Source organism: Micromonospora vulcania (genome assembly GCF_042658605.1).
In the GTDB taxonomy this organism is placed as follows: Bacteria; Actinomycetota; Actinomycetes; order Mycobacteriales; family Micromonosporaceae; genus Micromonospora; species Micromonospora vulcania.
In genome coordinates this window covers 57,223-144,863 of sequence record NZ_JBHSQS010000015.1, presented here as the reverse complement: position 1 = coordinate 144,863, position 87,641 = coordinate 57,223, and the positions used below count along the sequence as shown (strand labels likewise).

The window sequence follows — 87,641 nt, the reverse complement described above, 5'->3', positions numbered from 1 at the left end:
ATGATGGTGTGGGTGGTGACGGGGCGTTCTTCCTGCTGTTGGACGAGCCGGAGGTGTACGGGCTGCCACCGGACCCGATCGTGACCACCCGCGACCTACCGGCGATGTGGAAACGCGCCGGTCTGGCCGCCCTGGCCATGGCGGCGGCGACCGTCGCCGCGTTTGTCGGAGGCTCGTCGTGAGCACGTACCGCCCGCCGGTGGGCGAACTCTTCGGCCGCTTCCGGGCACGGCTGGCCGCCGAGCGCACCGCCGCAGCCGCCGCCGCAGCCGCCGCCGCAGCCGCCGCCGCAGCCGCCGCCGCAGCCGCAGCCGCCGCGTCCAACGTCGCCGCACCCAACGTCGCCGCACCCAACGTCGCCGCACCCAACACCGCCGCACCCAACGTCGCCGCACCCAACACCGCCGCGCCCAACACCGACGCGCCTGCCAGTGGCGACCGGCGCAACGGTCGCCGACGCGGTCGTCGCGGTGGCGGCGAGGAGTTGCGGGTGCCGGAGGCCGAGTTCACGTCGTACTACGGCCGGCCCGTCCTCAAGGGGCCGGTGTGGAAGTGGGACATCGCCGCGTACCTGTTCACCGGCGGGTTGGCCGCCGGCTCGTCCCTGCTGGCCGCCGGCGGCCAGCTCACCGGTCGGCCGGCGCTGCGCCGGGCGGGGCGGGTGACCTCGCTGGCCGCCGTCACCGCCAGCGCCGTCTTCCTGGTCAAGGACCTGGGCCGGCCGGCGCGCTTTCACCACATGCTCCGGGTGGCCAAGCTGACCTCGCCGATGTCGGTGGGCACCTGGATCCTCACCGCGTTCGGGCCGGCCGCCGGGGTCGCCGCGATCGCCGAGAGCGCGGGCTGGCTGCCCCGGCACGGTCCGCTCGGGATGGTCGGCCGAGTTCTGCCGCCGGTCGGGAACGTGGCCGGGCTGGTCGCCGCCGGCACCGCGCCGGCGCTGGCCACGTACACCGGGGTGCTGCTCGCCGACACGGCGGTGCCGTCGTGGCATGAGGCGTACCCGGAGCTGCCGGTCATCTTCGCGGGCAGTGCGCTGGCCAGCGGCGCCGGCGTGGGTCTGCTGGCCGCGCCGCCGGCCGAGGCCGGGCCGGCCCGCCGGATGGCGGTGGCCGGCGCGGCCCTGGAACTGTGGGGCGCGCACCGGGTGGAGACCCGTCTCGGTCTGCTCAGCGAGCCCTACCGGCTGGGTCGGCCCGGTCGGCTGCTGCGCGCCGGCCGCCTGCTGACCGCGGCGGGCGTGACCGGTGCGCTGCTCGGCCGCCGCAGCCGGGTGGTCGGTGCACTCTCCGGCGTCGCGCTGCTGGCCGCCTCGGTGGCCACCCGGTTCGGCATCTTCCACGGCGGAGTCGCCTCCGCCCGTGATCCCCGGTATACGGTGGTGCCGCAACGCGAGCGGGTGAATGCCCGGCGGACAGGGGTGAATCCGTCTCCTGACCGAGCGGCCCCGCCTGCGTTGTGATCAAATGTCCGATGGAGGCGTTCAGGCGGCTGGTGCCCCTCCCGGTCTTCAAAACCGGTGTGGTCCGGGACCCGGGCCAGGCGGGTTCGATTCCCGTCCGTCTCCGCCAAAACGCGGCAGGAGTGGACGCGATGGGTGAGGGCACGGTGGACCCGCGACGCCGGGTGCCCCGCACCGACGCGTTACTCGCCGATCCGCTGTTGGCCGCCGCCACGGTGACCCTCGGCCGGGAGCGGGTCAAGACGGTTGTCACCCGGGCGCAGGAGCGGGCCCGACGTGGTGAGATCGACCCCGAGGACGTGCGCGACGTGGCGGTCGCCGCGTTGCCCGCGCCGGGGCCCCGCGCGGTGCTCAACGCCACCGGCGTCGTCCTGCACACCAATCTGGGGCGGGCGCCGCTGTCCGCCGCTGCGGTCGCCGCGGTGACGGCCGCCGCCGGACACACCGACGTCGAGCTGGACCTGAACACCGGCCGGCGGGCCCGACGCGGCCGGGACGCCCTCGACGCGCTGGCCGGCGCGGTGCCCGACGCACAGGCGGTGCACGTGGTCAACAACGGTGCCGCCGCGCTGGTGCTGGCCGCCACCGCGTTGGCCGCCGGCCGGGAGATCGTGGTCAGCCGCGGCGAACTGGTCGAGATCGGCGACGGATTCCGGCTGCCCGACCTGCTGGAGAGCACCGGTGCGCGACTGCGGGAGGTGGGCACCACCAACCGCACCACGGTGGCCGACTATGCCGCGGCGATCGGCCCGCAGACCGGCTTCGTGCTCAAGGTGCACCCGTCGAACTTCCAGATCACCGGCTTCACCGCCGCCACCGGCGTACGGGAACTGGCCACCCTCGGTGTGCCGGTCGTCGCGGACATCGGCTCCGGGCTGCTCACCGCGGATCCGCTGCTGCCCGACGAGCCGGACGCGGCCAGCACCCTGCGCGCCGGGGCCACCCTGGTCACGGCCAGCGGCGACAAGCTGCTCGGGGGCCCGCAGGCCGGGCTGCTGCTCGGCGACGCGGAGCTGGTCGACCGGCTCCGCCGTCATCCGCTGGCCCGGGCGCTGCGCGTGGACAAGCTCACCCTCGCCGCGTTGGCCGCCACCCTGCACCACCGGGACACGCCGACCCGGACCGCGTTGCACGCCCACCCGGGCGCGCTGCGGCAGCGGGTGGAGCGTCTGCGCGACCGGCTCGGCGCGGACGGCCGCAAGGCGGAGGTGGTGCCGGCGGTCGCCGTGGTCGGTGGCGGCGGCGCCCCCGGCGTGGAGCTGGACTCGTGGGCGTTGAGCCTGCCCGAACGGTACGCCGCGCCGCTGCGTACCGGCGACCAGCCGGTGCTGGGTCGGGTGGTGCGCGGCCGGCTCCTGCTCGACCTGCGCTGCGTACCCGCCGACGCCGACGAGGCGGTGCGGGCGGCCGTGCTGCGCGTACCCGAGGACGACTGAGCATGTTCGTCGTCGCCACCGCCGGCCACGTCGACCACGGCAAGTCCACCCTGGTCCGGGCACTGACCGGAATGGAGCCCGACCGGTGGGCCGAGGAACGCCGCCGGGGGATGACCATCGACCTGGGCTTCGCCTGGACGACGCTGCCGTCGGGCGGCACGGTCGCGTTCGTCGACGTACCCGGGCACGAACGGTTCGTGCCGAACATGCTCGCCGGGGTCGGCCCGGTGCCGGCGGCGTTGATCGTGGTCGCCGCCGACGAGGGGTGGATGCCGCAGTCCGCCGAGCACCTGGCGGCGCTGGACGCGCTGGGTGTCGCGTACGGCCTGGTGGCGGTGACCCGCGCGGACCTGGCCGATCCGGGGCCGGCGACGGCTCGGGCCCGGGCCGAGATCGCGGCGACCAGTCTCGGCGCGGTGGAGACGGTGGCGGTCAGCGGCGTGACCGGTGCCGGCCTGCCGGAGCTGCGGGCCGCCCTGGACCGGCTCGCCGCCCGCCTGCCGGCCCCCGCGGTGGACGACCCGGTCCGCCTCTGGGTGGACCGCAGTTTCACCGTGCGGGGCAGCGGCACCGTCGTCACCGGCACCCTCGGCGGCGGCCGGTTGCGCGTCGGCGACGAGTTGGAGCTGGCCGGCACCGACGAGTTGGTCCGGGTCCGTGGCCTGCACTCGCTCGGTGCGGCCCGGCCGGAGGCGGCGGCGGTGGCCCGGGTGGCGGTCAATCTGCGCGGCACGCCCCGCGACCGGCTCGGCCGCGGCGACGCGCTGCTCACCCCGGGCCGGTTCCACCGCACCGACGTGATCGACGTCCGGCTCGCCGGCGATCCGGCGGCCGACCTGCCGGCCACTCTCACCCTGCACGTCGGATCGGCGGCGGTGCCGGTGCGGGTCCGCCCGCTCGGGCCGGACACCGTCCGGCTCCGGCTGGCCCGTGCGCTGCCTCTGCTGGTGGGCGACCGGGCGCTACTGCGCGACCCGGGCCGGCACCACGTGTCCGGCGGGGTACGGGTGCTGGACGTCGCGCCGCCGCCGCTGGCCCGCCGGGGCGCGGCAGCCGCCCGCGCGCGGATCCTCGCCGACCTGGACGGTCGGGCCGACCTCGCCGGGGAGCTGCGCCGCCGTCGGCTGGTCCGGGTCGGCACCCTGATCCGGATGGGCGTCCCCGTGCACGCCGAACCGGTGGCCGGTGACTGGCTGGCCGATCCCGAGCACTGGCGGCAACTCGGCGAACGGGTGACCGAGGAGGTCAGCCGCCACGCGCGGGAGCACCCGCTGGAGCCGGGCATGCCGGTCGACGCGCTGCGGCAGCGCCTCGACCTGCCCGACCGGGTGCTCGTCGAGGCGCTGGTCCGGCCGCCGCTGCGCATCCTCGCCGGCCGGGTGGGCGCGGCGGGCGTCGACGCGCTGCCCGAGCCGGTCGCGCGGGCCGTGCAGCGGGTCCGCGCCGAGTACGGTGACCGACCGTTCCGCGCCCCGGAGGCGGACCGCCTCGTCGACCTGGGTCTGGGGCCCCGCGAGATCGGCGCGGCGGTACGCGCTGGCGCGCTGCTGCGGCTGGCCGACAACGTGGTGCTGCTGCCCGACGCGCTCGACGGCGCGGTCCGGGTGCTGGCCGGGCTGCCCCAACCGTTCACCCTGTCCGCCGCCCGGCAGGCACTGGACACCACCCGTCGGGTCGCGGTGCCGCTGCTGGAGCTGCTGGACCGCCGGGGCGCGACCCGCCGACTACCCGACGACGCCCGGATCGTCGTCACCTGACCGGCCAAGCGGCCACCGGGCCATCGGCGGTCACCTACGGTGACGCCATGGACCCTTCGGCGGTCTGGCGGGACCGGCAGCACCGGTGGCGGATCGAGGCGTACCGCGCACCGGACCTCCGCTTCGCCATCTTCGCCACCAGCGGCCCCACCGAGTCCGCCCCGCTCTGGCTGTTCGGCATGTCGGCGCTGGCCCGCTGGTTGATGACCCACGCCATCTCGCTGGACGACCTGGAGGTCGACTGAGCACCGGAAACCGGACCGGAGCCGGCCGGACTGCGGTTGAGTGGCCTCAGGCGGGGCGGACGGGGGTGCGCGATGGGCGGTCAGATCGGGCAGCTGGCGCTGGTGGCCGTGCTGGTGCTGGTCAACGCCGCGCTCTCGGGCAGCGAAATGGCTCTGGTGACGCTGCGCGAGGGACAGCTGCGGCGGCTGGGCCGGCGCGGTCGGTCCGGCGAACGCCTGATCCGACTCTCCCGCGACCCGAACCGCTATCTGGCCACCATCCAGCTCGGCATCACCCTGGCCGGGTTCCTCGCCTCGGCGGCGGCCGCGGTGTCGCTGGCCGGGCCGCTCGTCGGCCCGCTCGGTTTCCTCGGCGGGGCGGCCCGCCCCACCGCGGTGCTCGTGGTGACGGTGGCGCTGACCCTGGTCACGTTGGTGTTCGGCGAGCTGGCCCCGAAGCGGCTGGCCATGCAACGGGCCGAGCGCTGGGCGCTGCTCAGCGCCGGACCACTGGACCTGCTCGCCCGCCTGTCCCGACCGGCGGTCTGGCTGCTGAGTCGGGCCACCAACATGGTGGTCCGGTTGGCCGGCGGCGACCCGCGGGCCAACCGGGAGGAGATGACCGAGGACGAGCTGCGGGAGATGCTGGTCAGCCAGCGCGGACTGTCGGCGCAGCAGCGGGAGATCCTCACCGGCGCGTTCGACATCGCTGGCCGGACGCTGCGGGAGATCCTGGTGGCCCGGCGGGAGGTGACCACGCTGCCGGCCAGCCTGGCCGCCGACGAGGGGGTCCGTCGGCTCGCCGCCGCCGGCCGCTCCCGCGCACCGGTCACCGGCCCCGGCGGCCTGGACGAGGTGATCGGCGTGGTGCACATCCGCGACCTGGTGCGGGCCGACATCGGTGCGGTGGGTGAGCAGGCCCGACCGCCGCTGCTGCTGCCGGTCACCCTGCCGGTCGCCGACGCGCTGCGCCAACTCCGCCAGGAACACCAGCAGCTCGCCCTGGTGGTCGACGAGCGCGGCGGCATCGACGGCATGGTCACCCTGGAGGACCTGCTGGCCGAGGTCGTCGGCGAGCTGTACGACGAGACCGACCGGGACGTCCGCGCGGCGGTCCGGGAGCCGGACGGGTCGCTGCTGGTGCCCGGCGACTTTCCGCTACACGATCTGCCCGATCTCGGCGTACGGCTGAGCTTCCCATTGTCGCGGGACTACACGACGGTGGCCGGTCTGGTGCTGGCCCGGCTCGGGCACCTGCCGCGCGAGGCGGGTGAGACGGTGCGTCTGCCGGGGCTGACGATGGAGGTGGTGGAGGTGGCCGACCGGGCGGTACGGCGGGTGCGGTTGCACGGGTTCGTCACCGACCGCTGAGCGGCGCGTGGGTCGCCCGGACGGGGGAACGCGGGGCCGACCCCGCCCGCCGCGAACGCACGCCGCCTACGGTGCGGTACGTGAAGGACCGAGGTTTACGGACGTTCGTCGCGGTGCTGGCCGGCCTCGCGGTGATCTACTTCGGCAGTACGGGCCGCAGCCCCGAGGAGGGCGGCGGCATCTCCGGCGGGGTGGTGATCCTGGCGCTGCTCGCCGCGCTGCTGGTGTGGCACCTGACCCGGCCGGGAGACAAGACGGTGAAGTGAGCGGCTCAGCGGGCGGCGCGGGTGACCTCGCTGGCGGACTCCTCGCCGAGCGCCACCCGGACCAGCGCCGAGGCGAGCCGACCGAAGTCGGGCTCGTCGACCAGCCCGGCCAGCCGGTCGGGTGAGCCGGGCAGGCCGAGCTGTTTCGCCCCGGCCAACGCCCGGCGGTCGGCGTACGGGCGCAGATCGGACCAGACCGTCTGTGCCTCGCGCAGGTAGATGTCCGCGCCGGTGGGGCCGATGCCGGGGAACTCGGTGAGCCGCCGACGTAGCCCGGCCGGGTCGCCCTGGGCGTCGCGGTACAGCCGCCGCAGGTCGCCGTGCCAGCGGTCCAGGCACAGCCGCGCGCCGGTGCCGAGCATGGTGGCCGTGCGTTCGTCGTAGCGGCGGTAGTGCCCGCGGCCCAGCGCGTCGACCCGCTGCTGCCAGCTGGCCGCCTCCATCGCCTGCGGTGTGCGGTAGCCGGCGGCGAACAGTTCCCGCGCGGCGTCCACCGCCACACAGGCCCGGATCCGGGTGCTCAGCAGGGTGGTCAGCACCAGGAGCTGGTACAGCGGTCCGGGGCGGTCGGCGAGCCGGATGCCGGCGTCCTCCGCGTACGTGTGGCTACGCCGGTCCAGCAGGACCCGCGCCACCGTTCGATCGTTGCCCACGCCCACCGGGTACCCGCGCGGCGGGCGGCTAGCCCTCCGGGCGGGGACCGTGGTCGGAATGCCGCCGGGTGGGGCGGGTATGCCGGCGGTGGAGGCGGTCGATGCCGCCTGCCGTACCGGAGGGAGACACCCCGTGACGAACCCGCAGCAACCGGAGCTTCGGCGTAACGCCCAGGGCGCGACGAGCCAGAACAGCAAACGTCCCGGCCCCGGCCCGCACCCCGCCAATCGCGGCACCTCGCGCGGCGACGACGGCCGGCCGGTGCCCCGGGGGCAGGTGTCGCCGTACGGCCCGGCCGGTGAGCCGGTGGCCGACGACGACACCGACGGTCGGGCCTAGCGATCCCGCCCTGACGGCCGCCGCAACCTGTTCCAGGTGACGGCGGCCGTCAGGCCGAACGCCAGGTGCGGAATGATGTCGGAGATCCAGTCGGAGCGCCCCCAGGTGCGCGGATCACTGATGCCGAGCGCCGTGATGGACCCGTCGGTCATCGTCATCACACCGGCGCCGAGCAGGCCGGTGGCCACGGGCAGTGGCTGCCGTCGGCCGTTGGCGTAGAACGCGAACGCGATGCCCGCGCCGATGCCCAGCGCGTAACCGATCAGGGGCCCGAGGGCCGAGCGGCGGTTGGCCGCCCGGCCCCCGGACCCCAGGTCCACGTGCGCGATCCCCGCCAGCTTGTCGACGGTCTCCTCCGGTGTGCCGCTCGCCGGACGCGCCCGCAGCGCCATGTCCAGGTAGCTGACCACGTTCAGCGCGGTGCTGCCGACGGCGCCCGCGATGGCGCCGTCGGTCACGTCCGGGCGCCTCACTTCGGGTCGCCCGGTTCGCGTTCACCCTTGGGGCCGTACGCGCGGTCGCCGCGGACCACACCACGTTGACCCCGGTCGTCCTGCAGGATCCGGTTGGCGACCTGGTCGGCCTTGCCGTCGGGTACCCGGCGGCCCTCGTTGTCGATCGCGTTGCGCAACCGTGCCCGCTGCTTGTCGTACGCGTTACTGCCCGGCCGTGGTCCTGGCATCTGCTGCCTCCTTCGTCGCCGTTGGCGTACCGCGGCCGTCTACCCGTCTGGGGGCGGGCCAACCCCGAGGCTCAGCGGGGGGCGCGGACCACGGCGACCGGGCACTGGGCGTGGTGCAGCACCGACTGGCTCACCGATCCCAGCAGCAACCCGGTCACCTCGCCGTGCCCCTGCCCGCCGACGACCATCAGTTGGGCGGAGCGGGATGCCTCGGCGAGCACCGTGCCGGTGCGTCCCCGCACCGCCCGTCGGGTCACCCGCAGCCGCGGGTGCCGCTCGGTCAGCTCGGCGAGGGACTCGGCGAGCAGCCGGTCCTCCTCGCCGTGCAGTTGCGCCTCGTCGTACACCAGGGGTTGCATGTCGCCCGGCCCGTTGCTGGCCGGGTGCCGGTAGGCGTGCACGGCCTCCAGTGGCACGCCGCGCGCCTCGGCGGCCTCGGCGGCGAACTCGACGGCGAGCCCGGAGGCCGCCGAGCCGTCCACGGCGACCACCACGGGCCCGTCGGCGTGTTGCGCGCCGCGGGCCACCAGCACCGGGCAGTCGGCGTACGCGGCGACCTGCACCGCCACCGAGCCGACCACCAGCGCGGCGAAGCCGCCCAGCCCCCGGTCGCCCAGCACCACGAGCGCGGCGGTGGGGGACTCGCCGACGAGCACCGCCGCGGCCTCGCCGTCGATGATCTCGCCGGAGATCTGCAGGTCGGGCGCGGTCGCCTCGGCTTCGGTGACCGCGGCGGCGACCAGTTCCTCGGCCCGGTGGCGGAGACCACCGCCGGGCGGCCCGTCCGGGGCGGGGGAGACCGGCACGTGCAGCAGCGGCCAGATGAATCCGTGCACCACCCGCAGTGGCCGGTGCCGGCGGGCGGCCTCGCTGGCGGCGAGGCGCACGGCGCGCAGGGACGGCTCCGAGCCGTCCACGCCGACCACCACCGCCGCGCTGTTCGCCGCGTTCACCGGCCACCTCCCGCCGGGGCCAGTATCGCGGGCGGGGACGGCTCGGCGGAGCGATACCGCCCAGCGCGTCCGGGTCGGTACGCTGGCGACGATCAGTTGGGGAGGGAGCGTCGTCGATGGGTGAACCGGACCAGCCGAGCACTGCTCGCATGATCGATTACTGGCTCGGTGGGCGGCACCACTTTCCGGTCGACGTGGGTGCCGCGACCGCCTTCGAGCAGGCGTACGGGCCGTGCGCGCCGGTGTTCCGGGAGCTGCGGGCGTTCCTCGGGCGGGCGGTGCGGGCCATCGCCGGGCAGGGCGTGGACGGCTTCCTGGTCTTCGGCGCGGGCGTGCCGACGATGGGCAACGTGCACGAGGTCGCCGGCGAGGCCACCGTGCTCTACACCGATGTGGACCCGGTCACCATCCGGTTGGGCCAGCGGATCCTCGCCGGCAGCGACCGGGCCGGCTACGGCTACGGCGACGCCACTGACGTCGGGACGGTGGATCCGGCGCAACTGCACCGCTTCGTCCCGGGCTGGGGTCGGCGACCGGTGGGGGTGATCTTCCTCGGGCTGGCCGCGTTCCTCGACGACGACACGCTCCGGCGCACCCTCGACGAGTTGTACGCCGCCGCGGCGCCGGGCAGTCTGCTGGCCATCGACTTCGACACCGAGGAGTTGGCCGCTCATCCGCAGGCCCTGGCGATGATGGGGCCGGCGTTCCGGATGCGTCCGCCGGAGGCGTTCGCGCCGCTGTTGGGTCGGTGGGCGCCGACGGCGGACGGGATCGTCCCGGTCACCCAGTGGCGGCCGGACGGCCCGCCGGCACCGGTGCCGGACGCGTTCCACGGCGCGCTCGCGACCCGTGGGGCCGACTGACCCGGACGCGGACCGCGCCGACGGGCCGCCCACGGCCGTCCGTATGATGCTTGCCCTGTAGCAAGCTTCTGGAGAGGACGACCATGGTGGACGCGCCGGACGTGGTGTTGCGTGCGCTGCGCGAGGCTCCGCCCGATCAGTTGGCCGAGGCGGTGGACCGGGCGATCCGCTCGGCGCTGGGCGCGGTGCGTACCGACGTGTTCGTCGCGGACTACCGGATCAGCGGGCTCTGGCCGATGCTGGACCCGGACCTGCCGGCGGCCGGGTTCCTGGCCTGCCACACCGTGGCGCAGCGCTGCTTCAGCAGTCAGCAGCCGGTACGCGACGGCGCCGAGGACGGTGCCTGCCGGCTCTACCTGCCACTGACCGTGTGGGGGGAGCGCCTCGGCGTCCTGCTGATCGAGTTGCCCAGCGCGCCGGGTCCGGTCGTCGCCGGCCACGCCACGGAGATCGCCGCGAGCCTGGCGGTGGCGATGCGGGCGGCGGAGCGGGAGACCGACCGGTATCGGCGGGCCCGGCGTCGCGAGCGGCTCAGCATGGCCGCCGAGATGCAGTGGGACCTGCTGCCCGGGCGCAGCGTGGCACACCACGCCTTTCACCTGGCCGGTCAGCTCGAACCGGCGTACACCGTGGGTGGGGACCACTTCGACTGGTCGCTGGACGGCGACCGGCTCACGGTGACGGTGCTCAACGGTGAGGGCAGTGGGCTGGCCGCGTCGATGCTGACGGCGGTCACGGTGAACGCGATGCGCAACGCGCGCCGCTCCGACGGCGGTCTGGTGGAGCAGGCCGAGCTGGCCTCGGACACGGTCTTCTACCAGCACCGGGGGCACCGGCACGTGGCCACTCTGCTGTTGGAGCTGAACATCGGCACCGGCCGGGTGCGGGCGGTGGACGCCGGCTCACCACACGTGCTGCGGCTGCGCGGCACGGTGGTCGAGCCGGTCACCCTGGAGCAGCAGCTACCGCTGGGTATGTTCGCCGAGACCCGCTACGAGCTGCAGGAGTTCCAGCTCGCGCCGGGTGATCGCCTCTTTGTGGTCAGTGACGGGGTGTGGGCGGCGGAGCCGGCCGGCCAGGAGCCGTACGGGCAGCGGGCGATGGCTCGTTCCCTGCGCGGCACGCGGTTGCAGCCGGCAACCGAGGCGGTTGGTACGGTGATGCGCGAACTGCACGCCTACCACGCGGACTCCGACCTGCGCGACGACGCCGTCGTGGTCTGCCTGGACTGGCACGGTCCGCGCGAGCGGAACGGCGGGTGAGAGTCGCCGCCGGTCCGCCGGGCCGGCAGCAGCGCGACGACGGCAGGGGACATCGGGTGGAGCGACCTGGGGATCTCGCCTCGGCGATCGACGCGGCCGCCGAGACGTTGATCGCCGTGCTCGACGCGGCCGCGTCGCGGCATCAGGTGCCGCCGACCCAACTGCGGGTGCTGACGCTGATCAGCGGTCGGTCGCAGACGAACGTCAACCGGTTGGCGGAGTTGCTGGACGTGGTGCCGTCGTCGGCCAGTCGGCTCTGCGACCGGTTGGAGGCGACCGGTCTGCTGCGGCGGGTGGCCGATCCGCGGGACCGGCGCGAGGTGCGGCTGGTGCTGACCGCCGCCGCGCAGACCCTGCTGGGGGAGTTGGCCGAGCGGCGCCAGCGCGCGGTGCAGACGGTGTTGGACCGGATGCCGCCGCGGGGCCAGCACGATCTGCTGCTGGCGTTGCTCGCGTTCGGTCGGGCGGCCGGCCAGGTGGTGCCGGAGCAGCAGCAGACCGATCCGGCGGCGCAGACGGCGTGAGGCTCTCCCCGCTTCCACTAGTATCCTAGGATGCTCTACGCGTGGTGATCCACGCCACAGTGCGGCACAGCCGCACCGAACACCACGCGGCGACACCCGGGGCCCGGGGGAGGGCCCGATATAGTGACAGCGCACTTACCCGGCCCGTGATCATCGAGATCACGGGCCGCATCAGGGAAGCGGTCCCGTCCCGGGGTCGCAGGGGAGCCGGCGGTGGCCGGCCCGACAGCGCGTACGACCTCCACAGCCCGATTCGGCCGGGCGCCGGGGCGTGCCGCGGAGGAGGTTCGGTGTCGCGTCGGCCGGCTCGGGCAGAGCAACCACGGGCCTTGGGCGACACCGGCGACGAGGTCCCCGGCGACCAGGTGCTCACCCTGCCCAACCTGATCAGCTTCGGGCGGCTGGTGGGGGTGCCCCTCTTCCTCTACCTGTTCCTGGTCGCCCGCGCGGACGTGGCGGCACTCGTCGTGCTGGCCATCGGCGGCACCACGGACTGGGTCGACGGCTGGATCGCCCGCCGCCTCCGCCAGGTGAGCAGGCTGGGCGAGCTGCTCGACCCGCTGGCCGACCGGCTCTACATCCTCGCCACGCTGATCGCCTTCACCGCCCGGGAGGTGGTGCCGTGGCAGTTCACCGCGGCGCTGTTGGCCCGCGAGGTGCTGCTGCTCGGCTCCCTGGCGGTGCTGCGCCGGCACGGGTACGGGCCGCCGCCGGTGCACTACGTGGGTAAGACCGCCACGTTCCTGCTGCTCGCGGCGTTCCCGGTGCTGCTGTTGGCCACCGCCTCGACCGCGGTGGAGACGGCGGCCTACGCGATCGGTTGGGGGCTGGCCTGGTGGGGGCTGGTGCTCTACTGGGTGGCCGGCGCGATGTACGTGGTCCAGGCGGCCCGGTTGGTGCGCGCGGCGCGCGACCGGGGAGCGGCGGCGTGAGCGCGCCGCGGTCCGGGGACACCCGGCCGGAGCGGGTGTACGCGCCGGACTTCCTCACCGAGTTGTTCCGCAACCCGTTGGATCCGGGGTACGCCGATGCGGCGGCTGCCCGGCGGCGTGTCGCCCCGGGCGAGCCGGTCCGTGGTTGGCGGGCGTGGCCGGGGCGTTCGATCAGCCTGGTCGTGGTGGTGGTGCTGGGCTTCCTGTTCGCGGTGGCGTACCGGCAGACGATGGCGGACGAGCCGGGGCGTAGCCAGGCCCGCTCCGGGTTGGTGGCGCAGATCAAGGATCGGGCGAGCCAGACCGATCGGCTGTCGACGCGCGCGGACGAGTTGCGCGAGGAGGTCGGTCGGCAGCGGGACGCGGCGTTGGGCGGGTCGGCTGCCGCCCAGTTGCGCAACCTGGAGGCCAGCACCGGGCTGGGTCGGGTGCGCGGTGACGGTGTGGTGGTGCGGTTGGCGGACGCTCCGGGTAATGCGGATGCGGTGACCGGGGCGGGTGCGGGGCCGCCGCGGGTGCTCTACACCGACCTGCAGGGGGTGGCGAACGCCCTGTGGAGTGCGGGTGCGGAGGCGGTTTCGATCAACGGGCAGCGGTTGACGGCGACGTCGACGATCCGGTCGGCGGGTGAGGCGATCCTGGTGGATTTCCGGCCGGTGACGGGGCCGTACGAGGTGTCGGCGATCGGTCCCGGTGCTCTGCAGCGGCGGTTCGAGGACAGTCGCAACGCGGCGTTGATGCGTGAGGTGGCGCAGAAGACCGGTCTGTCGTTCGGTGTGCGGGAGGCGGAGGACCTCACCCTGCCGGCGGCGCCCGAGCCGCAGTTACGCTACGCCAAGCCGTCGGTCAGTCCGAGCCCTTCCGGGTCGGGTGGCCAGTCTGGCAGTCCCGGGTCGTCCGGTTCGGGGACGACCGCTAGCCCCTCCGGAGGTGGCCGATGATCGCGGTGCTGGCGTTGCTGGCCGGTGTGGTGCTCGGCGTGTTGCTTGATCCCACGGTGCCGGCGGCGTTGCAGCCGTACCTGCCGATCGCGGTGGTGGCCGCGTTGGACGCGGTGTTCGGTGGGGTACGGGCGAAGCTGGATCGGATCTTCGATGACAAGCAGTTCGTGGTGTCGTTCATCTCGAATGTGCTGGTGGCTGGTCTGATCGTCTACCTGGGTGACCAGTTGGGGGTGGGCGGGCAGTTGTCCACTGGTGTGGTGGTCGTTCTCGGGGTGCGGATTTTCGGCAACGTGGCGGCGATCCGTCGGCACCTGTTCCGGGCGTAGGTTTGACGGCGATGAGCGACGAGCAGACCGATACGGGGACCGGGTGGCCACAGCCGGCGGGTCCGGCGCGTCCGGGTGGTCCGGCGGGTGAGCCGGATCCGCGGCCGGATGCGCCGGATCCGGATGAGTTGAGTCCGCTGGCGCCGGCGGAGCCGCCGGATGAGGATTCCGGTGTGTCGCCGGGTGACGATGGCGAGACGGTGGATCTGCGGGCGGTGTCGGGGCCGGGTGGGTCTCGGGATGGTTCGGCGGCGCTGGCCGAGGAGCCTGTGGTGGCGGCGGCGCCCGCGGTGGGTCGGATGCGGTTCAGTACGGCCGGGGTGATGATCGCGGCGTTGTTGGCGTTGTTGGGTTTCACGCTGGCGGTGCAGTTGAAGACGACGTCGACGGATCCGACGTTGGGGGCGACGCGGCAGGAGGACCTGGTGCGGATCCTGTCGGATCTGGATGCTCGGGAGAACCGTCTGCAGCAGGACATTCGGGCGCTGGAGGACAGCGAGCGGCAGTTGCGTTCGGGTGAGCAGGGTCGGCAGGCGGCGTTGGACGAGGCGACGCGGCGGGCTGACGAGCTGGGCATTCTGGCGGGCACGTTGCCGGCGACGGGGCCGGGGTTGACGGTCCGGTTCGATGGTGGCGGTGGTAAGCCGATCTCGGCGAACCGGGTGTTGGACGCGGTGCAGGAGTTGCGGGGCGCGGGCGCGGAGGCGTTGCAGATCTCCGGGGGTGATCGGGCGACGGCGCGGATCATCGCGTCGACGTACTTCCTGGATGGGGACAACGGGTCGCTGGTGGTGGAGGGGCGTCGGTTGGTGGCGCCGTACACGATCACGGTGATCGGTGATCCGGCGACGATGCGTACGGCGTTGAACATTCCTGGTGGGGTGGTCGCGTTGGTTCAGGGTGACGGCGGTAACGTGACCGTTGAGGAGCGTGGGGTTGTCGAGGTTTCGGCGCTGCACGGGCCGATCAAGCTGGAACACGCCCGTCCGGTCTCGTGACCGGCGCGGCCGCGCCGGGCCCGGGTGGTCCGGGGCACCGATGGATGAAGGACGCGTCTGGTGATTCCCGAGGATCTGCGATACACCGCCGAGCATGAGTGGGTGGCGGGTGACGGCACCGGTTCGGTTCGGGTCGGCATCACGCACTTCGCGCAGGACGCGCTTGGTGACATCGTGTTCGTGCAGTTGCCTGAGGTTGGTGCGGCCGTCGCGGTCGGCGACTCGTTGGGTGAGATCGAGTCGACCAAGAGCGTGTCGGAGATCTACGCGCCGGTCGGCGGTACGGTGGCGGCGCGTAATGAGGCGTTGGGTGACACGCCTGAGGTGATCAACACGGATCCGTACGGTGCTGGTTGGTTGGTGGAGATCACTCCGGCTGATCCGGTGGCGGTGGACGGGTTGCTGACGGCGGACGCGTACCGCAAGATCACCGAAGGCTGAGTGTGCTTGATCCGGTGCGTGGGATGTCTGCGCGCGTCCGGTTGCCCTGCATTTCGGCGCTGGCTAGGCTCGCCCAGTCAACCGAGAAACCAATAGTTGAGCGTTGCGGAATTGCCTTCCCGGGCACGGGGAGCCAGCCGCCGGGTGTTCAAGTGCCCGGCGGCCAGACCCGCCATTACCCGACGCCGACCGAACAGATCCGTGAGGTGGTCCCATGACGCGCCCAGACGACGAGTTCCCCCCGCTCGACGTCACTTCGACGCTCAATCTCGGTTCGCTCGAGGAAGTGCTGGAAGGGCCGGACACTGATGTGGTGCCGAGCCGGATGTCCGGTTCGTTGCCGCCGGGTATGGCGCTGCTGGTGGTTCGTCGGGGCCCGAATGCGGGTGCCCGGTTCTTGTTGGACCACGATGTGACGACCAGTGGCCGGCATCCGGACAGTGACATCTTCCTTGACGACGTGACGGTGTCGCGGCGGCACGCGGAGTTCCATCGTGATGGTGGGACGTTCACGGTGCGGGACGTGGGCAGCCTGAACGGCACGTATGTGAATCGTGAGCGGGTCGAGGCGGCCACGTTGAGCAATGGTGACGAGGTTCAGATCGGTAAGTTCCGGGTGGTGTTCATCGCCGGTCCGCGCCCGGAGGAGGAGGCCGGCCGGGGGTGAACGAGCCTGCGGCCTCCACGCCACCCGGGGCTGCCCGGTCCCAGCCGCTGATGAGTATCGGTGAGGTGCTGGGGCAGTTGCGGGTGGATTTTCCGGATACGACGATTTCGAAGCTGCGGTTCCTCGAGGCCGAGGGGCTGGTTGAGCCGCAGCGGACGGCGGCTGGTTACCGGAAGTACAGCTGGGATGATGTGGCGCGGTTGCGGTTCGTGCTGTCCGCGCAGCGGGACCGGTATCTGCCGTTGCGGGTGATCCGTGAGCAGTTGGCGGAGTGGGATTCGTCCGGTGAGCAGCCGGGTCGGTCGCGGCCGGCGTTGGTGGCGGTGGGTCCTGACGGTGCGGTGCCGGGTCGGGAGTCGGTGGAGCCGGTCGAGTCGTCGCAGGTGCGGCTCGGCCGGGTTGATCTGGTGGCGCGTAGTGGGATCGACGAGTCGACGTTGGTGGAGTTGGAGCGGCTCGGTGTGTTGGTGTCGGATCCGCCGGGTTGGTATGACGCGGACGCGTTGATCATCGCGTCGGCGGTGGCGGGTTTGGCGGCGTACGGGTTGGAGCCGCGGCATCTGCGGGGTTATCGGACGGCCGCGGACCGTGAGGTCGGGTTGTTCGCGCAGTTGGTGGCGCCGTTGGCGCGGCAGAGTGATCCGGCGGCGCGGGCGCGGGCGGCGGAGACGGCGCGGGAGTTGGTGGCGTTGTCGGAGCAGCTGCATGCGGCGTTGGTGCGGGTGGGGTTGCGGTCGACGTTGGGTCGGTGAGGGTGCCCGGTGGGCGGTGGCCGTGCGGAAAGATCTCTTCCGGGAAGCGTGCCGTAGGCTTGCCGGGGTAACCCCTTTCTGGCGCGGGCGTGGTGCTGTAGCGCATGGGACGGCCGTGTCGCGGTCCGTGTACCGTGCAGGGAAGGGCGCGGTGCGGCGTAGGTGACAACGACACGGAGGCGGCGGTGCGCGAGCTGAGCGTGGTCGGAGTTCGGGTGGAGCTGCCCAGCAACCAGCCGATCGTCCTGCTCAGGGAGGTCGAGGGGGACCGCTACTTGCCGATCTGGATCGGCGCGGTCGAGGCGACGGCTATCGCTTACGAGCAGCAGGGGGTCAAGCCGGCCCGGCCGTTGACTCATGATCTTCTGCGGGATGTGTTGGCGGCGTTGCAGGCGCCGTTGCGGGCGGTGGAGATCACTGAGCTCAAGGAGAACGTCTTCTACGCGGATCTGTTGATCGGCGAGGGGGTGCGGGTGTCGGCGCGGCCGAGCGACTCGATCGCGTTGGCGTTGCGTGTCGGTGCCCCGATTCGTTGTGCGGAGCAGGTCCTCAGCGAGGCGGGGATCGTCATCCCTGATGAGCAGGAGGACGAGGTGGAGAAGTTCCGCGAGTTCCTGGAGCAGGTGCGTCCGGAGGATTTCGCGGGCTGAGCCGGGTTCGGCTCTCTCTGCCGGTGTCACTGTCGGTGATGCCGTGGTGCTGGTGGTGATCTTTGTCGGTGGCTGCGCGGCGTGTCGCGTCGGTTCCTCGGTGGTCAGCCCTGAAGGTGGCTATAGGGTTGCCGTGTCGAGGGGTGCGCGTCCCGGAAACGACGCGTCGCCGCACTGACGGGGAGGTTGTCCGGATGCACGAGCCGCGGGATCCTGATCCGGGTACGCAGTGGTATGAGCCGGTTGCGTCGGCGCCAGGTGTGGCGGCCGAGGGTGACGGTTCGGTGGGCTATCGGGGTGTGACGGCCTGCACCGCGGTGGGCATCAGTTACCGGCAGTTGGATTATTGGGCGCGTACCGCGCTGGTGGTGCCGAGCGTTCGGGATGCTTCGGGTTCGGGGACGCAGCGGTTGTACTCGTTCCGGGACCTGGTGGTGTTGAAGGTCGTGAAGCGGTTGTTGGACGCGGGGGTGTCCCTGCAGAACATCCGTAAGGCGATCGAGGCGCTGCGGTCGCGTGGTGTGGAGGATCTGGCCGGGATCACGCTGATCTCCGATGGGACGACGGTGTATGAGTGCCGGTCCCCGGAGGAGGTGGTCGACCTGTTGCAGGGCGGTCAGGGTGTCTTCGGGATCGCGATCGGTGGCGCGTTCAAGGAGATCCAGGGGTCGTTGTCGCATCTGCCGGCGGAGCCGGCGGCGAGTGGTCCGGTGGAGCCGGCGGTGGAGTCCGGTCCGGATCCGATGGGCGACGAGTTGGCTGCGCGGCGGGCGCGTCGGCGGGCGGGCTGAGCGTCCGGCGTGTTGTTCGGGCTGTCGATGCGCCCGGTTTTTTCTGCGCCCGAGGGGTGACTGAGGGTCACGTTCCCGGTGGGTGTGGGTGTCCCGGGTGTGGTCAAGGTCCACAGTGGCGGACGGTGGGTGCCGTTGTGGTGGCCGTCCGTGGTGGGTTGGGGTGGTGGCGGTGACGCTGTGTGTGGGGCCGTTGTCGGGAAGCTGATCGAGGGACGCTGACCGGAGGCCGTTGGCACGCTATGGTCCGTCACGGTCCCCGGTGTGGAGTCGCCGTGGTGTGACGATGCCGCTCCGTGGGCTGTTGCCCGTTTGCGCCGACCCGCGCGACCCTTCACCCCCGGAAGGAACGACCGTGACGGTTACCGAAGAGACCGCTCCCGCCTCGCACTACGACCGTATTGGCGGTGCCAGTTCGGTCAAGGCCGCCGTTGAGCTGTTCTATGACAAGGTGCTCGCTGACCCGGAGTTGGCGGGTTACTTCGCCGATGTGGACATGGTGGGTCAGCGGCGGCACCTGTCGCTGATGTTGACCGTGGTGCTGGGTGGCCCGAACGAGTACGCGGGTCGCGGGTTGGCCGAGGCGCATCAGCCGCTGAACATCCCGGTGGAGCATTACGTCAGGGTCGGCGGATACCTGGACGCGACGTTGCGGGAGTTGGGTGTGCCGGCGGACATCCTGGCGGCTGTGCAGACGGTGCTGGGGCAGGTGCAGGACCAGGTGGTGGCCTCCGGGAACCGGTCGGGCGCCTGAGCGTGGACGCGGCCCGACTCAAGCAGAGCTGGTCGGTGGTCGCCGGGTTCGGCGATGAGGTCCCGCTCTATTTCTATTCGACGTTGTTCCTGGCGCATCCCGAGACGCGGCAGATGTTCCCGACGAACATGGCAGGGCAGCGGGACCGTCTGGTCACCGCGTTGGGGCACATCGTGTCCAACGTGGATCAGGTCGATCGGCTGGTCGGTTTCCTGCAGGAGCTCGGCGCGGATCACCGTAAGTTCGCGGTACGCGCGGAGCACTATCCGGCGGTCGGTGAGGCGTTGCTGGCGACGTTGCAGCATTTCCTGGCCGAGCAGTGGACCGAGGAGTTGGCGCAGGACTGGGCGGGCGCGTACGGGCTCGTCGCGCAGGTCATGACGGAGGCTGCGCAGGCCGCGGAGGCGGTGAATCCGCCGTGGTGGGTGGCCGAGATCGTGGGCCACGAGCGGCGGGCGTTCGACGTGGCGGTGTTGACGGTGCGTCCGCAGTACCTGTTGCCGTTCGTTCCGGGGCAGTCGGTCGGGGTGTCGCATCCGTCGGTGCGGTCGTGGCGGTACTACTCGCCGGCGAACGCGCCGCGTGCGGACGGCACGTTGGAGTTGCATGTGCGGGCGGCGCCGGGCGGGGCGGTGTCGTCGCGTCTGGTGTACGGCTCGGCGGTGGGTGACCGGATTCATCTGGCGGCGCCGGTGGGGGAGCGGTTGGCGTTGTGGTCGGCCGGGTCGAGTGATCTGTTGCTGTTGGCGGCGGGGACCGGTTGGGCGCCGATGAAGGCGTTGGTGGAGCAGGTCGCCGCGGAGGGTTCCCGCCGGCGGGTGGACGTGTATGTGGGGGCCCGTTCGCGCAGCGAGTTGTATGACAGCGACGCGATCGACAAGTTGGCGTCGTCGTGTGCGTGGTTGACGGTGACGTACGTGGTGGGTGCGGACGTGAACCGGCCTGGCGAGTTCGTGCACGCGGTGGATCGGGCGTTGGTCGATGGTGACTGGCGTTCGCGGCACGTGTACGTGTGCGGGTCGGACGACATGGTGTCGCATGCGGTGCAGTCGTTGGTCCGGGCGGGTTACCACGCGGGTCAGGTGCACCACGAGGGCCTGGGTAGCCAGTGGTACGGCCCGGCCTGGCGGACGGCGGTGGAGCAGTCCTCCGTCGGTGAGAGTTCCGGCGCGAACGAGAGGCGGGCCCGGTGAGCGCGACCCCGATCAGTCGGTATGACGGGATGCAGGTCTCCGGTGGTGTGCAGGTGCGCATGACCGCTGACCGGGTGCGGCGGTGGGAGTTCGGTGCCGCGCCGTTCGCGCGGCGCGGGTACGACAACGCCGACGTGGATCGTTTCCGGGTGCAGGTCGCCGACGAGTTGGATCTGTTGGCGACGCAGGTCGCGAACCTGCGGGCGGAGAATGAGCGGCTCACCGATCGGGTGGAGTTGCATCGGCACGGGGTGATTCCGAGTACGTCGGCGGCGACGAAGGTGCCGGCGGCCAAGGAGGTGAATCTGCTCTCGGCGGCGCAGCGGGAGGCGGAGCAGATCATCGCGCAGGCGCATGACTATGCGCGGCGGGTCGCCGAGTACGCGCGGGTGCAGTACGAGAGTTACATGCGGGCGGCGGCGGAGGAGGCGAAGCAGGAGGCCGAGCGTGCGGTGGCGGATTACCGCAGCACGGCCGGGGCGAGTTTCGACGACTCGGTGGCCACCCGGGAGGCGTTGCGGATCTTCGGCGAGATGATGGTGTCGCACATGCAGGCGGCGGCGCGGCATCTCGACGACGGTAGTGAGCAGTTGGCTCGCACGATGGACCGGATCGCGAAGGAGACGCCGGGGGCGCCGTTCGTCGCGGAGGCGGGTAAGGCGGCGTTGCCGCGTCACCAGCAGCGGTGACGACCAGGGGTGGGGTCCACCGGCCGGGTGGACCCACCCCTGCTTCTCAGGTGAGGCGCTGGTCGAGGTGGAAGGTGACCTGGGCGCCGGCTTCGCTCTTGCCGATGAGCTTGCACAGGGCGGCGCGGATGGGCAGCCAGTGTGGGCCGGTGCCGGACGGCATGAGGGTGGCCTGGAAGGGGTGCCCGTCGATGGTGCCGGTGACCTTGACGGCGCGGCGGGTGCCGAGCAGTTCGGCGGAGTCGGGGACGGTCACGTAGGTGGCGAAGGCGCCGTCCTTCTCTATCGGAGCGGTGAACCGGACGTCGAGTGGTTGCGGTGCCATCGTTCTCCTCGGGTGGCGGTCAGGTGGTCGCGGCGCGTACGGCGTCGGCGATCGGTGTCGGCCCGCCCACGAGTTCGAGGGTGGTGCCGGCGGTTCGGGGTTCGTCGAGCAGCGCGGCCAGGACCCGGGCGACGTCGGCGCGGGTGATCGCGCCGGGCTCGGCGTGCCGGGTGAGGGTGATCCGGCCGGTGGGTTCGTCGTCGGTGAGCCGGCCGGGGCGCAGGACCGTCCAGGCCAGGTCCCGGCGGCGTAGGTCGTCCTCGGCGGCCTGTTTGGCTCGCAGGTACGCGGCCCACACCTCGTCGGTGCCGGCGGCGGGTGGGGCGTCCACGCCCATCGAGGAGACCAGCAGGTAGCGGTGGACGCCGGCGTGGGTGGCGGCGTCGGCGAGCAGCACGGCGGCGGCCCGGTCGACGGTGTCCTTGCGGGCGGCGCCGCTGCCGGGGCCGGCGCCGGCGGCGAAGACGACCGCGTCGGCTCCGTCGAGGTGCGCGGCGACCTCGCTGACGTCGGCGTGTTCCAGGTCGCAGACGATCGGTGTGCCGCCGGCGGCGTGCAGCGCGGCGCTCTGCGCGGGGTTGCGGATGAGGCCGACGGCGGTGTCGCCGCGCCCGGCGAGGTGGTGTTGCAGCAGCAGGGCGATCTTGCCGTGGCCTCCGGCGATGACGACACGCATGGGCCCAACCTACCGGCGGTGCGGGTGTCCAAGCGCGGCGGCCGGGATGCGCCCGGTGGTTTCCTGGGAGGTGTCCTTGACCTTGACCGTTGGGCAACCCTCAACCTGGTGGGTGCCGGTCGCCGTGGCCGGTTCGGAGAGGATGGCGATGTGCGGCTGGTGACCATCGGGGCGTTCGCTCGGGCGGCGCGGCTGACGCCGAAGGCGTTACGCCTGTACGACCAGGTCGGGCTCCTGCCGCCGGCGGCGGTCGATCCGGAGTCCGGTTACCGGCTCTACGACCCGGAGCAGTTGCCGCTGGCCCGGCTGGTCGCCCAGCTGCGTCGCATCGGCATGCCACTGGCCCGGATCCGCGCCGTGTGTGCCCTGGAGCCGGTGGCGGCGGCGCAGGAGGTCACCGCGTACTGGCAGCAGGTCACCGCCGACACGGCGGCGCGGGCGCGGCTCGCCACCGTCCTGGTGGACCACCTGTCGCATCGGGGCCCCACCAGATCCGCCCTGACCGTGCGTCACGCCGCCGGTTGTGACCCCGGGGTCGTACGCGACAGCAACGAGGACGTCGCGTACGCCAGCGACCGGTTGCTCGCCGTCGCCGACGGCATGCGGGGGCCCGGGGGTGCTGCCGCCAGCGCCGCCGCCGTCGACGTGCTCACGTCGTTGGAGGTCACCGATGGTCCGGTCGCCGATTTGCTGGCGGTGCTGGCGGGTGCGGTCGCCGACGCCGACCGGGCGGTGCGGGCGCTGGCGACCGACGATCACCAGCCGGGCACCACGCTGACCGCGTTGCTGCGCAGCGGCTCCCACCTGGCCCTGGTGCACGTCGGTGACACCCGGGCGTACCTGCTGCGTGGCGGCGAGCTGTCCCTGCTCACCCAGGACCACACCTGGGTGCAGACGCAGGTGGATCAGGGCAGGCTCGACCGGGACCAGGCCGCCGCGCATCCCCAGCGTGCCGTGCTGGTGCGGGCTCTCGGTGGCGGCCAGCACGTCGAGGCTGATCTTGCGATCCGTACCGCGCTGCCCGGTGACCGGTACCTGCTGTGCTCCGACGGGCTGTCGGCGGTCGTCGACCGTGCCACCCTGGCCTCGACGCTGAGCGCGGCGACCGGTCCCGGGCACGCGGTGGGCACACTGATCGGTCTGGCGAGGGCGAACGGCGCGCCGGACAACATCGCCTGCGTCGTCGCCGACCTCGTGGCGGTCGGGGACCCGGATCCGCGTCACGTGGGGTTCGGCGGTGGCGGGTCGGCTGAGGCAGCATGAAGGGGTGATGGAGAGCCTCGACGTGTTGACCTCGCTGGTGGCCGGCGGTGGGGTGGTGGTGCTCAGCGGTGCGGGCCTGTCCACCGAGTCGGGCATCCCGGATTACCGGGGGCCCAGCGGGGTGGCCCGGCGACACACGCCGATGACGTTCCAGGCGTTCACCGGGGACCCGCTCGCGCGGCGGCGGTACTGGGCGCGCAGCCACCTGGGGTGGCGGCTGATCGCCCGGGCCGCGCCGAACGCCGGGCACCGGGCGGTGGCCGGGCTGCAACGCGCCGGCCTGGTCGACGCGGTGATCACCCAGAACGTCGACGGGCTGCACGGCGCGGCCGGCAGCCCCGCGGTGATCGAGTTGCACGGCCGCCTGGACGAGGTGACCTGCCTGGACTGCGGCAACCTGACCTCCCGCGAGGAGGTGGACCGGCGGCTGCGCGAGGCCAACCCGGATTTCGTGGCCCAGGTCGCCGCGGTGAACCCGGACGGTGATGTGGATCTCCCCGACCGGCAGGTGGCGGCGTTTCGGCCGGTGGACTGCGGGATCTGCGGCACCGGGATGTTGAAACCGGACGTGGTGTTCTTCGGTGAGACGGTGCCGCCCGAGCGGGTGGCGCGTTGTTTCGCGGTGGTGGAGCAGGCGCGGGCGGTGTTGGTGCTGGGGTCGTCGTTGACGGTGATGTCCGGGCGTCGGTTCGTGATTCGGGCCGCGAAAAGGGGCATTGCGGTAGCGATCGTCAACCAGGGGCCGACCCGGGGTGACGGGTACGCCACGCTCAGCGTCGACGCGCCGTTGGGTGTGGTGCTGCCGGCCCTGGCCGACCGGTTGACCGGTGCGGACGCCGCGACGATCGGCGCCCCGACGCCGGTGTGACAGATCTCGGGGCGCTCGCGCGCGCCCGGGGGTAGGACATCTGCTGGAAACACCGGCGCTGGTAGCGTTGACCACGCCGGTAACACCCACGTGGGAGAGACCGCCCAGCACCACCAGGGCGGCGCCGAAGGGGCAAATCCTCCCCGGAACCTCTCAGGCAAAAGGACCTCGTGGGCAGGCACTGTGGAGCGTCCCGTGGGGTGCGACAGAGGGGGAGGCCGATCCGTCGACCTCGCCCGGGAGTGCCCCTCATGACCCTAGAGCAGTTCGCCACCCGTCACATCGGTCCCAGCGGCGACGATGAGCGCCGGATGTTGGAGGTCGTCGGGCACGGCTCGATCGACGAGCTGATGGACGCCGCGATCCCCGAGGTGATCCGCTGGCACGGCACCCTGGCCCTGCCGGAACCGGCCACCGAGGCGCAGGCGTTGGCCGAGCTGCGGGCCCTGGCGGCGCGGAACACCGTCGCCGTGTCGATGATCGGGCTGGGCTACCACGGCACGCACACCCCGGCGGTGATCCGCCGCAACGTCCTGGAGGACCCGGCCTGGTACACGGCGTACACGCCGTACCAGCCGGAGATCAGCCAGGGGCGGCTCGAGGCGCTGCTGAACTTCCAGACCATGGTCACCGACCTGACCGGGTTGGCCACCGCGAACGCGTCGATGCTCGACGAGGGCACCGCCGCGGCCGAGGCGATGACCCTGGCGCGGCGCGCGTCCAAGAGCAAGAGCAACGTGTACGTGGTCGACGCCGACGCCCTGCCGCAGACCATCGCCGTGATCACCAGCCGGGCCGAGCCGCTCAACATCGAGGTGCGGGTCCTGGACGTCGAGCGCGACGAGTTGCCGGCGGAGTTCTTCGGCCTGCACCTGCAGTACCCGGGGGCGTCCGGGGCGGTCCGTGATCACGCGGCGCTGGTCGACGCCGCGCACGCCGCCGGCGCCCTGGTGACCGTCGCGGCGGACCTGCTGGCGTTGACGCTGCTGCGCGCACCGGGGGAGATCGGCGCGGACATCGCCGCCGGCACCACGCAGCGCTTCGGCGTACCGATGGGCTTCGGTGGGCCGCACGCCGGTTACCTGGCGGTGCGCGCGGGGCTGGAGCGGATGCTGCCGGGCCGGCTGGTCGGGGTGTCCCGCGACGCGGACGGCAACCCGGCCTACCGGTTGGCGTTGCAGACCCGTGAGCAGCACATCCGGCGGGAGAAGGCGACCAGCAACATCTGCACCGCGCAGGTGCTGCTCGCGGTGATGGCCGGCATGTACGCCGTCTACCACGGGCCGGACGGGCTGCGGGACATCGCTGCGCGTACCCATGAGATGGCGGTGCGGCTCGCGGCCGGGCTGCGCGCCGGTGGCGTGCCGGTCGCGGACGTCGCGTTCTTCGACACGGTCACCGCGAGCGTGCCGGGCCGGGCGGCGCAGGTCGTCGCGGCGGCCGCGGAGCGTGGGGTGAACCTGCGGCTGGTCGACGCCGACCGGGTGGGTGTGTCCTGCGACGAGACGACCACGCTCGCGCACCTGGAGATGGTGTGGGCGGCGTTCGGTGTGCCGAGTTTCGGCGGCGACGTCGACGCGGCCCTCCCGGCCGACCTGGCCCGCGGCAGCGACTTCCTGACCCACCCGGTGTTCCGCAGCCACCACTCCGAGACGGCGATGCTGCGCTACCTGCGGCGGCTGTCGGACTTCGACTACGCCCTGGACCGGGGCATGATCCCGTTGGGCTCGTGCACGATGAAGCTCAACGCGACCACCGAGATGGAGCCGATCAGCTGGGCGGAGTTCGCGCACATTCACCCGTTCGCCCCGCACGAGCAGACCGTCGGATACCGGGAGATGATCGGTCAGCTGGAGTCGTGGCTGGCGGAGGTGACCGGCTACGACGCGGTCAGCGTGCAACCCAACGCGGGTTCGCAGGGTGAGCTGGCCGGGCTGCTGGCCATCCGGGCGTGGCACCACAGCCGCGGCCAGGCGCACCGGGACGTCTGCCTGATCCCGTCCTCGGCGCACGGCACCAACGCGGCCTCGGCGGTGATGGCCGGCATGCGGGTGGTCGTGGTGGCGTGCGACGACGACGGCAACGTCGACCTGGTCGACCTGGACGCGAAGATCGACAAGCACCGGGACGCGCTCGCCGCGATCATGGTGACGTACCCGTCGACGCACGGCGTGTACGAGACGGGCATCGCGTCGCTGTGCGCGAAGGTCCACGACGCCGGCGGGCAGGTGTACGTCGACGGGGCGAACCTCAACGCCCTGGTCGGGTTCTCCAAGCCGGGCAAGTTCGGCGCGGACGTGTCGCACCTCAACCTGCACAAGACGTTCTGCATCCCGCACGGCGGTGGCGGGCCGGGCGTGGGGCCGGTGGCGGTACGGGCGCACCTGGCGCCGTTCCTGCCCGGTGACCCGCTGGGCGCGCACGTCGACGCCACGCCGGCGATCTCGGCGGCGAAGTACGGGTCGGCGGGCATCCTGCCGATCCCGTGGGCGTACCTGCGGATGATGGGCGCGGCCGGGCTGACCCGGGCCACCGGTGTGGCGGTGCTGGCGGCGAACTACGTGGCGGCGCGGCTGCGCGGGCACTTCCCGGTGCTGTACGCCGGCAACAAGGGCCTGGTGGCGCACGAGTGCATCCTCGATCTGCGGCCGTTGACCAAGGAGACCGGGGTGAGCGTGGACGACGTGGCCAAGCGGCTCATCGACTACGGCTTCCACGCGCCGACGATGTCGTTCCCGGTGGCCGGGACGCTGATGGTGGAGCCGACTGAGAGCGAGGACCTGGCCGAGCTGGACCGGTTCTGCGACGCGATGATCGCCATTCGGGCGGAGATCGACCAGGTGGGTTCGGGGCAGTGGCCGGCGGGGGACAACCCGCTGGCGAACGCCCCGCACACCGCGGTGATGGTCAGCGGCGACGAGTGGCCGCACCCGTACCCGCGGTCGGTGGGCGCGTACCCGGCCGGGGTGGACCGGGCCGGTAAGTACTGGCCGCCGGTGCGGCGCATCGACGGCGCGTACGGCGACCGGAACCTGGTCTGCTCGTGCCCGTCGCCGGAGGCGTTCGAGGACTGACGACGGGCGCGCCGGGGCGGGTCGTGTGCCGCCCCGGCAACCGCGCCGACCTGGGCGGGGACGTCCCGTACCGGGGGACTAGCCTGGGTCGACGGCGGCGATCCGGTAACGCTGAGTGGCGAATCAGGCCACGAGGGCGTGACGGGCGGGGCCGCGGTGCGGGGCGATGCTGCTGCCGTCGGGGAGCAGCTCGCCGGTGTCCTCGAAGACGATGACACCGTTGCAGAGCAGGCTCCAGCCCTGCTCACGGAAGCAGGCGATGACTCGGGCGGCTTCTCGGTCGGTCGCTTCAGCTAAGGGGCAGGTCGGTTGGTGCTGGCACATCGGGTTCTCCGGACTGTGGGGGCACTGTGTCATGGTTCACATGACCAGTGACGCACAGTACCAAGCGAAAGTGTCCAGCATCGAGCAGGTGCACGCCTGGTTCGCCGGAAATCCACTGAACGGATGAGGAAGGTCGGACCATACGGCGTGGAAACGCTCCCACAGGTGCTGGTAAAAGTCCCCGCCGCACCACCGCGCTGCCGGGGCGCCCTCACCGAACGCGCCCGCCTGCACTGGCACCGCCACGACGGCGGCGACCCCGCCACCATCGCCGAGGACTTCCTCGCCGCGCACGGCCTACCCCTGCACGACCTGACCCGACCCGCCCCCACCCACAGCGGCACCGGCGCCTGCGGCGCCCCCCTCTACCTCTCCGCCGCCGCCGGAGCACACCTGGCCGGCGTCACCCCCGGCGCACCCGAACCCGCGCCAGCCCTACCCGACCTCGTCGTCGTGATCTACGACCACGGCCCCACCGCACCCACCCCCACCGGCCCCGCCGCACCCTGGTGGCTCGACACCTGGACCGAGAGCTGGACCCCCCGCCAACACGCCGACGCCGTCGACGCCGTACGCGCCGCCATCGGCCGCGGCGACATCTACCAGACCAACCTCGTCGGACACGCCGCCGCCCCCTACACCGGCGACCCCCTACCCGCCCTGAACCGCCTCGCCACCCTGCCCGGCGCCCGCTACGGCGGCATCCTGACCGGCGACGGCTGGGCCATCGGCTGCGCCTCCCCGGAAACCCTCATCGAGGTCACCAACGGTCAGCTGACCACCCGACCCATCAAGGGCACCCGCCCCGCCACCCCCACCGGCCACACCGAACTGCTCACCAGCGCCAAGGAACGCGCCGAACACATCATGATCGTCGACCTGGAACGCAACGACCTCGCCCGCATCGCCCGCACCGGCACCGTCCACGTCGACGACCTGTTCGCCGTACGCCGCTGGTGCGACCTGTGGCAGGCCGAATCCACCGTCCGCGCCACCGCCGCCGACGGCCTCGGCCTCGCCGACCTGCTACGCGCCACCTGCCCCGGCGGCTCCGTCACCGGCGCACCCAAACTCGCCGCCCTGACCCACATCCACACCCTCGAACCCGTCGGCCGCGGCGCCAGCATGGGCGCACTCGGCTGGGTCACCCCCGGCCACATCGACCTCGGCCTGACCATCCGCACCGCCGCCGCCGACGGCGACAAACTGCACACCTGGGCCGGCGGCGGCATCACCTGGGACAGCGACCCCACCGCCGAAGTCGCCGAAGCCGCCGCCAAGACCGCCCCGATCCGCGCCACCCTGGCCGGCCGCTGACCACCACACCCACGGCGATACGCTGACCGCCATGACCATGCGGCCCATCCGGATCATCGGCGACCCCGTGCTGCGCACCGACTGCGACCCGGTCACCACCTTCGACGCCGACCTACGCGCCCTGGTCACCGACCTGATGGACACCCTGCTCGGCGCACCCGGACGCGCCGGCGTCGCCGCACCCCAGATCGGCGTCAGCGCCCAGGTGTTCGTCTACGACGCCGACGGCCACCGCGGCCACCTCATCAACCCCACCCTCGAACTGTCCGACGAACGCCAGGACGACGACGAGGGCTGCCTGTCCATCCCCGGGCTCTACTTCCCGACCGTCCGAGCCCTGCACGCCACCGCACACGGCTTCGACCAACACGGCGAACCACTCACCATCGCCGGCAGCGGCTTTCTCGCCCGCGCCCTGCAACACGAGACCGACCACCTACGCGGCACGCTCTACGTCGACACCCTGCGCGGTGACACCCGCCGCCGCGCCCTACGCGAGATCCGCGCCGGCCGCTTCGACTCACCCAGCCGCCGCCGCTAACCCCTACCGAGCCGACAACGTGTACTCCGCATAGTCGGCCACCCGGGTGAAACCCACCCGCTCATACAGCCGCACCGCCGCCACATTGTCCGCCCGGACATTCAACGCCACCTGCGCCACACTCTCGCGCAGCCGCACGCACAACGCCGCCACCACCGCCGCGGCCAAGCCCCGCCCACGCCACCGCGGATGCGTCGCCACGTTGCCCAACGCCGCCACCCGGTACACCGGCGACCACACATGCACCCCGGCCACCGCGACCAGCTCACCGCCCTCGCGCACCCCCACGTACTGCCCGGTGTCCAGCATCCGCGGATCAAACCAGTTCTCCGGGTACGCCTGCGCGTACAACCGACCCAGCAGCGGCAGATCCGCCGCCCCGAGAACCACACCCGCCGGAGCCACCGCCGCCAACCGATCCGGATCCGTCAACGCCATCCGGTAATGCACGCCACGGGACTCCACCCGGAACGACCCACCCAGGACCTCGCTCAACCCGGGGGACAGGTGCGCGTACAACCGAGCCGGCAGCAACGGCGCCAACTCCTTCAACAACACCGCCATCGCCGCGCACTGCTCCGGCGCCGCGAACGCCAACAACGTCGGCGGATCCACCCCGTGATACAGCAACGCCACCTGCTCACCCCGGCGAAACCACGAGGTGTACGGCCAGAAGAAATCGTCCAGATCACCCAACTGATAGGCGTGCAACACCGGATCGCGCCCCAGCAACCCGGCCAGCACAGCCCGATCATGCTCCGCGCGCACCGCCATCAGCGGGCCACCCACTGATCGTGGCCCAGCTTCGCCACCAACGCCACCACCACCACCAGCAACACCACCCGCACGAACCCCGAACCCCGCCGCAACGCCATCCGCGCACCCACCACCGCACCAGCGATGTTGCACACCGCCATGCCCGCACCCAACAACCACCAGACATGCCCGGTCACCCCGAACACCACCAACGCGCCCAGATTCGTACCCGCGTTGACCACCTTCGCCATCGCCGAGCCATGCACGAAATCCGCGCCGATCAACGCCGTGAACGCCAACACCAGAAACGTGCCGGTACCCGGACCGATCAAACCGTCGTACAACGCGATGCCCACCCCGGCCACCGCGACCACCACCGCCACCCGCACCGGCGTACGCCGCCGCGGCACCGCCACCACCCCCAACCGGGGACGCAGCAGCACGAACACCGCCACCGCCAGCAACACCACCAACACCACCGGCCGGTACGCCGACGCCGGCACCGCCCCCGCCAACGCGGCACCCACACCCGCACTCAGCACCGCCACCGCCGCCGCCGGCCCCGCCACCGCCCAATCGACCTTCGTGCGCCGCGCGTACGTCGCCGCCGCCGTCGCCGTCCCGAAGATCGCCGCCAACTTGTTCGTGCCCAACGCGGTAGCCACCGGCAACCCCGGCGCGGCCACCAACAACGCCGGCAGCAACAACAACCCACCACCACCCACCACCGCATCGACCCAACCGGCCAGGGCAGCGGCGGACAGCAGCGTGATCAGCGATACGGGGTCCACGGCCGGCCATTCTCCCCGCCACCACCGACCCACCCCGCACCGAAGTGGCCAGCCTCACCCACCCCGCCACCCATCACCGACCCCGCGACCGCCGCAACCACACCCCCAACGCACCCACCGCCACGAACACCAGCATCGAACACAGCAACACCTTCACCACCGGGCAACCCTCCCACGAACACGTAGGGTGCAAGAGTGCGCCTGGCCACCTTCAACATGCTGCACGGACGATCCCTCACCGACGGGCTCGTCAACCCCGAACGACTCACCACCGCCATCCGCGCCCTCGACGCCGACGTCCTCGCACTACAAGAAGTCGACCGCGACCAACGCCGCAGCGGCCTACTCGACCTCACCGCCATCGCCGCACACGCCCTCGACGCACCCCACCACCGCTTCGCCGCCGCCGTCGTCGGCACCCCCGGCGAACAGTTCCGCCCCCTACGCCACGACGACGACGGCCACGGCGAACCCTGCTACGGCATCGGACTCATCAGCCGACACCCCGTCCGCAGCTGGCACATCACCCGACTCACACCCGCACCCGTACGCTCCCCGGTCTACGTCCCCGGCCCCGGCGGCGGCCTCATCCTGCTGCACGACGAACCCCGCGTCGTGCTCGCCGCCATCCTGGACACCCCGCACGGCCCACTCACCGTCGCCGCCACCCACCTGTCCTTCGTACCCGGCTGGAACGCCCGCCAACTACGCCAGACCGTCCGCGCCCTCCGCACCCTGCCCGCACCCCGCGTCCTGCTCGGCGACCTCAACCTCCCCGCCGGCGCCGCCCGCCTCGTCTCCGGCTGGCACCCCCTGGGCCGACGCCCCACCTACCCCGCCGGGCAACCCCGCGTCCAACTCGACCACATCCTCGCCGACCGGCACACCCTCAACCAGCTACCACCCGTACGGGCCGTCACCGCCCCGCTGTCCACCATCTCCGACCACCGCCCACTGCTGGTCGACCTCGGCTGAACCCGTCACCGCGAGAACCCCCCGCCGGCACCGCCACCGTGTCTAGGGTGAACTCACCGACACCACGGAGCCGACATGAGCGACACGCCCGACACCATCGTCCTCATCCACGGGTTCTGGGTCACCCCCCGCAGCTGGGAACACTGGGTCACCCACTACCAGGACAAGGGCTTCCGGGTACTCACCCCCACCTACCCGGGCCTGGACGCCGAAGTCGAAGCCCTCAACGCCGACCCCAGCCCCCTGGAGACACTCACCGCACCGCAGATCATCGAGCACCTCACCACGGTCCTCGACGCGCTACCCACACCACCGATCATCATGGGCCACTCGGCCGGCGGAGCCTTCACCCAGGTGCTCCTGGACCGCGGCTACGGCACCAGCGCCGTCGCCCTCAACTCCGCACCCACCGAAGGCGTCGCCATCACCCCGTTCTCGCAGCTACGCTCGACGTTCCCCGTACTGCGCAACCCCGCGAACCGACACCGAGCCGTCGGATTCACCTTCGAACAATGGCACTACGCCTTCACCAACACCTTCGACGAAGACGAGTCCCGCGCCCTCTACCAGCGCTACGCCATCCCCGCCGCCGGCGGCATCCTCTGGGACAGCGTCCTGGCCAACCTGCTACCCGGCCCCCAGGCCATCGCCGTCGACTACCACAACGACCAACGCGCGCCCCTGCTGTTCATCTCCGGCTCGAAGGACCACATCATGCCGCCGAGCGTGCAGCAGTCCAACGCCCGCCACTACCAGGGCGACACCATCACCGAAGTCAAGCTCTACGACGGGTACGCACACCTGCTCCCCGCCCAACAGGGCTGGCAGACCATCGCCGATGACGCCCTGGACTGGGCCCTACGGCACGCCAGATGACCACCGCCCAACCACCACTGCGGATCACCCACATCGGCGGCCCCACCACCCTGATCGACATCGGCGGCTGGCGACTGCTCACCGACCCCACCTTCGACCCACCCGGCCGCCGCTACACCTTCGGCTGGGGCACCTCCTCGGTCAAGACCACCGGCCCCGCCATCCCCGCCGCCACCCTCGGCCCCATCGACGCCGTCCTGCTCACCCACGACCACCACGGCGACAACCTCGACGACACCGGCCGCGCCCTGCTGACCGGCGTACCCACCGTGCTCACCACCACCTCCGGCGCACGCCGGCTCCACCACCACGCCCAGGGCCTGCGCAACTGGCAGAGCACCCGACTGACACACCCCACCCGACCCACCATCGACATCACCGCCACACCCTGCCGACACGGCCCACCACTGAGCGCCCCGATCGTCGGCAACGTCATGGGCTTCGCCCTGACCTGGGCCGGACAACGCCACGGCGCCCTCTGGATCACCGGCGACACCGTCCCGCACCGCGGCCTACGCGACGTCGCCACCCGCATCCCCGTCGGCACGATCCTGCTGCACCTCGGCGGCGTACGGTTCCCCATCACCGGGCCACTGCGCTACTCGATGACCGCCCGACAAGCGGCCCGACTCTGCGCCCAGATCCGCCCACACACCACCATCCCCGTGCACTACGAGGGCTGGCAGCACTTCCAGGAACCCCGCGACACCATCGAACGCGCGTTCGCCGACGCCCCACCCACCGTCCGGGACACCATCCGCTGGCTACCCCTCGGCGAACCCACCACCATCACCGCCTGACCCCACCGGACCGTCACCCGACGGCACCAGCGCCCGCAGCGCCCGATTGGTACGGTTGGCCCGCACCGCCTCACGCTGCTGACCCGCCGTCACCTCGATGTACGTCTGCGACGACGCCAACGACGCGTGCCCCAGCAACCGCATGATCTCCGCCGCACTCGCCCCGTCCTCGGCCAACCGGGTGGCGAACGTGTGCCGCAACGCGTGCAACCGCGCACCCCGCGGCACCCGGTCACCAATGCCCGCCCGCCGATAACACGACTCCACCAGATACTGGAGCCCACCACGGCGCAGCGGCTCACCATGCCGATCCACCAGCAACGCCGAGTCCGGACGCACCGACCGCGCCCCGAACCGCCGGGACCGACTGTCCAGATAGTCATCCAGCACCCGGTCCAGATCCGCCTCGATCGGCACCACCCGAGGCCGCCCGCCCTTGCCGGCCACCTCGACCCGCCGCTCACCAGCCCGACCGCACAACGAGTCGACCCGCAGCGCGAGCAGCTCCGACAGGCGCAGGCCAGCGCAGAGCGCCACCGCCAGGACCGCCACGTCCCGCTCCGGCCACGGGTCACGCTGCCGACCGTCCTCACGCGCCACCGAGGCGAGCAGCACCTCGGGGGTGTCCGCGCCGCGCAACGGCTTGGGCTGGGGGAGCAGGGCCCGGGGCCGACCGACGGCCGGCATCGGATTGCCCGCCACCACACCGTCGGCGACCAGGAACGTGAAGAAGCTGTTCCAGGTGGACCAGGCCCGGTGCACCGACGCCGCAGCGCGTGGCGCCGCGAACCGGGCGAACGCCGCCCGCATCACCCGAGGGGAGAGATCCGTGATCGACAACTTGTCGAGGGGGAGGGGAGTGGTGCCATCCTCGGCGATCAGGGTGGCCACCGCGCACAGGTCCCGCCGGTACGCCGCCAGGGTGTGCGGGGAGGGCTTGCGGGTCGCCCGGGCGGTCAGGAACTCCTCGATCAACACCGTGAGCGATTCGTCCTGTTTTTCATGCATAAGGGATATTATGCAGCATTTTCGTGTTGGTCGGCAAGGCGACGAGAGGGGAGTGCGGTGACCGAACCGAGGCGGCACGTCCTGACCGGAGCACCAGGGGCGGGCAAGACGACCCTGATCGAGGCGCTGCGCCGCCGAGGGCACCTGGTGGTCCGGGAGGCGGCCACCGACGTCATCGCCGCCCGGCAGGCGCAGGGATCCGCCGAACCCTGGCGGGAAGCGGACTTCGTCGACGCCGTCGCCCGACTCCAGCGCCAACGCCGCAGCGCGGCCGATGCGCGAGGCGCGGTGCAGATCCACGACCGGTCACCACTGTGCACCCTCGCGCTGGCCCGCCACCTTGGCCGACCGGTCGGCCCGTACCTCGCCGCCGAACTGGACCGGATCACCCGACAGGGGATCTATCGGGGACTGGTGTTCCTGATCGCCCCGCTGGGCTTCGTCACACGCACGGCCGCGCGGCAGATCGACTACGCCGAGTCGCTGGCCTTCGCCCAGGTGCACCAACGGGTGTACGAGGCGTACGGGCACCGGCTGATCGACGTGCCGGCCGGCCCGGTACGGGAACGGGTCGCGCTGATCGAGCAACATCTGCGGTCGTGAGCGCCGCGCCCCTGCCGGGGGGACGGTCAGATCGCTCAACTTTACATAATGTGCATTATCGAATCGGTGGGAAGAGGCTCGCGAGCTGATAATCCGCGGACGGGGCTCCCGCTTGGCCACACCGGTCGGTGTTCGATTGCGGATCGTTTCCGAGGCCGCGCCTTCGCCCCGCGCTGACGCGATGATCCGCGCACGTTCAGGGGCGTTGCTGCGTGCGGCGGCACGGAAGGCAGCAACGGCCCCGAACGTGTGTAGATCTTGAGAACGCCCGCGCCGCGAGGGGCGGTCCGTCGACTGAGGATGCTCCCCCAGGTGGGCAGGTCTCCGGGACCGCCTGTCGTACGCTCGCGTTCATGATCGAACGGGTGCGGGTCGCGGTTGTGGGTGCCGGTAACAACACCTCGGCGTTGGTGCAGGGAATCGCTCTCCACCGTCAGACCGGCGCTCTGGTGGGTGTGCACCGGCCGGTGATCGATGGTCTCGGGGTGGGTGACATCGACTTCGTCGCTGCCTTCGCCAGGTCTGCGGAGAAGGTCGGCAAGGACCTGAGCGAAGCGATCTTCCTGCCGCCCAACAACTTCCCTCGGCTCGACTGTGCTCTCCCCCGGATGGATGTGCCGGTGACCAGGGGCCTTGTCGACGCGACCGAGGTGGATCGGATCGCGGCGGCGCCCTCATCAACACCACGTCGGACGCGTTGGCTCGCGATCCGCTGTGGCTGGGACGGTTCGAGGCGGCGGGGTTGCCGCTGCTCGGTGATGACCTGGCCAGCCAGTTCGGTGCCTCGGTGCTGCACAAGGCGCTGCTGCGGCTGCTGGAGGAACGGGGCCTGGATCTGGTCAGCTCCTACCAGGTCAATCTGGGTGGTACGGAGGACTTTCGCAACCTGGTCGAGAACCCCAACACCAAGAAGCAGTCCAAGCTGAACGCGTTGTCGGCGACGGCCGCTGAGAAGGTGCAGATGGCTCCGCTGGGGTATCTGTCGCAGCTCGGGTCGCAGAAGGTGACGCACCTGAACGTCGAGGCGCAGGGTTGGGGCGCGATGGCGGTGAGCCTCGACGTGAAGCTGAAGGTGCATGACCCGAGTGGCGCTGCCGGGGTCAACATCGATCTGATTCGGATCGCGGCGAGCGCGTTGCGGGGCGGGCGTGGTGGTTACCGTGCCGAGGCGACGCCGTTGTTCAAGTCGCCGCCCGGAACGGCGGTCTGAGGACTCGACGCGTTGGGGTACTCCCCCACGGTGATCCAGCGTCGTTCCGGGACGCGTGCTGCGCCCCGGAACGACAGGTCAGTTGCCGACGTACGTCGCGAGGTGTTCGCCGGTGAGGGTGGAGCGGGCGGCGACGAGGTCGGCGGGTGTGCCTTGGAAGACGATGGTGCCGCCGTCGTGGCCGGCGCCGGGGCCGAGGTCGATGATCCAGTCGGCGTGGGCCATGACCGCCTGGTGGTGTTCGATGACGATGACCGATTTGCCGGAGTCGACGAGTCGGTCGAGCAGGCCGAGGAGGTTCTCGACGTCGGCGAGGTGCAGGCCGCTGGTCGGTTCGTCCAGGACGTAGACGCCGCCCTTCTCGGCCATGTGGGTGGCGAGCTTGAGGCGTTGGCGTTCGCCGCCGGACAGGGTGGTGAGGGGTTGGCCGAGGGTGAGGTAGCCGAGGCCGACGTCGGCGAGGCGGCGCAGGATGGCGTGGGCGGCGGGCGTACGGGCGTCGCCGGCGCCGAAGAACTCCTCGGCTTCGGTGACCGACATGGCGAGGACTTCGCTGATGTCGCGGCCGCCGAGGTGGTGCTCCAGGACGGAGGCTTGGAACCGTTTGCCGTCGCACTCCTCGCAGATGGTGGCGACGCCGGCCATCATGGCGAGGTCGGTGTAGATGACGCCGGCGCCGTTGCAGGTGGGGCAGGCGCCTTCGGAGTTGGCGCTGAACAGGGCTGGTTTGACGCCGTTGGCCTTGGCGAAGGCTTTGCGGATGGGGTCGAGCAGGCCGGTGTAGGTCGCGGGGTTGCTGCGTCGGGAGCCCTTGATGCCGGCCTGGTCGATGGAGACGACTCCGTCGTGGCCGGCGACTGATCCGCGGATCAGGGAGCTCTTGCCGGATCCGGCGACGCCGGTGACGACGACGAGGACGCCGAGGGGGATGTCGACGTCGACGTCGCGCAGGTTGTGGGTGTTGGCGCCGCGTACCTCAAGGGTGCCGGTCGGGGTGCGGACGGTGGGCTTGAGGGTGGCGCGGTCGTCGAGGTGGCGTCCGGTCAGTGTGTCGCTGGCCCGGAGACCGTCGACGGTTCCTTCGAAGACGACCTGGCCGCCGGCGGTGCCCGCGCCGGGGCCGAGGTCGACGACGTGGTCGGCGATGGCGATGGCCTCGGGTTTGTGTTCGACGACCAGGACGGTGTTGCCCTTGTCGCGCAGTTGCAGCAGGAGGTTGTTCATCCGCTGGATGTCGTGGGGGTGCAGGCCGATGGTGGGCTCGTCGAAGACGTAGGTGACGTCGGTGAGTGACGAGCCGAGGTGGCGGATCATCTTGATGCGTTGGGCTTCGCCGCCGGAGAGGGTGCCGGAGGGCCGGTCGAGTGCGAGGTAGCCGAGGCCGATCCCGACGAACGAGTCGAGGGTGCGTCGCAGTGTGGTGAGCAGGGGGGCGACGGATGGTTCGTCCAGGGTGCGTAGCCATTCGGCGAGGTCGCTGATCTGCATGGCGCAGGCGTCGGCGATGTTGATGCCCTTGATCTTCGAGGAGCGGGCTGCCTCGGAGAGTCGGGTGCCGTCGCATTCGGGGCAGGTGGTGAAGGTGACGGCGCGTTCGACGAAGGCGCGGATGTGGGGTTGCAGGGAGTCGACGTCCTTGGCGAGCATCGACTTTTGGATCTTGGGGATCAGGCCTTCGTAGGTCAGGTTGATGCCGTCGACCTTGATTTTGGTTGGTTCCTTGTGCAGCAGGTCGTGCAGTTCGCGCTTGGTGAACTTCTTGATGGGCTTGTCGGGGTCGAAGAACCCGCAGCCGTTGAAGATGCGGCCGAACCAGCCGTCCATGCTGTAGCCGGGGATGGTGAGCGCGCCGTCGTTGAGCGATTTGGTGTCGTCGTAGAGGGCGGTCAGGTCGATGTCGGTGACCGAGCCGCGGCCCTCGCAGCGGGGGCACATGCCGCCGGTGATGCTGAAGCTGCGACGTTCCTTGACGGTCTGTCCGCCGCGTTCCATGGAGACCGCGCCCGCGCCGCTGATCGAGGCGACGTTGAAGGAGTACGCCTGGGGTGAGCCGATGTGTGGTGTGCCGAGTCGGCTGAACAGGATGCGCAGCATGGCGTTGGCGTCGGTGGCGGTGCCGACGGTGGAGCGGACGTTGGCGCCCATCCGTTCCTGGTCGACGATGATCGCGGTGGTCAGCCCGTCGAGGACGTCGACGTCCGGGCGTGCGAGGGTGGGCATGAAGCCCTGCAGGAAGCTGCTGTAGGTTTCGTTGATCATCCGCTGGGACTCGGCGGCGATGGTGCTGAACACCAGCGAGCTCTTGCCGGAGCCGGAGACGCCGGTGAAGACCGTCAGGCGGCGCTTGGGCAGCTCGATGCTGACGTCCTTGAGGTTGTTCTCGCGTGCGCCGTGCACGCGGATCAGGTCGTGGCTGTCGGCGTCGTGCGGCGCAGGCGACTGCGTGGCCCTGCTCATCGTGTCTCCATCTGTTGGGTGGGACCGCTGGTCGCGGTCCCCCGTCGGCGTCGCCTGTGCTGGTGGCTCAGCTGAGTTGGTTGATGCGGATGTGGTTGCCCGCGGGGTCGCGGAAGGCGCAGTCGCGGATGCCGTACGGCTGGTCGGTGGGCTCCTGGATGACCTCGGCGCCGCTGGCCTCGATGCGGGTGAAGGTGTCGTTGAGGTCCTTGGTGGCCAGGACGACGGTGGCGTAGGTGCCCTTGGCCATCATCTCGGCGATGGTGCGGCGCTCGTCGTCGGTGATGCCGGGGTCGGCGGTCGGCGGGTGCAGGACGATGGAGGTGCCGGGCTGGCCGGCGGGGCCGACGGTGATCCAGCGCATGCCGCCGTAGCCGACGTCGTTGCGGACCTCGAAGCCGAGGGTGTCGCGGTAGAAGGCCAGGGAGGCGTCCGGGTCGGTGTGCGGCAGGAAGCTTGAGTGAATGGTGATGTCCATGGCGTTCAGGCTAGTTGCGGCTGCTTGACCTGGGCTTCTCGATTCCTGATCGGTCTGGTCACCTGTTTCGCGACGCAGGACGGCATCTCCGCGGTGGTGGGAGCTGTCTGGCTGCGGTAGGTGCTGGGGGGTACGCCGACCAGTTCGGTGAAGCGGGTGCTGAAGGTGCCCAGTGACGAACAGCCGACCGTGAAACAGACTTCGGTGACGCTGAGGTCGCCGCGTCGCAGTAGCGCCATCGCGCGTTCGATGCGGCGGGTCATCAGGTACGCGTACGGGGATTCGCCGTAGGCGCGTCGGAATTCGCGGCTGAGGTGCCCGGCTGACATGTTGACGCCGCGGGCGAGCGCTTCGACGTCCAGTGGTTTGGCGTGTTCCCGGTCGATCCGGTCGCGGACGCGGCGTAGCTGCGCGAGGTCGCGCAGGTGCTGTTCCGTGGCGGTTCTGCTGGTCACCTGCGAAATCGTGCCACGTCGTACCGGAGTTGCCCAGCGTTGGTGGCGGCGTGGGCGGCTTCGTGTCGGTTCGTGCCGGGGTGGGCTCGGTGGGTGGGTCGGTACCCGTACCGTGCGGGTGGCGCTTGGGCGACAGTGTCGCCGGCCCGTCGCGGCTAGCCTCCGGCCATGGGCTACGCCGCCGACCTCGAGGCAGCCGCTGCGGCGGTGCGGCATCTGGACGGCCTGCTGGCCGATGTGTGGTTGGCAGTGGATGCCCCGGACCACGTCGGCGGGCGTTGGGCGGAGGTGTGCCGGGGGTCGCCGGTCGATCCGGTGTTCGTCTGCGTCGACGCGATGAGCAATGTGCTGCACGTGCGGTACCTGGGCCCGGAGGACATCTCTGTCGTCTATCTGCCGGGCTGGTACTACGAGGTGGCGACGGCGGCGTCGCTGGGCCGGTCGCTCGGCGCGTCCGCCGTGACGGTGCTGGATTTCGCGTCCGCGCGTCCGCTCGTGTTCGACCTGGCCGTCACGCACACGCTCGGTGGTGTGGCGCAGAGCGTCGCGCTCCCCCGGGGCGGCGAGCCGGTCGAGTACGAGCCGCTGCCCTTCGGGTACGCGTTCGCGCCCGCACGTGGCTTCGGTATCACCGACACGCCGGCGGGCACGAACCCGGCGACGGACCCGGCGGCGATCTTCCACTGGAGTGCGATGTCGCTGCGGATCGCGGCGGCGCCCGGCGTGACGTTCGAGTCCCGGCCGTTGCTCGGCGACACCGCCCTGAGCGTGGTGCGGGCGGCGTATCGGCCGGGTGACGGCACCGTCACCTGTGACCAGGCGCTCCGCGTCGAGTTCGAGCGGCACGGTTCCGCGCTGACACTGCCGCCGCTCGGCGCGCCGCTGCGTCCGGTACCGCTGGCGGAGCCGGACATCGTGGCGAACGCGGTGGCGATGAGCCGGGCCCTGGGCGAGCCGCGGCCGGTGGCCGTGCAGGAGACCTGCCCGGACGGCGTCGACCTGGTGCTGTTGAAGCCGGACCTGCGTCGGCTGCCGCAGGTGGCCCCGTGGAGTTGGCAGCCGACCTGGCTGTACGAGACGGCGAAGACCATCGACGAAGCCGTGTTCGCGATGCTGAAGGAGTTGCTCGACACGTACGTCCTGTGGCTCGGTGGTTTGCCGGAGACGGCACCGGTGCCGATCCAGATCCGCGTGGACCCGGCGAGCGGGGAGGATCGCTTCGTCTATCGCCTTGATTTCCTGGATCCGGACGGCGCGGCGTCGGTGGAGCCGCCGGACGAGACCGCGAGCTCCGCGCCGTGTTTCCGGCTGACCGTGGTGCGTACCAAGAACGTGCGGGTGACCGTGGATCTGCCGCTCGGCGAGGCCAGCAGGTCCGACATCAAGGACATCCTGGAGTACCGCGAGACGGTCGTCGACCATTTCGACGACGTGCCGCTGATGATCGGCGACGGCGAGTTCGACACCGAGGCCCAACTGTCGGACCGGCCGGCGACGATCGAGGAACTCATGCACATTCTCGTCGCGGTCGGCGAGTTCGTGCCGTTCCCGCCGTTGCAGGTCATGTACGACCTGCGGGATCTGGGCAGCGTGGCGTCGTATGTGCTGACCGGCAAGAACCTGTACGGCGAGCCGATGGGTGGCATCGAGGCCGCGATCACCCTCGGTGGTGTGCTCCTTCCCGAGGTCGCCGAACGCGTGGTCGACTCACTGCTCGCCTCGGGTCGGCGGGTCACCTCCCTCGGCGGCGATCCGACGCGGCGCCTGCGGGAGGCGGCGCAGGCCGCGGTGCCCGGCGACGCCAAGCTGGCCCGGTCACTGATCGAACGCGTCGAGGGCGGTTCGCCATGACGCGTCTGCCGGCCGGTGCCGCCAGTTTGTCCGTGCCGGAGCGGCTGGTGTTGATGGGGCAGTTGCAGCGCATGACGCCGCAGGCTCGGGCGTTGCTGGGCGGGGACGGCGTGGCGACGGCTTTTCTGCGCGATCCCGAGCAGCTCATGGACCGGTCCGGGGTGTGCCTGCGGTCCGGGTTCCTGCAGCACGCCTTCGAGGCGGCACGCCGGGACGTTCCGTCCCTGTCACCGGAGGGGTTCCTGGCCAGCGCGAGCGACGGTTCGCTGCTGGCGGGGATCGTCGAGGCGCTGCTCGGCGAGGCGTCCGCGACGCTGCTGCGTACGTCTGATCCGGCGCGTTACGTCGATGCGTTGCGGCGGGCTTACGCCGATTTCAGGGTGGTCGCGACGCCGTTCGACGGTGGTGTGTCCTATGGCTCCTACCGGTACCACGAGGGTTTTCACGTCGAGTTGCCGGACGAGCTGAACGTGCTGCCGATGAACGCGCCGGTCGGTCCGGGCCTGCGCTACCCGGCGTACGGGCCGGTGGTCACCAGCCGGGGGCACCGGTCGATCGGGATGGTGCTGGCGTCGCGGGTGTGGGGTCGGGAGATCCCGTTGACGGCCCGCGGGCCGGAGCTGTTCCGGGAGTTGAATGTCCGCAGCTACGACGAGGTGCACGCCTGGGACTACGACCCCGACCTGCAGATGTCCGAGGTGCAGATCGCGCACATGATCTCCAGCGGGGACGCGCCGATCTACCGTTTCTCGTTCGACAAGGGACCGCCCAGTGCCCGGACCGTCGAGCAGGCGCGGTGGGAGTTGGCGGCCCGGCTGCAGGACGAGCGGATCCTGACCGCCGACACCGACGAGCTGCAACGGCTGTGGGACCACCATGGCCGCAGCACGTCCACGCCAACCGGCGACCCGCAGGATCTGGGCAGCCGCTACGGCCGTGATCCGTACTACCGGCTGTCGCGTGACGAGCTGTTCGAGACCGCGATGGCGCTGCCCTCGGCGCGGAACGTCGCCATCCGCGTCTACGAGTGGGAGCATGCGAGACCGCAGCGGTTCATCCGGGAGATGCAGCGCTGGGTCCGGCAGTTGCGCAGGAATCTCGACGAGGAGGCATGGAGCAGTCGTCTGTCCATGCTGACCGGCGCGTCCGAGCCGGGCAACCTGCAACTGCTCTCCCCACCCGAGCACGCCATGACCGACCTGTACGCCGGACGGATGATGGGCGGCGTGACCCGCCTGGACCGGCGGGGCAACCGCCTGGTCCCGAGCGTCGCGGAGGAAGCCGCCTACGACTACGCGGCGCGCGCGCAGGACTTCACGTTCGGTTCGGGGGCGACCGCGCAGCCGTTCCTGCGTACCGACATCGACCGCGCCGCCGAGCCGGTCGTCGCGTTCGACCAGCGGACCCTGGCCGAGCTGATGGCGGCGCTGCACGAGGACGACTGGCAGCGGGCGCTGGCCTCGACAGCGGACACGACCGACGCCTGGAACCGGCTCGTGCAGCGGCTCAACAGCCAGGTCGACGGCTATGGCATGCCGACCGCCCTGCGCCTGCCCCAACTGTGACTGGAGGACCGCTGATGCCCACCACACCGCAGGCCGCGCTCCGTTTCGTCCAGGTGCGCCGCGCGGGCGACCCCGCGGCCACCGACGACGGCGCCTGCAGCACCGGACCGACGATCATCAACGCGGTCCTGGATTTTCGTGACACCTGGTCGCCGCCGGTGAAGGACGCGCTGAGCAGCCGCGACGTCGAGCAGGCCCAGGCACTGTACGTCGAGCGGCGCAAGGAGCAGGACGACCGGCTCGAAGACCTGGGGCGGCTCGCCCTGGCACTGCTGCGACGCGCCGCCGTGGACGCGCACCTCACCGTCGGCAAGCTGCGTCAGGTCATCAACGCGTGGGCAGCCGAGCGGCAGGTTGCCCCGGAGCAGCTGCGCGGGGCGCTGGTCACGCTCAGCCGGTGGACCGTGGACATGATCGCCCTGGGTCGGTTCCTGGGCCGACCGCGTGGCGTGACCTCGACCGTCCTGGTGCGGCTGCTGCGCGGTGCCACACTGATCCGTCTGGCCTTGAGCACCGCCGAGGACGCCTGCCTGGTCCGCCGGTTGATCGGCGATCGCGAGTTGGCGCTGCCGCCGGCGCCGAAGCCGGCCCCGCAGCTCGACGCCGACCTCGCGGTCGCCGAGCAGTTCGCCGACCTGGTCGCTCACGCGGGGCGCCTGCTCACCCGGGCACGCGTCACCGGCAACCCGGACCCGACCCTCGCCGACGCGCAGGCGGCCGGCTTCGCCGACCTCGGCCCGGTCATCGAGGTGACCGCCCGTGCCGGCGCCGAACTGGGCGCGGCACCCACCACCAGGCTGCGTACCCTGCGCAAGATCTTCGACAGTGAACGCGAGGCGGCCCGCCGCCGCGCGGACCGGCGGGCCAACCCGTCGGGGCGGCTGGTCGAGAACGGGCCCATCGACATCGGCGACGACATCGAGTACGTGCCGCCGCGCGTACCGGTGCTCAGCGCGCAGGCCCGGGTCGCCGGCCGCGGCGACCTCATGATCATCCGCACGGCGCATCTGCGGTACGACCTCGGCGACATCTCGCACGTCGAGAACGTGCTGGCCAGCGAGGTACGCGGGCGCACCCACGTGGTCGACACCAGCACCCGCGAGTCGGTCACCACCTCGACCCAGTCGATCGCCGAGACCACGCAGGAGTTGGAGACCACCGAGCAGAACAGCCTCGACCGCGCGCTCACCACCGCGTCCACCCAGAGCACCTCGATGTCCCTGGGAGTCAGCGTCTCGGGCGGCTTCGGCCCGGTGCAGGCCGGCGTCGACATCAACGCCGACCGGTCCACCACCACCTCCAGCAGCATGAGCTCGGCCGTCTCGTACTCCAAGAACCTCACCGACAAGGCGTCCGAGCTGCTGCGCGACGAGGTCTCCGAGCGTCGCACGATCACCAGCACGACCCGGGTGACCGAGACGAACGAGCACCGGTTCGACAACGCCGCCGGGTCGGCCAACATCACCGGCATCTACCGCTGGCTCACCAAGGTCGACCAGGCGCAGGTCTACAACTACGGCGAAAGGTTGCTGCTGCAGTTCATCGTGCCCGAACCCGCCGCCGTACTGGTCGATCTGGCGCAGCGCAGCAGTGACGAGGGCGGCGCGGTCGCCAAACCGGCCGGCTGGTTCCTGGAGGTCGCCGACCTCAACGAGGAGAACTACGCCGACAAGGCCGCGCGCTGGAACGTGGTCGGCGTCGAACAACCGCCCGAGCCGGAGGTGTTCGCGACCCTCACGTTCGCCGACCCGCCGGCACGGCCGTTCGACTACGCCCAGAACTCCACCGACAAGTCCCAACCCGAGTGGGGTTACAGCTCGTACGTCGGCGAGGTCATGGTCCCGACCGGCTACCAGGCCACCGTGGCGTACGTGAGCACCACCTGGGGGCTGGAGGACGGCGAGTACACCGCCGAGGAGGGCAGCCCGCCCCAGGCTGTGCAGATCGCCATCGGGGAGACCCGCTTCACCGACAACGACGGCACCGACGGCGAGAACGTCGTCGAGCTGGACCAGGTGCTGCCCGGCCCGCTGCCGGTCGGGATCAGCGCCGACCAACGCGGCGGCCTCACCGTCGTCGTGCGGGTGCGCTGCGAACGCACCGACGCCGCCTACGAGGCCTGGCGGCTGCGCGCGTACGAGACGATCCGCGCCAGCTACCTGGCGCAGCTGGCGGCCTACGACAACGACCAGCGGCTGCGGCTGGCCCGCGCGGTGTACCGCTCCGAGCAGCCACCGGAGATGAACCGGCGTACCGAGCAACTGGAGTTGAAGCGGGCCTGCCAGAGCGTGCTGTTCGGGCACGAGTTCGACCAGTTCGGCGCACTGAGCTTCGCGGACGACGAAGCCCCCCGCATCGACCGTCTGGAGATCACCGCCGAGGCGGACCAGATCCAGTTCGGCGAGGACCTGTTCGAGTGGGAGAACATGGTCTATCTGTTCTACCCGTACCAGTGGGCGGGCCGGGAGCGCTGGGCGACGCTGCGCACGCGGACCAGCTCGGACCTCGTGCACGAGGCGTTCCTGCAGGCCGGAGCCGCCCGCGTGACGGTGCCGGTGCGGGCCGGCTACGAGCACGCGGTCGGGAACTACCTGGAGACCTCGCAGATTCCGGAGCTGATCCCCCGCCCGTGGCGCGACGGCACGAACCCGTACCCGCCGATCGAGGACCTGATCGGCGACGCCCTGGACCGCCCGGGCGAGGAGATCGCCGTGGACGAGCCGTGGGAGGTCAGCACACCGACGACGCTGATCTACCTGCAGACCGGCGCCGAGCTGAACCCGGAGCCGGCGTGAGCGACGAACGGCGGCACGCCGTGGTGGGCGCGACCCGACCCACCACGGCGTACCGGTTCAGATCCAGGGCACCTGCGGGGACGGGTAGAAGTTGACCTCCTGCAGGCGCCACCGGGGTGCCTGCGCGCCCAGCCGGACCCGGAAGGACTCCCAGTCGTGGCTGGCGGCCGTGGACCAGCCGAGTTCGGCGATGGCGGGCAGGCGCGGGAACGCCATGTACTCGATGTCGTCCAGGCTGCGCAGCGTCTCGGACCACAGCGGCGCCTCGACGCCGAGGATCGCGTCCTCACCGACACCGGCCACCCGGTGCGCCGGATCCCAGCCGTACGCGTCCCGCACCTCGATGTAGGCGGCCCACTGCAGGCCCAGCCGGGTGCTGGGGTCGTACTTCATGTCCAGGTAGCTCTTGTTGGCCGGCGACATGATCACCTTGTTGCCCCGGGCGGCGGCCCGGGCCAGGTCGGCGTTGGTCGTGCCGGTGCCCCAGAACTGCGCCACCACGTCGGTGGACGGGTCGACCCGCATGATCTCGTTCCATCCCGAGGCGCGCTTGCCGTACTTGCTGACCAGCGGCAGGACCCGCTCGACGAAGGTGCGGTAGTCCTCATCGGTGGTGGCGTGCGCCTCGTCGCCGCCGATGTGCAGGAACGGCCCGGGGGTGATCTCGGCGAGTTCGCGGATGACGTCCTCGACGAACCGGTAGGTCAACTCGTCGTCGATGCACAGCGAGCTGTAGCCGACCGCCATGTCGGTGCGCGGTGCCGGGGCGACGCCGTCGCAGTTGAGCTCGGCGTACGTGGACTGGGCGGCGTTGGTGTGCCCGGGCATGTCGATCTCGGGAACGATCGTGATGTGCCGCGCGGCGGCGTATGCGACGACGGCCTTGTAGTCGGCCTTGGTGAGGAACCCGGGCCCGACGCCGTCGACTCCGGTGCCCGGGCCGCCGCCGACGGTGGTGAGCCGGGGCCAGGAGTCGATCTGGATCCGCCAGCCCTGGTCGTCGGTCAGGTGCAGGTGCAGGTAGTTGATTTTGTACTGGCTCAGCAGGTCCACGTACGCGGTGATCTCGTCCACGGTGTGGAAGTGTCGCGCCAGGTCGAGCATCGCCGCCCGGTACGCGAAGCGCGGGTAGTCCACGATCCGCCCGCCGGGCACCGTCCAGGTGATCCGCTGCCGGTTGGACGCCTCGATCTGGGCGGGCAGCAGTTGGCGCAGCGTCTGGGTGCCGGCGAACAGGCCGGCGGGGGTGTTGGCGCGGATCGTCACGCCACGGCGGGTGACGTCCAGTTGGTAGCCCTCCTGGCCGACGCGCGCGTCCGTGGCGCCCAGGACCAGGGCGATCTCGGGCAGCGGCGTGGAGCGTACGGGCAGCACCGGCAGCGGGTAGCCGGTCGCGGGGCGCAGTGTCGCGGCGAGTTGCCGGCCGACCTGCCAGGCGGCGAGCGAGCCGGGGGCGGTGCGGATGACGGTCAGCGGGCCGAGCCGGAACGCGCTCTGGGCGTCCGGGTGGCTCTCGACCGGCACGGGGATCACGTCGCTGAGCTGCCGGGTCCCGACGGTCGGCGCGGCGGCGGCCGGGGCGGCGGGAAGGGTCAACGGGAGTCCGAGTGCGGCGATGGCCAGCAGCCGCGTCAGGGTGTGTCGGCGACGCACGGGTACCTCCAGGCGGGTTGCGATCGACCTGTATCGATCAGGCCTGAACCTACCCGCCCCCCGCCGGGACTGTAAACCTTCCTAATCGTTGTGCCGGGGCGGACCGACGTTGGGCGCGGCGCTGTCGCCGACCTCACGTGCGCCCGGGGGCGGGGAATCTCCGGCCCGGCCGTGCCGTTGCCCGGATGGAAGATCAGGTCACAAGATCGAATGGAAGTACGATGAACGTGCGCTCAGACGCGGTGGTGCTGTTCGGCGTCACGGGAGACCTCGTCTCGAAGAAGCTGTTCCCGGCGCTGTACGAGCTGACCCGGCGCGGTCGCCTCGACGTCCCGGTGATCGGTGTGGCCCGCTCCCCCTGGGACGACCAGCAGCTCGTCACCACCGCCCGCAAGTCGGTCAACGAGGCGAACGACGAGGTCGACGACGAGACCTTCGACGCGTTGGCCCGGAACCTCTCGATGATCTCCGGTGACTACGCGGACCCCGCCACGTACCAGCGGCTGGCCGAGCGTCTGCGCGACGCCGAGCGACCGATCTTCTACCTGGCCATCCCCCCGGCGGTGTTCGGGTCCGTCATCGACGGCCTGGCGGCGGTCGGCCTGGCCGAGCGCGGTCGGGTGATCGTGGAGAAGCCGTTCGGACGCGACCTGACGACCTCGCACGAGCTGGACCGGACGCTGCGCGCCGCCTTCGACTCCGAGCGCGTGTTCCGCATCGACCACTACCTCGGCAAGGAAGCCGTCGAGGGCCTCTACGCCTTCCGGTTCGCCAACCGGCTGTTCGAGCCGCTGTGGAACAACGAGCACATCGACAACGTGCAGGTCACACTCGCCGAGGGCTTCGGCACCCAGGGTCGCGCCGGTTTCTACGACACCGTGGGCGCCACCCGCGACGTGCTGCAGAACCACATCCTGCAGGTCGTCGCGCTGATCGCCATGGAGCCGCCGGCGTCCGAGGACACCGACGCGTTCAACGCCTCGGAGGTCGCGGTGCTGCGGCAGATCGAGCCGCTCGCGCCGCAGGCCACCGTGCGGGGGCAGTACGCCGGCTACCGCGACGAGCCGGGCGTCGCGTCGGGGTCGAACACCGAGACGTTCGTCGCCACCCGGCTGACGGTCAACTCGCCCCGCTGGGCCGGGGTGCCCTTCTACCTGCGTACCGGCAAGAGCCTGCCCGCGACGGCAACCGAGGTCGTCGTCGAGTTCAAGCAGCCGCAGCGCACCCTCATCCCCGCCGAGGGCGGAGCCGCGACGGCCGCGAACCTGCTGCGGTTCCGGCTCGGCCGGGGCGACGGCATCACGATGTCGATCCAGGCCAAGAGCCCGGGCGCCGAGGTCGCGAGCCGACCGGTGGACCTGTCCGTGGACTTCGGCGCGGCCCTGGGACGCCGGCAGGAGGCGTACGAGCGGCTGCTCGACGACGCGATGGACGGACAGCACCTGCGGTTCGCCCGCGCCGAGACCATCGAGCAGGAGTGGCGCATCGTCGAGCCGATCCTGGACCTGCCGACGCCCGTCCAGTCGTACGACAAGGGCACCTGGGGTCCGGCGGACGCCGACACCCTCGCCGGTGGCTGGCACGCCCCGCACCTGCGGTAGCGGCACTCCCCGACCATCCCGCGGGTCGGGTCCTGTTCATCCACGGCACCGTCGGCTCGCTCAACTCCGGCGCGACCCTGCCCGCGCACCGCGGCCGGGGTGCGCAGTCGGCGTTGCTGGCCGCCAGGGCGAGCGCCGCCGCGGCGGCCGGCTGCCGGTGGGTCACCGCCGAGACCGGAAGACCCGCCCCGGGTACGTCGAACTCGTCGCTGAACAACATGCTCCGCGCGGGCCTCACGCCGCTGTACGACCGGCGTAACTGGGTCTGGCGGGCGGCGGCTCAGTAGCCCGCGGCCATCAGCGCCTCGGCCGGCTCTGTGCGCTGATGCCGCGGATGCCGGCGAGGGCGAACTCGACACCCAACTCGTAGTAGGTGTCCCGGTCGGTGCAGAGCGTCAGCGCGTCCGCGGCCGCGACGACGTGCGGGTAACGCTGGGGTGCGAGGGCGCTCAGCGCCGACCGCTTGGCGCGAATGGCGTCGTCCCGGGTCTGCGGATCGGTGCTCTCCGTGGCACCGGGCTCGGTGGTCACCAGAGTCACCAGCGAGCAGAGGGCCTGACTGCCGACCTCGGTGGCCTGCTCGGGCGGGAAGCCCGCCTCGGCGAGCAGCGCGAGGGTGCGTTCGACCAACGTCAGGCCGGGCTCGGAGAGCAGGACCCGGGTCGGGAGGAGCCCGGCGACGGTGGGATGCGGACGGATCGCGTCGAGGCAGGCGGCCAGGATGCCACGCATCTGCCGGTCCCAGGGCTCGGCGCTCGCCTCGGGCAGGTCGACGTCGGCGAGCAGGCGGGCGGCGAGCGCGTCGAGCAGGTCGTCCTTGTCCCGGAAGTGCCGGTAGAGCGCCATCGGCGTGACCCCGTGCTCCTGGGCCAGCCGGCGGATGGTGATCGCGCCGAGACCCTCCGCGTCGGCGATGCGCAGGGCGCTGGCGACGATCTTGTCCGGGTCGAGCCGGGGCTGGGTTCCGGTGTTCCTGCTCATACTCGCCACGGGGCTAGTCTACTCCGTAGACCTGAGGTATACGTTGTATGCGTACGGCGTAGACGACGCGATGTGCGACGTCCCCCTTCCACGGTGAGGTAGGCAATGCGACGTAATCCCTGGGCGACACTGGCGGTCCTGTCGGTGGCGCAGTTCATCGTCATCCTCGATGTGACGATCGTGAACGTGGCGCTGCCCGACATCCAGACCGACCTGAACTTCACGGCCGACAACCTGCAATGGGTGATCAGCGCGTACACCCTGCTCTTCGGTGGTCTCCTGCTCCTGGGCGGACGCGCCGCCGATCTGCTCGGCGCCCGCCGCGTCTTTCTCATCGGCCTCGCGGTGTTCGGGGCGATGTCCCTGCTCGCCGGATTGGCGACCACACCCGAGCTGCTGATCGCCGCGCGCGCCGTGCAGGGATTGGGCGGCGCGCTGCTGTCCCCCGCGGCGTTGGCCATCCTCACCGTCACGTTCGCCCACGGGCGCGAACGCACCATCGCGATGGGCATCTGGGGTGCGCTCGCCGGGCTCGGCGGAACGCTGGGCGTGGTGGCCGGCGGCCTGCTCGTCGACTCGTTGAGCTGGCGGTGGGTGTTCTTCGTCAACGTACCCATCGTGATCGCGCTCGTGGCGATCGTCCCGACCTTCGTGGCGGCCGTGCGGCACACCCAGCCCGGCCCGCGGACCTTCGACGCGTTCGGCGCCGTTCTGGGCACCGCCGGTCTGCTCGCGGTCGTCTTCGGCGTGGTCCGCGCCGAGTCCGCCGGCTGGGGCTCGGCGCAGGTGCTCACCGCCCTCATCGGCGGCGTGGCGCTGCTGGTCGTCTTCGTCGGCGTCGAGGCGCGCTCGGCCGCGCCGCTGGTGCCGTTGCGGCTGTTCAACTCGCGGGCGCTGAGCGTGTCCGGCGGCGCGCTGGCGCTCAACGGCGCCGCGTTCCTGTCGATGTTCTTCCTCACCGCGCTCTACCTGCAACAGGTTCGCGGCGCGTCACCGCTGACCGCCGGCCTGCAGTTCCTGCCCATGGGCGCCACCGCCATCGCCGGCGCGGCCATCGCCACCCAACTGGTGCACCGGCTCGGCACCCGCACCATGCAGCTCATCGGCGCGCTGCTCAGCGTCGTCGGCCTGCTGCTGCTCGCCGGAGCCGGAGCCACCGGCGCGTACGCCACCGAACTGCTACCCGGCCTGCTGCTGTTCGGGCTGGGGATCACCACACTCGGCGTACCCGCCCAGATCACCGCGATCTCCGACGTCGAGCACCACGAGGCCGGTGCCGCCTCCGGGGTCGTGACCGCCGTGTACCAGGTCGGCGGGGCGCTCGGCCTGGCCATCGTCACGACCCTGTCCATCACCCACGTCACCGACGCCCTCGGCCACGGCGCCAGTCAGCAGCAGGCCCTGGTCGACGGGTTCCACCGCGGACTGTTGATCGCCGCCGTGTTCGCGATCCTCAACCTGGTCATCTCCCTGGCCACACCGCAACTACGCCCCGACGCCGAACAGGTCGCCGAGGCAACGGTCGCGGCCTGAGGCCCGCGCCGCTCGGCGGCGGCGTCAGGGCCAGGTGCGCGGACCGGTCGCGGCTGCCATTGGGTACGCGAGTGAGCGAACCCGCCGCGACGTTGTCCCGGCTCCTTCGCTCAAACCCAGACACGGGAAAGCCCCCGGTTCACGCCGGGGGCTACCGTGCTGACCTGGTCAGGCGACGGGGCTGAAGGCCTTCGCGAAACTGACGAAGCCCTGCCACTGCGCGGGGCCGAAGGCCAGCGTGCCGCCGTCGCGGTCCTTCGTGTCGCGAACGAGGACGATGCCCGGCAGGTTGTCTGCCACCTCGACGCAGTTGCCGCCGTTGTTGCCGCTCTTGGTGCTCTTACGCCACTGCGCACCCGTCATGTCCATGATGCTGCCGCTTCCCTAAAGATCCAGGGATTGCGTCCGGGACAGCGCTTCGCCGCGAACACACTCCCACCGCCGTTCCAGCGTACCAACGTCGATGGTCTGCTCCTTCGCTCCAGCCCGGACACGGAAAAGCCCCCGGTTCGCGCCGAGGGCTACCGTGCTGACCTGGTCAGGCGACAGGGCCGAAGGCCTTCGCGAAACTGACGAAGCCCTGCCACTGCGCGGGGCCGAAGGTCAGCGTGCCGCCGTCGCGGTCCTTCGTGTCGCGAACGAGGACGACGCCCGGCAGATTATCGGCAACCTCGACACATGCCCCGCCGTTGCCGCCAGACTTCGTGGACTTCCGCCACTGAGCGCCGGTCATGTCCATGTCTTCGCCGCTTCCTTGATCAGGTCGAGTGACTGAACCATCGGGAGCGCATGACTCCTGACGTGCTCCCATGTCTTTGCCAGCCTAGCAACGTCAGCGGGGTTGGCCACGATCTGCGCACTGAGCTGGTTGTCCGCGTAGGCGGAGCGCGTCCCGTCGGTCATCGACGCGATGATGAACTGACCCGCGAGGCCGAGGTAGACGCCTACGTCGGCCGGGACGACATGTACCTGAGCCAACTCCTCATCGATGCAGGACACCAGGTGCTCCAACTGCTCTCGCATCACCTCGGGTCGTCCACGTACCGGCCGCCTGAGCGCCGCCTCATCGATCACCGCGACGATCTGGGGTCGGTTCTCGTGGGCCAGGATCGCCTGCCGCTCAAGCCGGGAGGCGACAAGTTGCTCCACTTCCTCAGCGGTGAATCGGCCGCCGGCCAAGGTGGCACGTGAATACGCCTCGATCTGCAACAAGCCCGGAATGTATGCCGGCTCGAACCAGTGCAGTGCCGTCGCCTCGCGCTCAATCTCGATCCACTCGCGCAGCCATGTTGGGGTGCCGCCGTACTGCGCGAATTCTCGCCAGAACGTGAGGAAGAAGCCGCCCGTTTCAAGAGCTTCGTCTACGGCCTTCCAGAAATCGTCTCGTGCTATCCGTGTGCCCGTCTCAACGCCGCTGACCTGCGTGTCGCTCCAGTGCATCCGTTCGGCGAGCTGCACTTGAGTCAGTCCGGCGGCGCTTCGGTGTCGCCGTAGCTCGCGGACCATGAACTGATACGGCGAAATTCCCACGCGTTCCCCGCCTTTCCCCAGTGTCGGTCTTGATCGACCCGCAATCCGCGAGCGTCCGCCCGATGGTCGCCTATGTATTCCGAGCGTAGGGGTCAATTGTCCAGGGTGGAAGCAGACGGCGCGGCCGGCAGGGACCACGAGACCCGGCGGACGCGTTCGTAGCGGGGCCGCCCCGGTTGGGCGAGCACTCACGGGGGCGGCCCTTCCCAACACCAGCCACAGGGGAAAGACCGTGCCCGACGAGAAGCCAACGCCGCTGGACGTCCGGGAGGTGCGCTCCGGCGACCTTCTGCACCTGACCCGGGCGGCGAGCCCTCAGTTCGCTCAACCCATCATGGTCCGCGTGATCCGCGCCCTGCCCGACCGACACACCTACCACGGTTGGCTGTGGATCGAGGCGTACCAGCTCGGTCCCAACGGCGACGCGATCGAGCGCCGCGAGCTGTTCGTGATGCCGGCCGGCGTGCGGTGGATGACGTCGGCGTCAACGCCTGCCCGTCGTACCCCCGTTGGGGTTGGTCGGTGATCCGCCGCCGGCTTGCGCACCTGCCCACCCGGCCGACCTGGCGGTGCCAGGCGTGCGGGATCGCCTGGCCGTGCTCGGCGGCGAAGCTGAACCTGCTTGCCCGGTACCGGGAGGATCGGGCCGCGCTTCTCGTGCACCTGGCGGCGCTGCGGGACGAAGCCGCGGCGCAGCTGAGCGCCGGGCAGCCCGACAGCGTCGCGTCGGCAGACCTCGCCGAGCGGTTCACCGGCTGGGCGTCCGCCCGCTAGCACCGGGGCGAGCACTGACTGACCGCTCAGCTCACCGTAGCGACCGTCCGGCGACGGTGAGGTTTGCCGCGTCCGTTTGGTGGGGGCACGTTGTGAGGACGTTTCTCGATCCGCTTCGGAGAGGAAGCAGCGCATGCTTTCCGCACTCGATCGTCGGCACACCGTCGCGCCGCCCGGGTACAGCCGGTGGCTCATACCCCCGGCGGCGTTGGCCATCCACCTCTGCATCGGCCAGGTCTATGCGACCAGTGTCTACAAGAACTCGTTGATCGCCCACTTCGACACCAGCCAGACCGCGATCGGGGTCATCTTCAGCATCGCGATCGTGATGCTGGGACTGTCCGCGGCGGTCGCCGGGACCTGGGTGGAGGCGAACGGGCCGCGTAAGGCGATGTTCGTCTCGGCCTGCTTCTGGGCGACGGGCTTCCTGGTGGGCTCGCTGGGCATCGCGACGAAGCAACTGTGGTTGCTGTACCTGGGCTACGGGTTGCTCGGCGGCATCGGGCTGGGGATCGGGTACATCTCCCCCGTCTCCACGTTGATCAAGTGGTTCCCGGACCGGCCGGGCCTGGCCACCGGCCTGGCGATCATGGGGTTCGGCGGTGGCGCGATGGTGGCCTCGCCCCTGTCGAGGCAACTGCTGTCGTTCTACGACCCGGGCTACGACCCGGCCAACGCCGGTTCGACCGCGTCGGGAAGCGCGCTGGTGTGGCTCTTCGTGACGCTCGGCCTGGGCTACTTCGTGGTCATGATGTTCGGGGTGGCGAACGTGCGGGTGCCGGCGGCGGACTGGCGACCGGCCGGCTTCGACCCTGCGGCGGTGGCGGCGAAACCGCTGGTCACCACGGCCAACGTGTCGGCGGCGAACGCGGTGAAGACCCGTTCGTTCTGGCTGCTGTGGGTGGTGCTGTTCTGCAACGTGACGGCGGGCATCGGAATCCTGGAACAGGCCAGCCCGATGATCCAGGACTTCTTCCGGGACAGCGGCACCTCGGCGGTGTCGGTGGCGGCGGCCGGCGGGTTCGTGGGGCTGCTGTCGCTGTTCAACATGGCGGGCCGATTCGCGTGGTCGTCCACCTCGGACCTCATCGGGCGCAAGCCGATCTACATGGTCTATCTCGGCGTCGGCATGGTGCTGTACGCACTGCTGGCCCTGGTCGGGCAGACGGCGACGGCGCTGTTCGTGCTGCTGGCGTGCGTGATCCTGTCGTTCTACGGCGGCGGGTTCGCCACGGTGCCGGCATACCTGCGCGACCTGTTCGGCACGTACCAGGTGGGCGCGATCCACGGTCGGCTGCTGACCGCGTGGTCGGCAGCCGGGATCGCGGGCCCGCTGATCGTCAACGGCTTCCTCGACGCGCAGGGTAAGCCGGGCACGTTGACGGCGGCGGCGTACCGGCCGGCGCTGTTCACGATGGTCGGCGTGCTGGCGCTGGGCTTCGTGGCGAACCTGCTGGTCCGGCCGGTGCCGGAGCGGTTCCACGAGCCACCCACGGGCCGGGACACCGACGACGACACGGCGGCGGAGACGGAGACGGCGGAGACGGCGGAGAGGAGCGGTACGCGATGAGCGACGACGGCCGGAACGGGCAGCAGGCCCGGTTGTGGATCTCCTGGTTGGTGGTGGCGGTGCTGCTCGGGTACGGGGTGGAGCAGACGGTGATCACGGCGGCGAAGCTGTTCACGCACTGACACTCCTCCGGCGGTCTCCGGCTCCGCGCACGCGGGGTCAGAGACCGCCGGAGACCCGCAGGACCGTGCCGGTGGCGTAGGAGGCGTCCGGGCCGAGCAGCCAGGCGATGGCGGCCGCGATCTCGTCCGGCTCCCCGGCACGACCCAGGGGGATGCGGCCCGCGGCCGAGTCGGCACGATCGGGTACGCCGGAGTCCGCGTGGATCTCGGTACGCACGATGCCGGGGGCGACCCCGTTGACCCGGATGCCTCGTGGGGCGAGTTCCTTGGCCAGGCCGACGGTGAGGGTGTCGGTGGCGGCCTTGACGGCGGCGTAGTGCACGTACTCCCCGGGGCTGCCAAGGGTCGCGGCGGCCGACGAGACGTTGACGATCGCGCCGGGACCGGCCATCCGGCGGGCGGCCTGCTGGGCACACAGGACGTAGCCGACGAGGTTGACGTCGACGACCCGACGCAGGTCCTCGACGCGCAGCTCGGTGAAGGGGCCGATCGGGCTGGTGACGCCGGCGTTGTTGACCAGGCCGGTGAGCGGGCCGAGCTGGGTGGCGGCGTCGAACAGGGCGTCGACCTGGTCCGGGTCGGTGGTGTCGGCGCGTACCGCGATGGCCTGCCGGCCGGTCGCGCGCAGGTCGGCCAGGACGGCGTTCGCGGCGTCGTCGTCGCGGCGGTAGCACAGGGCGATGTCGTGACCGGCCCGCGCGAGACGGCGGGCGGTGGCCGCGCCGATGCCACGGCCGCCGCCGGTGATGACGGTGACAGGTGCCATGGCCCCTCCCTTCGGGCTGTCGTGCTGGTCGCGCCGACGCTACCGTGACCGGCGCGGGTCGGCGGTGGAGAGGAGCGTCACATGGAGCGGGCGTTGGTGCTCGGCGGCGGCGGGGTGACCGGGATCGCCTGGGAGCTGGGGCTCCTGGCGGGGCTGGCCGAACGAGGTCTGGCGGTGTCCGACGCGGATCTGGTCGTGGGCACCTCGGCCGGCGCGCTGGTGGGCGCGCTGGTGTGCTCGGAGGTGCCGCTGCAACGGTTGTACGAGGCACAGTTGACGCCGCCCAGAGGTAAGGCGGCGGCACGACTGGGCTGGGTGGCGTTGGCGCGGCTCGCCTGGGCCGGCGGCCGTACCCGCGACGCGGTGCGGGCACGCGCGCGGATCGGGGCGATGGCCGTGTCGGCGCGTACCCCGTCGGAGGCCTCGCAACGCGCGGTCATCGAGGCCCGCCTGCCGGTGCGGGAGTGGCCGGCGCGGCGGCTGCTGGTGACGGCGGTGGACGCGTCGTCCGGCGAGTTCGTGGTGTTCGACAGCGACAGCGGAGTGTCCCTGGTGGACGCGGTCGGGGCCAGCTGCGCGGTGCCCGGCGTGTGGCCGCCGGTGACGATCGGCGAGCGCCGGTACGTCGACGGCGGGATGCGCTCGACGGTCAACGCGGACCTGGCGGCGGGCGCGGAGCGGGTGCTGGTCATCGCGCCGACCTCGGGGGCGTTCGGGCCGATGCCGCGACTGTCGGCGCAGGTGGCCGGGCTGCGGTTGGCCGGGGCGCGGGTGGCGGTGGTGACGCCGGACGCGGCGGCGCGTACCGCCATCGGCCGCAACATGCTGGACCCGGCCCGGCGGATGGGATCGGCGCGGGCGGGGTGGGCGCAGGCCGCGGCGGTGGCGGACGAGGTGGCGACGCTCTGGGAGTGATCGCCTACGCTCACGCGCGTCGGATCGGACAACGGAGGTGCGCGGTGGCGGATGTGAAGGTCGGGGATCTGGTCGAGGATTTCGAGTTGCCGGACGAGACGGGCACGCCGCGGCGGCTGTCGGAGTTCCTGGCGACCGGGCCGGTGGTGCTGTTCTTCTATCCGGCGGCGATGACCCGGGGGTGCACGGCGGAGAGCTGCCACTTCCGGGACCTGGCCGCGGAGTTCACGGCGCTGGGCGCGTCCCGGGTGGGCATCAGCCGGGACTCGGTGGCGAAGCAGGCCGAGTTTTCCAAGCTGCACGGCTTCGACTACCCGCTGCTGTCGGACCCGGACGGCGTGGTCGCGCAGCAACTCGGAGTCAAGCGGCGGCTGCCGCTGGGCCCGTTGAGCATGAAGCGGATGACGTTCGTGATCGGCGCGGACCGGCGGGTCATCGAGGTGATCCACAGCGAGGTCAGCATGAACGAGCACGCCGATCAGGCACTGCGGGCGCTGGGCGGCTGACCGCGCGTCAGCCCCCGTGCGGCGGGTGTCGCAGCCGGCTGATATCAAGACAGCAATCAAACAGGTGTACGGAAGAGGGTTCTGATGGATGCCGGCCAGGGTTTGTCCACTGACGAGGTGCAGGGCCTCCGGGAGGCGTTGGCGGCGGGCCGCCGGCCCAAGGTGGTGTTCACCGCCTCGGCGGGGCAGATCGCCGGTCAGGTGGGTCAGGTCGTCGAGCTGACCGATCCCGAGGTGTCGGACGAGTTCGTGGTGGTGCGGTTCGGGCGCGACGAGTTGCCGTTCTCCCCCGCCGACCTGGCGGTGGCGCCCAAGGGCGTCGGTCGTCGGGTGGCCGAGCCGAAGGCCGAGCCGGAGCCGGAGCCGGCCGCCGCGGTCGAGCCGGAGTTCGTGTTGGACACGCCGCGGGTGCCGACGCCGCGACGGGAGGAGCCGAAGGTGGAGCAGCAGGTGGAGCAGGTGGACAAGGCGCCGGTGAAGCGCGCGGTCAAGGCGGTCAAGCCCAAGAGCCCGGCCGGGCTGACCGTGACGCTGGCGTACGCCGACGGTGAGTGGACGGTCGCCGCGCAGCAGGGCACCAAGGCGCTCGCGAAGCCGTACGTGGTGAAGCCGGCCGAGGCGCTCAAGATGGTGGCGCTGGTCGACGTGCCGGGTGTGCAGGAGGCGGTCGAGCAGATCCTGGGCACCGAGCGGGCCGAGGCCGAGCAGCAGGCCGAGAAGCTGCGCGCGGAGTTGGCGGAGATTGAGGCGCGGCTCGCGGAGCTGCGCGAGGCGCGCTGAGCCGTCGGGTCAGTGCCGGCTGTGGTGGTCGAGCAGCCGAGTGAGTAGTCGGGTCAGTTGGGCACGTTCGGCGGCGGACAGCGGGGCGAGCAGCTTGTCCTGCACCCGGTCGACGGTCTTGCTGAGTCGGCGGGCCTCGTCGGCGCCGGCGTCGGTGAGGTTGATGACGTTGCGGCGACGGTCGGCCGGGTCGGGTGCGCGCACCACGAATCCCCGGCCGACCAGGTCGTTGATGGCCGCCACGACGTCGCTGCGGTCGATGCCGCAACGACGGCCGAGGTCGGCCTGGCTGGAGGGGCCGTCCTCGGCCAGTGCGGCCAGCAGCCGGGCGTGGTAGCCGCGCAGGTCGTGCGCCGCGAAGCCCTCGCTGACCAGGCGGCCGGCGTGACTGGCGGTCTGGTTGAGCAGCCAGCTGGGGGTGGTGCGGAGCCCGGCGGGTGACAGTGGGCCGGTGGAGTACATGGGCGGCACCCTACCAGTAATCGTTGGCGTGACCCACGAAGCGTGTTACGTTGGTGGCACCAACGTTGGTGCCGCCAACGCATTGAAGGAGGTGCGCCATGTCCACCCCACCGATCCTCAATGGCCAGGTCATCGGCCAGGCCCACTACGCCACCCGCGCCCTGCTGGAGCGAGCCCTGGCCCCACTCGGAGTCAGCTTCGGCCAGTCGGTCGCGCTGAACGCCCTCGCCCAGGGCGCGACCGAGCGGACGCGGCTCGTGCAACGGATGACCGGCGCCCTGAAGGTCGACGAGTCGATCGTGCACGAGGCGATCGCCGGCCTCGTCGACGCCGGCCTCGCGCAGGTCGACGACGCGACGGCGCAGGTGTCGCTCACCGAGACGGGCCGCGCCACGCAGGCCCGCATCGGCGCCGCCATCGCGGCCATCACCGCCCGGCTGTACGCGGACATCCCGACCGACGAGATGAGCAGCGCCGCCCGGGTTCTCACCCTGGTCACCCAACGCGCGAACGCCGAACTGGCGGCGGCACCGGCCTGATTGGCCGGCCGGTCAGAAGTAGTCGAGCAACTGCGCCGGGCCGCCCGCGCCCAACAGGTCGAGGGCGGCCGGGTCGGTGCCGGTGGCGTGCCGCAGCAGACCGGCCTGGACGACCGACCGGGCGTGCGCGGCGCCGGTGTAGAGCAGAGCGAACCCGCGTACGTCCAGCCGCAGGTCCGTCTCGCCGCCGACCCGGGACAGCTCGGCGGCCCCGTCGGCGACGGTCAACCGCCAGGCGCCGGTGTTCCAGTCGGCGAGGTCGTCGTCGAGAGTGAAGTCGACGCTTCCTCGGACGTGGGCGGGCCAACCGCGGTCGGTCACCGCCCGTACGACGTCGACCGGACGGTGCATCCACAGGTCCCGGGCGTGCTCACGGACGGACTCCAGCGGCAGATGGGCGCTCAGCGCGTCGCCGTCGAGCAGGGACAGCCGCAGGGTCGGGGCGACACTGGCCCAACTGCCCAGCACACCGACGAGCTCACGGGCGCCGTCGGCGGTGACCGCGAGGGCGTCGCTGAGGGTGAGCACGGAATCGGCGCCGTAACCACGGCCCCGACTCCACAGGGCGTACGCGACGAGGCCGTCGGCGTCCTCGACGAGGGTGAGCCCGTCGTCGGGCAGTTCGCCGGCGGCGAGTCGCCCTCGGAAGGAGTCGTAGAGCGAGCCCTGGCGGGTGAGCATGCCGGTGCGGTGTCGGGCGACGCGTTCGTACAGGGCGTCGACGGCGGCCAGGTCGGCCGGGGTGCCGGCGCGCACGCTGAGGTGCGCGGCGGGCCGCTGTCGGGGTACCGCCACGGTGGGCAGGTCGACGGTGCGCAGTACACCGCCCGCCGCCCAGCCGCAGGCACGGTAGGGCGCGGTGACGGTCGGATACAGCGCGCTGATCGCCGCGCCCCGGTCACGAGCGCCGCGCAGCAGGGCGGTGAGCAGCGCGCGGGCCACTCCCCGGCCGCGGGCCTCGGGAGCGACCGCCACCCCGCCGACGTCGGCGGCGGACACCCGGCGTCCCGACCACCACTGGTCGTGGTGCAGGTCGACGGCCTTGCCGACGAGTCGCCCGGCGTCGTCGAAGGCGCCGTACCGGGTGAGGCCGGGCGTCGCCTCGGTGGCGTGCGCGGGCGGCGTCGGGCTGGAGCCGAAGGCGAAGCGACCCAACTCCCAGGCAGCGGCGAGGTCGTCGGTGGTCAGTTCGCGAACGTGTACAGGGGTAGGCACCGGCACACGATAGTGGCGGGCGTTAGGAAGGGCACCTTTATATACACGAGGCGTTAACAAGGTGCCCTTCCTTTAGTGCGGGATGTTCTTGACGCCGATGCGCTTGCGGAACACCCAGTAGGTCCAGCCCTGGTAGGCCAGCACGATCGGAGTGAAGATCACCGCGACCCAGGTCATGATCTTCAGGGTGTACGGGGTGGAGGCGGCGTTGGTGGCGGTCAGCGTGCCCGCCGCGTCCAGGGTGGAGGGCAGCACGTTCGGGAACAGCGCGGCGAACAGCGTCGCCACCGCCAGGCCGATCGCCACGGCGGTGCCGGTGAACGCCCAACCCTCTCGGCGTACCCGGGCGGCGGCGAGACCACCGAGCAGGGCGAGGGCCGCGCCCACGGCGAGCACCACGGCCGCCGCGCTGGAGCGGATGCTCAGCGTCCAGCCCAGGAACGCCACCGCGAGCACCGCCGCGCCGACGCCGAGGCGCACCGCGAGGGCGCCGGCGCGCTCGCGGATGTCACCGGTGGTCTTCAGGGCGATGAACACCGCGCCGTGGGTCAGGAACAGCGCGAGGGTGGTCGCGCCGCCCAGCAGGGCGTACGGGTTCAGCAGGTCCAGCAGGCCACCGACGTACTCGTGGTCGGCGTCCAGCGGCACGCCCCGCAGGATGTTGGCGAAGGCGACGCCCCACAGGATCGCCGGCAGCAACGAGCCGACGACGATCGCGGCGTCCCAGCGGCGCTTCCAGGATGCCTCGGGACGCTTGTGCCGGTACTCGAAGGCCACCCCGCGGGCGATCAGGGCCAGCAGGATCAGCAGCAGCGGCAGGTAGAAGCCCGAGAACAGGGTGGCGTACCACTCGGGGAACGCGGCGAACATCGCGCCGCCCGCGGTGATCAGCCACACCTCGTTGCCGTCCCAGACCGGGCCGATGGTGTTGATCAGGACGCGGCGCTCGCGGTCGTCGCGACCCAGCACGGGCAGCAGCATGCCGACGCCGAAGTCGAAGCCCTCCAGGATGAAGTAGCCGGTGAACAGCACGGCGACGAGGAGAAACCAGATGGTGGTGAGGTCCACGGCAGGCTCCGGTGCTCAGTAGGCGAAGGCGAGCGGGCGCTCGGCGTCGTCGGTGTCGTCGGTCGGGGGTGTCTCGCTGACGTCCGGCACGCCGGCGCGGGCGTACCGCAGCAGCAGCTTGACCTCGATCACCGCGAGGGTGGCGTAGATCAGCGTGAAGGCGGTGAACGAGGTGAGCACCTCGGTCAGCGAGACGCTGCGGGACACCCCGTTGCGGGTGAGCATCTCGCCGAAGACGATCCACGGCTGACGGCCCATCTCGGTGAAGATCCAGCCGAACGAGTTGGCCACCAGCGGCAGGACGGGCATGGCCAGCCCGGCGCGCAGCAGCCACTTGCTGCTCGGGGTGCGGCCCTTGCGCTGGGTCCAGAGCACCAGCAGCGCGATCGCGGCGGCGGTCATCCCGAACGCGATCATGAAGCGGAAGCTCCAGTAGGTGACCGGGATGACCGGGGTGTAGCTGCCGGCGCCGTACTGGGAGGCGTACTGGGCCTGGAGGTCGTTGATGCCCTGCACGGTGCCGTGCGGGTCACCGGTGCCCAGGTACGAGAGCAGGTACGGGATCTTCAGCGCGAAGACCTCGCGACTGCCGTCGAGGCTGCCGACGGTGAGTACGGAGAACGACGCGGGGCTCTCGGTGGTGTAGAGGCCCTCGGCGGCGGCCATCTTCATCGGCTGCACGTCCGTCATGATCTTGCCCTGGATGTCGCCGGTGAACAGCACGGCGGCCGAGGCGACCAGGACCACCCAGGAGCCGAACTTGGTGGCGAAGCGGTAGGCGCCGGTGTCGGCGGAGTCGCGGTTGCGGATCACGTGCCACAGGCCGACGGCGACGATCAGCGACCCGGCGACCAGGAACGAGCCGGCCAGGGTGTGCGGGAAGGTGATCAGCGCCACCTTGTTGGTCAGCACCGCCGGGAAGTCGGTCAGCTCGGCGCGACCGCTGTCCGGGTTGATCCGGAAGCCGACCGGGTTCTGCATGAACGAGTTCGCGGCGAGGATGAAGTACGCGCTGAGGTTGGTGCCGATCGCGGCGGCCCAGATGCTGGCCAGGTGTGCCCGCTTGGGCAGCCGGTCCCAGCCGAAGATCCACAGGCCGATGAAGGTCGATTCGAGGAAGAACGCGACCAGCGCCTCGATGGCCAGGGGCGCGCCGAAGATGTCGCCGACGAAGCGGGAGTAGTCGCTCCAGTTCATGCCGAACTGGAACTCCTGCACGATGCCGGTGACCACGCCCATGGCAAAGTTGATCAGGAAGAGCTTGCCGTAGAACTTGGTGAGCTTGAGGTAGCGCTCGTTGCCGGTGCGGTGCCACATCGTCTGCAGGATGGCCACCAGCACGGACAGGCCGATGGTCAGCGGTACGAAGAGAAAGTGGTAGACGGTGGTGACACCGAACTGCCACCGGGCGACGTCCAACGCGTCCACCTGAAACCCCCAGCTGCTCGTACTACGAAACGTAGTAAATACTACTCCGTGTCGTAGAGGAATCAGCAGGGCCGGGCGGCCCGAACCGGCCCGGGACCAATGACCCTGATCACCCCGGCCGCTCGACCTCGCGCACAGCGACCAACCCGCCCTCGCGGCCCACTCGCTGCGTGCGACGATGGCGCGCTGATGGAAACCACACACTGGCAGCCGCCGCTGATCTGGCGCGCGGCACAACTGGTCATCCGGGCCATCGTCGGCCTGCTGGCCCGCCTCGAGGTCACCGGCGACGTCCCCGCGCACCTGCGTCGCGGACCGCTGGTGCTGGCCGCCAACCACATCAGCCCGTTCGACCCGCTGGTGATGGCCGCCGCCTGCCAGAGGAGGGGCATCGCCCCCCGGATCATGGCGACCGCCGGCCTGTTCCGCGCCCCGGTGTTCGGCGCCGCCATGCGCCGCGCCGGACACATCCGCGTCGACCGCGGCACCAACGCCGTACACCGGGCGCTCGACGACGCCGCCACCGCCGTCACCGCCGGATCGGTGATCCTCGTCTACCCCGAGGGGCGCATCGGCCTGGACCCCGGCATGTGGCCCGAGCGCGGCAAGACCGGCACCGCCCGGCTCGCCCTGGCCTGCGCCGCCCCGGTCATCCCCGTCGCCCAGTGGGGTGCCCACGAGGTGCTGCCCTACCGGGCGCCCCGGGGAATGCTGCGCGGCATCGCCCGCTCGCTCTGGCGCCGCCCGGTGATCCGGGTGCACTTCGGCGCGCCCATCGACCTGGGCGAGACGACCGCCGCCACCCCGGGAGCGGCCCGCCGGGCCACCGACCGGATCACCGACGCGCTCACCGACACCCTCGCCCCGCTGCGCCCCGACGAGCCGGATCTCCCCCGCCACGTCGACCCCGGCCGCCCGGCCGACACCAGCCGCGTCCACCGCCGTCGCTGACCCGACCGCGGCGTACTAACGCATCAAATCCGCTGCTCCGCCCGTCGAGCCACCCCGGATGCGGGTAAAAGTTCGCTTCGCGCCCGATGTGACGCAGGACACTCTCGCTGATCAGTTGGTGCGAGACTCGTACTCCTGCTAAACCGCAGGAGTACGACTACGGGGAGTGTCATGCGAAAAACCAGCATTGCCGTCTTAGGAGTAGCCGTCGTGATGACCACGGCTCTCCCGAGCCCGGCGCAGGCAGCGCCCAGCACCTCGATTGCAAGCCCGAGCGGCCTCGCCGTCACAGCCTGGACCGATCCGGCCCCTCCAGCCCCAATGCCCGAGGCGGCGGCGAAACTTCTGCACGAGGCACAGGAACTCGTGCAGAGGAACGCTGCGGATTTTGCCTACCCCTGGTACGACCGCGTGACCGGCACCGTACGGCTGGACAGCACGACCGGTAGGGGGGAGAACCTCCTCGCGCAATTCCGGGACGGCCACCTGCGGGTAGCGACCCCCGTGCAGGGCCTACGAGTCACACGCAGCATCGCGCAACTCGAGAAGGTCAAGGACGAAGCGATCGACCCGGGCGCCGGCGTACCCGACCGGGACGCGATCTTCATGACCGAGCCGGACGCCGAGACCAACCGGATCAACGTGTACGTCAGCCGGCTCTCCGAGCCCCTGCTGCAGGCCCTAGCTGCGAGGTTCGGAACCGACGCCATCGCGATCCGGTACATGGCGGAGACGACCTCGACCGGCGACGGCCGTAACAACGACACCTCGCCGTTCTACGGTGGCGCGAAGACCAGCACGCCCAACGTCTGCACCACCGGATTCTCCTGGCGTAACGGCTCGGCCAACATGATGCTCACCGCAGGGCACTGCGCGCCCGGTGGCGGTGACCTGTCAACGCCCTCTAGCGTCATCGGCTACGTCACGCCGAACTCGTCGGAGAACTGGAACAACGGCACCGGGTCCGTCTACCTGTCCGGCCAGTCGACCTACCGGGGCGACGTCGCCCTCTCCAGCGTCGTCTCCGGCAAGGCGACATCGCCCTACATCTACCGGGGTGGTCCAGGATCGAGCAGCGGGGCCGCCGTCGGCGAGATGTGGAGCCGTGCTCCGGTCAGCGGCGACAAGTACTGCGTCGGCGGCCACGTCACCGGTGAGAAGTGCAACTGGACCGTCTACTCCACCGGGATCAACTTCAAGCACAGCGACGGCGAGACCGCTCGCAACGTGGTGCGCAGCTTCTATCGCAACGATGGGGTGTGCACGGTCGGCGGTGACTCTGGCGGGCCTGTCTACACGGTCCGCTCAGACGGTAAGGTCGCGGCCAAGGGAATTCATCACGGTCATTCATCCAACAGCGTGAGCGGGTGCATGCAGGTGTTCACTGACATCTGGCAGGCCTACTACGGCCTCCCGGGAAGCCTGGCGACAGCATGAGAAAGCCGATCAAGAGGGCTGTGCTCGCGGTCGCCGTGGCCGCGGCCCTCTTGATCGGCGTGTCTGTCGCCGTCGCCGCAGTCCGCCGCTCGCAGGAGATCGACCTCAGCGTCAATTCCTACCGGGTCAGCGACGGTGGTCGACTGCTCGACGCGCAGGTTGACGTGCACCCCGACTTCGACATCGTCCGCGCCGAGGCGGATGAGACGGATGACCGGGTCTTGTTGCGCGTCTCCGCCCGTCAGCCCGCCCTCTGGTGGTCCGGTGCCGATGTGGCACAGGAGCGGACTGTCCGGGTGATGCTCAGCCGGCCTCTCAATGGCAGGACGGTGGTCGACGCCCACACCGGCGCCGTCCTGACCAATCAATAACCACGGTGCGGCCCGCCGGGCCACAGATCGGATCACCGACACCTCGCCCCGCTGCGCCCCGACGAACCCGACCGGCCCCGACACGTCGACCCCAGCCGCGCCCACCGCCGGTCGCGCCGAAGTGACTGCGGCCGGCGGGTCGGTGATCGACTCGGTTTCTGGAAACCGGGCATTCCCGCGCCCCGGACACCCAGCCTCGCAGGAAACCGAGTCGATCGCCTTCGGACACCGGCCCGGCCGTAACATGCAGTGACGTTAAGCGCGGGTTGGCGCTCTGGCACGAGGTAGGGGTTCATGAGCGAGCAGACGGTGCTGATCACCGGCACGTCCACCGGCATCGGGCTGGAGATCGCGCTGGGCTGCGCCGGCGCCGGCTGGCGCACGGTGGCCACCATGCGCGACGTCGGCCGCTCCGACCGACTGCGCGCCGCCGCCGACGCCGCCGGGGTCGCCGACCTGATCGACGTACGCCCCCTCGACGTCACCGACCCCGACTCGGTGACCGCGGTTGTCGAGGAAGTCGTCGCCACGTACGGCCGGCTCGACGCCGTGGTCAACAACGCCGGCGCCGGGCACGTGGGCACCCTGGAACAGGACAGCATCGACGACGTACGGGCCGTCATGGAGGTCAACTTCTTCGGCGTCCTGCACGTCAGCCGGGCCGCCCTGCCGCACCTGCGAGCCCGCCGGGGCCGCCTCGTCACCGTCTCCAGCGTCGGCGGGATCGTCGGGCAGCCGTTCAACGAGGCGTACTGCGCCGCGAAGTTCGCCGTCGAGGGGTACATGGAAGCCCTCGCCCCGCTCGCCGCCACCACCGGCGTACGGGTCACCGTCGTCGAGCCGGGCGCGGTGGCCAGCGAGTTCGTCGCCAACATCGGCATCGATCCGGACGCCGCCAGCGCCGCCGCCGGGGTGTACGGGCCGGCGCTGCGCGCGTACCTCGCCCGCACCGGGCAGGCGTTCGCCGCCGCGCAGTCCCCCGCCGACGCCGCGGCGGTGGTGGTCGCCGCCCTGACCGACCCGACGCCGCCGGTGCGGGTGCAGACCTCCGACGGCGCCCGGCAGTTCGTCGGCGTCAAGCTCGCCGACCTCGACGGCTCGGCCGTGGCGCGGATGACCGGCGGCTGGCTGGCCTGACCGACGGCACGAGCATGATCTTCGCCGGCAGGCCACCCGTGGTCCACCGGCGGCAGGCATACTGCGTCGCGTGCTGACCCGATTCGGCTACCTCGACGCGCCCGCGCCGCTGGCGTTCGCCCACCGTGGCGGCGCCGCCGACGGCGACGAGAACACCACCGAGGCGTTCGCCCGGGCCATCGGGCTCGGTTACCGGTACGTCGAGACCGACGTGCACGCCACCGCCGACGGCGTCGCCGTGATCTTCCACGACCCGACCCTCGCCCGGGTCACCGGCGAACCCGGCCGCATCGCCGACCTGCGCTGGGCCGACCTCGCCTCGGTACGCGTCGGCGGCGCTGCCGTCGTACCCCGGCTCGACGAGGTGTTGGGCGCCTGGCCGCAGGTCCGCTTCAACATCGACGTGAAGGCCGACGGCGGCGTCGCGCCGACGGTGGCCACCGTGACCCGGGCCGGCGCGACCGACCGGGTGCTGCTCGCCTCGTTCAGCGACGCTCGGCTGACCCGGCTGCGGGCACTGACGCAGGGGCGGGTCGCCACCAGTCTGGGCATGCGGGGGGTGGCCCGGCTGCGGCTCGCCTCGCTGCACGGCCGTCCACTGCGGCTGCCCCCCTCGGTGGTCGCCGCGCAGGTGCCGCCGCGCTACGGCCGGGTGCCGGTCGTCGACCGCCGGTTCGTCGACTACTGCCACCGCCTGGGCCTGCAGGTGCACGTGTGGACGATCGACGAACCCGGCCAGATGCACGACTTACTTGATCGTGGTGTGGATGGCATCATGACCGATCACGTCGGCGTGCTGCGCGACGTCTACCGCAGCCGCGGCCACTGGGCCGCCTGACCGTCGAAGGACCCCGATGGCCGAGACCGTGACCCCCACGGTGGACCCCACCCCGCCCCCGGCGAGCACCCGCCGTGAGCGCAGCGGCTGGTACCTCTACGACTGGGCCAACTCGGCCTTCCAGACCACCGTCATCACGGTGTTCCTCGGCCCGTTCCTGACCACCGTCACCGAGCTGGCCGCCGGCTGCGAGCTGGGCGCGGACAGCTGCGACGGGTACGTGCACCCGCTGGGTATCCGCGTCGCGGCCGGGTCCTTCTACCCGTACCTGATCTCGCTGTCGGTGTTCCTCACCGTGTTCGTCCTGCCGGTGATCGGGGCGATCGCCGACCGGTCGGCACACAAGAAGCGGCTCCTCGGCGGCGCCGCGTTCACCGGTGCCGCCGCGACCATCGCGATGGCCTTCGTCACCGGCGACCGCTACCTGCTCGGCGGGGCGCTGTTCCTGGTCGCCAACATCTCCTTCGGCGCGGCCATCGTGGTGTACAACTCGTTCCTGCCGCAGCTCGGCGGCCCCGACGAACGCGACGGCATCTCCAGCCGCGGCTGGGCGCTTGGCTACCTCGGCGGCGGCCTGCTGCTGGCGCTCAACCTGGTCGCGGTCACCCTGTTCAGCGAGGACGACAACCCGCAGCGCACCCTGGACCTGGCCCGCTGGTCGATCGTGTCCGCCGGGGTGTGGTGGGCGGCGTTCACCCTGGTGCCGCTGCGCTGGCTGCGCGAACGCCCCACCCCGGCGGCCCTGGTGGCCGGCGGCAACGTGCTCACCGACGGGTTCCGGCAGCTCGGACGCACCCTGCGCGAGGTCAAGGCGTACCCGCTGACGCTGTTCTTCCTGCTCGCCTTCCTGGTCTACAACGACGGCATCCAGACCGCCATCACCCTGGCCAGCCAGTACGGCACCGAGGAGCTGCGGCTGGAGCAGAGCACCCTGATCGTCACCATCCTGCTGGTGCAGTTCCTGGCCTTCGGCGGCGCGCTGAGTCTCGGCGCGCTGGCCCGGCGCATCGGCGCCTGGAAGACGGTGCTGCTCAGCCTGGTGCTCTGGACCGGTGTGATCATCGCCGCGTTCCGGCTGCCCGCCGAGGCGCCGGCGCCGTTCATGGTGCTCGGCGCGGCCATCGGTCTGGTCCTCGGCGGCAGCCAGGCACTGAGCCGGTCACTGTTCAGCCAGCTCATCCCGGCCGGTAAGGAGGGCGAGTACTACGGCTTCTACGAGATCAGCGACAAGGGCACCAGCTGGCTCGGCCCGCTCGCCTTCGGCCTGGTGTTCCAGCTCACCGCCTCCTATCGCCTGGGCCTGGTGTCCATGCTGATCTTCTTCGTGGTCGGATTCCTGCTCCTCGCGGCCGTGCCGATTCGCCGCGCCATCGTCGCCGCCGGGAACACCCCACCCCGGGTGCTCTGACCACGTATGCGGCGTCCGTCCGATCCGAGGCCGTCAATGGGCTAGGCTGCCCGACCGTGACCGACGACGCCTCCACCGCCCCGACCTGCCTGGCTCACCCGCTCGCCGGCCCGCACCACGGCGCGGCCGGGTGCGCGGCGGCGCGCGGGCTCGACGGGCGTCCCCTGCACGCCGCGGCGTTGAAGTTCTTCTGGGGGCCGATGGACTGCGGCAAGTCCACGATGGCGCTGCAGATGAACTACAACCACGCCCGGCAGGGCCGCCGCGGGCTGGTCACCACCCGCATCGACCGGTCGCTGGGCCCGCAGGTCACCACCCGCATCGGCCTGGCCCACGAGGCGATCGAGGTCACCGACGACCTGGACCTGCGGGCCCTGGTCCGGGGCCGGTGGGCCGACGGGGAACGCGTCGACTACCTGATCTGCGACGAGGCGTGCTTCTACACCGTCGAGCACGTCGAGCAGATGGCCGAACTGGTCGACAGCTACGACGTGGACGTGTTCGCGTTCGGCCTGGCCACCGACTTCCGGTCCTGCCTGTTCCCCGCCGCGCAGCGACTGCTCGAACTGGCCGACGAGGTCGCCCGCATCCAGGTCGAGGTGCTCTGCTGGTGCGGTCGCGAAGGGCTGCTCAACGCCCGGGTGGTCGACGGTCGGGTGGTCCGCGAGGGCGCGCAGGTCGTCATCGGCGACACCGTGGACACCGCCGAGGTCCGCTACCAGGTGCTGTGCCGGCGGCACTACCGCAGCGGAGACCTCGGCCCCCGCGACTGACCGCACCGGTCCGGCTGGCCGCTGTCCACCCGCCGCACCGCGAACCGATCGGCCATGATCACGGCGACGGTCACCAGCGCCGCCACGGCCGCACACACCGCGACGGGCGCCGCCAGCGCCACGCAGATCGGCACCAGCACCAGCAGCAGCACCGCGGCGGCGATCCGGCCGATCGGACGGGCCTGCCACAGCACCGCCATGAAGGCGGCGTGCCCGGCGAGGAACAACGCCGGACCGCCGAGGGTGAACAGCGCGGTGACCGTGCTGGACGGGGCGCCCGGCTCGCGCAGCAGCCGCTCGTCCCCCGCCGCGGTGACGATGATCCCGGCGACCATCACCGGGTGCAGATAGTTGAACGCCACCCGGCTGAGCCCGCCGGTGCGCTCACCGGCCTGCGCGATGACCTCCCGGGCGACCGGCGCGGCGCGGGCGAAGTACACCCACCACAGCGCCACCGAACCGGCGAAGGCCAGCAGGAACGCCCCGGACGTCGCCTGGTCGAGCCGCTGCGCGAGGGTGCTCCCGGTGAGCAGGATCGACTCACCCAGGGCGATCAGGATGAACGCCTGGCACCGCTGGGCCAGGTGCCCACCCTCCACCAACCACCGCTCGGGGCGGCTGCGACCCAGACCGGGCACCGGGTACCCGGTCGACAGACCGATCACCTCGATCACGATCGCCGTCGCCCACACGACCTCCCGGACACCCGGGCCGGCCAGCCCGCCGAGCACGACGAGCACCGACACGCCGACGAACCACGGCAGCGTCTTTCGAAAACCGTCGCTGAGCAGGGGGTGCCCCCGGGTCGCCCACAACGCGAACACGGTGCGGCCCAGTTGCAGAGCCGCGTAGACCACGGCGAAGACCAGGCCGGAGCCGGCGAACGCCGCCGGGATCGCCGCCGACAGCAGCAGACTGCCCAGCATCTGCGCGATCAGCAGCGCCCGTACCGGCGCCTGGTCCGGTTGCAGCCAGTTGGTCAACCAGGCGGTGTAGACCCAGACGAACCAGACCATCGCCAGCAGCAGCACGGTCCGTCCCGCGCCGCGCCAGTCCGGGTGCGCCAGCAGGTAGTGCGACAACTGGGTGACGGTGAAGATGAAGACCAGGTCGAAGAAGAGCTCGGTCGAGACGGTCGGCTCCACCCCACGACGATCGCGTAGCAGCCAGGGGCGTACCGCCGACTCAGAAGGGGTCACCGCACACCCGCCAGTCCCCGTCCTCCCGGACCACCGGCAGCTGACGTTCCTCACTGATTCCACCCGAGCGGGTCAGCCGCACGGTCACCGTGCCGTGCGGACGCCCGCTGCGGGTGGCCACCGACACGTCGGTGATCTCGTAGTCGGTGACCATCGGCGGGGTACGCACCCAACTGTTGAACCCGATCGGACTCCACCGGGTGCGCGCGTCGCTGCACAGCCGGTCGTACGCGCCGGTGGTGTCGCCGACGCTCACCTCGCGGAGGAACCCGTCGGCGGTCTCCCGGATCGGGCCGGCGGCCTGGCGTACGGTCTGCAGGTTCCAGGCGCCCAGCCCGGCCACCCCGACGCAGCACAGCGCCACGCCGAACCCGGCGAACGCCAGCCCGGTACGCATCGGGCGGCGTCGCCGGGCCGGCCGGCTCCACGACTGCCCGACACCCACGACTACCGACCGTAGAGAACGCGGTCGCGGTGGAGCACGACAAGCCGGAAACTGGGTCCACCCGGAGCGCGGGTGTGCCCTGTTCGGACCGGCCACGAATCGTCTACCGTCGGCGCACACCCCCGAGCAGTGCCAGGAGTCGATCGATGAGCCGCTTCGTGCAGCCGGTACCACCCCCTGCCGACCCGTACGCCGGTGATGCCCTGCTGCGGTCCTGGCTGGAGCGTCATCTCGGCCCCGCCGGGCACGCGGCGGCGAAGGGCCGCCTGGCGGACCTGGCCGCCGACGTGACCGGGCCGCTGCGCGCGGCGCACGCCGACGCGGAGGCGCATCCGCCGACACTCATCCGGTACGACCCGTGGGGTGCCCGGGTGGACCGGATCGACACCTCCGCCGGCTGGCAGGCGCAGCGCGCCGCAGCCGCCCGACACGCGGTGGTCGCGCTGCCCTACCTGCCCGACGCGCGTGGCACCTGGGGCGCCGCCGTGCGGGTCGTGCAGCACGCCCTGCTGCACCTGTACGGCCCGGAGTCGGCCACGTTCTCCTGCCCGGTGGCGATGGCCGACGGGGCGGCGGCGCTGCTCAGCCTGCCCGATGTCGACGCCGGGGTGCGTGACGCGTGGCTGCCTCGGCTGATCTCCACCGACCCGGCCACGGCGATCACCAGCGGGCAGTGGATGACCGAGTCGCAGGGCGGCTCCGACCTGGGCCGTTCCAGCACCATCGGTCGACCGGCGGCGGACGGTTCCTGGCGGCTGACCGGGGAGAAGTGGTTCTGCTCCGCCGCCGACGCGGCGATGGCGGTGGCGCTGGCCCGTCCGGAGGGCGCCGGCCGCGGCAGTCGGATGCTCGCCCCCTTCCTGGTGCCCCGGTACGCGGTCGACTCGCCGCTGGCCGACGGGCTGGCCGCGGACGCGCCCGCGCCGGGCGTCACCGTGCACCGGCTCAAGGACAAGCTGGGCACCCGGGCGCTGCCCACCGCCGAGATCGGGCTGCGCGACGCGTACGCCGTGCCGCTGGGCGACCCGGCGGTGCCCGGTGGCCTGGTCCGGGCGATGACCCTGGTCGTGGTGACCCGGGTGCACAACGCCGCGGCGGCGGCCGGTGGGATGCGACGCGGGCTCGCCTACGCGCGGGCGTACGCCGACGCGCGGCACGTCGCCGGCGGCGCGCTGGCGTCCTCACCCCTGCACCGGGCCACCCTGGGCACCCTCGCGGTCGACGCGGCGGGCGCGTTCGCCCTGGCCGGGCACGCGTTCGCGCTGCTCGGCCGGGTCGAGGTCGGTGCCGACCCGCAGGCCGCGGCGGAGCTGCGCATCGTGGCACCACTGGCGAAGCTGGCCACCGGCCGGCTCGCCGTCAGCTCTGCCAGCGAGTACGTGGAGAGCTTCGGCGGTGCCGGCTACGTGGAGGACACCGGTGTGCCCCGGCTGCTGCGCGACGCGCAGGTGCTGCCGATCTGGGAGGGCACCACCAACGTGCTGGCCCTGGACGTGCTGCGCGCGCTGACCCGGGAGGACGCCGGCACGCCGCTGCTGAGTCGGCTCGCCGCCGCCGTCGACCTGGCCCGGCCGCTGTCCCCGGGGCTGGCCGACACCCTGGCCACGGCCACCGCGCAACTGGGCGACACCATCGCCGCGGTGACCGCCGACCCGAGCGCCGAAGCGGTGCTCGCCGGTGCCCGCGGCCTGGCCCTGCGCCTGGCGTACGCGCTGACCACCGCGCTGCTCGTCGAGCACGCCGCGTGGGGCGACGAACAGGCCGAGCTGGCCGCCCGGCTGTGGGCCCGGCGGTGGCTGCGGCACGAGGAGATCGCCGAGGACGCCCACCATCACCTGGACCTGCTCGGCTGACCGGCCGAGCCGAGTTGACGGCCGATGGACGTCCTGATCGACCTGGGCGAGGTCCGCGACACGCAGCGACCGGACCGCCCCCGCCCGCCGCCCTCGAAGGGATGGCGGATCACCCTGCTGGTGCTGGTGTGCGCCCTGCTGGGCGGTGCCGCCGCGCCGGCCCGACTGCCGGGCCTGGTCGGGCCGGCGCTACCGGGTCGCGCCGCGCTGCTCAGCGCCGGTGCGCTGCTGGTGGTCGCCGACCCGGGCACGGACCCGCCCACCCTGACCGCCTACGAGGCGACCGCGCCACGGCGTCCGCCACGCTGGCGGGTCACCGTGCCACCGGCCGCCGGCTGGTCCGCGCAGGCCGCCGGCGACCTGCTGCTGGTCACTGAACGCGATCAGGTACGGCGGGTGGTGGCGACCACCGCCCGCCTGGCCAGCACCGGGCAGGCGCTGTGGCGTCGGCCCGGCCGGGTGTACGCGGCCGGCGACACCGTTGTCGCGGTCACCGAGGTCCGTAGTGTCAGCGAGCCGGGGCGGCGGATCGAGGGCGCCGTGCACGGCGTCGACCCGGCCACGGGTGCGACCCGCTGGTCGGTGCCGGTGCCGTCCACGGCGGTGCTGGAGGTGCCGCCCGGGTCGTCCGGCTGGGTTCTGCTGGTGCAGGACGACGGGCTGACCCGGCTGCTCGACGCCCACGACGGCACGCTCCGCGGGCAGGGCCGGCTCCCTGCGGCCAACTACGGCCCGGAGAATCCGCAGGTCATCGGTGGGCACCTGGTGCTGCGGCACCCGGGCGCGGCCGGCGTGGTGCTGACCGGGTACGACCTGCCGGGGTTGGCGCCGCGCTGGCAGGTGCCGGTCGACCCGGGTGAGCTGGCCCTGCGGCCCTGTCAGGACCTGATCTGCGGCCAGGACGAGCGGAGCCGCTGGGCCTTGGCCGCGGACACCGGTGCCCGGGTGTGGACGTGGCCAGCGGGAACGGGCTGGCGCACGTTGCCGGGTGGACGGCCGGGCGACGGGACGCTGGTGCTGCTGCGACCCGCGGCCGACGGTCGGCGTCAGCTGATCGCGACGCTGGGCCGCGACGGTCCCCGCGTACGCGCGGTGCTGCCGCCCGAGGCGACGGACTGCCGGGTACGCGATGTCGGCCTGGTGTGCCGCAGCGACACCGACCGGGCGACGGTGTGGCCACTGGGGCGATGAGTCGCCGTCGGCGCGCTCGGAGATTCTGTCGGGGTCGGCCGGCATACTGCCGGGATGACAGCATCTGCCGACCTCGCGATGGTCAACCTCGACAGCTCCGATCCCGCCGGCCACGCCGCGTTCTACCACCGGTTGCTCGGCTGGGAGATCACCCACAGCCAACCCGAGTACGCGATGATCAGCGGCGGTGGCACCTCGATCGGCTTCGGTCTGGTCGAGGGTTACCAGCCACCGTCCTGGCCGGACCCGTCCGGCACGAAGCGCTACCACCTCGACCTGTACGTCGACGATCTCGCGACGGCGACCCAGGAGTTCGTCGCGGCGGGCGCGTCCAAGCCGGACTTCCAGCCCGGCGGCGACAAGTGGGTGGTGCTCATCGACCCGATCGGCCAGCCGTTCTGCCTCTCCCCGCGCCCGAAGAGCTGAGGGTCGCTCGCGGCGGTCGGGGTGGTTCAACCGCGCGTGCGCCCGAGCCAGTCCTGAGCGAGTGCCCGCAGCAGCGTGGGTTGCTCGAAGGGCAGATAGTGCCCGGCGGCGTCGACGACGGTGTAGGTGCCTCGGGGATAGCGTCGCATCGCGCGGAACTGGTCGACGTAGCCGACGATCCCGTCCTGCCGCCCGGTCACCACGGTGACCGGCACGTCGATGTCGACCTCGACGGTCTCGTCGGGCAGCGCGTAGCCGGTGCCGCCCTGCAACTCCCGCTGGAACGTCGCGTCGCCGGGGCCGCCGGAGCCCAGCGCGGCGAGCACGGTCGCGACGACGGCCGACGTGCGGTGGCCCAGGGCCGCGTCGAGGTGCGCCCGCAGTTCGTCGGGGGCGTCGTCGAGCCAGCCGGTGGGCCCTTCGGGCGGCGTACGGTCGGGCAGTTGCCGGCTGTCCCGGGCGATGGTGACGCCCGGGCAGACCAGCAGCAGGCCCCGCACGAGGTCCGGTCGCTGCCGTGCGATCCCCGCGCCGAGGTAGGCGCCGTAGGACGCGCCGGCCAGCAGGATCGGCCCGTCGACGTGCTGGTCCAGCCACTCGCACACCGTGTCCAGCACGTCCTGCGAGGTGGGTGGGCAGGTCGCCGGGGTGTCTCCGTGACCGGGCAGGTCCACGTACACCTCTCGCAGGCCGGCGCCGGCGAACGCGGGCCCGAAAGCGGCCGCCGTGGCGGCGCGCGTCGTGCTGAACATCGGCAGGCAGACGACCACCGGTCCGGTGCCCCCGGGATCGTCCGCGACCAGAGTCATGCCGGCGATCCTAACGTGGTGGGCTCAGCCGCGGCGGCGGGCCCGCGCCGCCCACACCGCGTAGGCCGGGTCACGGTCCAGGTTGTGGCGATCCCGGTCGTAGCGGCGGGTGGTGCGCGGGTCGGCGTGCCCCATCGCGTCCTGCACGTCCTCCAACGGGACACCCTCGGAGCGGGCGGTGGTGGCGAACGCGTGCCGCAGCGAGTGCGGGGACAACTTCGCCCAGGCAGGGATGCCGGCCGCCCGGGCCAGCCGGCGGACCAGCCGGAACACCGAGTGCCGGTCCAGCCGGGCGCCGCTGGCGGTGACCAGCAGGGGCCCGGTCAGCTGTGGCACCGGCACGCCGGTGGCGGCGGCCCGCTGGGCCAGGTAGGCATCCACCGCGTACCCGGTGCCCGGGGTGAGGGCCCGGCGACGCGGCTTGCCGCCCTTGCCGACGAAGCGCACGCTGCGGTGCCCGCGTTCCGTGCCGAGGTCGGCCAGGTCCAGCGAGACCAGCTCGCCGACCCGCAGGCCCAGGTCGGCGAGGAGCGCGATCGCCGCCCGGTTGCGCACGGCTGTCGGGCCGGTGTCCGCGTCGGCGGCGCTGAGCAGCGCGTCCACCTCCTCCGGGGTGAGCCCGACCGTGGCGGAGTGGTCCCGGTCGACGCGGGGACGGTCCGCACCGGAGACCGGGTTGGCCGACACCCCGCCGAGCTTGACCAGGAAGTCGTACCAGCTGGACAGCGCCGACAGCCGCCGTGCCACGGTGGCCGGCGTGAGTGGCCGGCCGCTGCGTGCGCCGAGGGTGGACTCCAGCACGCGGGCGTACTCGTTGACGTGCAGGAAGGTGGCCCGCAGCGGGTCCAGGTCGCGGCCGGCGCACCAGCCGAGCCACCCGGTGACGTCCCGCCGGTACGCGTCGCGGGTGTGCTCGGACAGCCGCCGGTTGCGCAGCCACGCCTCGGTGACGTCGATCGGGCCGCCGGGCAGCGCGGGACGGTCGGACGTGCGGGCGAGCACCGGAGCGTCGGAGGACACCATGTGAAAAAGGCTCTCAGCCTCGGGCGGGATCGGTGGGCAGGCGCGCCGGTCCGTCCGCGTCGAGCCGCTTCTCGAACCAGTGCTCCGCGTACTGGTCCTGCGAGTACGCCGGGATCTCGACGTAGCCGTGCCGGGCGTAGAGGGCGCGGGCCTCGACCAGATCGCTGCGGGTGTCCAGCCGGATCCGGTCCGCGCCGGCCGTACGGGCCTGCCGTTCGACGGCGGCCAGCAGCGCGGCGCCCCCGCCGGCGCCCCGGTGCGCGGGGCGGATGAACACCCGGGTCAGCTCGGCCCAGCCCGGCCGCCACCGCAGACCGGCGCAGCCGGCCAGGTCGTCGCCGTGGTGAGCGAGCAGGAGCAGGCCGGTGGGGGACGTCAGGTCGTCGCTGGGCGACTCGGCCAACGCCTCGTCGACCTCGCCGGGGAGGGCGGGTCGGCGGTAGTAACGGACGACCATCTCGGTGATGTACTCGCGCAGCAGGAGCACCGCGTCGGGCTGGTCGGGATGGACGGTGGTGGTCACCCAGTCGGGCCGCAGGGTCGTGGTCACCAGTCGATCATCAGCGCCCGGTCAACGCGTTTTCGCCAGGCCGGACCCCGATGATCGACCCGCGTCAGCGGCGACGGGCCGGCAGCAGCGCGATCAGCGCGACCGCCACGGCCACGTGCATGGCCCCGAGGGCGAGCCGGGCGCCGGTGGTGGCCTCGGTGCCGACCAGTGGGACGAACGACAGCAGCGTGACCAGGACGGCCAGCGAGATCCAGATGGCGGTGGCGGTGCGCCGGGCGACGCGCTCCAGCACGGCCAGTGCCGCCCAGCCCAGCAGGGCCGCGCCAAGGGTGATCCCGATGATCTGACTCGGCCCGATGACCAGCGCGGGCTGGCCCGGACTCTGCACGGTGTAGTCGACCCCGGCCACCTCGCCGATCCCCCAGATGACCAGGCTGGCCAGGACGGCGGCGACGACGCCGAGGGCGCGGCGGCGCAGCGACGAGGTGGTGGTGGTCGTGGTGACGCTTGGTTCGGCGGTCGCACTCATGACGGCTCCTCGATTGGGGGCGCGAACAGATGCGACCGTATCAGATAGTCCCGTCCGGGACTATCTGTCTCGGGACTAGCACCCGGGCCGGCCGCCCGGCGCGTACGGGGAGGTGTTGGCCAGGGGGCCGCTCACCAGCGCGATGAGCGCGCGCAGGAACACGTCCCGGTCGGCGGCGGGCAGGGCGGCGAGCACCTCGTCCTGGATGCGGCTCACGACACTCCGCGCCTGCTCCAGGACGCGCTCCCCCGCGGGCGTCACCGCGACCAGTCGGGCGCGCCGATCCGTCGGCGCCGGACGACGTTCGGCCAACCCGGCCCGCTCCAGCTGGTCGAGCGTGACGACCATGGTGGTCTTGTCCACTCCGCACCGCTCGCCGATCTGCCGCTGGGTGAGGTCACCGGTGCTGGCCTGCGCCAGCACGTAGTGCGCCCGGGGTGAAATGCCCAGCCCGGCCAATCCGGCCGCGTGCTCGGCCTGTAGCGCGTGACTTGCCCAGGAGAGCAGGAACAACAGGTCGGGCGGGCCGTCGGCGGGCGTACAGGAGGTCATGCACGGAGGCTAACAAGATGGTCCACGACGAGACGGTTCGCGGCCCGGACAGTCAGGCCCGCTGGTAGATCCCGTGCTCGCGGGTGAGCAGCCGCTCGTCGATCAGGTGGCGGCGCAGCGTCGCGTGGTCCGACCCACCGCCCGCGCACCACGGCTTGAGCGCCTCGTCCACGGCCCGCTCGGGGTAACGCGTCCCCGGTTCGAACGACCGGTCCGCGATGTGCGTCAGCAGGACCCGCCGCCGACTGAGCTGCGCCGGCAGCCCCACCAGCACGCCGTCGCGCAGGAAGGTGCGCAGCACCGGGTCGGCGTCGGGCTCGGCGTCATCGGCCGGACGACGGTCGCGCGCCGCCGACCGCAGCGACACCTCGTCGGCCACGAGCGCGCCGTCGGGGCCGGTCACCAGGCCCGCGTCGGTGAGTCGCCGGATCCCGGTGAGCACCGTGCGCGCCGGCAGGCCGGCCCGCTCGGCGACCTGGGTCGCGCTCGCCGAGCCCAGCACGATCACCGCGAAGATCCGTCGCCGTCCGTCGTCGGCCAGCGCACCGGCCAGAGCATCCGCTGTCACGCCGGTCACCCTTTCATCGACGGTACGCGGACCGCGAGGCCATTTCCGGTACGCCCGCTCAGCTCGCCGGCTGCTCGGCCACCAGGAGCACCCGGCGCAGCAGGTCGGACAGCAGCCGCCGCTCGGCCGGGCTGAGCGCGCCGAGCAGGCGGTGCTCCTCGGCGCCCCGGACGTCCATCGCCCCGTGCCAGGCGGCCCGGCCCTCGTCGGTGAGTTCCACGTCCACGCGCCGACGGTCGACGGTGGACGGCGTCCGCCGTACGAAGCCCCGCTCGACCAGGTTGTCGACACGCGCGGTGATCGAGGCGGGCGCCATCGCCAGGTCGGCGGCGAGTTCGGACGGCGCGGCCCGGCCCTGCCGACCGGCCAGCGCGTGCAGCGTGTCGTACTCGTGCGCGGGCAGGTCGAAGTCCACCAGGACGCGTTCCTTGACCGTGCGCAGGTGACGGGTCAGGACGCCCATCCGGGTCACCGCCCCCTCGACGTCGGCGTCCAGGTCGGGCAGGACGGGCAGCCAGCGCTCGACGTGCCGGTCGACGGAATCGTGGGCGGTGGTCACCCTGCCAGAGCTTACGCCATCGAATTATTCGTTGACGAAATATTCGACGTCAAACTATGTTGCGATGGTGACCAATCCACTGCGCAACCGCCCGTTCCGGCTGCTGTTCCTGGGACGTACCGTCTCGGCGATCGGTGACGCCGTCGTGCCCGCGGCGCTGGCCCTGGCCGTGCTGCGCGCCACCGGGTCCACCGGTGCCCTGGCCGTCGTCCTCGCCGCGGCGATGGTCCCCCGGCTGCTCCTGCTGCCCCTCGGCGGCGTCGTCGCCGACCGGTTCGACGCCCGCCGGGTCGCCCTGTCGGCCGACCTGGTCCGCTGCGCGACCCAACTCGCGGTCGGTCTGCAGTTGCTCGGCGGCGACCCGTCGCTGACCACCGTCGTGCTGGCGTCCGCGCTCGGTGGCACCGCGTCGGCGTTCGCCATGCCGACCGCCTCCCCGCTGGTCGCCGGCACCGTCGAGCCGGCCGCCCGGCAGCGGGCCAACGCCCTGATGGGGATCACCGCCAACGTCAGCCGGCTCGCCGGTCCGGCCCTGGCCGGCGCGCTGATCTGGGCCGCCGGCCCCGGCTGGGCGTTCATCATCGACAGCGCGTCGTTCGCGCTCAGCGCCGCGCTGCTCGTGCTCGTCCGGGTCCGCCACGTGCCGGTGCCCCGACGACCCATCCTCGCCGACCTGCGGCACGGCTTCGGCGAGGTCCGCGCCCGGGACTGGTTCTGGACCAGCCTGCTCGGGCACGGTGTCTGGAACGGCGCGGCGGCCGTGCTGATGACCCTCGGGCCGGCCGTCGCCATCAACCGGCTCGGCGGCGAGGCGACCTGGGTGCTGCTGTTGCAGGCCGGCGCGATCGGCATGCTCACCGGGTCGCTGCTGGCCGGTCGGTTCCGGCCCCGCCGGCCGGTGCTGCTGGCCAACCTCGGGCTGGCCAGCTACGCGGCGCCGTTGCTGCTGCTCGCCGCCGCCGCGCCCGCCCCGGTGGTCATCGCGGCCTACGCCGTGGCGCTGACCGCACTGGGCTATCTGAACCCGGTGTGGGAGACCATCGTGCAGCACCACTTCCCGCCCGAGGTGCTGGCCCGGGTCACCTCGTACGACTGGCTGGTGTCGCTCGGTGCGGTGCCGTTGGGTTACGCGCTCGCGCCACTGGCCGCCGACGCGTTCGGCGCACCCGTACCCCTGGCCGTGGCCGGTCTGCTGGTCCTCGCCGCCTGCGCCGGCACCGCGCTCGTCCCCGGCGTACGCCAACTCACCTGGCCGGCGGACCCGCAACCGCAACCGGCCGAACCCGCTGGCGTCCGCTGATCAGGTGGATGGGCGCGTCTATCCGGATGACAGCGGGTCCGTCGCCAGCAGTGCGTGCAGGTGCATGTCGTGCCAGCCATCGACGTGGCGAACCGACCCGCGGGCCACACCCTCCTCGGTGAAGCCGACCCGCGCGGCCACCCGGCACGATGCCGCGTTGGCGGTCGAGTGTTCCAGGGCCAGCCGGTGCAGACCGGCCCGCGTGAAGCTCCACCGGGTCAAGACCGCCAGCGCCTCGGCGGCGATTCCCCGACCACGTGCGGCGGGCAGCACCCAGTACGACACCTGCGCCGACGCCTCGCTCAGCAGCACGCCCCGCAACCCCACCTGACCGACCGGCCGATCGTCGTGGTCGACGATCGCCCAACTGGCGGCCGTCTCGTCGCGCCAGCGGTCCGCCCACTGCGCCGCCCACGCCCGCGCCTCGTCGTCGCTGTCGAGGCGGCGGACGTGCCACCGCTGGATCGACGGACAGTCGAAGGCGGCCCGGACCGACGGGGCGTCGTCCTCGCGCCACGCCCGCAGCGTCAGCCCGGGGCGTACCGGAAGGTGGGGTTGCTCGTGAGCGCCGAGGCTCCCGGCGGGCAGGGCGGGCTCGACGAGCAACGGCATGCGCCCATTATCGGGCCGGCCGCACTCTCCCGGTCACTGTCCGGAAACGGTGGGCAGGTCGCGCGCACGCTGCCGGACACCCGCCCCGCCGTACGGGTAGTCACCCACGAGCGGGGCACTCGCCTCGTCCAGCAACCGCATCTGGTCGGCGTCGAGGACCAGGTCGGCGGCGGTCAGGTTGTCGTCGAGCTGCGCCGTGGTACGCGCCCCGAGGATCACCGAGGTGACCGCCGGCCGGGCCTGCAGCCAGGCCAACGCAACAGCCGACATGGACACGCCGCGTTCCCCGGCGACGTGGCGGACCGCGTCGATCACCCGCCAGGTGCGCTCCTCGGCGTTGCGGCCCGCGTACGCCTCGACACCCCGCTGCGGGTTCTCGCCGAGGCGGGTGGCACCGGTGGGCGTGTTGTCGCGCTGGTACTTGCCGGTCAACCAGCCACCGCCCAGCGGCGACCACGGCAGGATGCCGATGCCCTCGTTCTCGCAGACCGGCACCAACTCGAACTCGATCTCCCGGGCCAGCAGGTTGTACTGCGGTTGCAGGGTCACGATCGGGCTGAGGTTGAGGTGCTGGGTGAGCAGAGCGGCCTTTTGCAACTGCCAGCCGGTGAAGTTGCTGACCCCGGCATAGCGGATCTTGCCCGCCCGGATCGCGTCGTCGAAGAACCGCAGCGTCTCCGGCAGCGGGGTCAGCGGATCCCAGGCGTGCGCCTGGTAGAGGTCGACGGCCTCGACACCGAGCCGCCGGAGGCTGGCGTCCAGGGCGCGGGTGAGGTGCACGCGGGACAGGCCGGCGTCGTTCGCCCCCGGGCCCATGGGGAAGCGGCCCTTGGTGGCGATCACCAGCCGATCGCGCAGCTTGGGTCGGGTCCGCAGCCAACGGCCGACGATCTCCTCCGATACGCCGGCGGAGTAGACGTCGGCGGTGTCGATGAAGGTGCCGCCGGCCTCGACGAACCGGTCCAACTGGGCGAAGCTGCCCGCCTCGTCGGTCTCGGCTCCGAAGGTCATCGTGCCCAGACAAAGGGTCGACACCACCGTGCCGGTGGCGCCCAGGGTGCGATAGCGCATGTCGTCCTTCCGGTCGAGTGACAAGCCGATCTTCGCACCGGCTCGACCGAGCGCACCGTCCAGGCGGTCCGGATCGGCCGCGGTGACTGGCGATCGTTCCGCAGGCCGACCGTCCCAGCGCTCGGCACGGGCACCCGTACGGCGGCGTCTCGGGTGATGATGTGCGGGTGAGCGAGCCCGCCATCGACACCCGTCGACCCAGCCGGTCGGAGCCTTCGGCACCGGAGCCCGGTCCCCGTACGCTCGGGCCCTGGCTGGTGGCCGGGGCGGTCAGCGTGACGCTGCTGCTGCTCTCCGGCCGCTACGGCTACCACCGCGACGAGCTCTACTTCGTGCTCTGCGGCCGACACCTCGACTGGGGCTACGTCGACCAGGGTCCACTGGTTCCGGCGCTGGCCCGGCTGCTCGACACGATCGCGCCGGGCAATCTGGTCGTGCTGCGTACCCCGTCGGCACTGCTGGCCGGCGGCGCGGTCCTGCTGGTCGCCGCCATCGCCCGGGAGTTGGGCGCCGGCCGCGTCGCGCAGAGCTTCGCGGCGGTGCTCGCCGCGCTGTCCGGGATCGTGCTGGCCGGCGGGCACCTGCTCAGCACCACCACCATCGACCTGCTGGCCTGGCTGGTCGTGGCGCTGTGCGCGGTGCGGCTGCTGCGCACCGGCGACAGCCGGTGGGCGCTCGGTATCGGGTTGGCGCTCGGCGTCGGCATGCTCAACAAGCTGCTGCCCGGGCTGCTGGCCGTGGGCCTGATCGCCGGGGTGGCCATCGCCGGGCCGCGACGGCTGCTGCGCGACCGGTGGGTGCTCGCCGCGGCCGGGCTTGCCGTGCTGCTGGCAGCGCCGAACCTGATCTGGCAGGCGGCGCACGGCTTTCCGCAGCTCGGCGTGGCAGCCTCGATCAGCGACGGCGACAGCTCCTACAGCGGCCGCCTGGACGCGCTCACCCTCCAGTTCGTCATCATCAGCCCGTACGCCGTGCCGATCTGGATCGCCGGCCTCGTCGCGGTGCTGCGCCGGCCGGCGTGGCGGGTATACCGGGCGGTGGGCTGGGCCTGGCTGGTCGTGGTCGCGATCGTGCTGATCGCCGGCGGCAAGGGCTACTACGACGCGCCGCTGCTGCTGGTCCTCACCGCCGCCGGCGCGGTGGTGACCATCGGCTGGGCGGCCCGGGGCGCGGTGTGGCTGCGCCGAGGGCTGCTGGCGCTGGCCGCGGTGCCGTTCCTGCTGCCCACCGTCGTGCTGCTGTTGCCGGTGCTGCCGGCCGACCGGTTGCCTGGGTTCGTCACCGACGTCAACTACGACGCGGGCGAGACCATCGGCTGGCCGGCCTTCGTCGACTCGGTCGCCACCGTCCACCGTGGCCTGCCGGCCGACCAGCGCGCCCGGGCGGTCATCCTGACCGGCAACTACGGCGAGGCCGGCGCGCTGGCCCGGTACGGCCCCGAGCGTGGCCTGCCCCACGCGTACTCCGGGCACAACAGCATGGTCGACTTTGGCCGCCCACCCGCCGACGCCGACGTGGTGATCGTCGTTGGCTGGGAGCGCGCCGACCCGCTGGCCGCGTGGTTCGACGAGTGCGCTCCGGCCGGCCGGGTGGACCAGCGGGTCGAGGTGGACAACGACGAGAACGGCGGCCCGATCTTCGTGTGCCGGGGGCTGCGGCACCCGTGGGCGCAGATCTGGGATTCCGAGGTACGCCACACCGGCTGACGCCCTCAGCCGTCCTTGTCGCTGGTGAGCCAGGCGCCGACGACGGTCAGCGCCTCGGGGCCGGAGTCGTCGCCGACATCGCGGGCGAGGTCGGCGATCGTGACCCCGGCCAGCGCCTGGCGCCACGCCTTCTCGGCCGTCCACATGGCGCGGGCGATCGGGCACGCCTTGGTGCAGTCGCTGGGCGGGGTCGCCAACGGGCCGCGCTGGCGGATCTCGGTGCAGACGAAGGCGGGTCCAGGGCCGTCGACCGCCCGGACCACGTCGAGCAGGGTGATGCTCTCCGGGGCACGGGTCAGCGCGTAGCCACCGGATTTGCCCTGGACGGAATGGATGAGCCCAGCGCGGGCAAGCGCCTGGAGTTGCTTGGCGAGGTAGCTGCCGGAGACATCGTGCAGCTCCGCGAGTTTGGCCGCCGGGACGGGCCTGCTGCTGGTGGTGAGGACAACGCAGCAGTGCAGCGCCCATTCGACCCCGCCGGACATCTTCATCGCTTCACCCTAGCCACCCCGCTACTCGGACTCGTTTTATCCGAGTATAGTTCTCGGACATGGGAAGTCCGAGTATCGACCAACCGGGAAGCGGTGGCCGGACAAACGGACCAAAGGGAAGGTGCTCGACATGAAGATCGCCGTAATGGGTGGAACCGGTCTGATCGGGTCGCAGGTTGTCAAGATCCTGCAGGCGGCCGGCCACGACGCGGTGCCGCACTCGCAGTCCACCGGAGTGGACCTGCTCACCGGGCAGGGCCTGCCCGAGGCGCTCAAGGACGCCGAGGTCGTGGTCAACCTGACGAACTCGCCGACCTTCGACGACGCCTCGCCCGCGTTCTTCCAGACGACCATGGACAATCTGCTGACGGCCGCCGAGCGGGCGGGTGTCGGGCACGCGGTGATTCTGTCCATCGTCGGCGTCGACCTGGTCCCCGACCTGGCCTACTACCGCGCGAAGGTGCTTCAGGAGGACATTCTCAAGGCCAGCTCGGTGCCGTACTCGATCGTCCGTGCCACCCAGTTCTTCGAGTTCGTCGACGCGATCATGTCCTGGACCGCCGACGAGAACACCGTCCGCCTGCCCGCCAACCCTGTGCAGCCGATGGCCGCGGCCGACGTTGCGCAGGCCGTCGCGGACGTCAGCATGGGCGCTCCCCTGCAGGGCATCCGCAATGTCGCCGGCCCGGACGTCTTCCCGCTCGACGAACTGGGCAGGATCACCCTCGCCGCCCACGGCGACCAGCGCACCGTCACCACCGACGCCACCGCCGGTATGTTCGCTGCCGTGCCCGGCGACGCCCTGATCGCCAAGGGCGGCGCGGTCATCGCTCCCACCTCCTACCGGGAGTGGCTCAAGCGCTGACCCTCGCCGGCCGTACGGCATCGGGGCGACCGAGCGCCTCGGTGCCGTACGGGCACTGCGGTGTCGCGCGCTCAGCGCTGCGGGCGGACCGCCCCGGGGTGCGCGACTCCTCGATGTGACCGGGACGAGCGAGCTGGGCCGGTCCGCCGCCGTGACAGCGAGCGGATCAGGCCGGCGTGCACCCGCTGCTCGTCCCGTGCGCTGAGCCCGAGCTGGTTGTGCAGCAGGTGGATCAGGTCGAACGTCGTGGCGCCGTCGTGCCCGGGGGTGCAGTGGCCGGCCTGCAGCAGCCGCGACCAGCAGGTCAGCGGGTGGCACTCGCTGGCCAGCGCGGAGGCGATCCGCTGCCAGGGGGCACCGGGGGCGACCGCTGGACCTTCAGGATCGGCGGGCTGGTCGGTGTCGCGCAGCGCGGGACAGTTGTGCATCGCCGCCACCATCGCGAGGTCCGCGGCGGCGGCGAGCCGAGCCTGTCGGCCCGGGGTTATCCGGATCAGACCGACCGCCACGTCGACCAGGCGCGGATCGCGCGCCGGCGGAGCGGCGAGGTGCGGGGCATAGACCGGCGCCTGCGCCCGGACCGCCGCGCAGAGCCCGGCCAGTCGGGCCGACATCAGTCGCGGCGCGTCGCCCAGCAGGTGGAGATTGACCACTTGCGGGGATTGTCGGGTAAAGGACCAGCCGGACAACTCACCGGCGGCCTGCAGGCCGTGCAAGAGTGGACTGACGCCACGGGTGAGGAACGCGTCCGCAACGGCGGCACGGGCCGGCAATAGACATTGGAATGCGTGCCATCGTTCCGACTCGTTCGTCATCGCCTCCGCATCCGACGAATTGTCCAGATAGGATCGGTAATGGTTGCTCATCGATGGTCCCCCCGCCGGCGTCGCCCCCGCCCGAGTCGACGTTAAGCGACGACGGCCGATGCGACAGTAGGGAAAACCCCACATTGTGGTGAACACCCTGCGATCGACGGCGTGCGCTGCGTGAAGAACGAAGTCCGCTATTTCGGTTTTTGGGGTGCCAACATTTGCTCTCTTCGTCGATAGGACCGGCCGTACGCGTGATCGCCGTTCTTGGCTTGTCGCCCTAGAGTTGCATCTGCCGCTCGCCCGAGCGCCGGCAATTGGCACCGCTGGTATCGGGCATGCCGAGAGGCCCGAACGGGGAAAGATCCTGGGGGTGGCAGTTGAAGGTGGACAAGAGCCCGCCACATCGTGGTGCCCGACGAGGCCGCCCGGTCGTCGCGGAACGCCGATGAACATCAGCGAGGAGGAACTCGCCCCGACACCGGCCGGCGACCCGCTCGAGCCCCTGGTCGGCCGCAACTGCGCGCTCGACCTTTTCGACCGGGCATTGGCCGGGGTACGCGACGGCCAGCCAACCATGATCGAGTTTGTCGGCGATCCGGGTACCGGCAAGACCCGGCTGCTGCGCGAGGTCGCCGCACGTGCGCGGCGTGCCGGCGTGCCCGTGCTCGCCGCCGGACGGGACTGCGACCAGGTCGAACGGGTCCTCAGCACGCTGTTGGACGCCCCGACATCCCGACCGACTCCGGCAGGTGCCGCCGCGCCCGGGTCGGCCTCGGCCGGTGGGCCGCTGGTGTTGCTCCTGGACGACCTGCACGCCACCTCG

Annotated in this window: 94 protein-coding genes, 1 tRNA gene, 3 pseudogenes and 1 riboswitch (1 of these 99 running past the window's edge); of the genes and pseudogenes, 62 read left to right on the top strand and 36 right to left on the bottom strand. The window is 71.7% G+C overall.

What is annotated here, in order from left to right; genetic code table 11:
• The 8 genes and pseudogenes from ACFQGL_RS23475 to ACFQGL_RS23440 form a co-directional block, all read left to right on the top strand.
• Positions 1-182, top strand: a pseudogene (locus tag ACFQGL_RS23475) (4Fe-4S dicluster domain-containing protein); the annotation flags it as partial.
• A gap of 302 nt (positions 183-484) precedes the next feature.
• Entirely contained in the window at positions 485-1,462 is a 978-nt protein-coding gene (gene nrfD, locus ACFQGL_RS23470) for an NrfD/PsrC family molybdoenzyme membrane anchor subunit (protein WP_377514515.1), read from the top strand.
• A 13-nt stretch (positions 1,463-1,475) separates the two neighbouring features.
• A tRNA-Sec gene (locus ACFQGL_RS23465) sits at positions 1,476-1,571 on the top strand.
• Positions 1,572-1,593: 22 nt separating this feature from the next.
• On the top strand, positions 1,594-2,898 hold the full coding sequence (gene selA, locus ACFQGL_RS23460) for an L-seryl-tRNA(Sec) selenium transferase (protein ID WP_377514512.1): 1,305 nt from the start codon (positions 1,594-1,596) through the stop codon (positions 2,896-2,898).
• A 2-nt stretch (positions 2,899-2,900) separates the two neighbouring features.
• Entirely contained in the window at positions 2,901-4,655 is a 1,755-nt protein-coding gene (gene selB / locus ACFQGL_RS23455; RefSeq protein ID WP_377514511.1) for a selenocysteine-specific translation elongation factor, read from the top strand.
• 47 nt (positions 4,656-4,702) lie between these two features.
• The gene (locus ACFQGL_RS23450; protein ID WP_377514510.1) at positions 4,703-4,900 is read left to right on the top strand and encodes a hypothetical protein; all 198 of its coding nucleotides are present in this window, start codon (positions 4,703-4,705) and stop codon (positions 4,898-4,900) included.
• A gap of 72 nt (positions 4,901-4,972) precedes the next feature.
• On the top strand, positions 4,973-6,250 hold the full coding sequence (locus ACFQGL_RS23445) for a hemolysin family protein (protein WP_377514508.1): 1,278 nt from the start codon (positions 4,973-4,975) through the stop codon (positions 6,248-6,250).
• 80 nt (positions 6,251-6,330) lie between these two features.
• Positions 6,331-6,516, top strand: a complete 186-nt coding sequence (locus tag ACFQGL_RS23440) for a hypothetical protein (RefSeq protein WP_377514507.1) — start codon at positions 6,331-6,333, stop codon at positions 6,514-6,516.
• A 5-nt stretch (positions 6,517-6,521) separates the two neighbouring features.
• On the opposite strand, the gene ACFQGL_RS23435 is transcribed toward ACFQGL_RS23440, so the two are convergent.
• A complete protein-coding gene (locus ACFQGL_RS23435; RefSeq protein ID WP_377514506.1) occupies positions 6,522-7,169 on the bottom strand; it encodes a hypothetical protein in 648 nt (215 codons plus the stop codon).
• A 133-nt stretch (positions 7,170-7,302) separates the two neighbouring features.
• Here ACFQGL_RS23435 and ACFQGL_RS23430 point away from each other — a divergent pair, with 133 nt between their 5' ends.
• The gene (locus ACFQGL_RS23430; RefSeq protein WP_377514505.1) at positions 7,303-7,509 is read left to right on the top strand and encodes a hypothetical protein; all 207 of its coding nucleotides are present in this window, start codon (positions 7,303-7,305) and stop codon (positions 7,507-7,509) included.
• Here ACFQGL_RS23430 and ACFQGL_RS23425 read toward each other — a convergent pair.
• From ACFQGL_RS23425 to ACFQGL_RS23415, 3 genes are all read right to left on the bottom strand, one after another.
• Positions 7,506-7,982, bottom strand: a complete 477-nt coding sequence (locus tag ACFQGL_RS23425) for a hypothetical protein (RefSeq protein WP_377514504.1) — start codon at positions 7,980-7,982, stop codon at positions 7,506-7,508. The genes ACFQGL_RS23430 and ACFQGL_RS23425 overlap by 4 nt on opposite strands.
• Positions 7,979-8,191 carry a phosphatidylethanolamine-binding protein gene (locus ACFQGL_RS23420; protein ID WP_334631762.1) on the bottom strand — a complete coding sequence of 71 codons (213 nt, stop codon included), beginning with the start codon at positions 8,189-8,191 and terminating at the stop codon, positions 7,979-7,981. Before ACFQGL_RS23420 ends, ACFQGL_RS23425 begins: the two co-directional genes overlap by 4 nt.
• A 71-nt stretch (positions 8,192-8,262) precedes the next feature.
• Positions 8,263-9,144, bottom strand: a complete 882-nt coding sequence (locus ACFQGL_RS23415; protein ID WP_377514502.1) for a universal stress protein — start codon at positions 9,142-9,144, stop codon at positions 8,263-8,265.
• A 116-nt stretch (positions 9,145-9,260) separates the two neighbouring features.
• Between ACFQGL_RS23415 and ACFQGL_RS23410 the strand changes: the two genes are divergently transcribed.
• The 15 genes from ACFQGL_RS23410 to ACFQGL_RS23340 all read left to right on the top strand — a co-directional run bounded on the left by ACFQGL_RS23410 (position 9,261) and on the right by ACFQGL_RS23340 (position 20,930).
• The gene (locus ACFQGL_RS23410) at positions 9,261-10,007 is read left to right on the top strand and encodes an SAM-dependent methyltransferase (protein WP_377514501.1); all 747 of its coding nucleotides are present in this window, start codon (positions 9,261-9,263) and stop codon (positions 10,005-10,007) included.
• Between the two features lie 83 nt (positions 10,008-10,090).
• Positions 10,091-11,269, top strand: a complete 1,179-nt coding sequence (locus tag ACFQGL_RS23405) for a PP2C family protein-serine/threonine phosphatase (protein WP_377514500.1) — start codon at positions 10,091-10,093, stop codon at positions 11,267-11,269.
• Positions 11,270-11,325: 56 nt separating this feature from the next.
• The gene (locus ACFQGL_RS23400) at positions 11,326-11,793 is read left to right on the top strand and encodes a MarR family winged helix-turn-helix transcriptional regulator (protein WP_377514499.1); all 468 of its coding nucleotides are present in this window, start codon (positions 11,326-11,328) and stop codon (positions 11,791-11,793) included.
• Positions 11,794-12,083: 290 nt separating this feature from the next.
• Positions 12,084-12,725: a CDP-alcohol phosphatidyltransferase family protein gene (locus tag ACFQGL_RS23395; RefSeq protein WP_377514498.1), complete on the top strand. Its 642-nt coding sequence runs from the start codon at positions 12,084-12,086 to the stop codon at positions 12,723-12,725.
• Positions 12,722-13,666, top strand: a complete 945-nt coding sequence (locus ACFQGL_RS23390; protein WP_377514497.1) for a DUF881 domain-containing protein — start codon at positions 12,722-12,724, stop codon at positions 13,664-13,666. Before ACFQGL_RS23395 ends, ACFQGL_RS23390 begins: the two co-directional genes overlap by 4 nt.
• Positions 13,663-13,995 (top strand): small basic family protein, encoded by a 333-nt coding sequence (locus tag ACFQGL_RS23385; protein WP_377514496.1) that lies wholly within the window; start codon positions 13,663-13,665, stop codon positions 13,993-13,995. Before ACFQGL_RS23390 ends, ACFQGL_RS23385 begins: the two co-directional genes overlap by 4 nt.
• Before the next feature lie 11 nt (positions 13,996-14,006).
• Positions 14,007-14,993, top strand: a complete 987-nt coding sequence (locus ACFQGL_RS23380; protein WP_377514495.1) for a DUF881 domain-containing protein — start codon at positions 14,007-14,009, stop codon at positions 14,991-14,993.
• A 60-nt stretch (positions 14,994-15,053) separates the two neighbouring features.
• Complete coding sequence (gene gcvH / locus ACFQGL_RS23375) at positions 15,054-15,434, top strand: glycine cleavage system protein GcvH (RefSeq protein ID WP_377514494.1); 381 nt, start codon at positions 15,054-15,056, stop codon at positions 15,432-15,434.
• 214 nt (positions 15,435-15,648) lie between these two features.
• Entirely contained in the window at positions 15,649-16,101 is a 453-nt protein-coding gene (odhI, locus tag ACFQGL_RS23370) for an oxoglutarate dehydrogenase inhibitor Odhl (RefSeq protein ID WP_377514493.1), read from the top strand.
• A gap of 50 nt (positions 16,102-16,151) precedes the next feature.
• The gene (gene ftsR, locus ACFQGL_RS23365; RefSeq protein ID WP_377514514.1) at positions 16,152-16,853 is read left to right on the top strand and encodes a transcriptional regulator FtsR; all 702 of its coding nucleotides are present in this window, start codon (positions 16,152-16,154) and stop codon (positions 16,851-16,853) included.
• A 185-nt stretch (positions 16,854-17,038) separates the two neighbouring features.
• Complete coding sequence (locus ACFQGL_RS23360) at positions 17,039-17,503, top strand: bifunctional nuclease family protein (RefSeq protein WP_377514492.1); 465 nt, start codon at positions 17,039-17,041, stop codon at positions 17,501-17,503.
• 194 nt (positions 17,504-17,697) lie between these two features.
• Complete coding sequence (locus tag ACFQGL_RS23355; RefSeq protein ID WP_377514491.1) at positions 17,698-18,294, top strand: MerR family transcriptional regulator; 597 nt, start codon at positions 17,698-17,700, stop codon at positions 18,292-18,294.
• A 355-nt stretch (positions 18,295-18,649) separates the two neighbouring features.
• On the top strand, positions 18,650-19,048 hold the full coding sequence (locus ACFQGL_RS23350) for a group I truncated hemoglobin (protein WP_377514490.1): 399 nt from the start codon (positions 18,650-18,652) through the stop codon (positions 19,046-19,048).
• A gap of 2 nt (positions 19,049-19,050) precedes the next feature.
• A complete protein-coding gene (locus ACFQGL_RS23345) occupies positions 19,051-20,241 on the top strand; it encodes a globin domain-containing protein (protein ID WP_377514489.1) in 1,191 nt (396 codons plus the stop codon).
• A complete protein-coding gene (locus tag ACFQGL_RS23340; protein ID WP_377514488.1) occupies positions 20,238-20,930 on the top strand; it encodes a cell division protein DivIVA in 693 nt (230 codons plus the stop codon). The genes ACFQGL_RS23345 and ACFQGL_RS23340 overlap by 4 nt, the downstream gene beginning before the upstream one ends.
• 46 nt (positions 20,931-20,976) lie before the next feature.
• Here ACFQGL_RS23340 and ACFQGL_RS23335 read toward each other — a convergent pair whose 3' ends face one another.
• Together ACFQGL_RS23335 and ACFQGL_RS23330 are read right to left on the bottom strand one after the other, a co-directional pair.
• Positions 20,977-21,255 (bottom strand): DUF1905 domain-containing protein, encoded by a 279-nt coding sequence (locus ACFQGL_RS23335; protein ID WP_377514487.1) that lies wholly within the window; start codon positions 21,253-21,255, stop codon positions 20,977-20,979.
• Positions 21,256-21,274: 19 nt separating this feature from the next.
• The gene (locus ACFQGL_RS23330; RefSeq protein WP_377514486.1) at positions 21,275-21,931 is read right to left on the bottom strand and encodes an NAD(P)H-binding protein; all 657 of its coding nucleotides are present in this window, start codon (positions 21,929-21,931) and stop codon (positions 21,275-21,277) included.
• 150 nt (positions 21,932-22,081) lie between these two features.
• Here ACFQGL_RS23330 and ACFQGL_RS23325 point away from each other — a divergent pair.
• The 3 genes and pseudogenes from ACFQGL_RS23325 to gcvP all read left to right on the top strand — a co-directional run.
• Positions 22,082-23,134: pseudogene (locus ACFQGL_RS23325) on the top strand (MerR family transcriptional regulator); the annotation flags it as partial.
• 67 nt (positions 23,135-23,201) lie between these two features.
• Positions 23,202-24,062: an NAD-dependent protein deacetylase gene (locus ACFQGL_RS23320; protein WP_377514484.1), complete on the top strand. Its 861-nt coding sequence runs from the start codon at positions 23,202-23,204 to the stop codon at positions 24,060-24,062.
• A gap of 81 nt (positions 24,063-24,143) precedes the next feature.
• Positions 24,144-24,241, top strand: a riboswitch (glycine riboswitch).
• A 72-nt stretch (positions 24,242-24,313) separates the two neighbouring features.
• Positions 24,314-27,136 (top strand): aminomethyl-transferring glycine dehydrogenase, encoded by a 2,823-nt coding sequence (gene gcvP, locus ACFQGL_RS23315; protein WP_377514483.1) that lies wholly within the window; start codon positions 24,314-24,316, stop codon positions 27,134-27,136.
• Positions 27,137-27,259: 123 nt separating this feature from the next.
• On the opposite strand, the gene ACFQGL_RS23310 is transcribed toward gcvP, so the two are convergent.
• The gene (locus tag ACFQGL_RS23310; RefSeq protein WP_377514482.1) at positions 27,260-27,460 is read right to left on the bottom strand and encodes a DUF5999 family protein; all 201 of its coding nucleotides are present in this window, start codon (positions 27,458-27,460) and stop codon (positions 27,260-27,262) included.
• Between the two features lie 123 nt (positions 27,461-27,583).
• On the opposite strand from ACFQGL_RS23310, the gene ACFQGL_RS23305 reads away from it, so the two are divergent.
• On the top strand, positions 27,584-28,777 hold the full coding sequence (locus ACFQGL_RS23305) for a chorismate-binding protein (protein ID WP_377514481.1): 1,194 nt from the start codon (positions 27,584-27,586) through the stop codon (positions 28,775-28,777).
• Between the two features lie 31 nt (positions 28,778-28,808).
• Entirely contained in the window at positions 28,809-29,318 is a 510-nt protein-coding gene (locus ACFQGL_RS23300; protein ID WP_377514480.1) for a peptide deformylase, read from the top strand.
• Positions 29,319-29,321: 3 nt separating this feature from the next.
• Here the strand turns inward: ACFQGL_RS23300 and ACFQGL_RS23295 are convergent, their stop codons facing one another.
• Together ACFQGL_RS23295 and ACFQGL_RS23290 are read right to left on the bottom strand one after the other, a co-directional pair.
• Positions 29,322-30,092, bottom strand: a complete 771-nt coding sequence (locus tag ACFQGL_RS23295; protein WP_377514479.1) for a GNAT family N-acetyltransferase — start codon at positions 30,090-30,092, stop codon at positions 29,322-29,324.
• The gene (locus ACFQGL_RS23290) at positions 30,092-30,865 is read right to left on the bottom strand and encodes a TSUP family transporter (protein ID WP_377514478.1); all 774 of its coding nucleotides are present in this window, start codon (positions 30,863-30,865) and stop codon (positions 30,092-30,094) included. Before ACFQGL_RS23290 ends, ACFQGL_RS23295 begins: the two co-directional genes overlap by 1 nt.
• A gap of 195 nt (positions 30,866-31,060) precedes the next feature.
• On the opposite strand from ACFQGL_RS23290, the gene ACFQGL_RS23285 reads away from it, so the two are divergent.
• The 3 genes from ACFQGL_RS23285 to ACFQGL_RS23275 all read left to right on the top strand — a co-directional run bounded on the left by ACFQGL_RS23285 (position 31,061) and on the right by ACFQGL_RS23275 (position 33,516).
• Positions 31,061-31,840, top strand: a complete 780-nt coding sequence (locus tag ACFQGL_RS23285; protein WP_377514477.1) for an endonuclease/exonuclease/phosphatase family protein — start codon at positions 31,061-31,063, stop codon at positions 31,838-31,840.
• A 75-nt stretch (positions 31,841-31,915) separates the two neighbouring features.
• Positions 31,916-32,716: an alpha/beta hydrolase gene (locus ACFQGL_RS23280; RefSeq protein WP_377514476.1), complete on the top strand. Its 801-nt coding sequence runs from the start codon at positions 31,916-31,918 to the stop codon at positions 32,714-32,716.
• Entirely contained in the window at positions 32,713-33,516 is an 804-nt protein-coding gene (locus tag ACFQGL_RS23275; protein WP_377514475.1) for an MBL fold metallo-hydrolase, read from the top strand. The genes ACFQGL_RS23280 and ACFQGL_RS23275 overlap by 4 nt, the downstream gene beginning before the upstream one ends.
• Here ACFQGL_RS23275 and ACFQGL_RS23270 read toward each other — a convergent pair.
• On the bottom strand, positions 33,481-34,524 hold the full coding sequence (locus tag ACFQGL_RS23270) for a tyrosine-type recombinase/integrase (protein ID WP_377514474.1): 1,044 nt from the start codon (positions 34,522-34,524) through the stop codon (positions 33,481-33,483). The two genes, ACFQGL_RS23275 and ACFQGL_RS23270, sit on opposite strands and share 36 nt — an antisense overlap.
• A 57-nt stretch (positions 34,525-34,581) precedes the next feature.
• Between ACFQGL_RS23270 and ACFQGL_RS23265 the strand changes: the two genes are divergently transcribed.
• Both ACFQGL_RS23265 and ACFQGL_RS23260 read left to right on the top strand, forming a co-directional pair.
• Positions 34,582-35,127, top strand: coding sequence for an AAA family ATPase (locus ACFQGL_RS23265; RefSeq protein WP_377514473.1), 546 nt, complete (start codon positions 34,582-34,584; stop codon positions 35,125-35,127).
• A 697-nt stretch (positions 35,128-35,824) separates the two neighbouring features.
• Positions 35,825-36,337, top strand: a complete 513-nt coding sequence (locus tag ACFQGL_RS23260; protein WP_377514472.1) for a hypothetical protein — start codon at positions 35,825-35,827, stop codon at positions 36,335-36,337.
• Between the two features lie 78 nt (positions 36,338-36,415).
• On the opposite strand, the gene ACFQGL_RS23255 is transcribed toward ACFQGL_RS23260, so the two are convergent.
• From ACFQGL_RS23255 to ACFQGL_RS23245, 3 genes are all read right to left on the bottom strand, one after another.
• Positions 36,416-38,794, bottom strand: a complete 2,379-nt coding sequence (locus ACFQGL_RS23255) for an ATP-binding cassette domain-containing protein (RefSeq protein WP_377514471.1) — start codon at positions 38,792-38,794, stop codon at positions 36,416-36,418.
• Positions 38,795-38,861: 67 nt separating this feature from the next.
• A complete protein-coding gene (locus ACFQGL_RS23250) occupies positions 38,862-39,272 on the bottom strand; it encodes a VOC family protein (RefSeq protein WP_377514469.1) in 411 nt (136 codons plus the stop codon).
• 5 nt (positions 39,273-39,277) lie between these two features.
• Positions 39,278-39,727, bottom strand: a complete 450-nt coding sequence (locus ACFQGL_RS23245; protein WP_377514468.1) for a helix-turn-helix transcriptional regulator — start codon at positions 39,725-39,727, stop codon at positions 39,278-39,280.
• Between the two features lie 168 nt (positions 39,728-39,895).
• Between ACFQGL_RS23245 and ACFQGL_RS23240 the strand changes: the two genes are divergently transcribed.
• The 3 genes from ACFQGL_RS23240 to ACFQGL_RS23230 are packed head-to-tail and all read left to right on the top strand — an operon-like array spanning position 39,896 to position 45,938.
• Entirely contained in the window at positions 39,896-41,578 is a 1,683-nt protein-coding gene (locus ACFQGL_RS23240) for a hypothetical protein (protein ID WP_377514467.1), read from the top strand.
• Positions 41,575-43,143, top strand: a complete 1,569-nt coding sequence (locus tag ACFQGL_RS23235) for a hypothetical protein (protein WP_377514466.1) — start codon at positions 41,575-41,577, stop codon at positions 43,141-43,143. The genes ACFQGL_RS23240 and ACFQGL_RS23235 overlap by 4 nt, the downstream gene beginning before the upstream one ends.
• A gap of 14 nt (positions 43,144-43,157) precedes the next feature.
• Positions 43,158-45,938: a hypothetical protein gene (locus ACFQGL_RS23230; RefSeq protein WP_377514465.1), complete on the top strand. Its 2,781-nt coding sequence runs from the start codon at positions 43,158-43,160 to the stop codon at positions 45,936-45,938.
• 57 nt (positions 45,939-45,995) lie between these two features.
• Here ACFQGL_RS23230 and ACFQGL_RS23225 read toward each other — a convergent pair whose 3' ends face one another.
• The gene (locus tag ACFQGL_RS23225; protein WP_377514464.1) at positions 45,996-47,591 is read right to left on the bottom strand and encodes a beta-N-acetylhexosaminidase; all 1,596 of its coding nucleotides are present in this window, start codon (positions 47,589-47,591) and stop codon (positions 45,996-45,998) included.
• A gap of 221 nt (positions 47,592-47,812) precedes the next feature.
• On the opposite strand from ACFQGL_RS23225, the gene zwf reads away from it, so the two are divergent.
• Complete coding sequence (zwf, locus tag ACFQGL_RS23220; protein WP_377514462.1) at positions 47,813-49,192, top strand: glucose-6-phosphate dehydrogenase; 1,380 nt, start codon at positions 47,813-47,815, stop codon at positions 49,190-49,192.
• A 297-nt stretch (positions 49,193-49,489) separates the two neighbouring features.
• Here the strand turns inward: zwf and ACFQGL_RS23215 are convergent, their stop codons facing one another.
• Entirely contained in the window at positions 49,490-50,173 is a 684-nt protein-coding gene (locus ACFQGL_RS23215; RefSeq protein ID WP_377514513.1) for a TetR/AcrR family transcriptional regulator C-terminal domain-containing protein, read from the bottom strand.
• A gap of 105 nt (positions 50,174-50,278) precedes the next feature.
• On the opposite strand from ACFQGL_RS23215, the gene ACFQGL_RS23210 reads away from it, so the two are divergent.
• Positions 50,279-51,706 (top strand): DHA2 family efflux MFS transporter permease subunit, encoded by a 1,428-nt coding sequence (locus ACFQGL_RS23210; protein ID WP_377514461.1) that lies wholly within the window; start codon positions 50,279-50,281, stop codon positions 51,704-51,706.
• Positions 51,707-51,874: 168 nt separating this feature from the next.
• Here ACFQGL_RS23210 and ACFQGL_RS23205 read toward each other — a convergent pair whose 3' ends face one another.
• From ACFQGL_RS23205 to ACFQGL_RS23190, 3 genes are all read right to left on the bottom strand, one after another.
• Positions 51,875-52,075, bottom strand: a complete 201-nt coding sequence (locus ACFQGL_RS23205; protein ID WP_377514460.1) for a DUF397 domain-containing protein — start codon at positions 52,073-52,075, stop codon at positions 51,875-51,877.
• 169 nt (positions 52,076-52,244) lie between these two features.
• Positions 52,245-52,445, bottom strand: a complete 201-nt coding sequence (locus tag ACFQGL_RS23195) for a DUF397 domain-containing protein (protein ID WP_377514459.1) — start codon at positions 52,443-52,445, stop codon at positions 52,245-52,247.
• Complete coding sequence (locus ACFQGL_RS23190; protein ID WP_377514458.1) at positions 52,436-53,236, bottom strand: helix-turn-helix domain-containing protein; 801 nt, start codon at positions 53,234-53,236, stop codon at positions 52,436-52,438. The genes ACFQGL_RS23195 and ACFQGL_RS23190 overlap by 10 nt, the downstream gene beginning before the upstream one ends.
• A 232-nt stretch (positions 53,237-53,468) precedes the next feature.
• Here ACFQGL_RS23190 and ACFQGL_RS23185 point away from each other — a divergent pair, with 232 nt between their 5' ends.
• The 4 genes from ACFQGL_RS23185 (at position 53,469) to ACFQGL_RS23170 (ending at position 55,702) form a co-directional block, all read left to right on the top strand.
• On the top strand, positions 53,469-53,762 hold the full coding sequence (locus ACFQGL_RS23185) for a hypothetical protein (protein WP_377514456.1): 294 nt from the start codon (positions 53,469-53,471) through the stop codon (positions 53,760-53,762).
• A complete protein-coding gene (locus ACFQGL_RS23180; protein ID WP_377514455.1) occupies positions 53,759-54,010 on the top strand; it encodes a flavin reductase in 252 nt (83 codons plus the stop codon). The genes ACFQGL_RS23185 and ACFQGL_RS23180 overlap by 4 nt, the downstream gene beginning before the upstream one ends.
• A 133-nt stretch (positions 54,011-54,143) precedes the next feature.
• A complete protein-coding gene (locus ACFQGL_RS23175) occupies positions 54,144-55,580 on the top strand; it encodes an OFA family MFS transporter (RefSeq protein WP_377514454.1) in 1,437 nt (478 codons plus the stop codon).
• On the top strand, positions 55,577-55,702 hold the full coding sequence (locus ACFQGL_RS23170) for an MFS transporter small subunit (protein WP_377514453.1): 126 nt from the start codon (positions 55,577-55,579) through the stop codon (positions 55,700-55,702). Before ACFQGL_RS23175 ends, ACFQGL_RS23170 begins: the two co-directional genes overlap by 4 nt.
• 37 nt (positions 55,703-55,739) lie before the next feature.
• Here the strand turns inward: ACFQGL_RS23170 and ACFQGL_RS23165 are convergent, their stop codons facing one another.
• The gene (locus ACFQGL_RS23165; protein WP_377514452.1) at positions 55,740-56,468 is read right to left on the bottom strand and encodes an SDR family NAD(P)-dependent oxidoreductase; all 729 of its coding nucleotides are present in this window, start codon (positions 56,466-56,468) and stop codon (positions 55,740-55,742) included.
• 81 nt (positions 56,469-56,549) lie between these two features.
• On the opposite strand from ACFQGL_RS23165, the gene ACFQGL_RS23160 reads away from it, so the two are divergent.
• The 3 genes from ACFQGL_RS23160 (at position 56,550) to ACFQGL_RS23150 (ending at position 58,669) form a co-directional block, all read left to right on the top strand.
• Positions 56,550-57,383 (top strand): patatin-like phospholipase family protein, encoded by an 834-nt coding sequence (locus ACFQGL_RS23160; RefSeq protein WP_377514451.1) that lies wholly within the window; start codon positions 56,550-56,552, stop codon positions 57,381-57,383.
• A 44-nt stretch (positions 57,384-57,427) separates the two neighbouring features.
• The gene (locus ACFQGL_RS23155) at positions 57,428-57,889 is read left to right on the top strand and encodes a peroxiredoxin (RefSeq protein WP_377514450.1); all 462 of its coding nucleotides are present in this window, start codon (positions 57,428-57,430) and stop codon (positions 57,887-57,889) included.
• A gap of 84 nt (positions 57,890-57,973) precedes the next feature.
• A complete protein-coding gene (locus ACFQGL_RS23150) occupies positions 57,974-58,669 on the top strand; it encodes a hypothetical protein (RefSeq protein ID WP_377514449.1) in 696 nt (231 codons plus the stop codon).
• Between the two features lie 9 nt (positions 58,670-58,678).
• Here the strand turns inward: ACFQGL_RS23150 and ACFQGL_RS23145 are convergent, their stop codons facing one another.
• Entirely contained in the window at positions 58,679-59,131 is a 453-nt protein-coding gene (locus ACFQGL_RS23145; protein ID WP_377514448.1) for a MarR family winged helix-turn-helix transcriptional regulator, read from the bottom strand.
• A 98-nt stretch (positions 59,132-59,229) separates the two neighbouring features.
• Here ACFQGL_RS23145 and ACFQGL_RS23140 point away from each other — a divergent pair, with 98 nt between their 5' ends.
• Positions 59,230-59,670, top strand: coding sequence for a hypothetical protein (locus tag ACFQGL_RS23140; RefSeq protein WP_377514447.1), 441 nt, complete (start codon positions 59,230-59,232; stop codon positions 59,668-59,670).
• Between the two features lie 12 nt (positions 59,671-59,682).
• Here ACFQGL_RS23140 and ACFQGL_RS23135 read toward each other — a convergent pair whose 3' ends face one another.
• The 3 genes from ACFQGL_RS23135 to ACFQGL_RS23125 form a co-directional block, all read right to left on the bottom strand.
• Positions 59,683-60,885: a GNAT family N-acetyltransferase gene (locus ACFQGL_RS23135; RefSeq protein ID WP_377514446.1), complete on the bottom strand. Its 1,203-nt coding sequence runs from the start codon at positions 60,883-60,885 to the stop codon at positions 59,683-59,685.
• Positions 60,886-60,957: 72 nt separating this feature from the next.
• Positions 60,958-61,953, bottom strand: a complete 996-nt coding sequence (gene cydB / locus ACFQGL_RS23130; protein WP_377514444.1) for a cytochrome d ubiquinol oxidase subunit II — start codon at positions 61,951-61,953, stop codon at positions 60,958-60,960.
• 15 nt (positions 61,954-61,968) lie between these two features.
• A complete protein-coding gene (locus tag ACFQGL_RS23125; protein WP_377514443.1) occupies positions 61,969-63,381 on the bottom strand; it encodes a cytochrome ubiquinol oxidase subunit I in 1,413 nt (470 codons plus the stop codon).
• 189 nt (positions 63,382-63,570) lie between these two features.
• On the opposite strand from ACFQGL_RS23125, the gene ACFQGL_RS23120 reads away from it, so the two are divergent.
• From ACFQGL_RS23120 to ACFQGL_RS23085, 8 genes and pseudogenes are all read left to right on the top strand, one after another.
• The gene (locus ACFQGL_RS23120; protein ID WP_377514442.1) at positions 63,571-64,332 is read left to right on the top strand and encodes a lysophospholipid acyltransferase family protein; all 762 of its coding nucleotides are present in this window, start codon (positions 63,571-63,573) and stop codon (positions 64,330-64,332) included.
• A gap of 411 nt (positions 64,333-64,743) precedes the next feature.
• A complete protein-coding gene (locus ACFQGL_RS23115; protein WP_377514441.1) occupies positions 64,744-65,769 on the top strand; it encodes a chymotrypsin family serine protease in 1,026 nt (341 codons plus the stop codon).
• Complete coding sequence (locus ACFQGL_RS23110) at positions 65,766-66,140, top strand: hypothetical protein (RefSeq protein ID WP_377514439.1); 375 nt, start codon at positions 65,766-65,768, stop codon at positions 66,138-66,140. Before ACFQGL_RS23115 ends, ACFQGL_RS23110 begins: the two co-directional genes overlap by 4 nt.
• Before the next feature lie 4 nt (positions 66,141-66,144).
• Positions 66,145-66,251, top strand: a pseudogene (locus ACFQGL_RS23105) (1-acyl-sn-glycerol-3-phosphate acyltransferase); the annotation flags it as partial.
• 183 nt (positions 66,252-66,434) lie between these two features.
• Complete coding sequence (locus tag ACFQGL_RS23100) at positions 66,435-67,277, top strand: SDR family NAD(P)-dependent oxidoreductase (RefSeq protein ID WP_377514438.1); 843 nt, start codon at positions 66,435-66,437, stop codon at positions 67,275-67,277.
• A 70-nt stretch (positions 67,278-67,347) separates the two neighbouring features.
• Complete coding sequence (locus ACFQGL_RS23095) at positions 67,348-68,115, top strand: glycerophosphodiester phosphodiesterase (protein WP_377514437.1); 768 nt, start codon at positions 67,348-67,350, stop codon at positions 68,113-68,115.
• A 16-nt stretch (positions 68,116-68,131) separates the two neighbouring features.
• Positions 68,132-69,523: an MFS transporter gene (locus tag ACFQGL_RS23090; RefSeq protein WP_377514436.1), complete on the top strand. Its 1,392-nt coding sequence runs from the start codon at positions 68,132-68,134 to the stop codon at positions 69,521-69,523.
• Between the two features lie 56 nt (positions 69,524-69,579).
• Complete coding sequence (locus tag ACFQGL_RS23085) at positions 69,580-70,296, top strand: thymidine kinase (RefSeq protein ID WP_377514435.1); 717 nt, start codon at positions 69,580-69,582, stop codon at positions 70,294-70,296.
• Here the strand turns inward: ACFQGL_RS23085 and ACFQGL_RS23080 are convergent.
• Positions 70,263-71,495 carry a low temperature requirement protein A gene (locus tag ACFQGL_RS23080; protein WP_377514434.1) on the bottom strand — a complete coding sequence of 411 codons (1,233 nt, stop codon included), beginning with the start codon at positions 71,493-71,495 and terminating at the stop codon, positions 70,263-70,265. The two genes, ACFQGL_RS23085 and ACFQGL_RS23080, sit on opposite strands and share 34 nt — an antisense overlap.
• Complete coding sequence (locus tag ACFQGL_RS23075) at positions 71,482-71,940, bottom strand: Rv0361 family membrane protein (RefSeq protein WP_377514433.1); 459 nt, start codon at positions 71,938-71,940, stop codon at positions 71,482-71,484. Before ACFQGL_RS23075 ends, ACFQGL_RS23080 begins: the two co-directional genes overlap by 14 nt.
• Positions 71,941-72,086: 146 nt before the next feature.
• On the opposite strand from ACFQGL_RS23075, the gene ACFQGL_RS23070 reads away from it, so the two are divergent.
• Genes ACFQGL_RS23070 through ACFQGL_RS23060 form a run of 3 tightly spaced genes read left to right on the top strand, consistent with a single transcriptional unit; the run spans position 72,087 to position 75,410 of the window.
• Positions 72,087-73,793, top strand: a complete 1,707-nt coding sequence (locus tag ACFQGL_RS23070; protein WP_377514432.1) for an acyl-CoA dehydrogenase family protein — start codon at positions 72,087-72,089, stop codon at positions 73,791-73,793.
• Positions 73,794-73,817: 24 nt separating this feature from the next.
• A complete protein-coding gene (locus ACFQGL_RS23065) occupies positions 73,818-74,984 on the top strand; it encodes an outer membrane protein assembly factor BamB family protein (RefSeq protein WP_377514431.1) in 1,167 nt (388 codons plus the stop codon).
• Between the two features lie 54 nt (positions 74,985-75,038).
• Positions 75,039-75,410 (top strand): VOC family protein, encoded by a 372-nt coding sequence (locus ACFQGL_RS23060; protein WP_377514430.1) that lies wholly within the window; start codon positions 75,039-75,041, stop codon positions 75,408-75,410.
• Positions 75,411-75,436: 26 nt separating this feature from the next.
• Here ACFQGL_RS23060 and ACFQGL_RS23055 read toward each other — a convergent pair whose 3' ends face one another.
• From ACFQGL_RS23055 to ACFQGL_RS23025, 7 genes are all read right to left on the bottom strand, one after another.
• Positions 75,437-76,219: an alpha/beta fold hydrolase gene (locus ACFQGL_RS23055; RefSeq protein WP_377514429.1), complete on the bottom strand. Its 783-nt coding sequence runs from the start codon at positions 76,217-76,219 to the stop codon at positions 75,437-75,439.
• A gap of 24 nt (positions 76,220-76,243) precedes the next feature.
• Entirely contained in the window at positions 76,244-77,242 is a 999-nt protein-coding gene (locus tag ACFQGL_RS23050; protein ID WP_377514428.1) for a tyrosine-type recombinase/integrase, read from the bottom strand.
• A gap of 13 nt (positions 77,243-77,255) precedes the next feature.
• Positions 77,256-77,792: a GNAT family N-acetyltransferase gene (locus ACFQGL_RS23045; protein ID WP_377514427.1), complete on the bottom strand. Its 537-nt coding sequence runs from the start codon at positions 77,790-77,792 to the stop codon at positions 77,256-77,258.
• A gap of 64 nt (positions 77,793-77,856) precedes the next feature.
• Positions 77,857-78,282, bottom strand: a complete 426-nt coding sequence (locus tag ACFQGL_RS23040) for a DUF6069 family protein (RefSeq protein WP_377514426.1) — start codon at positions 78,280-78,282, stop codon at positions 77,857-77,859.
• Between the two features lie 75 nt (positions 78,283-78,357).
• Positions 78,358-78,834, bottom strand: coding sequence for a MarR family winged helix-turn-helix transcriptional regulator (locus ACFQGL_RS23035; protein WP_377514425.1), 477 nt, complete (start codon positions 78,832-78,834; stop codon positions 78,358-78,360).
• Positions 78,835-78,886: 52 nt separating this feature from the next.
• A complete protein-coding gene (locus ACFQGL_RS23030) occupies positions 78,887-79,402 on the bottom strand; it encodes a DUF2087 domain-containing protein (RefSeq protein WP_377514424.1) in 516 nt (171 codons plus the stop codon).
• Between the two features lie 58 nt (positions 79,403-79,460).
• Positions 79,461-79,961 carry a MarR family winged helix-turn-helix transcriptional regulator gene (locus tag ACFQGL_RS23025; RefSeq protein WP_377514423.1) on the bottom strand — a complete coding sequence of 167 codons (501 nt, stop codon included), beginning with the start codon at positions 79,959-79,961 and terminating at the stop codon, positions 79,461-79,463.
• 67 nt (positions 79,962-80,028) lie between these two features.
• Between ACFQGL_RS23025 and ACFQGL_RS23020 the strand changes: the two genes are divergently transcribed.
• Positions 80,029-81,261: an MFS transporter gene (locus tag ACFQGL_RS23020; protein ID WP_377514422.1), complete on the top strand. Its 1,233-nt coding sequence runs from the start codon at positions 80,029-80,031 to the stop codon at positions 81,259-81,261.
• 18 nt (positions 81,262-81,279) lie between these two features.
• On the opposite strand, the gene ACFQGL_RS23015 is transcribed toward ACFQGL_RS23020, so the two are convergent.
• Positions 81,280-81,873, bottom strand: coding sequence for a GNAT family N-acetyltransferase (locus ACFQGL_RS23015; RefSeq protein ID WP_377514421.1), 594 nt, complete (start codon positions 81,871-81,873; stop codon positions 81,280-81,282).
• Positions 81,874-81,906: 33 nt separating this feature from the next.
• Positions 81,907-82,944, bottom strand: coding sequence for an aldo/keto reductase (locus ACFQGL_RS23010; RefSeq protein WP_377514419.1), 1,038 nt, complete (start codon positions 82,942-82,944; stop codon positions 81,907-81,909).
• Between the two features lie 167 nt (positions 82,945-83,111).
• On the opposite strand from ACFQGL_RS23010, the gene ACFQGL_RS23005 reads away from it, so the two are divergent.
• Complete coding sequence (locus ACFQGL_RS23005) at positions 83,112-84,650, top strand: ArnT family glycosyltransferase (protein WP_377514418.1); 1,539 nt, start codon at positions 83,112-83,114, stop codon at positions 84,648-84,650.
• A 5-nt stretch (positions 84,651-84,655) separates the two neighbouring features.
• On the opposite strand, the gene ACFQGL_RS23000 is transcribed toward ACFQGL_RS23005, so the two are convergent.
• Positions 84,656-85,141 carry an RrF2 family transcriptional regulator gene (locus tag ACFQGL_RS23000; protein WP_377514416.1) on the bottom strand — a complete coding sequence of 162 codons (486 nt, stop codon included), beginning with the start codon at positions 85,139-85,141 and terminating at the stop codon, positions 84,656-84,658.
• 130 nt (positions 85,142-85,271) lie between these two features.
• On the opposite strand from ACFQGL_RS23000, the gene ACFQGL_RS22995 reads away from it, so the two are divergent.
• The gene (locus ACFQGL_RS22995) at positions 85,272-86,006 is read left to right on the top strand and encodes an SDR family oxidoreductase (protein ID WP_377514414.1); all 735 of its coding nucleotides are present in this window, start codon (positions 85,272-85,274) and stop codon (positions 86,004-86,006) included.
• A gap of 71 nt (positions 86,007-86,077) precedes the next feature.
• On the opposite strand, the gene ACFQGL_RS22990 is transcribed toward ACFQGL_RS22995, so the two are convergent.
• Complete coding sequence (locus tag ACFQGL_RS22990; protein WP_377514413.1) at positions 86,078-86,659, bottom strand: hypothetical protein; 582 nt, start codon at positions 86,657-86,659, stop codon at positions 86,078-86,080.
• A gap of 604 nt (positions 86,660-87,263) precedes the next feature.
• Here ACFQGL_RS22990 and ACFQGL_RS22985 point away from each other — a divergent pair.
• Positions 87,264-87,641, top strand: partial view of a helix-turn-helix transcriptional regulator gene (locus ACFQGL_RS22985; RefSeq protein WP_377514412.1) — the beginning only. It continues 2,451 nt past the right edge of the window; 378 of the gene's 2,829 nt are visible here — the first part of the coding sequence; its start codon is at positions 87,264-87,266; its stop codon lies beyond the right edge, outside the window.

Coding starts and splice junctions, on each gene's coding strand:
- ACFQGL_RS23320 (WP_377514484.1), top strand. CDS start 23,202: ATGGAGAGCCTCGACGTGTTGACCTCGCTGGTGGCCGGCGGTGGGGTG.
- ACFQGL_RS23175 (WP_377514454.1), top strand. CDS start 54,144: ATGCTTTCCGCACTCGATCGTCGGCACACCGTCGCGCCGCCCGGGTAC.
- ACFQGL_RS23405 (WP_377514500.1), top strand. CDS start 10,091: ATGGTGGACGCGCCGGACGTGGTGTTGCGTGCGCTGCGCGAGGCTCCG.
- ACFQGL_RS23145 (WP_377514448.1), bottom strand. CDS start 59,131: ATGTACTCCACCGGCCCACTGTCACCCGCCGGGCTCCGCACCACCCCC.
- ACFQGL_RS23100 (WP_377514438.1), top strand. CDS start 66,435: ATGAGCGAGCAGACGGTGCTGATCACCGGCACGTCCACCGGCATCGGG.
- ACFQGL_RS23090 (WP_377514436.1), top strand. CDS start 68,132: ATGGCCGAGACCGTGACCCCCACGGTGGACCCCACCCCGCCCCCGGCG.
- selA (WP_377514512.1), top strand. CDS start 1,594: ATGGGTGAGGGCACGGTGGACCCGCGACGCCGGGTGCCCCGCACCGAC.
- ACFQGL_RS23335 (WP_377514487.1), bottom strand. CDS start 21,255: ATGGCACCGCAACCACTCGACGTCCGGTTCACCGCTCCGATAGAGAAG.
- ACFQGL_RS23170 (WP_377514453.1), top strand. CDS start 55,577: ATGAGCGACGACGGCCGGAACGGGCAGCAGGCCCGGTTGTGGATCTCC.
- ACFQGL_RS23275 (WP_377514475.1), top strand. CDS start 32,713: ATGACCACCGCCCAACCACCACTGCGGATCACCCACATCGGCGGCCCC.
- ACFQGL_RS23410 (WP_377514501.1), top strand. CDS start 9,261: ATGGGTGAACCGGACCAGCCGAGCACTGCTCGCATGATCGATTACTGG.
- odhI (WP_377514493.1), top strand. CDS start 15,649: ATGACGCGCCCAGACGACGAGTTCCCCCCGCTCGACGTCACTTCGACG.
- ACFQGL_RS23450 (WP_377514510.1), top strand. CDS start 4,703: ATGGACCCTTCGGCGGTCTGGCGGGACCGGCAGCACCGGTGGCGGATC.
- ACFQGL_RS23420 (WP_334631762.1), bottom strand. CDS start 8,191: ATGCCAGGACCACGGCCGGGCAGTAACGCGTACGACAAGCAGCGGGCA.
- ACFQGL_RS23035 (WP_377514425.1), bottom strand. CDS start 78,834: ATGACCTCCTGTACGCCCGCCGACGGCCCGCCCGACCTGTTGTTCCTG.
- ACFQGL_RS23065 (WP_377514431.1), top strand. CDS start 73,818: ATGGACGTCCTGATCGACCTGGGCGAGGTCCGCGACACGCAGCGACCG.
- ACFQGL_RS23385 (WP_377514496.1), top strand. CDS start 13,663: ATGATCGCGGTGCTGGCGTTGCTGGCCGGTGTGGTGCTCGGCGTGTTG.
- ACFQGL_RS23210 (WP_377514461.1), top strand. CDS start 50,279: ATGCGACGTAATCCCTGGGCGACACTGGCGGTCCTGTCGGTGGCGCAG.
- ACFQGL_RS23015 (WP_377514421.1), bottom strand. CDS start 81,873: ATGCCGTTGCTCGTCGAGCCCGCCCTGCCCGCCGGGAGCCTCGGCGCT.
- selB (WP_377514511.1), top strand. CDS start 2,901: ATGTTCGTCGTCGCCACCGCCGGCCACGTCGACCACGGCAAGTCCACC.
- ACFQGL_RS23140 (WP_377514447.1), top strand. CDS start 59,230: ATGTCCACCCCACCGATCCTCAATGGCCAGGTCATCGGCCAGGCCCAC.
- ACFQGL_RS23160 (WP_377514451.1), top strand. CDS start 56,550: ATGGAGCGGGCGTTGGTGCTCGGCGGCGGCGGGGTGACCGGGATCGCC.
- ACFQGL_RS22995 (WP_377514414.1), top strand. CDS start 85,272: ATGAAGATCGCCGTAATGGGTGGAACCGGTCTGATCGGGTCGCAGGTT.
- ACFQGL_RS23255 (WP_377514471.1), bottom strand. CDS start 38,794: ATGAGCAGGGCCACGCAGTCGCCTGCGCCGCACGACGCCGACAGCCAC.
- ACFQGL_RS23055 (WP_377514429.1), bottom strand. CDS start 76,219: ATGACTCTGGTCGCGGACGATCCCGGGGGCACCGGACCGGTGGTCGTC.
- ACFQGL_RS23060 (WP_377514430.1), top strand. CDS start 75,039: ATGACAGCATCTGCCGACCTCGCGATGGTCAACCTCGACAGCTCCGAT.
- ACFQGL_RS23205 (WP_377514460.1), bottom strand. CDS start 52,075: ATGGACATGACGGGTGCGCAGTGGCGTAAGAGCACCAAGAGCGGCAAC.
- ACFQGL_RS23050 (WP_377514428.1), bottom strand. CDS start 77,242: ATGGTGTCCTCCGACGCTCCGGTGCTCGCCCGCACGTCCGACCGTCCC.
- ACFQGL_RS23070 (WP_377514432.1), top strand. CDS start 72,087: ATGAGCCGCTTCGTGCAGCCGGTACCACCCCCTGCCGACCCGTACGCC.
- ACFQGL_RS23000 (WP_377514416.1), bottom strand. CDS start 85,141: ATGAAGATGTCCGGCGGGGTCGAATGGGCGCTGCACTGCTGCGTTGTC.
- zwf (WP_377514462.1), top strand. CDS start 47,813: ATGAACGTGCGCTCAGACGCGGTGGTGCTGTTCGGCGTCACGGGAGAC.
- ACFQGL_RS23165 (WP_377514452.1), bottom strand. CDS start 56,468: ATGGCACCTGTCACCGTCATCACCGGCGGCGGCCGTGGCATCGGCGCG.
- ACFQGL_RS23355 (WP_377514491.1), top strand. CDS start 17,698: ATGCACGAGCCGCGGGATCCTGATCCGGGTACGCAGTGGTATGAGCCG.
- ACFQGL_RS23230 (WP_377514465.1), top strand. CDS start 43,158: ATGCCCACCACACCGCAGGCCGCGCTCCGTTTCGTCCAGGTGCGCCGC.
- ACFQGL_RS23120 (WP_377514442.1), top strand. CDS start 63,571: ATGGAAACCACACACTGGCAGCCGCCGCTGATCTGGCGCGCGGCACAA.
- ACFQGL_RS23300 (WP_377514480.1), top strand. CDS start 28,809: ATGACCATGCGGCCCATCCGGATCATCGGCGACCCCGTGCTGCGCACC.
- ACFQGL_RS23280 (WP_377514476.1), top strand. CDS start 31,916: ATGAGCGACACGCCCGACACCATCGTCCTCATCCACGGGTTCTGGGTC.
- ACFQGL_RS23010 (WP_377514419.1), bottom strand. CDS start 82,944: ATGCGCTATCGCACCCTGGGCGCCACCGGCACGGTGGTGTCGACCCTT.
- ftsR (WP_377514514.1), top strand. CDS start 16,152: ATGAGTATCGGTGAGGTGCTGGGGCAGTTGCGGGTGGATTTTCCGGAT.
- ACFQGL_RS23235 (WP_377514466.1), top strand. CDS start 41,575: ATGACGCGTCTGCCGGCCGGTGCCGCCAGTTTGTCCGTGCCGGAGCGG.
- ACFQGL_RS23250 (WP_377514469.1), bottom strand. CDS start 39,272: ATGGACATCACCATTCACTCAAGCTTCCTGCCGCACACCGACCCGGAC.
- ACFQGL_RS23330 (WP_377514486.1), bottom strand. CDS start 21,931: ATGCGTGTCGTCATCGCCGGAGGCCACGGCAAGATCGCCCTGCTGCTG.
- ACFQGL_RS23445 (WP_377514508.1), top strand. CDS start 4,973: ATGGGCGGTCAGATCGGGCAGCTGGCGCTGGTGGCCGTGCTGGTGCTG.
- ACFQGL_RS23110 (WP_377514439.1), top strand. CDS start 65,766: ATGAGAAAGCCGATCAAGAGGGCTGTGCTCGCGGTCGCCGTGGCCGCG.
- ACFQGL_RS23215 (WP_377514513.1), bottom strand. CDS start 50,173: ATGAGCAGGAACACCGGAACCCAGCCCCGGCTCGACCCGGACAAGATC.
- ACFQGL_RS23310 (WP_377514482.1), bottom strand. CDS start 27,460: ATGTGCCAGCACCAACCGACCTGCCCCTTAGCTGAAGCGACCGACCGA.
- ACFQGL_RS23195 (WP_377514459.1), bottom strand. CDS start 52,445: ATGGACATGACCGGCGCTCAGTGGCGGAAGTCCACGAAGTCTGGCGGC.
- ACFQGL_RS23150 (WP_377514449.1), top strand. CDS start 57,974: ATGGATGCCGGCCAGGGTTTGTCCACTGACGAGGTGCAGGGCCTCCGG.
- gcvP (WP_377514483.1), top strand. CDS start 24,314: ATGACCCTAGAGCAGTTCGCCACCCGTCACATCGGTCCCAGCGGCGAC.
- ACFQGL_RS23240 (WP_377514467.1), top strand. CDS start 39,896: ATGGGCTACGCCGCCGACCTCGAGGCAGCCGCTGCGGCGGTGCGGCAT.
- ACFQGL_RS23270 (WP_377514474.1), bottom strand. CDS start 34,524: ATGCATGAAAAACAGGACGAATCGCTCACGGTGTTGATCGAGGAGTTC.
- ACFQGL_RS23040 (WP_377514426.1), bottom strand. CDS start 78,282: ATGAGTGCGACCGCCGAACCAAGCGTCACCACGACCACCACCACCTCG.
- ACFQGL_RS23295 (WP_377514479.1), bottom strand. CDS start 30,092: ATGGCGGTGCGCGCGGAGCATGATCGGGCTGTGCTGGCCGGGTTGCTG.
- ACFQGL_RS23380 (WP_377514495.1), top strand. CDS start 14,007: ATGAGCGACGAGCAGACCGATACGGGGACCGGGTGGCCACAGCCGGCG.
- ACFQGL_RS23305 (WP_377514481.1), top strand. CDS start 27,584: ATGAGGAAGGTCGGACCATACGGCGTGGAAACGCTCCCACAGGTGCTG.